Here is a 115,343-nt window from a genome sequence, read left to right on the forward strand (position 1 = left end):
GTATACCTTTAGTTTTTGAATCGCTTTTGCTATTTGATGGATTCTTGATTCATCATAATTATCACCCACCGTTTCACCTCTAACTCCATCAGAAGTACGTTTTAAATGATCAGTATATCCAGGGCGAAGCATACCCACGCTTACAGTATTTATAGAATGCAGAGCTATTTGATTTGCAAATTCATATTGATAAGACGGGTTATTAAACGGTGAGTCACCATGCAGAGCGACTACGAGTACTGGAGTTTTTGTGATTTCGTCACTTTTGTAAGTTTTTATTTTAGTACAAACACCCTGAACATTTACGTCATTCAAAGCACTATTACATTGAGCCTTAACCGTATTTACGAAAAAAAGACTAATTGATAAAAATAATAAAAATTTCAAAGATACTTCCTAATATCGATTGTGGTTATAACGCCCTATTAATAGGAAAATTTTACTGGGTTGATTTTTGCCTGCGGAGCTGGATAGCAAAAAGCAGCACAGTAAAACTTGTCCTTTTTAAACAAATTTTTATGTGCCGTTATTCGGTGGACTAACCACGCCAGTGTCAACATGTACTTTTACCGCATATTTTACGTAAAAACTAATTGATTTGGCTGGGTAGTTTTCCTTTACAACATAGTAATATCGTCCTTTTTGAGAAACAACCACTTTAGATTCTCCAAATTTTGAACGGTCAATATCGCTATTTTTACGTTTTATTTTTGAGCTTAACTCCAAATATGGTTCGGCTAACTTTGCAGCTTGCTCTGGTTGAATTTTAACATCATCAAATAATTTGAATCCCGTACTGGAGTTTCCCGCGTTTTTTATACCGCACGCAGTTACAAAAAAAATTGAAATTGTTAGAAGTACTATCCGTGTGTACATATCTGCCTAAGCACATAACATTTTAATCTACGATAAATGTCGTAAAACTACAGTGCGAATTATGTCGCATAACAACAGCTACTTACTCGCGCGATTTAATACTTATAACAATACCTTAAAAATATGTCATCTAAAAGAGGCGGTTTAAATGCGATAAATGTCGCATAATAGTGATATGTGAAAAACTCCGAGGCGTGGCTCGAATGTATATGGCTAGCACATGGGGTTTAGTACTTTGCGACGTGGGCTTGTTGTCTGGTTTTAAGGGTAAAATTCAAGAGGCTTTAGTGTCATTATTACAGGCGTATTGCTTAGCTTTCTTTCAAAGGGTGAGCCAGAGACAAGGGAGTTTTTTATTAAAGCATTTCACCTGTTTATTTCCAATAAACACATTCGCCGAGCAACCAAATTATACGAGTTAAACATGATATATTTTTTATATTGCCCTGCACTTAAAATATACCTGTGCATAATGAAGGTCTTGTTAGCCTACCCTACTCCATGTTTGAAAGGTGTTAGCGCCTCAGGTGCCTCGTCGTTTGTTCAACCCTCTGTACAACTCACTATTTCAACTTAACAAGTGTTTTATTCCGCTTAGGCTCCGTCAAAAATAACAGCTGAGAATAATCATGGTTTGCATTGATCAACATTTTCTGTGTTTTGTTGCCAATAGAGAATTCTCGAGTTTCGCCGGACAATAGTTTGTGCTCTAAGAGCGTATATTCATGTTCTTTTTCTACCGTCACAAACAATGTATTTTCTTTTGCTGCCACCCCAATTATGCCTTTATTTTGAGACTGCCAAACGGTCTCGACTTGGTTGTGGTCAGTTAATTTAAAAACATCTGACTCGTTTGAAAAGTACACGGTATCATTGTCATCAAGACTCATCGAGTAGCATGAAAGGCGCGCACCAGACGCTTGATAAGCAGTCAACTCGCCAGTATCTAATGCAAACTTTGCAACATGAAAACCGTTACCATTTTGAGCTCGATAAGAAACCAGTAACGCATCTTCATTCCTAAATGCCTCTCGAAGATAAAATGAGTGATAGGTGTGAGGAGTCTCGTTTACAATACCAGAGCTAACATCAATACGAAAAATCGCATTTTTACTGGCAGTGAACACCTCTTTACCATCTTTAGACCATGCAATTCCAAATAACTCATGATTGCTCGGGTTATCAAACAATAATCGAGCTTGATCATGCTCATACAAAAATAATTGTTTTAACCCAAAACGATGAGACTCGAACACAAATTTAGATGAATCTGGCGAAAATACAGGTAAGTAGTCGACAGAAGATGAATCAATGATGGGCACTAGCTCATTGGGATTATCACGCGTGCTGCTCAGTATATCCACATCTACATTCACCAGCTCCATGTATATTTCACTGCCATCAGCAGAATAAACAGCATCTCGAACTATTTTGTAGTTTTTAAACGCAATAGGTTTTATATCCCCAGCCAAATCTACAGATAGTAGTTTGTCGCGATTACTTAACAGAATGCTTTTGCCATCAGGGTGCCAACTTAAACCACTCAACCCATTCTCAATTGTTACTAAGGTTTGAATGTCATTGTTTGTCAGATCAAGCAAATCGATTCGGTACATATTCTGCCCCGCCTCAAACCCCAAAACTACATGTGTTTGACTAGGTGATAGCGCTTGCATCAGCAACCAATCTTGTCCTACAGACTGGTTTAGTACTTTCTTTTCTCCACTGATTAAATTAACTGTCGCAAGTTGAGTATCACTATTTCCTCTGCGCTTCTCAGTAAAGTAAACGACATGATCGTTGGCCCAATCCAGCTTGTGACTTGAGATCATAAAATCTGATGTCGTATAAATTGGTTTTTGTTCAGGGCTTACGGTTGAGTCTAAGTTGATAATAACCAAAGAGGAGGTTTCTTCATCTCGCTTAGCAAATACGAGACCTTTACTGTCTGGTCGCCAACCCAGACTGGTGTAGTCTGCGGGTGACTTGGTCAAACGCTTTTCAATACCAGTCTGTAGCTGCTTAACCCAAATATGTTTACCGCTTTCTTGCTCGCGCAAAAAGGCAATATGCTCTGCATTTGGTGCAACAACAAACGAAAACTCATTATGTTCACTTGTGCTAATAGGTAATAAAGTCAAAAACTCGGTCTTAGTGGTCGGTTGAGCCCCAAAAAACATCATCATTAACACGACAAGCAACAAGGCAATGACGCCACTACCGAGCATATACCTGTGTTTTTTAGATTCCAATTTAGGTAACTCTAAACTGTACCCTCGTTTAGAGTGTGTAATGATTAAAGATGGATTTTTCGCATCATCCCCAAATGCCTTTCTGAGAATTGCAATGCATCTTTGTACTGAGCTTGGGTTAAATATTGCCTGTGGCCAGACCGCATAAAATATGTCTTCTTGACTTACAACATTGCCTTGGTGTGTATGTAAATACACAAGTACATCCATCACTTTTGGCTCGATGGTTTGAACCGAGTCAAATTCCCTGATCTGGCAGCGCTTTACATCAACATGAAAGCTCCCTATCTCAAACTTCGACACATACAACTCCAAAATAAGCTTATTATTCATATATTAAGCTTTTCTTAAGACAAACTCTAGAGATATTACATTGCCACTGACTCTATGAACTTAGCAAGCTGTCGAGTAACTTTAACGATATTCACAATGAACTATGATACCAGCCCTTTTTACTTCGATTATTGTACTCAGCGCATTTTTGCTATTTCAAATTCAGCCAATATTATCTAAGGAACAACTGCCTCTATTCGGAGGAGGAGCTTCTGTGTGGTCCGCAAGTTTATTTTTCTATCAGTCTTTTTTACTGTGTGGTTACCTTTATGCGCACTACATGAGCCGAATAAAGGTAAAAGCACAAATATGGCTACATCTAATTTTAATGGCCACAGCCACTGCTGTGACATTTTCTCAAGTGGATAAAAGCACTTTGACGATGCTACCTCCGCCTTCGTCAGTTTTGATTAATTTACTGACACAAGTTGGACCTATTTTCGTTATATTGAGCGCAACATCTATTCTAATGCAGCATTGGTATAGTGCAATTTTCCACAAATCGGTGCCTTACCATTGGTACGGGTGGTCAAACTTGGGCTCCCTTGTCGCTCTACTCTCATTTCCGTTTATTTTTGAAGTCTATTTCAACCTGACCATGCAAAAACAAATATGGATAACCGCACTAGCCTTACTTGTTGTTTTGGTGTTCATGCTCTCAGTCCTTTTATCCAAGCATAAACCTCAAACGCCAATTCAAAAGACCTCTACCAAGTCTACTCATTTCCATAACAAACGGCTACTTTGCGTTGTATTGGCGGCGTGCAGTTCAATGAGCTTGATCTCCACAACACAAATGATCAACGTCAACATCCCACCAATGCCCCTTACATGGACTATTCCGTTGGTCATATATCTGCTTACTTTTATCGCCGCCTTTTGGCTACCAGCACCAAAACAGAGCTTATATACTTTAGCAGCACTCATATTCGCTGTCTTTGCTGGCGTATTGATGTATTTTCTTGGTGGACAATTTAGCGCAATTGAACAACTCAGTATGTACTGTTTGATACAACTTATTTGTTGCTTTGTTTGTCACCGAACACTCAAATCAATTGCGCCAACCAGCCAGTCAATGACCTCTTTTTACCTTTGTATTGCCGTTGGCAGCGTTATAGGCAGTCTCTTATGTTCAATTATTGCCCCTACAATCTTTAATCAATTACTTGAATACCCAATTACATTATTTTTGGTGTTTTTTATTCATTTGCCCAGCCTTAAAAAAGCAACGGCTACAAAATCACTTCAATTTATATACGCCCTAACTCTCACTGTAGCCATCGGTGGCTTTACACTAATAAACCAAGCATATACACAGTTAGACATCGCTAGCGAAAGAAACTTCTATGGCTTTATTTCGGTTAAGGACGTGCCCCTAAACACGGCGATAGAACGACGTTTGATTGACGGGACAACAATTCATGGCACAGAAGTACTCGAAGGACAGCTAAGCAATCAAAACAGCTACTATCACGCTCAAACCGGGGTCGCTAAAACACTTAATGCGCTGCAATCGAATGGGCCATTGAACATAGGTATAATTGGTTTAGGGGCTGGTACATTATCAAAATATGCAATGCAGCAAGACAAACTGACTTTTTACGAGCTTAACCCTGCGGTACATCATATGGCTCAGCGTTACTTTAGTTATTTACGAAGCAGCCGAGCAGATTTGGAAGTAAAAATAGGAGATGGACGCCAGCTTATCGCTGATGAAGTAGCTAAGCTCTTCCCTCCTCAAGATGCCATTATCATTGACGCCTTTTCCAGTGACATCATCCCAACTCATTTATTGACTGTAGAAGCAATGGCCATTTATTGGCAACGAATGAAAAGCAACGGTGTTTTGCTCATGCATATTTCCAATAACCATATCGATTTGATGCCAATTTTACTCAGTCATAGTCAGCAATTTGATAAAACGCTTTTGTTGTTTGAACACCTAAATGACAACCCAGCTCAGTTAAGCTCCAAATGGGCAGTATTAACTAGTAACGAGCGTATCATTGCCTTGCTATCAAACCCTGCCACTACCGTGGACACCGAGCGTCATAATATGATCACTTGGACAGATGAGAGGCACAGCTTATTGCCATTGATAATGTTGTAGGTTAGTGCAGTCTTTCTTGGGTAGCTTAACCTTAGTCGGAAAAATTTTGGGCTAAGGTTATTTCTTCCTAAACCCCAGCAGTTCCCTTTAAATTCCAATATGCTCAGGCAATAATAAATCAGCGTCAGCTTACATCTTTGATGTAGCTAATTTTGCCATTATAAAACTCGAAAAAAGAATGCCCTTTTATTGACAGCTCATCGCCTGCTTTAAGCCCATTTGGCAGATCTACTGCGAGCACTCCTAAGTAGTCGATGCTGATTTTCGCTTGAGTCTCATCAATATGAAGATCCGTTATTGTTTGATTACGCGAGCTAAATAGCTTGGCAGACTCCTTTGCAAGGTTTTCAAATTCCACCTTGCCTTCTGCCCTCACGTTTACTTCACCATTTGATTCATTCTCAAACACAATGCTGTCATCAAACAACGCAAGCATTTGTTCAACATTAAATGCATTATAACTATTGATATATTGGTCGATGAGTGCCGCTTTATCATTATCCAACATTAACATATCCCTATACTTTCACTTTGCAATTCGGTCAAATAATAAACTACCGACAAATGGATAAAAAGCAAAGTGTTATCGTTAAAAAGAAAGGTATTTTACCTCGATAAACAGCGGTTTTATTTATCGGTATGCAAAAGAGCGTCAGTTCAAAGCTTTGTCCAATTATCTGTAAAAATCACTGAGGCTGGGAGTGATAGCGGTAAATAAAAGCAGCCTGAAATTCTTTAAAGGCTGTAACCTAAGTATGAAGGAGCACACGTATGATGCTCCTTCTCTTCATTACTTTATTTGCTCATCTGAGCGAAAACAGAACCCGATTGGGTAAGCCACGATGCCCCCCTCAGGAGTTAGTACTTGAAGCGAGCTGGTACTGTGGCAGCAGCGTTGTGTCTTCCACCGCATACAATTCCTGTATCATCCAGCGCACATACATAGCCATAATCAAAGTCTATATCGATCGGGTTGACCAATTCTTGCATCTCATAAGGCCCAATCTGCGCAGGGCGAGTTGACCAACCGGACATACCTCGTTCATCGTAAGAGTTAACCCCTGGGTAGCCAAACCTTAATTCAGTGTGAGGTAAAAGCTCAGGAGCGTTAATATCTGCCGCTGGTGCTTGGCCCCAGCATTTCACTCCTTCATCCCCTTTCGCACACGCATAGCTTAAACCAACGACAAGGTGAGTTGGGTTCGTGAAAGTCGGTACATCAGATACCAAGGGCAAGCTTTTTGCTCCCCAGCAGTCAATACCGTCATCATGGCGAATACAGGCGGCTGAGCGACCAACTTCGATATCACTTGGGTTGCGAAGATCTGCGTATTTAGGCGGTGCTGTATTTACCGCGCCAGGATTCCATTTTCCTGAACTCCAACAGACAATCTCACCACTGTCTATCGCGCAATAATTTTCTGAAGTATGGGCTACAAATATTTTTTTCGGATCGGTGAATGTCACAGCTGTTGGCAGTGGCTTCCAGTAAGAGTCAACCCTAGTTCTTGAATGTCTGTTAGTCCAACATTTGACTTCTTGCCCAACAATCGCACAACCAGATTTATGATTTATTGCGATATCCTTGATATCAAATAATGGCTCTGGCGTTGGCATATATTGAGTACCGTCGGTTAATTTCCAACATAGCGTACCAGTCATATCTGTACCACATGCGATGCTGTGACTCACATCCACATCGATGATGCGGCTTTTCTTTTCAAATGTCACACTGTCACACTGTCACTCAGAATTTGGCTATTGTCCTGATTGTACACACTATAATGATAGCTATAACTACCACGAGGGAAGCTGGCAGGCACATTTAGAAGCATGTTGGCATCTGCATAACTCTCACCTGGTGCTAGATATAACTCCGTTGGAATAGCATCTACGTAGGTTTTTCCGTCAGGAAATACAACATGGCTATACACTTTAACTGATGCGTCAGCTGCACCGTTGTTTGTCACTGTTTTTTGAACCTCAAGTACACCCCCTTCCTTTCTTATTGAGGGGCTTTCTGACTGAGTTGTTAGTTGAATATTAAGTTGGGCATTGACTGAAAAAGCTGCGATTGCAAACCCTGAGAAGAGAATTGGGAACTTCATTGTTTACTCCAAATAAATAAAGAAATTGCTGGAAAGGTATACATGTCCTCTGTAGTACCTAAATTCCAGACTTTCATCACTTTATACAATATTTTATTCAAAGCAAAGGGTTAGAAAATAAAAAAGTGGCTAAAGGACGGTCTTCTTTCCTTTAGCCACTCGGTTTACTGATAGGGAGACGTTACTGAAAATACTCGTCCAATGCCGTTTTAAGATGTCTTTGCATTGCACCTCGATGGTACTTTCTTACACCATAACTTTGTTCAAGGTGAATAAATCGTTTTGAAGAAGCATCTGCGCTTTTGTGACAGCTATCAACTGAATCGTTGCTATGACGGCCTTGGACGTTCCATGTGCCACCTAAACTTTTGGTATCATTTCCATATACGCACGCTTTAATGACTCCTTCACTCTCTACACTACGGCGAATTGAATGCAAGATACTATGCTCTTGTGGGTTTGTAGAGTAACGAACTGTTTCGCTTAAATTCAGCATTAAATCATTGTCAGTACCGCACTGCGCTTGAAGCTTAGCGCGAGTCGTTTTTCCAAACCCATGGTATTGGATAAATATGGTGTTCGAATCAAAATCACTCATATATTCGTGTACAACTTGAAACAGAGACTCTGTCTGATGCGCTACATCACTGGCCGAGTAGTTTGTACCAGTACATTCGCTTACATCGTGGCTGCTATCTCGACGTGTGCCTGCCAGCATGAGCAACTTGGTTTGTGTATATAAAAACGCGTCTATGGCTTGTGTACCAGTAAATGAGTCTCTTTTTGGGTGTGGTGCTTGCAAAACAGCATTTGTGCCTTGTGTGTTAAGTACATATGTGCCACCACCGATAAACTTTTCACTGGGTAACTGGTACTTTTCTTGAAGTAAATAGTATGTTTTATCGGTATCGACATCGTTAAACTGGATAACTTGGTAATCTAACCCAGCTGCCAACTCACTAGCTAGCGGCCAGTTTTGCTGATGAAAAGCACTAAACAATAGCCCAAACCCCTCTTGAAATTCATGGCTTGGCTGAACCCACTTATTATCCGCTTTAGCACCATAATTGTACGACTTGAGATGCTTGTCTAATTCACCTGACATAATCACCATGGCTTTGCTTGGGAAGCTCAAAACAGTCAACAACAATAGAAGTAACGTGAAAAGTACATATATAGCCAGAGGCCTTGAGCCATTGGCAAAGCGGGATGTATGGGTTTCAAATAGTTGCATAAAACACTCCAGTGGTGTGTAACGAGCTGTATAAAGCAAACATCCCTGGACAACCAGTACCAAAGTACCAAAATTCAGCTAGTGACCATGTCAAAAGTTGCAATTATTATTACCAATATCTAAACAAAAGCTCTAGTAAAACAGTGAAAAATGAGCTTTTGGTATTACCTCAAAAAAGGAACAAACAATGAATAAAAGAGGGAAAAACTTAGCTCATTCAAGATCTTAAAGCACTGATACGACCACTAGTACTTTTTACTAAAATACGGTGAGACAAAAAACTTAAAAAAACAACACAAATATCATTAAATATCAACAACTTAAAATAAAAGCAAAGTGTTTACCTCCATTTTCGATAAATAGTTCCGGTTAGAAATAGTATTAGATTGAACCGATAAACCTAATACTCTAGAATGATAATTTACTTTCAAGAATCGCGATGTCGGGGTTACCTACTGTGATAATAATTGGTTATGCCACTATATGCGGTCAGTGGATTCGCATATATGAGTTTAAAGAGAGTAATAGCACTATTTTGCAAATGGCTATGGCGTCATAGCCACAGTGCTCTATTTTGTACCTAAGTTACTTTTCTATGGCAGTGGCCTTCCTCTAGAAATCACATATAGATTGTACCAGTCACTCCTTTCAAGGCGAATATCAAGAGCCTGAATTGCGTTCTTGATCCGCCTAATCTGAGTTGTGCCAATCACAGGCTGGATCTTTGCTGGGTGCCGTAATAGAAAAGCGAGCAAAATAGCTTCCGAACCAACCTGATATTTATTCGCTAGAGTTTTAACCAGCTCAGCTGTTGCCCTTACCTTTGGGTCGTTAGAATCAATACCTTGCTCAGAATACAGCCCTCTTGCCAAGCTCCCCCACGCTTGCAACTGGATCTGATGTCGTTGACAGTACTCCAAAGTCCCACTGACAAAGTCAACTTGACTATTGCGCTCACTACCAACAGATACCCCATCATCTAGCCAGTCTAATTTTTCCAAACTCATTTCAATCTGATTGCTGACAATGGGCATGCCTAACGCGCTTTGCAAAAATGAAATTTGGTGTAAGTTCATATTAGATACCGCGATATGATTGATTTTCCCTTGCTTTTTAAGGCGTAAAACCTGCTCAGCTAGCTCATCTAGAGCCATCAGAGGATCGGGCCGATGCAGCATCAATACATCTATATAGTCCAAGTTTAAGCGCGACAAAATACCATCGACAGACTCCCTCACCCAGTCACTTGAAAAGTCATACCTGCCAACTTGTGCGCCATCCTTTTTTCGAATGCCGCATTTAGACTGAATGATCATATTTTCTCTATATTGTGGGTTATCAGTAACCACTTTACCAAATACTTGTTCCGCTCTTCCGTCACGATAAATATCAGCATGGTCAAAAAAGTTAATGCCAGAGGCCAGTGCACATTCAATAACTTCATGCGCTTGTTTTACATCTCTATCCTCTATATGCGGCCCGCTACCGCCAAGGCCCATACATCCATATGCTATGGGGCTGGCTACAGGAAAGTGTTTGTTTAAGGGAATACCTGTACTCATACGTTGCTCTTAACTGGTAGAAAAGTTTATGTGCCTATATGATATTGTTCTTTAAATTGAATAAAAGAGCTAAAAAAAGAACTCTTTGTTCAAAATAATAAACAATTAATTTTAGGATAATAAAAGTGAATGAGCATAAGCGCATTGAATTGCTGCTGCTTTTTGTCAAGTTAGCAGAGGAGCTTAGTTATACCAAGGCAGCACACGCTCTTGGGATCTCTAAAGGACAATTATCTGAAAAAATAAAGCGATTTGAACAGGTATTAAACACGCCTCTGTTAGTAAGAACGACTCGAAATGTGAAACTGACTCAATATGGTGTGCAAGTATATGAGCAAGGCAAATTGATCCGAGCGCAGTTATTTGAACTCGAAAGAAGTATAAATAATGATGAAATATCTGGGGTCATTCGTATCACCGCTCCGCGCATGTTTGCGCAAGTTTACCTTAGCGAGATATGTTGTGAATTTAAAAAGCGCTACAATGACATAGAATTTGAAATCGACGCAAGTTACCGCACACACAATTTAAACGTCAAAGACTATGATGTTGCCTTTAGAGCCACTGTATCTCCTCCTCAAGATATGGTTGCCATCAAACTTTTTGACTATCAACATATTATCGCAGCCTCTCCTAACTATTTAAGCGAGACGGATACCCTATCTACACCATTAGATTTAGCTAACCACACCTGTATTGTGGTAAATCAACAAAAGCAGTGGCCTTTTAAAGAACAGTCTATTCCCGTTACAGGGTGGCTTTCAACAAATGATAATAACTTAGTAAAACAGTATGCATTGCAAAATGTAGGTCTCATCCGCATCGCTGACTACTTTGTGAAACAAGAGCTTAAGACCGGAAGGCTTATATCCGTGTTGGATGAATTTATCGAAAAACACAGTAACGGCATGTATTTGTTTTACCCACAAACATCACAACCTGCGCATAAACTTAGAACTTTTATCCAATTTGTTAGAGCATATTTCGAACAAACGAATTATGACAATAAAAATTAACAAACCATTTAACAAAGTTTTCACTTGGATATTTTTTTTCACGCGCTAACATAGCAAACAAAAACAAGGAAACAACGTGTTATCAGGCATTATTTCTAAAAGTAAGTCGTTAGGTCCCGGTATTTTAATGGCGACGGCGGCCGTAGGTGGCTCTCATCTAGTCGCAGCAACACAGGCTGGCGCATTATTTGGTTGGCAGCTGTTGTGGCTTATCATCGTCGTCAATGTACTTAAGTATCCATTTTTTCGTTTTGGTGTTGAATATACAATACACAACAAACAGAGCTTAGTCCGTGGTTACAAAGACAAGAACCCCTCACTTTTCTATCTGTTTTTTATCATAAATTTACTCGCTGCGGTGGTTAACACCGCAGGTGTATTACTGTTAACAGCAGCGCTCTTACAATATATTTTGCCCGGTGACTTGGCATTAACCACCTTGAGTTTTGGGCTTTTGTTTGTCTGTTTAGGCATACTCATTTTTGGCCATTACAAGCTACTAGACAGCGCTAGCAAAGTAATTATGGCATTTCTGTGTATAGCTACAACGGCTGCACTGGTAGTGGCTCTGGCAAATGGGCCTGCGCACCCGGCTCCGCAAATTGCACCTTCCCCCTATGAACTCGCATTACTGGGATTTATGGTGGCATTGATGGGCTGGATGCCTGCACCAATTGAAATATCAGCTATCAACTCTCTATGGTTAAAAAGTAAATTGAGAACGAGTAATCTCACTAAAAAACAAAGCCTATTTGATTTCAACCTCGGCTACGCTTTAACGCTAGGGCTCGCGTTGATGTTTTTCATACTCGGCGTAATGCTACAATATGGCCAAGAACAGAAAATTGAATTGGCAGGTGTTGCATTTTCAAAACAACTTATTGATATGTATGCACTGACTATTGGAGAGTGGTCTCGTTGGCTTATCGCTGTGGTGGCTTTTTTATGTATGTTTGGTACGACACTTGCCGTATTAGATGGCTACGCACGAACATTGGATGAAGCAATAAAAGTCATAAAACCACACGAGAAGAAATATAGCTTATCTTTGATCATTGGCTTGCAGTCAGCTCTTGGTATGGTGGTTGTTTTATTCTTCAAAGGCAACCTAAAAGATATGCTGATGTTTGCCATGACTATGGCATTTTTGACCACGCCATTTTTTGCTTGGCTCAATTTGTCTTTGATCAAAGGGGAGATTTATGACTCACAACCAAAAGCAGTTAAAGTACTAGCTACACTAGGTTTATTCTATTTGGTGTCATTTTCAATACTGTTTGTAGTTTGGCGTTGGGTATTGTAATTGGAAGGGAATGCCGCAAGCGGTAACACTCATGACTTTTAAGTCATGAGTGTTAAAAGATTAAGCGGCGAGCGCTTTTACTTGCTCCCAAATGCTGACAACATGCTCTTTGTCTTCATCTGTTAATTCGCCATTTCGATACGCTTTAACCAAGCTCTCTTCAATTTTGCTGTTTAATTCTTGAGGTTGAAGATCAAGCTCCTCAACTTGTGCGTACCCGACTGCTAAGTCAAAATGACCACGTAAATAACCACCAGCAAACAGCTCATCATCATCTGCACGGTCAACTAATTCATCAAAAAACTGCTGTGCAGCCTCTACATAGGTTTCAAATGACATTCCGTCTCCTCACTTATTCTTGATGCCCTACGGCATACATCACATGGTCATTGTACCCTGTGACGACTTTAATATATCCACTTAACTCATCATCAAGTGCTTGATCGCCCGTATCTGCAATGAGCGGACGGCCATTTAATGCTTGTAGCTTGCGCTTTGTCGCAACCACAATAATATTCTCTTTACCAATTTGCCTGATTAACTCAGGACTAAGCTGCTGATTACCGCGACCAAAAATATGGCCTTGGCCACCGATTAATGTGATCACGAGTTTGGTTTGGTGACCTTGAGTAAGCTCAAGCAATTGTGCTGCGGTCAAGTCCTGCCCCAGCAAATCATGATCCTGAACTAGGTCAACACCCAATAACGTGTTTTCTAGACCCAACTCCTCCATGACAGCTTCTACCGTAGAGCCAGACCCCATAATGTACCTTTGATCTTCATCCATCTCAGAGATCACATACGCAGCGATGTCGGCAAGGACCAGCTCATCGCTTTCTTTACCACCATTTTTAACACTTTGGACAAAACGAACTTCACTGGGAACTTGCATTTCACCGTAGCGCTTAGCCTTGACAGTGCCTTGCCTAAAAGCGGTTTCATCTATGTCCATCACATCGGCTTCAGCCAAAGTGACCAATTCACCCTTAATCAACATTTCGACAACGCGACCAGCCGCTTTAGGTGTAATGGCATAAACACCACTGTGAATTTTACATCCAGCTGGGACACCTAGCACAGGTGCTTTGTCTTCAACCACGGCACAAATATTTCTTGCCGTGCCATCACCACCTGCAAATAAGATAAGATCAACGCCCTGCTCAATGAGCTTTTGAGCCGCCACTTCTGTGTCTTGTGGTGTCGTTTCATCAGCAACATGATATACAACGTGCGTTTCAAAGCCTAACTCACCCGCGATGCGCTCGCCCATTTCCCCTGAAACAGTGAAAATAGCTATACTGTCTTTAAACGGTATCAATTGCTCCAAAGCTAGCTTTGTGCGGTTATTTGATTTTGGCTCTGCCCCTAATGCCAGTGCTTTTTGCGCCGTGTCTGCACCATCGCTGCCTTTTAAGGCAACAGAGCCTCCTAATCCTGCAACTGGATTTACAATTAATCCGAGTTTAAATGACATTTTCTAACTCCTGTGGACAATCCCAAGAAAACTGCGCCTGCTGCAAAGGCCAAGGCGTGTTATAAAACCTCGATAAGGCGCTTAGCAGTTGCTCGGTACGCGTATTAAAACCATGCTCTAGCAACTGTAATACCTGTTCATGCACTCGCTTTTGAAAGCTAAACCGACAAGTTTGCTCGCCGTTTAAGTTGTCTACCGATACGTTAAAATCAAAACCAGCCGCAACGCTAAGTGCCCACTCGATGGCTTGCGGTTTAACCTCAACCTTTTCAAATTCGGCTTGTTTGGCCTTGTCGCGGCCATCAGGGCAGTACCAATATCCGTAATCTTCTAGTAAACGTCTCGCTTCACCAGCAACAAGCCAATGGGCGATTTCATGCAATGCGCTAGCATAAAAGCCATGGGCAAAAACCACTTGATGATATGAGCACTGCTCGTCAGCGGGTAGATAAATTGGCTCATCGTCACCTTTGACCAAACGCGTATTGTGCGTGGCCGCAAATTGTGTGTCGAATATATTTTTGAGATCAGATATTTGGTGCATAAACGCAATTAGAGCGCGGTCATTCAATGGCGGGAGATTGTACGTACTTTTGGCATGAAAGTAAAAAGATGCGGCTGTAAAACCCTAATTTAAACACGTCTTTTGCTACCTTTAAACACCTTCCTTGGTGTTAAATTTACTTAGCTGGTTACATGGAAAATGAACGAGATACAGAAACAACGACCCTTTCATCTGCTGTATCAATATCTAAACTCGTATTTTCTGCCGCTATTTCAAGATTAAACTTGTTGACACTTGTTTGATAGGCTAATCGGTAATGATAGTACGACTTATCACTTTCCTTCCATAACCATTTTTCTCCATCTAGAGAATTAGACACATCAAAGCTCGCTCTTATCGCATGATTAGGAGCAACTTCAACTGTATGAGCTATCATAGCTATTGTATGGCCCGCGCCTGAGCCGAAGTAGTCCCAGCTGTACCAAAAGTTAAATTCAGTATTGCCCAAAGCATTGTCATAGCCAAATTTAGCATAAGCTTCTGGATAGTTTCCGTCATTTGACTCGCTCGCGCCATGATATGTGTAATAAGCAATACCAAAGTCAGCACTCCACAGTGTGTTGAGCTCTACAAACTTACCAACATAAAAGTCCCACTCAATATCTGTATCACCAAAGTCGACGTTAGAGGCCCAAGAGCCAGCATATACGCCGTTATCAAATGCCTTGTCCAAACTCCCTTGAATGGCCGGGTCGTTTTGCGTCTGACTTACACCATTGAAGGTATAATCGGACGCAGCTGTCACAGTTGTACTCCAGTCTGCCATCGCCAAGTTAGAACATAAAAGTAGTGGAAGTAGATGCGCTTTTTTTGAAATATTCATAATTAACTAACTGTTTTTATCTTATTAAAATCGATTTTGTTATCTTCAGGTGAGCTCTGAATCTTACGGACCATTTGCATCTTTTTGCTGAGAATAAACCCAAAACACGCAAAAAATATGGCAATAACTATCGCCCCAACCCATTGGATTTGTAGAAAATTCAACTGGAATAAAAGCGTCAATAGTGACAGCGAGATAATATTGAGCAATATATAGTTGCGCTTTCCTAACCGTTTAACTGTTAGGTTTAAGTTATCGGTGTACAGTCTGACAAGTGAGTCCAGGGAGTTGATAACAAACACCACACCCACAAACACCATGGCAAAGTTAATTAATCCATCGGTTGCGATTCCAGCCTCATGGTAGTGGTACAATACGGCAAACCATGCTGCAATCGGGATAGATGGAAACACAAGCATGGCCGCCAGTACTTGATAAGTTTTTAATCCGCCCACAAAGCGTGCTGTAAATTGACCTATCATGATGCTCCAAGCAAACCACCAAAATAAGTAGAATTCGTGATAATCATTGAGAGGTAAGACAAACTGATGCATATTTGCAAAATAGTCACTCATTAGCGCTAAATTACTGAAGTAATTACTAACTGTGCTATCTCCAAATACAAATGCATTTAACCAAAGTAAGACGATAAGTCCAATAAAAACCCACGCTGTCGAAACACTGAGCAACTTTACGTATTTAATGTCAGTGCTTGAATACACTGCCAACGAAATAGCAACAAAGACAATAAAATAGAATGAAGTTACTATGGACTCACCATCGCCCACACTTGGTAAGTACCAAGGCAAATTAGACAACAATAAATAGGCTGTAAATGCACACGTACCCACAATGACAACGTTGTTAACTAGCTTCACCAATGGAATTTCAAAAAACCGAACTTTAGGTTCAATTACGCAGAAATAAAAACAGGTAAGGAAATAAAACCCCCAGATCAAAAAGCCCCAGTAGCCAAATTCAATAGCCAATGGGTTGGTAAATCCATATTCTGGGCTTGTGTTTATGTCTGCGTAACCAGCAAACTCGGTGAGTGGGAACATGATCAAACCAACATCAAGCCCCGAGGTGAACAATATTGCAATAAAAGTAAATGTTTTTACGGGTGTGACACCAACAACTTGAACACTGCCCCATTTGTAGAGGATAAAAGCGATAGAAAGTAGGGTAAAAAGAACACCTGCACTAAGCCAAATGGTCATTGTCGCCCTCCCAAAATAAATAAAAATAACTCATTTTTTTTCCCGTATAAGGTTGTTATTGTTTCGTTTGCCTGAATGACACAACCTAACTTTTGCAATGTTAGTGATGCACTCACCTAAGCAAACAGATGCCCGGCCTTGGTGGCCAGGCATCAGGTGAGATTGAGCAAACTAGCGCTGTTGTTCTTGCCAATTGGGATGAGTATGCACACTGGCATTGGCAATTGCTAAAGGCTTGTTACCTAAGATTAAATCGGCTGCTTTCTCTGCAACCATGATTGTTGGTGCATTCAAGTTGCCATTTGGTATGGTTGGATAAATCGATGAGTCGACGACTCTTAGACCCTTTAAACCGTGTACACGAGTTTGTGAGTCGACAACTGCCATGTCATCATCACCCATCTTACATGAGCAAGATGGGTGGTATGCACTCTCTGCTGCTTGACGAACAAATTCATCGATCTCTTGATCACTTTGAACATGCTCTCCCGGCTGAATTTCTCCATCACGATATGCGTCAAAAGCGGGCTGTGAAATGATCTCACGAGTCAAACGTACACATGCGCGAAACCCTTCAATATCATCTTGATGCTGTAAATAGTTAAATTGGATCTTAGGAGAGACTTTTGGATCTTTTGACTGTATTAGCACGGAGCCTCGGCTTTTTGGTTTGTTATGTCCGACATGGACCTGAAAACCGTGGCCTTCAAATGCTGACCTACCATCATAACGGATCGCAGCTGGCAAAAAGTGATACTGAATATCGGGCCATTCAACACTCGCCTTAGAACGAATAAACGCACAAGACTCAAAGTGATTGGTTGCGCCCAAACCAGACTTGTTCAACAACCACTGTGCCCCGATTAAACCTTTTGAAAACAAGCTCAACTTACCATTGAGTGTAATGGGCTGCTTGCATTTGTATTGAAAGTAGAACTCTAAATGATCTTGTAAATTTAAGCCTACACCTGGCAAGTGATGTTTCACCTCCACCCCTGCACTTTCGAGCGTTTTGGTATCACCAATACCCGACAGTTGCAAAATATGCGGAGATCCTATTGGCCCGGCACTTAAGATAACCTCTTTGCTAGCCTGTACGGTCACATTTTGACTTTTATACGTATATCCAACACCAGTTACTTGTTTGTCTTCCAGCAGTACCTTATTCACCAATGCGCCTGTTACTACCGTAAGATTCTTACGACTTTTAACAGGGTCCAAATAAGCTCGACTAGTAGAACTGCGATAGCCGCCTTTTACAGTCATGTGCATTGGTCCAAAACCTTCTTGCTGCGCTCCATTGTAATCAGCGGTCACGGGGTAACCCGCTTGCTCACCCGCCTTTATAAAAGCGCCGTATAAAGGGTTGGCCATTTCATTTCCATTGTTTACGCCCAGCTCTCCATTGCCACCACGGTAATCATCTTCTCCTTTAAGCCAAGTCTCGGCCTTTTTGAAGTAAGGTAGGCAAGCTTGATAATTCCACCCCTTTGCCCCATGAGCTTCCCATTCATCAAAATCTTTGGCATGACCACGGACATAAACCATGCCATTGATGGAGGATGACCCGCCGAGTACTTTGCCTCTAGGGCAATGCATCTTTCGATTGTTTAAATATGGCTCAGCTTCAGTATGAAACTGCCACGCATACTTATCGGTATTCATCGGAATTGACAATGCCGTTGGCATTTGGATGAAAATACTTTTATCTGAACCACCAGTTTCTAATAGCAAAACTTTGTTTTTGGGGTTTTCAGATAAACGATTGGCCAACACACAGCCCGCAGAACCTGCACCAACAATAATATAATCAAACGTTGACATGAGGCCCCCTTAAAATGGGCTGTCGATTTTGCTCATACCTACATAAACAGACTTTGTCTGAGTATAGTTATTAAGCGTTTCAACTCCATTTTCTCTGCCTATTCCCGATTGCTGATAGCCTCCAACAGGCATTTCGGCAGGTGAATTACCGTAGCTATTGATCCAACAAATACCAGCTTTAAGCTGATGGATGACACGATGTGCGCGTTGGATATTAAGACTAAAAACACCAGCACCTAAACCTAGCTCGGTATCATTGGCTCTGGCAATAACTTCATCTTCATCCTCAAAAACAAGCACGCTCATAACTGGGCCAAAAATCTCTTCTTTGACAATAGTCATTTCATCTGAGCAATCAATAAACACGGTCGGAGCAACAAAATATCCGTTCGGTGCTGACTCAGGTTTAAGTGCATGACCACCGGTTAACAACGTCGCACCTTCTTGTTTTCCCTGTTCAATGTAATCAAGCACCAACTGTTGGTGCTTTTTCGAAATAAGCGCTCCAAGGTTTACATTAGGATCAAGGGGATCTCCTGCAACAATATTTTGCTCTGTACGTGTTTTAAGTTCAGTCAAAAACTCCTGATATATGTTTTTATGTACATAAACACGTGTACAGTTTGTGCAAATTTCACCTTGTGTGTAAAAATTGCCAAGCATTGCTGCACTAACCGCTTCAGATATATCGGCATCATCAAATACAATTAGAGGTGATTTACCACCAAGTTCCATTGTGACATCTTTCAAATTTGATGCTGCACTTTGCATTACTTTTTTCCCGGTCCCAACTTCACCGGTAAAGGATACCTTTTCTATATCAGGGTGTGTTGATAACCATTCACCTACTTTGGCTGCGCCCTGTACAACATTGAACACACCTGCAGGCATACCCGCTTCAATAAAAATTTCTGCTAGTTTAATCGCCCCTAAAGGGGTTTCTTCTGATGGTTTGAAAATCAGTGAGTTACCTGCAGCAAGAGCTGGACCAGACTTCCAGCAAGCAATTTGCAATGGGTAGTTCCAAGCTCCAATTCCTGCACATATACCCAACGGTTCTTGACGAGTATAAAAAAAATCTTCCCCTACAGGTTGCTGTGCGCCCATTTGCGTAGGGGCAAGACCTGCGAAGTATTCGATAACATCCGCACCGGTTTGAATATCTACACAGTCAGCTTCTTGAATGGGCTTACCGGTGTCCAACACCTCAACTTTCGCCAGCTCATCATTTCGTTCTCTCAGTAAATACACAGCTTTATTGAGTATCCTACTGCGTTCAACTGGCGTCATAGCCGACCACTTTGAAAAACCTTGCTGAGCACTGCCAATTGCTTGTTTTTGAATATATTCATCGGCAACTTCAACGTGATACATCACTTCATCAGTCGCAGGATTTACAACCGGAAATGTTTCTTTTGATTGGTTAGCGACAAAAGCGCCATGAATAAAATTTTGATAAACCACTGCGGTCATTTTAGACTCCACGAGACGAAATTAGAGATAAGATATATTGCTTTGCCAACTGTTCAGCTTCTGCGAACGCTGTTTCATTTGCTTTACTAAGCACTGCTCGAAGCCACAAGCCATCGATCATTGCTGCGCTCAGCTTCGCAGCTCTTCGTGCATCCTCTTTGTCGAGAAGGGCAAAGAAAGAATAAGATAAGTTACTGTAAAGTCTCTTAGAATTGATCCTTTGTAGTCGATGCAACTGTTCATCATGCATCGACTGCGCCCAAAAACTCAGCCAAGTTTTTGTCGCACTTGTTTGCTGCTGTACGACAGAAAAATTCGCCTCAACGATGAACATCAGTCGCGCTTTTGCATCGCAATTTGAATGTGCTTTAGATATCAAACTGGTTTTTAAGCTAGTAAGTAAATATCGAACAGTGGCCTCGATGAGGCCCTGCTTACCGCCAAAATAGTGACTAATTATCCCAGAAGATAACCCTGCTCGTTTACTAATACTGTTAATCGTAGTCGCGTGTAAGCCAAGCTCCGCAACTGACTCTAACGTCGCCTCAATTAGTTGTTGACGACGTATCGGTTCCATTCCAACTTTAGGCATAATATTTTTAATTGAACGTTCAATTAATATAAATTATATAGAGCTCTAACTATTATAACAATATGAAATTTCTCACACGGCAAGTTGATGGAATCTTCAAAAAGAACAAAAAATCAAAAAACACAACCATAAATATCTGTTTTTATTGTTTTTATTGTTTTTAATTTATATTGAATATTTTTAAATGTGATACTGATTGTTTCACATCTTTATTTTTTGTACCCAAAAACATCATGCCCTCAAACTATTAGATTTCAATATAAACTTTTAATTTTCTCTGTACAAAAGTCCAGATGCGCATAGCGAAATGACACTGCAACCTAGAGATAAAAAATGTCGAAAAGGGAAATGATGAGAAAAACAATGAATTGCGAATTCGCACGAGCTCACTTTGGCTCGTCACATAGTCACATAGTCACATAGTCACATAGTCACATAGTCACAGCTTTACCGAAAAATAAATATGTGACCATGCGACACAACATAGAATTACGCTGTTCTGTAGCTCAATCGGCTTCCGAATGCTTTTATGCGCTCTACCAGTAAATAGTTCACCGGTACTAAGATAAGGGTAATTAGCGTAGCGAATATGATGCCAAAGCCCAAAGACACCGCCATTGGAATTAAAAACTGAGCTTGAGTCTGCTGCTCAAACAACAGTGGCATTAAGCCAAAAAAGGTTGTGATGCTTGTAAGCATTACAGGCCTAAATCTCGCAGCCCCCGCCCTAAGCACAGCGTCCATTAGTTCAGCACCTTTCGCTCTTTGTTTGTTGATGTAGTCAACAAGTACCAAGGAGTCATTTACCACAACACCAATTAAGGCCAGCATACCCAGTAAACTCATAATGGTCAGCTCCATAGACATGATCCAGTGACCAATCACAGAACCAATCAAACCAAATGGGATCACACTCATTACAATTAACGGCTGAATATAGGACTTAAATGGGATAGCGAGCAGCGTATATATAATGAAAAAGACAAAAAGCAGCGCCCAACCCAGTGAACCAAATGACTCTCTTTGCTCTTTCGCCTCCCCTTCAAGGGAATGTGTTACGCCGGGGTATTGTGCAACTAGCTGATCTAAAAAGACCTTTAGCTCCTCCTGTAACACAGTCATATTGGTGTTTTCTTTTTCAATATCGGCGGTAATATTAACAGTTCTATACCTATCTATTCGATAAATACTCGAAGGACTTTGTCCTGGTGTTAACGTTGCCACATGATTTAATGGAACAGCTCCTTGATTTTCAATATTGATCAATAACGTATTAAGTGTTGCTAGATTACTGCGCTCAGACAGTGGCAGCCTCACCATCACGCGCACATCATCACGGCCTCGCTGGATCCGTTGCACTTGAGCGCCAAAAAATGCACTGCGGATCTGATTTGACACTTCCGTACGGGTCAAACCAAGAGCCTTCCCTTGCGCCGTGAGTTCAATTTGCAACTCTTCCTTGCCATCACTCAGGCTATCTGTAATATCAAACACAGTTGGGAAAGTCGCCAAATTCGCTTTAACTTGCTCAGCGGCTTCTTTCAACACTGCTAGAGAAGTACCTGTCAACTGCACATCAATTGGGTCGCTCGAGCGACCAATTTCAGCCCTAAACGTCAAACTTTCTGCGCCCGGGATCGTGCCAATCAATGCGCGCCACTCTCTCACCAATTGACGCGAGTCAACACGCAATGAACGAGTTTCAGGAGGTGTTATCTCAAACCGAACTCGACCTGAATTTGACGCACCACCTCGTCCACCTGTGGTTGCTAAAATATGCGTGATAACACTTTCTCCGGTATTAGGATCTACATATTTTTCTTTTAAAACCTGAGCTTTATCTGACATTAAATCGATATATTTGGCGGTTACCTCAAATGGTGTGCCTGTTGGTAATGTCAAGTTGGCTCGAACCGTCTCACTGGGAATACGAGGAAAGAAAATAAACTTAGTCCAACCACTCATAATCAGTGCTAAAATCACCAGAAACACACCGATAAATCCGCTTAAAGTGGCTGTTTTGTGTGATATTGCCACTTTTAATATTGGTTGATAATACTTGAGGATACCGCGCTCAAAACCATCAGCAAATCGTTGCTGAAAAGCACTAAAGCGACTGGGCTTCTGGGCATTTTTACGTGGTTTTAAGTTTTTTAAATGGGCTGGTAAGACAAATTTTGACTCGACCAAAGACATTAACAAAACGGGGATCACAACAGCTGGGATCTGCGCAAAAATAGCGCCCCTCGCACCATCAATGAAGGCCAGTGGTAAAAATGCAGCCACAGTGGTCAGAATGCCAAAAGTCACAGGTGTTGCGACCTCTTGTGTTCCCCTTATCGCCGCTTCTTCTCCCGACTCGGAGCTATTGAGATGTGTATAAATATTTTCTCCTGTGACAATTGCATCATCAACGACTATCCCAAGCACAAGAATAAAACCGAACAAACTCATAATATTGAGGCTTATGCCAAAAAATGGCATTGCTAAAAACGCCCCCATGAAAGACACAGGAATCCCGATAAAGACCCAAAACGCAATAGCTGGTCGCAGAAATAGTGTCAACAGCGCCAATACTAATATGCCACCTTGCAGCGCATTGGAAGTTAAGGTCGAGATACGGTTTTTAACTATGACAGAATCATCATCCCAATAGCTTAACTCATAACCTTTTGGCAAGGTCTCTTGGCGCTGTTCAATATACGCTTTAACTTTATCTGCAACCTCAATCGCACTTTGCTGTCCAATGCGATAAACCTCAATAAACGCAGCTTGCTTACCATTAAATCGCGTGCGAACTGGTGTTTCTTCAAAGCCATCAATAATATTTGCAATATCAGATAAGTATAAAACTGAACCGTCTGTATTCGTCTTGATTGGAATGTCCGCAAACTCATCTTTGCGATAAGCCTGCCCTTTAGAGCGAAGTAAAATATCGCCACCAGAAGATTTTAGGTTACCCGCTGAAATATCAGCGCTTGATTGACCAATTAAATTCGCCACCTGCTTTATCGTTAAATCGTATTGCCTCAGTTTATCTTGGCTAAGTTCAATGGCAATTTCATAATCACGCACACCGTCTAAATCAACTTGCGTCACCCCTTCGATACGCAACAAGTCATCTCGAACTTGCTCAGCAAACTCTCGTGTTTCCTTTTCCGAATAACTGCCTGCAACCGTGACGGTGATAACATCACGTTTGCGCTCTGCGAGCGATATTACTGGCTTTTCAGCATCTGCCGGAAAGGTGTTTATGGCGTCAACCCGGCTTTTTACATCCGCTAACATCTCTCTTGGATCATAGCCGTTGTCAACTTCAATATTTACACTGGCGCCGCCTTCTGAAGAGCGGCTAGAAATTTGTTTTATGCCCTCTAAGTCTTGTACAGCCTCTTCTATACGAATAGACACCCCCTGCTCTACATCTTCAGGGGTTGCGCCGCGCAATGACATGCTGATGCTAATTCTATCTGTTTCAAAAGATGGGAATACTTCCAGTGGGATCTTGGTCGACATAGCAAACAAACCACCAAACAATATTGATAGCATTAATAAGTTTGCAGCGACGGGGTTGCGTGTAAACCAGGCTATCATATCCCTGTCTCCCGAGCTTGGCGTTTCCGCTCTGCAAGTAATTGCTCAATGCTTACGCCACGCTCCGCTGCCATTTTTTTCAGTTTACGTTTTTGTTTTTCTGTGAGTTGCTGCCACTGTTCAGATTCAAAAGCTGGCCCTTGCTCACCTTGATTTTTACTCTTGCGCAGTGCAACAGGTGTACCCGAACTTATTTGCCCCAAAGACGTAGTCACCAAACGCATTCCCTCACTAATTCCTGAGCGTACAATCGCAAACTCATCGTTTTGCCACGCCAATGAAATATCCCTGCGCATAAGTAAATTCTGCTCGTCAAGTACATATACGTAGCTGCCCTGATAAATGGCGCTACTTGGTATGGTAATGGCATTTTCTAGGGTTTTACCTTCAATTTTTGCATTGACGTACTGGCCAATCTTTATCGCAAAGTCACCTTGTTGATTGACTGAAAATGGGTCGTCTATTTGCGCGACTACATACAACTGTTGTGATAGCTCACTAATTGCACCTTCAGTACGGACGATTTTCCCCTGCCACTGCTGTGCTTTGACCAAATCCGAATACAAAGTAACAGACAGGCTGTTTATGTGATTGTCACTGTCTCTGTAGTGTTCAGGCAAACGCATAAATGCCAAGTCTCGATTGTTAATGGGTAGTCTTATTTCAACATAATCTGTCGCATAAATTTCAGCTAGTTGGCTATTGCTCGAAACAACCTGCCCTAAATCAACCTTCTTGTTTAAAATGCGACCTGCGAATGGTGCTAGGATACGAGTACGCTCTAACGCTAACTCAGCCTTAGTCAACTTGGCTTGAGCGGACAATACATTTGCTTTTTGCGCTTCTAGCTGTGGCTTTCTAAGGACAAGCTCACCAGCCTGCCCACCATCACCTAAACGCTGCCAGTCGATTTGCGCTTGCTTCCCTCTTGCTTGCTCTTCTAATAAACTTTGCTTAGCGCCGAGTAACGCGGCTTTGGCAACCTGAACTTCAGCTTGATAATCTCTATCATCAATTTGTAATAACAGTTCCCCTTTTTCAAAAAAACCACCATCTCTGAAGCTATTGCTAATAAAGCTGATTTCACCTGAAACCTGTGCAACCAATACACTTTGTGTACGCGGCTTAACAACCCCGTAACTATCAAGTGCCATAGCAAACGGTTTTGCTTGTATCACTTCAAAATCCACCACCATTTGTGCTTGCGCTTTACTCTTGCCTCTTTTGGCTTGAGGCGGATTTGAAGTAATAAATACAACCAGTAGAATAGACATTGTCAGTATCGCTACAGGTAAGATTATTCGTTTAGCCAATGTCATTGTTTACGTCCTTAGGCTCTGTTTGCTGAAAATCACCACCCAATGCAAGGTGCAGTTCAACACGATTTTTAATTAACTCGTTTTTAATGGAAATGAGGCTGCTTTTTGCATCAAAGGCACGTTTTTGCGCATCTAATACCGTGGTGTAACTCACCAAACCTTTTTGATATTGCTCGAAAGAAAGTTGCTCTGCTAGCTGTGCGTTTTTTTCTGCAATTAAAGTTTCTTGATAGCGCTTTTTAAGCGCAACTTCCGCGCTGATACCATTTTCAACATCGCTAAACGCGTCTTGCAGATTGTTCAAGTATTGAAGCTCCAGCGACTTAAGCTGTGTTCTGGCAATTTCTTCCCTCGCAGCCAGTTTGCCCGCATTAAATAGCGGCGCAGAAATACTCGATAACAGTGACCAACCAGCCGCAGAAAAAGACAATACATCGTCAAGTTGCTCGCCACTGGGCCCATAACTTGCGCTCAATTTGAGGCTAGGGAAACGTTGCTTGTGGGCAAAAGCTAACGCAGCATCTTGTGCCAGCAGTTGATACCAACTAGCCAATAGCGAGGGCTTGCGGCTAACTAAGGTAGATGGTAATCCCGTTGAAAGCGTCGAGTCTAATAACGGCAGTGGCGCGTCAACGGTTAGTAATCCGCTCGGATACTCTCCGACCAAACGCTCCAACTTTCGAACCCGAGTTTCTACAACTGATTTCTGCTGCGCTAATTTAGCTTGCTCGTTGTTTAGCTCTGTGCGAGCAAGATACACATCAAGTGCGCTGTTGAGACCTTGCCTGTAACCAGACTCAATGATGTCCAAATTTTGCTCGACCACGGCCAAACGCTCATTTAACAATTGCTGTTGAGTTTGCCCTTCAATGACTGCAAACCAACTAATGACGACATCTGCGACTAGATTATGTGTTTGCTGTTGATAATTTGCCAAACTCGCCATCACAGTCAGATTTGCTTGACGCTCTTCTTCACTGAGTTTGCCCCAAAGATCGAGTTCATAGCCAACTTTAAGATCAAGTGCATGTTCAGTTGAAAAGGTATTAGATGACGACTTACGCCTGACGCTATCAAGTGATATATCGAGTGTTGGCCACAGCGCACTGCCACTGACAACCAACTGCTGCTTCGCAACTTCTATTTCTAGTGCCAGCTGCAACAAAGCTAAGTTACTGCTCAATGCAGTTGTTACCAATTGATGGACTTGTGGCTCGGTAATTTGCCCAAGCCAACTTGGTTTGACAGGGCCACTTGTGTGTTGGTACTGCCAAGACGCGGGTATTTTTAATTTTGAACGATACTCTTCGTCAATTTGATACGTCGATTGACAACCGAGCAGTAAGCTCGACAATGCTATCGCCAATGAGGTTTTTAGCCGCATTATTACTATTTCCTATAGGCTCGACTCTACTATTCTATTTTAGTGTACTGTGTGAAATTGCACGTCCTCAATGAACTTTACATAGACTTACATTACACCACCACAATGACCATAAACGCACAGCATTCATACGTTTTGAACCTCATATCGATCAGTTTTAATCGGTTTTGGATGACAATAATAGGTTGTTCCGGCGCTCATGCTGGGGCAGGAAGATTTTATTAATAAATAAAAACAATGAATGATAAAGTATTTTAAATATAGATTATAACTCCTTGGAATATAGATAATAGAAATAAATTTTTTCATTCGATCTGTTATTTCTTGATCAATCTGCTTGTTTATTACCGTGAACAAACAAACAGATTGGAAATATATAATGAATAATAAATTAAACATTGTTACCGCTGGTTTACTATTGGCACTTGGGCAAGCAAGCGCACAAACATTTGATAATAGTGTGCAAGAATATGACCCGACAAAACATGTTTGGGAATACACATATAAATTGGCTGATGGCGACCCACTTGTAGTACATCAATGGCACCTTCAAAACACAGGCCAATCAGCTGGTGCAATCACTCCTGGAGTAGCTGGAATTGATTTGAACTTAGACTTTACACACCGTCGTGGTATTTTGGGTCAAGGGATCAATATTGCTGTTATAGATGATGGCCTTGCTACCTACCATCCAGACCTTGCGCCAAACGTGGTACAAGGCAACACGCCTAATCCTAACCCTTACATCTATCAGTACGAATCAAGAGGTCGTCTAAGTATTGACGACCACGGTACAAAAGTTGCTGGGATCGCGGCGGCGGCTGCATACAACGGCCAAGGTGGCCGAGGCGTAGCACCAAATGCCACACTGACAGGTGTAAACTACATAGGTAAAGAAAGCAATATTAACAGCCGCACGCTTGCTATCCGCTCTGTTATGGATATGGATGGTGCTGTTCAACCTATGAATAAACTTACCGACGCTCGCGTTATCAACCAAAGTATCGGTTATTCATTTTCTGACGCTAGCATCTATGGTGATTACCGTGCATTCTTTGATGATATTGACGCTGTAACCAAAAGAGCAGTAACAGAGAGTCACGGTGGCCGTGGTGCAATGGCTGTTAAATCAGCAGGTAACAGTCACTATATTGGCGGTCGTTGGCTAGACAGAGACAATGGTCTTTTGACACTAATTTATCCTAATGGCTATGCACTTCCAGCATATGACGCGTCAATTGCAGACCCGACAAATGCCAATTTCTGGAACTTAACGGTTTCTGCACTTAATGCAAAAGGTAATTTAGCGGCTTATTCTACAGGTGGTTCAGCGGTGTTACTTACAGCACCGGCTGGTGAATGGGGACGTTATAGCCCTGCGACAGTGACCACAGCTCTACCTAAGTGGTGCACAGATGCAACGGAAACACAATGTGAAGAGCCAATGTACGCATTTAACATGAATGGTACTTCAGCTGCAGCACCTGCTCTATCTGGCGCGGTTGCACTTATCATGTCGGCAAACCACCAGCTATCTTGGCGTGACGTTAGACACCTGATGATCACTACTGCAACAAAAGTAGATGCTGATGCTAAACCTCGCATGATTGGCGATTATGAAGCTATCCCAAGCTGGCAAGTGAATGGTGCAGGTCACGCGTTCCATTATGACTATGGTTTTGGTTTGGTTAATGTAGATGCGGCAGTTGAAAAAGCACTACAAACAGGTCCTATCCTAGGCGACCTACAAATCAAGTCATATGACGTGCCAGTAAAAGCAGACGCGTTTATTTACGATGGCGATTTCACTGGTACTGAATCAGTTCACACACAAACGGATGACCTAACAGTTGAAGCCGTTCGCGTACACTTAAGCTTGGATCATGAGCGCCTTGGGGATTTATCTGTTGAGCTTATTTCACCTAGTAACACACGCAGTGTCATCTTAACCGCTGGTACAGACATCGAAGGCAATAAGTTCAATGACAATGTGATCCTTTCAAACCATTTCTATGGTGAGTCTGCAAAAGGTGATTGGAAACTACGTATCATCGACACAAATGCAAAAGACTCATGGTCTGAAAGAGTATATGACTTAGGCACTGGTAAATTTGTTGAAGGTTCAAAAGCAGTTATTCCACAGCGTGGCGATAAAGTACAACCTAACAACACTAAACCAGGTCAGTTAACTGGTTGGAGCATTACGTTCTACGGTCATTAATTAATGATTATAAGAGAGCTATACCTATAGCTCTCTTTTAATTTTAAATTGCGAACACTATTTAGATAAACGCTGGCAAAATTTATAGGTTACACATAATAAAAAAATGAATCTTCACATCGGGGTTAACTAATTTAACCTCTCTCCTAGTAGAAATAATATGCCAACCCTTAATCTGGTTTTCAACAGTCCAACAAAGTAATTACCACTGGATTAAATACATTTCATGAGTGAAGCTTTACTGCGTGTTCATTCTATTTCTTTATATCACAGTGCCAACTAAACCGCTTTAAATGGCCGTAAAAAGCCCACCTAAAATGCAACTCCCCCATAAACTGAAACAGTTCATAAGTAGAGTTTCTATCAATATAAAATTGGGGCAGTTACAGTTACGCAACCGTATTCGCCCGCACTGGGTTAAGTACACTATACCTACTTAACTCAAGTAAGTAAGCGTCTCTATCAACCAAAATACCTTTAAATCGACCCTGAAATAGATGATCAACTCAGCCATGTTTGCGGTTTATATTTTGTGTAAATACACCATTTAATTGCGCATCCCCTTGCTTAAATTGGCGTCGGGTGTTTCTAAAAGTAGATGATAGTGGTTTGTCATCAAACATTTCATCGTCAAAGAACTTGGAAAGGACTCGACAATACACTGCGTTCTTTTCCTAGTCCTGAAACAGAAGACACAGCTCTGAATCATGCACCTTGAGGGAGTTTGGGTATTGAACGTTCACATACATCAGATAAAACCGCCAAAAACAGCATATAGTCACCATCATCAAAAAAGATGTTCCGCCGCGTATTCCCCCTAGAAGTCACGTGGTAAAGCGCTCCTGCAAATTCGATTCTTAACGGTCTTGCCATCATATATAACCCCTCAATTGATTAGATTAAACATAGAGCACGAGAGGCAAAAGACAAGATCTGACCCCAATGTTCTGACCCCGATGTTTCTTTTACTGGGGCAAATCATAACGCCATGTATACTTCTTTTATGTTAGATTCGAATTATAGTATTTATAAGTATTCGTTCGCTTTACATCTTCTTCGCTTTTCGTCAAATTTATCTTCTCATCAAAATACGCAAGGACTTTATCTATTTCTTGTCCATGGTCCTCGAAATTCGCATTTCCACTCTCCCCGGCCTCATCAACCTCTGTTAAGGCATTACTCAGGCTTTTCTTCAGTAGATCGTACATCACATTAAAGCTTTCATACTCCAAGTACTCGCTTTTCATGGGGGCATCTTGTGTTGCACTTAACACTGCACTGATAAGTTCGCTCCGGCTAGGTATCCCCCCTCCAATAAAGATTTGTAAGATATTTCTAGGTACGAGTTCCGCATTGATTTTAGTGATGGTACCTCTAGCATTCCATCGATTATTGACTCTTAAAAGTAAATTTGACCATCCGTCTAGAAGTTCTTTCGTTTGATAGCTCGTCGTTGTACTTCCCTCTTTTGATAGCTGGTCATGCCAGGTGGCTAAATCTTTCCGTTCATTATCACTTGCTACACCAAAATCATAAGTTTTTAGCTTTCCATCTTTGCTCCTTCCTACGTTATGTTGTTTGACATCGTTATGGTGTATACCATTTTTTATTAACTCTTGTCTTAATTTCCACGTTTCTAACGCAATATCCACCTCGGTTGCAATTATTTCTATCAGGGGAGGGTGATTCTCTTTTGAATCTGGTTTTAATACAGTTTCAAGTTTTTCCATAACAATACCCCAGGAGCCTTCAGGTATTTCATCACTATCCTGTGGTTCCCCTATTTTATCTTTTACAATTTGTCCATATTCATATGGTTTTGCGACTAGTCCCGGCGCTTTATCATACGCCTTTTTCTGTTTTTCAAACTCTGTCTTTATATCTTCTCCGCTGCTTCTGACTTTCACTACTTTCTGTGGGTCATCAGTATTATATGCTCCACCTTGATTACCAGAACCTAGAAGACTAGTGAGTGTCGTCCCTCCAACGGTAACTTTACGTTGAGGTATAGAATCTGTGTATTTTTTGGTTGAGATAGTATAATTATCACGATTATCTCTTATGAATCCGGCCGTTGCGCCTTGTGCACAAGTAGAATTACAGCCTTTAGCATTACTATTATTTACAATCCGAAAAAGAGCCCTGCTCGGGTTATTTATTTTAGAAGTCGAGTTCGTAACGCCCTTTCTTTTATTTTCTTTTTTCTGTAATGAAAAGTGCATATCTCAAACCTTTTAAATATTTCTTCAGTCATTGTTATAGGCTTCCTTCATTGCCTATAACAACACCACTAGGCCACGTAGTGGCTCGGTGGCGTTTATCCTGATTATCTCTTCATTATTTAGTGTACTTTTAACAACCAATTTAGCCGTTAATAAGCCACTCCCTTTTTTATTTCTACAAATCATCAATTTCATCCAAAGGTGATGAAATATTATTCACCCCTCTGGTTGTCACAGTTTTTTAGCACTCGAATGAGCTTCCACAGCTTCGATGCTCCACTTTCTAATAAATGCTAAGTCGTTACTGCCGCTGATACTGAAGTATTGACGAACGCTGCTAACTTTTGTGAATATACAACTCATCAACCCGATATTGACGCACTAACCCTTGCCCTAATTCACTGGTTAACCCTAGTGTTATCACTGCATTGATATCGACATCAACGCCACTTTTTACCCACTTAAACCATCGATTTACATACTCTCCAATGCTAGTTTTACTAGCACCTTGCTCATAAAGCTGGGATAGTTTGCATTGATGATTAACCCAAGTTCGCCAGGCTATACCAACATCTTTTACTGCTTGTTGCCCTAAGAAATAGCCAAGAAAATCGCGATCAAAGGGTCAGATCTTGCCTTTTGCTACGATTCTACTCACTCTAGAATAATGCAGCCCAAAGTAGTCACCAATCTCTGTTGACGTATAACCCCCACTGGCGTAGGCGTTGATAATTGCTTGATTTCTCTGTTCAAAATTTATGTAGTCTTGTTTAAGTGTGAGGGGTTTGGCGCGCCTTTGACGCGCTGGTATTTCATTTAAATTGCCACTGTGACTCGTCATATCGGTTTGATAACGCGCTACAAACGCATCATCGCCCAAAAACATTTGATGTTTTAAATGAGGCCATATTTTTCGCCCAATATCTGCCAAAAAAATGCGATATAGGCTTTTACTGCTAGCGCGCGCTTTGTACTAAATAACACAATAAATTGTCAACTACCAACCAATCGGGAGCGGGATTACTACCCACTGTCGCATGCCAGCTACTCCAATCATAGTCTTGTGGATGCGCAACCATATTCGCTCGTACAGGGTTAAGCACAATATACCGGCTTAACTCAAGTAAGTAGGCGTCTTTATCAACCAAAATACCTTTAAATCGGCCCTGAAATAGATGACCAACTCGGCCATGTTTACGGTTTATATTTTGTGTAAATACACCATTTAATTGTCGCATCCCTTGCTTAAATTGGCGTCAGGTTTTTCTACGAGTAGATGATAGTGATTTGTCATCAAACAATGACTGTGTATCACCCTGTTATACCCCAATTATTCTCAAGATGCGAGGTTCAGCGAGAAGTGATTGGCTTTCAGGTAAGGCGTCGATTTGAAGATCTAGTGGGCCTAAATCGAAAATTGACAACAAAGTATGAAAGCCAATCAAACTCGCCCTTGGGAGCGCGTATTCGGTCCCACTTCATCGTCAAAGAACTTGGAAAGGACTCGACAATACACTGCGTTCTTTTCCTAGTACTGAAACAGAAGACATAGCTCTGAATCATGCACCTCGAGGGAGTTTGGGTATAGAACGTTCACATATATCAGATAAAACCGCCAAAAACAGCGTATAGTCGTCATCATCAAAAAAGATGTTCTGCCGCGCATTCCCCCTAGAAGTCACGTGGTAAAGCGCTCCTGCAAATTCAATTCTTAACGGTCTTGCCATTTTGTTCCCTGAATATATAACCCTTTAATTTGTAACTCCCCCACAAACAAAATTGCTATTGCGGATCTTGTGTTGTTATGCTCAATAAGACAAGGAGATAGAAATAATACTTCAACTTAAATCATTTTATATTTAATGATGGAACTAAATAATGCGACTAGGATATGGATGATGAGAAAAAAAAGTAATAAAAGACATTTTAGGAAGTACCAATGTAGGTGGTACTTCCTAATTTTCTATTTAACTATAGTATGCTTCGCCTGCTTCCGCTTTCGCTTTCAGCGGCTCTGACGGCGTGAATACATCGTTTTCAGTTGCATAAGTAGACAACTCTGAACACACTTTATTGATACCGCGTTTATCCATGTAGCTAAATGGACCGCCTAAGAATGGTGGGAAGCCAATACCAAAAATTGCACCAATATCGCCATCTCGAGCAGAGGCGATAATCCCTTCATCTAAACATCGAGATGCTTCATTTAGCATCTGCGCAACACAGCGGTTAGCAATTTCTTGCTTATTCAAACGTGGAGCCTGCGTGATCCCTAACAAAGCATAAACCGATTCGTCGACAGTCTTGCCTTTTTTCCCTTCATAAGTATAAAAACCGCGTCCAGTTTTCCTACCTAGGCGTTTATTGTCTATCATACGTTCAAATGCATTTGGCGCTTTAAAACGATCACCAAGCTCTTTTTCAAGAATTGGGGCGATTTTAGACCCAATGTCAATGCCAACTTCATCGAGTAGTGCAAGGGGCCCAACCGGAAAGCCAAACTCCACAAGTGCCTGATCGATTTTCTCAATTGGTTCACCAGCTAGCAGCAGGTTAGCAGCTTCGTTTACATACGGTGCCAAAATACGATTCACATAGAAACCTGCTTTATCTTTAACTACAATCGGTGTTTTACCTTGCTTTCGTGCAAAGTTAACCGTCTTTGTTATTGTTTCTTCTGAGGTACTCGCATGAGGAATAATCTCAACCAACGGCATTTTTTCTACTGGAGAGAAGTAATGTAATCCAATCACATTCTCAGGGCGCTCAGCCTTTTCTGCAATTTGTGCAATTGGCAGCGATGAAGTATTACTGGCGAATATCGTTGATTCTGAACACTCACGTTCAATATCTGCGACCATACCCTGCTTTAATGCTAAGTCTTCGAAAACAGCTTCGATAACAATATCAACATGCTCGAAACCACTATAATCTGTCGTGCCAGTTATGCTGTTCATGGTCGATTGCATTTGGGCTTTAGATAAAATACGGCGTTTTTGCTTTTTAGATAAAATCTTGTAGCTGTAGTTTAGGGCATTGCTGATCCCTTGGTGTGCTACATCTTTGATACGTACTCGTACGCCTGCTTTTGCAGCACTGACATGAGTGATCCCTGCCCCCATCAAACCACCACCTAAAACTGCAGCACGCGAAATACTTGCCTTGTCGTCACTTTGCCACTCTTTTTTCATCTCAGTGGTGGCAAAGAAAATTCCACGCAAAGAGCGTGACACATCTGTCATTACAAGATCTGCAAAGCCTTCCGCTTCAGTTTTGTATGCTTTTAATTCATCTAATTCGACAGACGCCCTTACTGCCTTAATGATTGCAAGTGGAGCCGGATAGTGGCCCCCAGTCTTTTTCTCGACATTATCTTGTGCTTTTTTGAAGATAATATTTCGGCCAAATGGATTGGATTCAAGCAATTGACTGAGTTTATCTAGCTTTGGCTTGCGAGCCTTTGGCTTACCTTTTCGAGCAAGTTTGACCGCGACATCCATCAAAATGCTGTGCGGAACACTTTCATTGACCAGGCCAGCTTTTGCAGCTTGTTTTGCGCGCACTTGTTTACCCGTTAGCATCCATTCCAGCGCTTTTTGAATACCCACCAACTTAGGCAGGCGTTGTGTGCCGCCACCACCGGGTAACAAACCAAGTTGCACTTCTGGTAAGCCCAACTTTGTTTTGTCATCATTTGTACACACGCGATAGTCACACGCTAATGCAAACTCCAACCCGCCGCCTAAAGCTGCTCCATGGATGGCCGCAACTGTTGGGAAAGGCAGTGCCTTCATTTTGAAAAACGCCTGCTGACACATTTCTGATAGGCGCAATGCATCTTCGCGCGTATGTGCATTGTCAAGCATCTTGATGTCTGCACCTGCAATGAAATTGTCAGATTTACCACTGACAAACACCATACCAGTTACGTCGTCTTTTTTCCCTTTTTCAAGAATTTCGAGCAACTCATCGGCGAAGGAATCACGTAACGTATTCATTTTTTCGCCCGGCACATCAATTGTTACTAATGCAACTTTATGGCTGTTTAATTCATAACTAAATACTGACATTTATGCACTCTCCAATACAAATGCTGCACCCAATCCACCAGCCGCACAAGCTGTTGTCAATGCGAGCCCACCACCTCGGCGTTTTAATTCATTTAAGCTTTGAGTGATAAGCCTCGCGCCTGTTGCCGCAAATGGGTGGCCATAGGCTAACGAGCCACCATTGACATTAAACTTGTCCATATCAATCTCACCTATTGCTTTATTGCGCCCAAGCTTCTCTTTTGCAAACTTGTCCGAAGCAAACATTTTGACGTTAGCCAACGCTTGGGCTGCAAACGCTTCATGCATCTCAATTAAGTCAAGGTCTTTTAATTCGATACCAGCTCTATCTAGGGCCAACGGCGTTGAATGAGCTGGACCCATTAGCATGTCTTCATGTACGCCAATTGCAGAAAATGCATAAGAGCGAACATAACCTAAAATTTCATAGCCGAGGGCTTTTGCCTTACTTTCACTCATCATCAATACAGCTGCAGCACCATCAGTGAGAGGCGTCGCATTAGCCGCGGTCACAGAGCCATGTTTTCTGTCAAACACAGGGCGAAGTTTTGCATACCCTTCAAGTGACGAGTTAGCACGAATGTTATTATCTTTGTCGATAAAACCTTTATATGGTTCTACGTGCGCAGTCATAACTTCTTGCGACAATAGCCCTTCATCCCAAGCTTTTGCAGCTAAAGAGTGAGAGCGGTGCGCCAATGCATCTTGCTCTTCACGGCTAATACCGTGTGTTTTTGCCATTTGCTCAGCTGTGTCACCCATTGACAAACCAGTTGAATATTCAGCAACTGCTGGGGGAACAGGTAATAAATCTTTTAAGCGCAATTGAGAGAAAATCTTCAAACGCTGGCCTAATGTTCTGGCTTTGTTTAAATCAACTAGGCTACCTGCTAGTTTTTTGCTTACACCGATCGGCAATACTGAAGAAGAGTCCGCGCCACCAGCAATACCGACAGCGGTATGACCTGCAATGATAGACTCAGCAACATTAGCAACCGCTTGAAAGCTTGTCGCACACGCTCGAGAAACCGAATATGCGTCAACGGATACAGGCATACCCGTGCCAAGCACGATTTCCCGTGCAATATTTGGCGCTTCAGGCATCTGTACAACTTGCCCAAAAACTAACTGGTCGATTTCTTTTTTATCTATGTTTAGGCGTTCCAGCATTTCATTGACCACAGTTTTACCTAGGTCTAGTGCAGGTACGTGGTGATAAGCCGTGGCTTGTTTTGCAAAAGGAGTACGTAGGCCACTCACAATAGCGATACGGTCTCCGTTTATTGTTTTTAGAATGTTTTGTTCAGACATGAATTTTGCTCTCCCGCTGACAGGTCTGACCTGTTATTTTAATCCGATTCTAAACAACCGAATCCATTCTGCCAATAGAAAAATGGAAATTGTCTGTAAAATCACAGCGCAAATTAAACTTAGCGTGAATTTTGAACAAATCAAAAAGCGTCTGAAAAATATATTAAAAATATGGAACTAAACCAAATAATACGGTCTAAGAAAAATGTGAAAATCCACCTCAAAAGCTTGAGTTTTCCGTTTCAATCCATATAAATAAGCAACAAATTTGTCATAACAAGGACAAACAAGCATGGCAGTTAATGAGTTTACTGAATTAAAAAAATACTTAGACACCCAAATTTTAGGTCAACCTGACTTAACCGAAGCACTTTTAATCGCAATTTTGGCAGACGGCCACCTATTAGTTGAAGGCCCTCCAGGACTGGCAAAAACCCGAGCAGTGAATGCTCTCGCCAAAGGTATAGAAGGCAGCTTTCAACGCGTTCAGTTTACACCTGACTTGTTACCGGCAGATATAACAGGCACCGATATTTACAGACAACAAACCAGTGAGTTTGTATTTGAGAAAGGCCCGCTTTTCCATAACCTTGTACTTGCAGACGAAATTAACCGCGCACCAGCTAAAGTTCAATCAGCTTTACTTGAAGCTATGGCAGAGCGTCAGGTCACCGTGGGGAAGACAACTTATCCACTTCCTGAACTCTTTATGGTTATGGCGACTCAAAACCCGTTAGAGCAAGAAGGTACCTATCCGTTACCAGAAGCACAACTAGACCGTTTTTTATTACACCTCAATATTGATTACCCACAAGCGCAAACAGAGTTAGAGATCTTACGTTTGACACGAGGTGAAGCGCTCAGCACAGAGGTTGTGAAGTTTAGTCCAATTAGTCAACAAACATTATTTGAGGCTAGAAAAAAAGTATTAGAGCTGCATTTGGCCGAGCCGCTTGAGCAATATTTGGTACAACTTATAATTGCAACCCGTGAAGCAGCCAAATTGGACGCACAACTTGGTGCTTGGATTGAACTAGGTGCAAGTCCAAGGGCGACAATTGCTTTAGATAAATGTGCCCGTGCCCACGCTTGGTTGCAACAACGTGATTTTGTCACGCCAGACGACATCCAGGCCGTTTTACATGATGTTCTGAGACACCGTATTATTCTGAGCTACGAAGCCCAAGCGGATGGTATTACCAAAGATCAAGTGATCAGCCGCATTCTCGAGCTAGTGCCCGTACCTTAAGGTTTAAACACCACCTATGAAAGCAAATATTGATATACAAAGCTGGTTTGCAAATTGCCATAGCAATGGTGTTGAACTTGGGCTCAAGGAGTTACTCTACTACAAGAGTAAATCTCGACTTCTCGACTTAAAACCTAAAGGTCATATTCGCAGTGCGCAAGCGGGACAATATCTCGCACCGCATAAGGGTCGAGGTATGGAATTTGCCGAGGTGCGTCAATACCAATATGGCGATGATATCCGCGCCATAGACTGGCGCGTCACGGCGCGAACAGGAGAAGCACATACCAAGCTCTATCAAGAAGAAAAAGAGCGCCCTGTTTTTATCTTTACAGACTTATCAAATAGCATGCTATTTGGCAGTCAGCTACTGCTCAAGTCCGTACAAGCAGCCCATTTGAGTGCCCTCGTCGCTTGGTCGGCGTCTCAACGAGGCGACAGGTTAGGCGGCGTTGTGTTCTCTGAACACAGCCACCATGAGCTCAAACCAACGGCCAGAGACAAAGGTGTACTCGCGTTTTGTCACCAATTGTGTGACGTTCATGAAACAAGCTTAGTTAACCGCGACAATAAAAACACCAGTCGTTTTAATGATAACCTGAAACGCCTTAAGCATTTGGCAAAGCCGGGTAGTTTAATTTACCTCATTTCTGATTTTTCCGAGTTAAATGATGAGAGCTTTTCATTGCTCGAAGGCTTGAGTCGCCATTGTGAGTTAATAGGCTGCCAAGTAAGTGACCCTTTTGAGCATACTCTTCCTGCATACAGTGAAGCAATCGAAGTCCAAGGCACCAATAGCGCATGGACCTTACCCTTAAGCGACAAACAATTCAGAGACAAATTTGCCAAACGTGCACAAGATGTCTTTAGTGCTCGGTTAAAACGTTTGCAACGCGCAGGCATGACGATGCTCAACTTCTCGGCCGATACGCCATTAGAATCTCAGCTTTCTAGGTAACTACAATGAATCCATCTCCATTAGATGCCTTACATGATGTCTTGCCACCTGAGCAGGTAAATTGGTGGCCCCTATCACTGCCAACATGGGCACTTATTATCACCTTAACGCTGATACTTTTGCTATGCAGCTTCTACTTATATCGCAGCTGGCAATACGGCGCAGCTAAGCGAGAAGCTATCAAGCTCAGTCAATTAGAAATAAAAGATGCACTGGCATTACACGGTTTACTAAAAAGGCTAACAAAACACTACTATGGTGCCACGGTGGCGGCTCAATCAACGTCCAATTGGTGCCAAACCTTGAACTTGTTGTCAAAAGCTCAGTTTAGTGAACAAGATATTGCTTCATTATATAAATCAGATAACAAAAACGATCAGGTTGAAAAACTAATGATGGCAATAAAGACGTTTAAAACCAAGGAGCGCTTAGATGTTTGAATTTGAGTGGCCACTGGCATTTTTACTGCTGCCACTACCTTGGCTCATAGCCAAATTAAAACCCATTCCGGCTAGAACCCAGCAGAAAATCCGTATGCCCAGTTATGCAAGTCTGGGCGGCATGGGCACGCAAGAACAATCGTTTTCCCGGAATAAAAACTGGCTTGAAATGCTCATCTGGCTGTTACTAGTTACTGCACTGAGCAATCCCACTTGGTTAGACGACCCTATTACGTTACCAAGCGAAGGCAGAGATATTATGCTCGCGGTCGACTTATCTCACTCAATGGCGGAAGAGGACATGGAGTATAACGGCCGTTACATAGACCGCTTATCGGTTGTAAAAGCTGTACTGGGTGACTTCATAGAGCAGCGCCAAGGCGACAGGCTTGGCCTTATCTTATTTGCTGATACCGCATTTTTACAAACCCCCTTAACCAAAGACATAAATACTGTTAGTCAAATGCTTCAAGAGTCACAAATTGGCTTGGTCGGTAGAGCAACCGCCATTGGTGATGCGCTAGGCCTTGCAGTAAAACGATTCAACCAAAAAGAAGAAAGCAATCGCATTTTAATCTTGCTCACTGATGGTCAAAATACCGCTGGAAACTTACAACCGGAAGAGGCACTCATCTTAGCGCGTGAAGAAGGTATTAAAGTGTACACCATTGGCGTTGGCTCAGACGGGCGCAGGAATATGGGGTTCTTTTCTTTGGGCAGCATGTCAGGAGCGAGTATAGATGAGCAAACACTCACCCATATTGCCGATGAAACTGGTGGTCGCTACTTTCGAGCTAAAGACGTGCAAGGTTTACAACAAATTTATTCTGAGCTAGACAACTTAGAGCCTATTTCTGCTGAAGACGAAACCTTTCGACCCAAGCTCGCACTATTCTATTTGCCTTTAATGGCTGCATTAGCAATATGGGCCATCGCCCTATTGATTCGTTTTGCAAAACAGTGGAGGCGAGGTAATTAATATGACCGAATTTCAATTTATTCGACCTGACCTGCTTTGGCTGCTGCTCCCGTGGTTGGTGATAAGCCTACTGCAGTGGTATAAAAGAGCAAGCAACAAGCAGTCTCAAATTATTGCCCCTCATCTGGCGAAAGTAGTACTTACCGAAGGAGAGCAGACTAAATCGAGCCATTCCTCATGGCTAACCAGTTTAATCCTGTTGCTGGGCATACTTGCTGCAGCGGGACCAAGTATTGAGAAACAAAGCGTCCCTGTATTTACCACAAAACAAGCTCGCGTTTTAGTGATGGATATGTCTTACTCCATGTACTCAACCGACATTGCGCCTAACAGGCTTACACAGGCCCGTTTTAAAACTCTGGATATGTTAAAGCAATTTAATGAGGGTGACACCGCGTTAGTCGCTTATGCGCAAGACGCTTTTATTGTGTCACCATTAACCAGTGATGTTAATACTTTAGAAAACCTAGTGCCGAGTATTAGTCCAGCCATTATGCCAGGCAAAGGCGCTAACGTTCTGGCAGGTATAGATCAGGCAAAGAATCTACTGGAGCAAGCAGGATACCCATCGGGTGAAATCGTTCTTATCACTGACGAAGTTGAATTGGAAGATGCCCAAGATATCCATAGCATGTTGAGTGGAACAGGATACACACTCCATGTTTACGGTGTTGGCACAGCCCAAGGCGCTCCGATCAGCGTACCAGAGGGTGGATTTTTGAAAGACAGATATGGGCAAATTGTAGTACCCAAACTATACGCAGATAGGCTTCGTTCGCTAGCACAACGTTTAGGTGGAAAATATGCAACTTATTCGCCAGACAGCTCGGACATTGAAACTTTTGCCTCCAACAATACTCAAGATATTGAAACACCCAAAGAGCCAAATGAAACGCTATGGCGTGTCGATGCCGGTAAATATCTTTTATTCGTCATCGTACCTTTGGCATTGATCGCATTCAGAAATAACGCTGTTGCTTTGAGTATATGTGCCTTAGCTTTTCTACCCAGTCAACCAACTTACGCGGCGGATTGGCAATCATGGTTTAAAAATACGGACCAAAAAGCCCTTTCAGCATACCAAGAAGAAGATTTCGAACAGGCAACTAACGCTCAAAACGCAGCTCTCAAAGGTGCTGCACTGTACAAACAAGGCCAGTATGAGCAAGCTGCACAGGCACTTCAACATGCCAATACCGCAATCGGCCAATATAACTTAGGGAATGCGCTAGCTCACTTAGGAAAGTTAGATGAAGCAGTTGAAGCTTATGAACAAGCGCTAAATTTGAACCCCAACTTGAATCAAGCGCAAGAAAATAAAGAACTGCTTGAGCAGATCAAAGAGCAACAATCGCAACAAAATCAAGATCAAAGCAACCAAGACCAGAACCAGCAGTCCTCCGAGCAACAGCAAGACAATCAGCAAGGTGAAGGACAGGAACAGCAGCAATCAAGCCAGCAAAATGGTCAAAATAGCGAATCTCAAGACGGCCAAGAAAATGAGTCTGAACAAGAGCAAAATGAACAATCAGATCAAACAAATAGCAGCGAACAGTCTGAGCAACAAAATCAAAATAGCCCAGAATTAGCTGACAAACAGTCAGGTAAAGAAGAAGAACAATCACAAGAGCAAGCTGAGCAAAAAGCAGCGCAACAACAAGCTCATCCTCAGCAAGCTGAGCCGCAAGAAGGTGAACAAACACAAAGTTTGACACCTTCACAAATGAGAGAGCTCACCCCTGAAGAAAAGGAAAAGGCGCAACAGCTGGACCAGCTTCTGCGCAGAGTACCGGATGATCCGGCTATTTTGTTAAAGAACAAAATGCTTTTAGAATCACGACAAAGACAACAACAGAGACAACCAGTAGGAGCTGAAAAATCATGGTAATGCGATTTGCAATCTGTTTTATTATTTTCGCTGTCGCACTGCCCGCTTTGGCCATTGACAGATTGACGGCCAGTGTTGACAAAAACCCTGTGTTGGTTGGTGAATACTTTACGTTGACAATTGAAGCCAATGGTAAAGTTTCAGGGCAAATGCCTGACACTTCAGCCATTGCACAAAGCTTTATTACGGGCCCTGTTAGTACCAGCTCTCGTACTCAGATCGTCAACGGTAGTATGAGTAGTGCAACAAGCTGGCAAATGCAGGTTATGTCTCGCAGTGCAGGTGAGTTCACTATTCCTGCATTTGAAATATCAGGTGCCAAGAGCCAACCAATCAACCTGCGCGTTGTAGCCAGAGAGGCGGATGACAGCCAGCAAAAAGACGTATTTGTCACCACTGAGCTCAACCCTCAATCGTTATATGTGCAACAAGCTGCACTCTATACAGTAAAACTATTCATTGGTAAGGATTTACTTGAAGCACAAATGACCCCACCATCAATGGAAGATGGCTCTATCACTGCAATGGGTCAACAAGAAGAAAACTACGAAGTGCTAGATGGTCGCCGTTATCGAGTTATCACCAGAGAGTATTTAATACAACCACAAAAAAGTGGTAGTTATACAATCGAAGGGCCCATTTTCAACGGCCAAGTACGGGAAGGATATCGCAGAATGGCCGTAAGTGCCGTCGGTGATTCAATAGATGTGGAAATAAAGCCCATTCCTGATAACTATCGCGGCGCATGGCTGCCAAGCGAATTAGTTAATCTTGCAGAAGAATGGCAACCCGAGGATAACCAAGTAGTTGTTGGTTCTCCGATTACTAGAACATTTACATTGACAGCCTTAGGTATAACCAAAGAACAATTGCCCGATATTGAAGTACCCAGTGTAGATGGTTTTAGAATTTATCCAGATGAAACAGACCGTAATCAAATGGCACGTGATGGGCGAGTCATTTCGCAAATGGTTGCATCTTATGCCCTACTCCCGCAAAAACCGGGGACATATACACTGCCAGAACTGAAACTCCCTTGGTTCAACACAGTAATAAATCGCGTGCAATATGCCACTTTACCAGCGAGAACCATTGAAGTTGTCGCTGATCCCAATCAACCACAACAGCCTGTCGCTCAATCACAACCCAATATGGTTTCCCAAACGCCTGTGCAACAATCCATCACTGAACCCCAAATAGTGTACAAGGAAGCAGAAAAATCTTGGTTAGACTGGGGACTAATGGGGTTAGGCTACCTTTTGTGGTTTGTAACCTTGGCCCTGTGGCTTTTGAAAAAGCCAGCCAAACCAGTAGATGTTCGCTCAAGCGGATCAGAGGCTGCCGCTAATACAGATGTGACAGTGAGACTAAAACAATTGGGTAAAGCGGCCAAACAAGGCGACAACAGTCAGTTTTATACTTTGCTACGCCAATATGTCGAACTTGCGTTTGACCAGACACTCAAATCATGGTTAGACCAGCAAAGCCCCGAAATTCGGGAACAAATTGCAAAATTGCAGGCTTGCCTTTATAGTGCAAATAAGCAACAAGTTGATCTCGTGACGCTATACAATCAAGTGTGTAAAATTAAAAAGCGTTCAAAATCAGATGCTAAGAATAGCTTAGAGAAGTTGTACTAAAAAATATGGCAAAAAATGAAATAATATTGCTAAAGGCAAGGTCTAGTTAGCATGACCCAAAAACAAAAACGTTACGAATCTTTGGTTCAGGTTTACCATACGGAGTTATACCGCTTTGCTTATTGGTTATGCCAAGATCCAACTATTGCAGAGGATTTGGTTCAGGAAACATTTTTACGTGCATGGCGCTCATTAGACGCACTGCAAGATGAAAAAGCGGCCAAATCCTGGTTATTAACAATTTTACGACGAGAAAATGCACGTCGTTTTGAGAGAAAACAATTTGACTACGCTGATGTCGAGAACGACACATTGGTCGACACCAAAAGCACAGCGTTAGATGATGAAATGGAACAAACTGTCGTACAACGGCAAATTAGTCGATTAGCTCCTGAATATAGAGAACCACTCTTACTTCAGGTTGTGATGGGATGCTCGGGAGACGAGATCGCAGACATTTTAGAGTTAAACAAAAATACAGTAATGACAAGATTGTATAGAGCGAGAAATCAGCTAAAAGAGGCACTAACTAACGTGAATGAATCAGCAAAGGGGGCATCAAACTGATGGATGATTTAGAATTTCGCCGTCGCCTGTTCGCCGATCCAAGCGATGAGCAACTTATAGACGAAGCGGAACAAGATCCAGCTAAAAAGCGTTTACTTGACGAGGCGCAAGATTTCGACGTCTTATTAAGTAATGCGTTAAATGTGCCTGTACCCGATGATTTGCAGGCAAAGCTGCTTAAAAACGTTGAATCTGAGTCTGAAACTCAGTCATCAGACAATGTTGTACAGCTTTCTTGGTATAAACGCTTTACTGTGCCAATTGCATCTGCTGCATCTGTCGCTTTAGCTGTAATGGTGTATTTCAGTACTGTTGTGCCAACACCTTTATACGCTGGTGAGCATGCCCTCGAACACGTTTATTATGAAGAAAGCGCTTTAAAGCTGAGTAAAGAAGTCACTTTGCAAGTGGTTAATGAAAAGCTTGCCATGCTCGGAGGTAAACTTGAATCACTACCTGGTAAAGTGACATATGCAACTTTTTGTAATTTTAAAGGCCAGCGTAGCTTGCATTTAATCTTTCAATCGGATCATGGTCCAATGACCGTCTTTATTGTTCCTAGTGAAAGCAATGATTACCGTCAAGGTGATACACAGTTTAACGATGATCGTTACAGTGGCTCAATCAATAAAGGAGCTAATGCAGACACCATTTTGGTCGCAAAACTGGGCGCTCCTGTCGATAAATATCAAGTGGAAGTCAACGACTCCTTACAATGGCTATAAAACAGGGCGTGTAAAGCGCCCTTTTTGTTCCCGAATCAATCCTATTTCAGTTCAATTTCTTGTCTAATTTCATTAGAATGACAAACAGTATTTAAACTTAGAGGAAAACCATGAAACAATTTTTTGTTTTATTGACTATCGTTTCGATGTTATTTGCAACGGCTTTTGACGCAGAGGCTCGTAAGAAGTTTGGCGGCAAGAAAAAAGGCAAAACACATCAGACATCCACTGTACAACAAAAAAAGCAAGTTGATACTAAATCTCTTGCTGCACAGCAAGGCACTAAAAAGAAATCGAGTAAAAAAGGCATTATGGCTGGTGTTTTAGGTGGCCTGCTAGCAGGTGGCCTGATCGCTGCGATGATGGGTGATGACTTTGAGGGCTTCCAATTCCTTGAAATGATCCTATTCGCTATCGCAGCATTTGTTCTTTTCAAAGTCATAATGGGCTTTATGCGCAAAAAGCAACAGCCACAAATGGCTGGAGCACCTAATTTTGGTCAGCAGCAACAGCAAAATCAAAGCTTCTCGCAACCTCAACAGTTTCAAGCAAACCAGACTGCTGGAGGATTTGGAGCACAACAAGAAGTACCTTTTAATCTGCCACGCGATTTCGACGTAAACGGCTTCTTACAAGGTGCTCGTTCGCACTACCAAACCATTCAAACGGCATGGAACAAGAAAGACTACGCAACAATGGCTGAATACTTGAGCCCAGAGCTTGTCGAAGAATTCCGTCAAGAGCGTGAGCAACAAGGTGATGTTGCAACGGAAGTTATGTTTGTTGATGCAGAGCTTGCACGTGCAGATGTAAATGCTGACAAGTGGGAAATCAGCGTGATGTTCCGAGGTAAGTACCGTGACTTAGGTGACATGCAAGAAGAGCCAATTCACGAAGTTTGGCACTTAGAGCGTAAGACGCAAGGCGATGCGCCTTGGCTTATCGTAGGCGTTGAAGACCTAATCGAAAGCTAATTATAAGCGTTAAAAATGGGCTCTAAAGGAGCCCATTTTTTTCATCAACCACTCTTTAACGTTCGCTATCTTCTAAACTCTACCTATATAAGAAATGTACCTTGAAACTTGCCTATTAAAACGTAACCGCTTCTGATACGACTGTTAATGGCCAAAGTTTTATCATCAATAGCTCTTCTCTTTTTTGAATTTAGCTACCTTCAACGCATGCATGTATCACGCTATTTAATATACAAATAATGCCAGTTTTCAGACTGTACCGCAGCATACTTGCTCAACATGAACTATTGCATTTCGGTCAGTATTGGCTATCTTTTTGGAATATGCTTTGAGGCATGCTTTATGTGTCTAACAAAGGAAGGTTCATATGGCGAATCAAGACGCGGAGCGTATCCATAGTGGTGCTATATCACTACTAAGTATAATGGTGGGCATATTCACTTTTTCGCTTGCCAAAGTCACTGAGTTTAATGGCTTAGAAGACGATCAACGCACCTATTTGTATGTGAATTACTTTCTTGGCTGCTTGGTGATTCTTTGTGGTTTGGCAAGTGGTTGGTCCAAGTTTTATTTACTGAATAAATTTAACCTGCTCGCTGCATTATATTTTTTCTTACTCGTATGTATCACAGCTTTTCCGCCGCTGGTATGGATCTTTAGATAACTACAGGGAAATGAATATGCCGTACAGACTAACTCAATCTCTCATAGACGATTTAGCGTCACTTTTTATTCATAGAAAAAGCAAAACGTTGAATGCACACTATATTAAGCAAAGCCAAACTCAGGGTTTGTATCAATTATGGTTTAGAGATCTTCAAAGTGAAATAATCCCTATCTTAGATAGAAACGGAGATCCCGCTACCTACCAATACACTGACGAAGAGATTATAGAGGCATTAAATGCACGCATAATGAATTTTGATTCTAAACTGAAACGCTTGTTTCGTACGACTCAATTACAGCGCATAATTGGTTTTAGCCACTCTGAAGCCTGTGAGCTATTTGCTCGTAACATTGTCGCTATTAACCCTGTTACCAGTTCGGAGGATTGAGAACATGCGTAGACGAACCTTTTTAATCTCGATCGGATCTTTAAGCTTAGCGGGGTGTGCTGAAACTATTTTGATTGGCACAGCCTCTTATTACTATCGTGAGCCCCTTGCACAATACTACTGCAACTTGCTGGGCTGCGAAGATGGCGAAGTCAGTGAAAGTGAACTAAGGGTCCATGTAATGGAAAAAACCAAACACGCCGCTGAGCTTGCGGTCCAAAAAGGCATGGAGGTCTCCGATGAAGATATTTTGGCACAATACGAGCAGGAGATGTTATTGGCAAGGAAAGCACTGCGAAATGTGGGTGTAAAACTGACTGATTAACTTCTGTGGGAATAACCTCTGGTACCTAATTGAATACTGACTTTGTATTGGCTCAACATTTAGAAACCAAAAAGAGTACATTTTATAATACCCTTGATTAACTTATTCCCCTTCCCTCATCAAGCTTTAGTTCTAGGTCGCATATTGCAGGTAAAGTGGCAAACCCCCACTCAGTTAACCTCTGATATGATTGTATGAATTCGAAAACTTGAGCGTTTGTCATACCAACTCCTTTGGCTGCAATCAGCTTTTTTTCTTGCTCTAGACGCCACTGAAAGACACGTTCAAATTTCTGACCATTCAAAAAAACCAATTTATCGAAGTGCTCGAATAATACCTGATAATCCGCCGCTAGAAAGTTGTTTACTTGTGCTCGATACTGGCCCGAAGGGTCGTTCTGCTGTTCAAATACATTGCAAGTACTTTGTACCAAATCTGTTGGTTGCATAGGTAGACCAAGGCACCACCCTTCAATGATAAGCACATCAAGCTTAGGAGGAACCCGTTTCCAAGCATCAACTGGATAGGGGTTATCTGTCGATTTATCAAACTGAGGTAATATAAAAGGCTCACGCTGTTTGAACTGTGTGACGACTGATATTGCAGCTTGTACATCATGAGTGCCAGGTGCACCACGAGTCGCGAAAGGCGCACTAAGGCGTTTTGCAAGGTTTTGACGTTCAGATTTGCTGTAGTAAAAGTCATCAATTGACACGGACTCGGCGAGATAACCATGTGCACGTAAGTATGCAACATAGTATGCAGCCAATGTCGACTTGCCACTCCCTTGGCAGCCACTTATGGCTATACATTGAGGCTCAACTTGGCCGTTCACTGCACTTTCAAGCCAATCGAGCGCTTTTTCAGCTTGCTTTATATACTGAATGGGGACTTTGTGTGTTTCACAAAACAGCCTTTGCCACGATGCTAAAGCAGACATTTACATCACTTCAAATTTGTATCCAACGCCATAGACAGAGTGAATAAACTCACTATCTGGGGCAATGTCTTGTAGTTTTTTGCGTATCTTTTTTATGTGGCTATCGATGGTCCTATCACTGACTACTCGATCATCGTCATAAATTGAGTCCATTAATCGAGCGCGATTGTAGACTCGCCCTGGGTGCTTAAACATAGTCTGCAGCAACATGAACTCAACATGCGTAAAATCGGTCCTTTGACCATTATAATTAACAAACAAAGTCTCTTCATCTAATAACAGACCAGTTTGTATCGGCGTTGTACTAGTGGTGCGTCTAAGAATAGCTTTAACGCGCGCAACGACTTCTTTTGGACTGTAAGGCTTACAAACGTAGTCATCAGCGCCTACCTCTAAACCGAGTAGTCTATCGATTTCTTCGACTTTTGCGGTCGTCATAACAATTGGTACATCTGAGTCTTTACGAACCTGAGTGCAGATCTCAATGCCGTCCATAGAAGGCAGCATTAAATCCAACAAAATAATGTCAGGTGTAAATGTTCGGATTTTTTTTAACGCTTCAGCACCATCCATCACAATATCGAACTCATATCCAGCTTGCTCAAGATATTTACCTAATACAACTGCTAGTTTTTCTTCATCTTCGACAATCAGTACTTTTTGTTTATTCATTTCAATGCCTTGGTGGTACTTATCAGCTGTTAGTTTTGAATATATCAGCAATATTTACAAGATCCGGGGTAGCCAAATAGTCATTTATTGCTCAAGAGGAAGCAAGACATCGACGCTAACACCACCCAACTCGCTTTCACTTGCTTTGATAGAGCCATTATGTGCTTGAACAATACTGGCACAAATAGCAAGCCCCAATCCAGATCCCCCTGAAGCCCTATCTCTAGCCTTATCCACTCGGTAGAGCCTATCAAATAGTTTTGGCAGCAATTCAGGATCTACACCTGGGCCACTGTCTTGCCATCGGATCGACAGATGGTTTTCTTCTTGAGAGATCACAACCTTAATTTTACCGGCTAACGCATCGCTAGAGTCAGTATAACGCAGCGTATTTTGCATAAAATTACCAAACAACTGAGAAAGCCGTGCTTCGTCACAATAAAGCACCGTCTCTGATTGTACATCGATCGCCCATTCAAAGTGCCTGCTCTTCAATGTGGCTAAGTGCGCATCAAAAGTATGGCCAATTATCTCTGAAATATCACACTCTGACATGTGGTAACTGAGCGATCCTCTATCTGACATAGAAAGCTGGTGTAAATCATCTACCAATTTTGTTAGCCGATTAATCTCATCATAGAGTGAATGGAGCTGTGCCTCATCCGACTCGATAATGCCATCAATCATCCCTTCAAGCTCAGCTTTAAATACCGCAATAGGTGTTCTCAATTCGTGGGAAATATCGGCGATCCATTGCTGTCTAGAGTGCTGATTTTCCGCCAATGTAATTGCCAATGTGTTTAAATCTCGGGCAAGCAGTCCAAGCTCATCTTTACTATATGATTTAAAAGGCGCTTCGTAATTACCTGACGCTATTTTTTTTGCCGCAGCTCTTAACGATAGAACTGGCGCGACTAAAAAGCGGCTAAATGGAATAGCTAATAGGCTACTAACTAGCATCGCTATAATCGCAATACCTAAAAACCAATGCTGCTGCCTGTTGGCAAAAACTGAATCTAATGAATTGCTTATTTCAAGGCCATTTTCAAGCCCAATATACCCGAGAAGCTTGCCTGAATTGTCTTCATTTTCATGCACTTCGAGCCAAAGTGTTTTATTCTTACTGTCCTTTTTTCCCTTCAATAACTCACCAGTAGCTGACTTAAATACCAGCCTAGCTTGTGCCCCTCGCATGTGCCTAGGAGGACGGTCTTCTCTTCCTTCACGTCTTTCTGGTTCAGCCGCCCTATGATGCCTAGGAGGCCCTCTTCGTGGGCGTTTCACCATATCGTCGATCTCTTCTTGTGATCGACCATGAAATTCTCCAACCAACCTTGTCCAATGAGGGTTTCTTCTTGTCATCCACCCTTCACCGTAGTTTTCAAAATTCTCTCTGATAGTTGGCAAAATTGCGGTTAATTTAGCGCGACTACTGTCTTGCAAGTATTCTCTAAAGCTCTTTTCAAAGGCTAGCTGATTTGCATAGTACACTGCCGATATAAGCACTGCATTAACTAACAGCAATATAGCTAGCAGCTTTCTTCTAAGGGTTAACCTCATCGACACTCCATAAAAATCAAAGACAAAAGCAGTAACTTGGCAACCAACCTCCCGATTATTGTTACGTGGTTCAATACAGGTAGCACAAGTCGCATATATATACGGTTGGTTTGTAGTCTACTGCAGAAATTATTAAATAAGATTGTGCAAAAACAGTGGAAGTTAGGTAAGCGAAGGCTATGAATTTCCCTTCGCCATGGATTTAAACGTCTTAGTTAAACTGAACGATTTCTAGACCAACGACGTAACTGTCTTCTGTGGCTTCATTACTGCTGCAACGAACAACTTTAGCACTGGCATTGAAAGGAGGAATTGTGGTGCTTTTACTGTTGATGAAAACTGCAACCATCTCTCCTATTTCCAACGGATGTTCAATTTCGATTGACAGCCCCGTAGCACTGAGGTCCTGGCAAGTTCCAAGTAATTTTTCACCTGACTGGTTAACAGTCAACTCTGCTTGCGCATTGACCATCATGCGCATAAAGCGACGCTTATCTTCATGGATCATAGTGAGCTCCTAGACCATATTTTTTATTTTTTCCAAAAGCGATTGCATAGCGAATGGCTTTACTACATATTCATCACAACCTGCTTCATATCCTGCTTGTTTTTCTTGTTCAGATTCTAGACCTGATACCATCATGACCGGAATATCTTTGGTTTCGGGTGTATTTTTCAACATGCGGCAAGTGTCATACCCGTCTAACCCGGGCATACAGACGTCCAATAAAATGACATCTGGAGGATCTGCTATCGCATTAGATAAACAACTGATCCCCGATTCCGCATAACTGAATTTAAACGCATCTGACAAAGCCATCGACAACATTTCGTAGTTAAAGTACTCATCATCAACAACTAACACATGCGGTGTTCTACTCCGTCTTTGCTGCGTGGACATAGTCAATGTCGCTTCCTTATCACAATCCAAAAATTTATATCCTCTTATTAAGGTAATTGGCTGAAAGCAAAATGCAAGTCAATTCCTATAAATCCAACTCATTTAACGCATTCATAACACGCTTAGCTGAAATTGGATAAGGTGTACCTAAGGTTTGAGCGAACAAAGACACTCTTAGTTCCTGTAACATCCAAAAAATATGTGTCAAACCATCTGGTATTGGCATTCCCTTGGCCACCTTCTTACACTTTTGAGCATACAACTCAGATACCTTATCTAACTCTAGTACGCATAAACGATCTCGGTTAGGGTCCACAGGTAATTTTTCTAATCGTTTTTCTATCGCTCTGAGATAACGCAATAAATCTGGCATTTTGTCTGCACCATGCCCACTGACAAATCCCTTAAATATGAGCGACTCCAATTGAGACTTAATATCACCATGAGCCGTGATCATGGTTAAATCTACCCGACCTTTCATTCGCTTATTGACACTATGCGCAATACTCAATACTTGCTCAACCTGTGAGGCTATTTCTACAACTTTGTCACCGAGTTCGCCGCGAATAAACTCTTTTGCAGTTTCAAACTCAGCCTCATCTCGGATGGCTTCAAACCGTCCTAATAAACTATCTACACCTGCTGCTGTGCAATCAGCAATAAGATCATGGATCTTCCCAAAAGGATTGAAATATAAGCCAAGCTTCGCCTTGTTAGGCAAGTGTTGCTGTAAATACTTCACTGGCGATGGAATGTTTAACAATACCAAGCGTCGTAGCCCGAGTTGATGTGCTTGCGCTGCCTTTTCAGGGTGGTCAAACAATGTGATCGCTGTGCTGTCTTTTTTATCTACCAAAGCAGGGAAAGCCTTTATCTCATATCCACCTTGTGTTTTGGTATACTCTTGAGGTAGCTCCCCAAATACCCATTCTGTAAGGTTTTCTTGCTCAATTCCCTTTTCTGCCACTTTAGAGAGGGTTTGTGATACTTTGCCTTGTAATTGCTCTTTCAATGCATCAAGATCAAATCCATGGGCAATCACTTTGCCATTGTCATCAACCACCTCAAATTGCATTTTTAAATGCGTTTCAAGTGAACCTGTATCCCAATCATCTTGTGTAACTTTAACACCTGTCATTCGTAATAGCCGCGTTGCGAGCGACTCTAACAGCGAACCTTGCAACGGCTCTATGGAGGCCAACACAGCATCTGCGTAATTTGGCGCAGGCACGAAGTTTCTTCTTAACGTTTTTGGTAAGCTTTTAATCAACGCGCAAATTAAGTCATGCCTCAATGCCGGAATATGCCAATCAAAACCTTCGTTTTGTACTTGATTCAATAAAGCTAAAGGAACATTAACAGTCACACCATCTACCGATTTACCGGGCTCAAAATGATAGCTCAAAGGCAGAATCAAATTGCCTTGCTGCCACACATCAGGGTAATCAAAAGCAGTTACTTTATCAGCACCATGCTGCATTAAAGACTCGCGGTTCATGTGCAAAACTCGTTTGTCACTTTGCTTTTTGAACCAATGATTAAATGCGGCTCGATTGTTCACGTCACTAGGAATACGTTCGTCATAAAACTCAAACATGGTTTGTTCATCAACCAAGATATCTCGACGTCTAGCTTTGTTTTCTAACGATTGGATCTCTTCAACAAGAGAGTGATTATATTCCAAAAACTGCGCTTTTTGACCAAGCTGTTGGCCGATTAAAGCCTCTTTAATGAAAAGCTCTCGGCTCATCACCGGGTCAATTTGGCTATAGACCGTGCGTTTTTTGGAAACAATGGTTAGGCCATATAAAGTTTGTTGTTCAAACGCGATAACCGCACCTTGTTTCTTTTCCCAGTGTGGTTCACTATAACTGCGCTTGACTAAGTGTTGAGCGAGTGGCGCAACCCATGTCAAATCAATCTTGGCATTGATCCGGGCATACAGTTTGCTGGTTTCGACGAGTTCTGCGGACATCAACCATTTAGGGCTCTTTTTAAATAAAGCAGAACCAGGGAAAATATGAAATAAGCTATTACGTGCCCCTTTGTAATGTTGTTTCTCATCTTTCATACCTATATGGCTGAGCATACCACTTAGCAAAGATTGATGAATGGCTTCGAAACTCGCTTCGTTTCCAGATCCTTTATAGTCCATTTCATCACAGACTGTTTTGAGCTGATAAACAATGTCTTGCCATTCTCGGATGCGCATATAGGCCAAAAAGTCTTTCTGACATTGTTTTCTAAACTGACTTCGAGAAAGGGCCTCCTGCTGCTCTTCAAGGTACTGCCAAAGATTCAAAAATGCCATAAAGTCTGAGTTTGGGTCTTCAAACCTGCCGTGTTTTTCATCGGCAGCACCGCGCTTTTCTTGTGGCCTCTCTCGAGGATCTTGGATAGACAAGGCCGCAGCTATAACAATCACTTCATTTAGCGCGCCTTGGTCGACTGACGCCATCACCATTTTTGCCAAGCGGGGATCAATTGGCAAGCGACTAAGTTTTCGACCCGCAGGTGTTAACTTAGCGTTTTCTCGGCGTGAAGCCGCTTTTACAGCACCAAGCTCTTCAAGTAATGCCATTCCGTCTTTGATATTTCGGCTATCGGGAGCTTGCACAAAAGGAAACTTTGCAATATCACCTAACCCCAGAGCCAACATCTGAAGGATAACGGATGCCAGATTCGTTCTCAGAATTTCAGGATCGGTAAACTCTGGCCGAGATACAAAATCCTCTTCAGAATACAGCCTAATACAAATACCCGCAGCGACACGTCCACAGCGTCCCATTCTCTGGTTAGCACTTGCTTGAGAAACCGCCTCAATAGGAAGCCGTTGTACTTTAGTACGGTAACTGTAGCGACTTATACGAGCAGTACCCGGGTCAATTACATATCGGATCCCTGGCACTGTTAACGACGTTTCTGCAACATTAGTTGCGAGTACAATTCGGCGGTGGCTATGGGGCGCAAATATACGATTTTGTTCAGCATTAGATAAACGAGCAAACAAAGGTAGAATCTCAACACCTTTTAAATTGCGTTTCGACAACGCATCGGCTGTATCTCGGATCTCTCGTTCGCCGTTCATAAATATTAATATATCACCCGACCCAGCTTCGCACAGCTCATCCACTGCATCAAAAATACCTTGGAGTTGATCGTTTTCAGCTTCACTCTCATCGCCTGAAATATCAACTACAGGTCGATAACGCACTTCAACGGGAAAAGTTCTTCCCGATACTTCAATGATAGGGGCATTGTTAAAGTGTTTAGAAAAACGTTCAGGATCTATGGTTGCTGAAGTAATTATTACTTTAAGATCAGGTCTTTTTGGCAGTAAATTTTTTAAATAACCGAGAATAAAATCAATATTTAAACTACGTTCGTGCGCTTCGTCGATGATAATGGTGTCATACTGGTTTAGGAATCTATCTTGCTGAATTTCAGCAAGCAAAATACCGTCAGTCATTAACTTAACGTAACTTTTATCCGATACCTGGTCGCTGAACCTTATTTTAAAGCCAACTTCCTCACCAAGCTCACAACCAACTTCTTCGGCAATGCGATTGGCAACGCTTCTAGCAGCAAGACGGCGCGGTTGAGTATGCCCAATATACCCGTCAATACCGCGTCCTAGCTCTAAACAAATTTTGGGAAGCTGAGTCGTTTTACCTGAGCCAGTTTCACCAGCGACGATCACCACTTGGTTCTCAGCTATCGCTTTCTTAATGTCTTCTTTTTTCTGGCTTACAGGTAAAGACTCTGGGTAAGTTACCTCTGGCAACCCTTCTTGGCGTTGAATTTTTAACTGCTGGCTACGTGCAATAGATTCGCCGATCTGAGCAACTACTCTTTGTTGCTTTTTTTCATCGGCTATTTTTTTAACACCTTGCAGACGTTTTTTAAATAGAAACTGATCCTTCTTCAAACAGAAAGGAATATCTGAATATAACGACTTTAAGTCCACTACACGACACCTTGAAAATTCCAAAATCGCCGCGTAGTCTACCAAAACCTATGGGATCTACCCAAATAAAAACAGACTTTTAGACAAATCTGTTCCCTGATTCATAGGTATCGTGTAAATGTTTATCGAATGCGAGTAAAACATGAGCACGAGTTATCACGCCCATTAACCTGCCATCTTCGTCACAAACTGGGTATAGCTTAGGCTTGTCATTCGACATTTTATCCGCAATTTGCAAGATGCTATCTTCGGGACTTACACACACCGGCGCGGTATTCATAACGTCTGATACAATGCTGTGCGACTCATTTTGATAGGTCGCTTCTAACATCTTTTTAATACAATCTTGCTCAGACAAAAAGCCTATTACTTTATGATGGTCATCTAAAACAGGGCCGCCAGACTGCCCACTTTGTAAAAGTTTCTCAACCGCCATTTCAACACGCATATCTGAACTAAACGTTACTGGTCTGTGATTGAGATAATCTGCTACTTTAACTGATTGCATTGTTTATTCCCCCAAATAAAATGCCAGCAATATTATAATAGTAGCTGGCACTGAAAAATTTGCCTAAGAATCAACAATTGCTAACACTATTTAAAAATTCCAACATAAGTTGGCGTATGGCTAGACTTGCTCGCTCTGTACATCCCTTTAGTGTTAAACGGCATGCTGATGTTGCCTTTTTTATCGACAATAATGACACCGCCAGTGCCACCTGCTTTATACATGGGCCCGAAAATAACTTCTTTGCCTGCTTTCTCTATTGATATATTTTGATATGAAACCCGCGCACAGATATCCGCCGCAACGTTGTATCGAATAAAATACTCACCATGACCTGTCGCGGAAACAGCACAAGAAGCGTTATCAGCAAAAGTACCCGCACCTATTATGGGTGAATCGCCAATGCGACCGTAGCGCTTTGCAGTCATGCCACCAGTTGAAGTTCCCGCAGCTAAGTTGCCGTTCTTATCCAGCGCAACAGCGCCCACAGTACCCATTTTAAAGGCTTGCGGCAATGCATTGTGCATAGCTTGATAACCCTTGGTGCCGCTTTCTTGCTGCTTGAGTTTTTCTTTGGCACGCAGCAACGATTCATACCGATGAGGCGTATTAAAATATTGTGAATTAACCAGCTCTAAGCCTTGCTGCTTGGCAAAAGTTTCAGCCCCCTTCCCACTGAGCATCACATGCACGGAATTATCCATGATCTCACGCGCCAAATTTATGGGGTTTTTAACATGCTTCACACCGGAAACTGCGCCGGCCTGACGGTTTTTGCCATCCATAATAGATGCATCAAGTTCGTGATGACCGTCATAAGTATAAACAGCGCCTTTACCAGCATTAAAAAAGGGAGAGTCTTCTAAAATATTGATTGCCCGGGTAATGGCATCCAAACTATCACCACCTTGATTAAGGGTCTGATATCCAGCCTCTACAGCTTCTTGTAATTTTGCCCGATAAGCTTGTTCTTGTTCTGGTGTAAAACGACTTCTCTCAATTGTGCCTGCCCCACCATGGATAGCGATAGCAACTGGGTTAGCTGATTGCGTTTGTGCTTTAGCATTTATAGAGGTCAGCAGTGTTAGGGCGGCTAGAACGGTTAACGTGCGCATTCTGTGTTCCTTATTGTTTTTCGTATTTACACATCACTTTATTTTGCAAGATAAACACTAGGTGAGAAGACTGCAACATTATGCGTTGGAATTGCACAATATATTGATTGGATAATTTATAGTGCGACAATCGAAAACAAAAAAAGCGCCTTAAGGCGCTTTTTTGGATTCAAAACATTTAAAATTAAGCTTCTTGAGCTTGAGCTTTTAAACGAGCTAGACGAGCAACTTGGTGAGTTGACGTTAGGAAAGCAAAAATTGGTGCTAGATAACCACGCTTACGCAGCTCTAGGAAATCTTCGTCGCTTAGTTCATTTAGCTTACGCTCATCTACAAGGTAAATACCGTTGATGTCTTTCTTTTCACCAGCAATTTCAACTGTCAAAGTTTGCTGAACCAAAAGCTCTTTATCAGCAAGGTATTGAGTGAATACTTCTGTAACACGTGCAAACTCAACGTAGTTTACTAGCGCTTCTTTACGACGCTCAAGGTACTCAGTTTCTTTGCCATCAGTGAATAGCGCATTGCCTTCTTCTTCGTTTACAAGCGGGCTTGCTTCATCAATAACGATACCAAACTGATCTTCTTCAGGGTGCTTTACTAGGCCAAATGGGTAACGTGCCGCTGCAAGAGGTGCAAAACCTGCTTGCCACTGACCATCTTTCACGTAAAGGTTTTCACCTGGCTCTAAGCCAAATAGCGCAACCGCTTGAAACTTACCAGATTCAGTATTCTTAACAAACGCCATTGGGAACTCAGTCGCTACACGCGCAAACTCATGCGCAACAACTGGGATTAGGTGCTGTGATTTTAAAAATTCAACGTTGATGCCATTTTTAACTTTTAGGTTGGCATGCTTCTCGTTGTGTAAAGGCTGCACTTGTTGCTCCGCCATAATACTACTCCATTCAAATTCGTATTTATTACTTTTAGTGGCCCTAAGGCTATAGGTTTTAGAAACAAAAGAAAAGAGTATTAAAGCTTTAATTTTGATTTATTAACAAAAAATTTTTGTTCAGCATTTCAGGTAGTGTAAAGCGGTGTCTAGACAAAAATGAGAGCGATTGAAAAACGTGCTAACTTTGATCGATTAACAGCCTATTATTGGGCGCTGTACAACTTTTAAAAAGGAGTTTAGGAAACTATGAGTTCTGACAAACATCGATAAAATTGACGACAACACCCAATCAAATAATGTGTCACTGGAGGCCACTTGGGCCTCAGACAATTTGCTTTATTGTTTGGCTAGTCCAAACTGGTGGATTTTTTCAAGCAAAGATTTATTGTCAATAGCCAACTCTCTTGCCTGCTTTTGTTGATATTTGATCGTACCAATTATGTCTGACATTCTTTTCAATTCAGCTGGTGAAATGAGATTTGAATCGACACTAGTTGGATAAGACATGCCATATAACACGTACAAATAGTTATCTATATCAAAAACGTCAAATTTGCCACCAAAATCATAATTTGTAGGCACTTTATATTTCCAAAGTTCCAATTTTTCCTGAAGTGAGTCCGGGATAGATTCCGGCGATCTATTATCAAGCCAAAACTGACTATCACACCTATCAGAAATACAATAATGAAGCTTAATAAAATCAATGACCTTGTTCCACATATTGGTCACCGTGTTGTTGAAGTGTTTTGCTACAGTATCAAAAGCCATAGTGCTAGTTGGTAAGGTATCTGCCAACATTTTCGCCGTCACGTCAAATACCAACAATCCAGTTGCCTCCAAAGGTTCTACAAAGCCTTGAGAAAGCCCCAGTGCTACACAGTTTTTGCTCCAAGCTTTACTTCTATACCCTACTTTCATATCAATACTGCGTACATTTAGACTGTCTAAATTAGTGCCTAAATAGTTTTCTAGTTCAGCGTATGCTTGCGTTTCGCTTGTATGATTCGATGAATACACATGACCAATACCTTTACGGCTGTATAAACCAATATCCCAAATCCAGCCGGCGGTCTGGGCTGTTGAACGCGTATAAGAAGGAATTTGCTCATTGTCTGCGTATGGAATTTGAACTGCGAGCGCTTTATCTGCAAACAACACATCGCCTTTTGCCACAAATGGCGTTTTCATGGCTGTACCAAGCAATAGAGATCTAAATCCTGTGCAGTCGATATACAAATCAGCTGTTTCAACACCGGCGTCCGTCACCAAATGTGAAATCGCGCCGTCATTGTCCAAGGCAACTTCACTTAGTTCATTGTAGTGATGAATAACCCCCAAGTTATTGATTGCATTATTTTTTAACAATTCTGAAAATGCACCTGCATCAAGATGATAAGCATAGCTTGCGGCACCATCAAATTGCGGTTGAGTGATTAATTTTGGTGCTAAATTATGATCGCAAAGTGTCGATTGAAACCCGACAAAGTCGGCAAAGTGGATACCAGAATTGTCATTGAGCCATGCCGTCACTAGGCCTAATTCAGAACTAAAAAAATCAAATGGGTGATAATATCGGTGAGTCTTACCAGCTTGCGGGGCCATCCAGTTCTCAAATGAGATCCCCTGCTTGAAAGCGACATTACACTCTTTGACAAATTCGCCTTCATCAATACCAAAATATTCGAGCGTCTGTCTCATCATTGGGACCGTGCCTTCTCCAACACCTATGGTAGGAATATTTGCCGACTCAATTAATTTAACAACGGTTTCAGAACCTAAAAAACGCTTCCCCAGATGATTGGCTGCTAACCAGCCTGCGGTGCCACCACCAACAATAACGATTTTTTTAATCATAATAAATACCAAAAAAGGAGCCGAAGCTCCTTATTTTCTTATAATTACTAGTTATTAGTAACGTACAGAAACGCCTAGGCTGTAACGAGTAGCTTGCTCATATTCGTATAGAGGGAAGCCATCACTGAAGCCATTGTTAGCTTCGATAAATGCATTGTTACCGTACTGCTCTGCAGACTCACCTGTTAAGTTAACAACATCAAATTTGATGTCAATGTTTTCATTGAAGTGATATACAGTGCTTAAATCAACTGAACCGAAGCCTTCGTGTAAACGGTTACCATAACCACCAGTTTCACGGATCATATAGCTGCTACGGTAGTTATATGAAAGACGCGCATAGAACAAGTCGTTTTCATAGTAACCAGTTAAGTTGTAAGCGTACTTAGAGCTGTCGCTTAACTCAAGGTTGCCATCAGTGAATACGCGAGTTACTTCACCGTTACCATTAGTAAACTCAGTAGTGTCAGCTTCGCCTTTGGTATAAGTGTAGTTAACCATCGAACCGAAACCATTACCGAAGTCTTGCTGGTACTGGAATTCGATACCTTGCACTTTACCACCTGGACCATTGAAGTTTTCTTCAATTGTCCAACCATTTGCTGCTTCTTCTGGAGATAGCGCAGGTAGGCCAAGTCTAGAAATATCGTCAGCAGTTGCGTCGCGACGGTTGATAACGATAAAGTTGTCTACGTCTTTGATGAAAGCAGTTAGCGCTAATAGTGAGCTTGAGTTAAAGTACCATTCAACACCTACTTCTGCTTGGTTCGCTGTAAATGGAACTAGACCAGGGTTACCAAGAGCAACTCTTTGGTCATCGGCTTGCTCGTTCGCTACGCCCGATAGTGAAGGGTTGAAGTACATGTCATTGTACTGTGGACGCGTCATTACTTTTGATGCAGCGATACGTAAAATCTTATCGTCCGCTAAGTCATAAGCAAAGTTCACACTTGGTAGTACTTCACTGTAGTCTGCCGCTTCAACTGTACGTTGATTTGCTAGACCTTCTTTATAGTAAATTGATGAAGCGTCAGTTTGCGCATAACGGATACCAAAGTTACCACGGTAGTTTTCGCCGCTGTACTTAGCCATTATGTAGATTGACGTATTTTCTTCTTCAATGTGGCTGTAAGCACCAAAGTCTTCAGTTCTACCTTGGATGCTCGACTTAGCCCAGCTCTTCATTGCATCGATGTCATAGCGACGGATCTTAAGGTCGTCAGCACCTACATCGAATGTGCCATGATTTGTACCGTCAAGTACGTATACTGGGTTGAAACAACCTGTCGTTACGTCTTCAGTACATAGGTTTTGGTTAAACTCAAAACGTCTGCTTGTCGCTTCGTGTTCAGCGTATCTGAAGCCAACTTTAACCGAGTTGATGAAGTCATGGTCAAGCATATATTCAAAATCTGCTTGGATGAATTGCTCTTCATCAGTCTTAGGCGTTGCATTGAAGTTGCTACCTGTACCCATTGCAAACGCACCGTTTGGAGTATCTGCAGTTACACCCGGCGTGTAAGTTGTCAAGTCAAATCCTGCTGGTAAGTTCCACTTGTGATGACCTGATGTAAAGTCATATGTACCAGCAGAGATATCAGCATTAGAATTTGGGTTCATTACCATTTCGAAATCAGTACCACCAGAAGAGGTCGTTTCACCGATAACAAATTCAAGCTTATAGTTGTCGCCTGCGTATTCTACTTTCAGATCTAGATAATCTGAGTTCATCGTCGCTTCACGTGGACGCATTTGAGCAAATGCAACGTTCATTGCACCTGCCACAGGAACACCCGGAGTCGCTTCTGAACCATTACCGTGGATATATGCTGTTGTCGCATCATCTGCACCACGAGTTAACCACATCGCATAGTTCGTATTGTTTGCGTCCATCTTCATGTCAAGATAGTTAACAACAAAGCTTAAAGAATCTGTTGGTGCGTACTCGATTGAAGTTGTGAAAGCGCTACGCTCACGCTCTTGCTCAAATCCAACTGGACCACTACCCCAAGCCCAAAACGCTTCGTTACCCTGACGCTGTAATTGACGAGTTTGCTGTACAGCTGAGAATAAGAAACCTAAGTTCTCATCATTGTTTTTCCAGCTATACATGCCTGAATATTGTGGATCAGTTTCGCCTGAATCATCAGAGTGAGAAAACTCAAGTGAACCGTATACTGTGTTTGCATCTAGTTCTAATGGAGTACGAGTCTTTACGATTACTGTACCACCTACACCACCTTCGATGATATCCGCTTGAGAAGACTTATAGACTTCTAGGCCACCAACTAGTTCTGATGGTAAAAGTGTGTAGTTGAATGAACGCTTTGCCGGCTCAAGTACGAACCAACCTGTAGAAGCTACGTTCTGACCATTTAAAGTTGTCTTTGTGAAGTCAGCACCTGCACCACGGATAGAAACCGCATCACCTTCACCAAACTGGCCTTGAATTGTAATACCAGGTACACGCTTCAGTGACTCTGCAATGTTTTTATCTGGAAACTTACCAATATCTTCCGCAGTGATTGCATCTACTACACCTTCAGCGAAGCGCTTAGTATTTAGAGATGCTTCTAAAGAACGACGGATACCACGTACTTCAATTACTTCTACGTCTTCTTTGGCTTGAGTACCGCTATCAGCAACTGCTACACCAGATACACCTGCGGTAAACGCAAGACCAATGTTTGCAGCTAGTAAACTTTTCTTAAAATTATTAGCTAACACAGGATTCCCCTTGAATCATTTTGTTGGTTTTTAAATCACTTCTGCCCAGTGATGATGACAACGCTGTCATCTAATAACAAACCATACACCCAAAATTACATAATCGCTACATGTTTTTTAAACAAAAACGTTAAAATTTTTCACTTAAATTTATAACACATTGTTTAATATAGGATTATATGTTCTTTGGTTATACTTTGTTACAAACGCGTACTAATATAACACATGATATGCATAAATCTGTAGTTTATGAGGTGATTGATACAAAATTTCTGTATCTAAATAAGTGACTGCATAATATTAATGCAATATTGGAAGAGTTGATCAATATAATAGCCTGGGCAGAAGCTGTTCAAGGTGATAACCATTCTCAATGACAACGCTGTCATTTTAAGGCATTTTACTCGGCGTGTCCAGTAAAAGCTAAAATACAGCTACCCTTGCGGGACTACAAACAAAAAATAACGGATCAGTTTGAAAATTAAGAAATTAATTTTTCATCTCGTCGAAAGACGTATCATTAAGTGCAATAAAGCCTGTCAAGATCTAGACGAAACACACGCTTTTTATTATAACGAATACTAATAAAGTATGTATTTTTTAAAGATAAACCTTATGCTATCTAGAGTATTTAGGTTTTCCAAAGGCATACCGATTGTACTCTCCACAAATATCAAACAAATTTTTTATAAAGACCTCCTATTTAGATTAATTGACTATTACGGCTGTCGTACTGTGGTATCTAGTACAACTTGACGTCAAAGCAGTGCTGATATCGTTAGTTTTTTCAATATAGAAATGTATGTGAATGAAGAAAGTAAGAAGGTTTAAAAGGAAATAAAGATGAAGGAATTAGGAAAAATGCACTCAAGGTGCAATTTTCCTAATTAAAAGACTTAAGGGCACCAGAAAACACTTAGCTTTAAATCAGGCAACCCCAAAACAGCTCTTAGTGGTATATCCAATTCTGATCCCTGCTGTTTAGCTTGTTCATACATCGCGCGCTTTTCTTCGCCGCTAATCAACAAAATCGCATGTTGTGTATTTGCAATACCAGCCAACGTCAAGCTCATACGTTCAGTGATACTGCCTGTCACTTCACTCTCATTAGCATTAATTGCACACACAAGTTGCTCTGTTTTCAATGCCGCGTCTAAGCCTTCAGCATGAGGAAACAATGAAGCTGTATGACCATCAGGCCCCATGCCTAATATAGTAACATCGAACGGCGTCTTTAATGTTTGATAGCGCGCTTCGACTTCTTCTTGACCAACAACAGCCGTACTTGCGCCATTTTTCATGGTTACAAATTGGGCACTTGATGCTTTATCTTGTAATAGCGTATTTTTGATAAAAGCTTCATTAGACTTTTCATGACTTGGTGAAACCCAACGTTCATCAACCATAGCTACCGTTACTTTGCTCCAATCAAGATCCAGACTTGATAGACGTTTGTATGCCGGTGCAGGTGATGACCCGCCAGATACTAACATACTTGCCTTTGAGTCACCTTCAAGTGCAGAATTCAAAGTACTTTCTAAAATGGATGCTAAATGCTCAGTCATCGCATCTTTTGAGTCAAAAAACTGCTCGTGTATGATCGCCATTAGTTATTTTCTCCAACGTTAAACCAAGCGTGGTCCTTTTCAGCTAATAATTCATCGGCTGACTCAGGTCCCCAAGAACCCGCACGATAAAGCGCTGGTGTCCCTTTTTCTTGCCATCTTGCAATAATTGGGTCAATCCACTTCCACGCCTGTCTTACTTCATCTCTGTGAATAAACAACGATGGGTTATTCGCCGCCGCATCCAACATCAAACGTTTGTATGCATCTGAATGAAATCCATTGCTGTATTTTTCGCTTAATTCAATGTTAAGAGTAACGGGCTCAAGCTGCATTTCTAAGTTATCTAACCTTTTCGACATCAGTGTCAACTGAATGCTTTCCTCAGGTTGTAGTCTTATGATTAATCGGTTTGGTAAGATTGGCCCAACTGTGTCGTCATATACATTGTGAGAAACTGGCTTATATTCGACAACAATTTCAGCACAACGTTGCTTCATTCGTTTGCCCGTTCTTAAGTAGAAAGGTACGCCAGACCAACGCCAGTTATCAATGTGGGCACGAATTGCGACAAATGTCTCTGTTGTGCTTGACCCTTCCCCTAATTCTTCCAAATAACCAGGAACTAGATTACCGTTTAACTCCCCAGGAACGTATTGACCTCGTACTACGTTTGAATCGACCAACTCATCTGTAAGTGGTCGTAACGCTTCCAAAACTTTCAATTTTTCATTGCGAATACGGTTAGCATTTAGCTTATGTGGTGACTCCATCGCAACGAGGCAAAGCAGCTGAAGTAGGTGGTTTTGCACCATATCTCTTAATGCACCAGCTTTATCGTAAAAGCCAGCTCGGCTCTCTAGACCAACAGTTTCCGAAATACTGATTTGAATATTATCAATGGTTTTTGCGTCCCATAGGTTTTCAAAAAGTACATTTGAAAATCTAAGGGCCATTAGGTTTTGAACCGTTTCTTTACCTAAGTAATGGTCAATTCGGAAGATCTGGTCTTCGTCAAAAAACTCAGCAATTTTTGCGTTTATTTCTTCTGCTGATTCACCACAATAACCGATTGGTTTCTCAACCACTACGCGTGAATTTTCACTGATCAACGATTTTTTAGAAAGAAGTTCGCAGCAGGTACCGTAAACGGCTGGAGGTAATGACAGGTAGAATACTCGAGATTTATCATTGTCATCTTGCTCTAGAATATTTCTTAATACATCCCAGTTGTCATCGGATTCTGTGACATTGACAACAACAGGCACGATGAACTTAGAAAAGGCATTCCAGTCAGTTTGGTTGTATTCTCCCTGACCTAAATGCTGTTGAAGTGCTTTCCCTGCGGTTTCTACATATTCGTTTCTTTTATTTTCTTCTCGAACAGTCGGTAGAATACGGCTACCTTCGGGCAAGTTGCCTTCTTGATATGCACGATACATAGCTGGCAACAATTTTCTCAACGCTAAGTCGCCGCCCCCACCAAAAATTACGATATCAAATGGATTAAGCATAATTATTTCTCACAAGGTTAGGCGCGCAGTCATTACTCTAAAGAGAACACGCGCTACAATCAAAACCGTTTGGTGTTTTCGGTAAACATGCCAAACACAACTTCACTTATAGGATTGAATTCGTTCTCAGACCACTATTTTGCTTGGTTTGAAGAAGAAAGTTACCAAGCACTCATTCAGTATATTTAAACGCTTTAGATGTCTTAATAAAAATGAGTCTTAGGGGCTCTGTAATTCCTCTCACAAAAATACAGGCCCTAAGTACTCCAGCGCTACCCGTTCAAAGGTATTCTTTACATTTGTTGCTATCAAGCAACGTTATTATTTGTTTCTATTTTGCTTGTAGTAAGCAATTAACCCAGACGTCGAACTATCGTGTTCGTGACTGATATTTTCGTTCGTTAATTCAGCTTCAATGTTACTTGCCAAGCCCTTGCCGAGCTCTACGCCCCATTGGTCAAACGAACAAACGCTTAAAATGATGCCTTGACAGAAAATCTTATGTTCATACATTGCAATCAAACGACCAACGGCTTTCGCATCTACTTTATCTAAAATGATTGACGTAGTAGGACGGTTGCCTTTATGAATTTTATGAGCGACGAGTTGCTCAATTTCACTCTCAGACTTACCTTTTCCTGTTAGTTCCGCTCGAACTTGACTTTCATCTACGCCAGCCATCATCGCCTCGGTCTGTGCGAAAAAGTTAGATAGCAAAACATCATGATGCTTTCCAAGTGCTACCTGAGGCTCTACTGAAGCAATAAAGTCTGCTGGTACAATGACATTGCCTTGGTGTAAGCATTGATAAAACGCATGCTGTCCATTAATTCCTGTCATTCCCCAAATAATCGGCACAGTTGTATAAGGTACAGTTTGCCCGTTAAATGTTACATGTTTGCCATTACTTTCCATTTCGCCTTGTTGAAGGTAAGCAGGCAACATATGTAGAGCCTGATCGTAAGGCAAAATCGCTTGTGAAGTATGACCTAAAAAGCTTGTATTCCAAACACTTAACAGCGCCATAATAAGAGGGATATTGTGCTCAAACTCAGCTGTTTTAAAGTGAGTATCTATCTCAAAAGCACCTTCTAAAACCTCAACAAAGGTTTCATAACCAAGGTACAATGCGATTGGCAGTCCAATAGCACTCCACAATGAGAATCGTCCACCTACCCAATCCCACATGGTAAATACATTTTCATCTGCAATACCAAATGCACGTGTTTTTTCTAAGTTGGTGCTCACCGCAACAAAGTGTTTTGCCACGGCGCTTTTGTCTTGGGCGCTTTCTAAAAACCAGTCAACTGCAGAGCGCGCATTATTCATGGTCTCTGATGTGGTGAACGTCTTGGAAGAAATCACAAATAGAGTCGTTTCTGGCTGAATTTTTTTCAATACCTGTGCCAGCTGCACACCATCCACATTCGATACGTAATGAACGTTTAGTTTACCGTCGCTATATGCACTTAAAGCTTCCGTTACCATTTGTGGGCCTAAGTTTGAACCGCCCACACCAATCGCAACAATATCTTTTACAGCTTGCCCTGTATAACCTGTCCATTCACCACTTCGAACTCTGTCAGTGAAAACTTTCATCTTTTCAAGTTCAGCTTGAACTTGCTCTGTGACATTTACGCCATCAACATAAATTGGAGACGCTTCTCTGTTTCTAAGTGCTACGTGCAATACAGCTCGGTCTTCTGTGAAATTAATTTTTTCCCCAGAAAACATCTTGTCACGCCAAGATGTAACATCGGTCTCTTTCGCCAGCTGTATTAATTGTTCGAACACCGAGTCATTGATGAGCTGTTTAGAGAAATCAAAAAGTACGCCTGGTATTTGGCGAGAAAATTTATCGAAGCGCCCGCTATCAGCCTCAAAAAGAGTCTTCAAATGCTGTTCTTTTAGTTGTTCTGATGCTGCTGATAATGCTTGCCAACTTGCTAACGTTGTACGGCAATTCATAATTTTTCCCCTAGCGATGATAGTGTGCCAAATACATAAAACACACACATAAACATATTCGAGCGTTAACCATAAGTTAAAATGACAACGCTGTCAAACTGCATGTTCCTCATTTTACTTTGCATATAATAACTGATTTTTTAATTTTTGACACCGGTATCATTAAATTTATTAAAGTTATTCAGTAACAGTTAAAATGCAGCAGGGTCTAAATTTGATCGTTTCATGAAAAGCTGAAATATACTATATTGCCTTATAACTACTAATTGGCGTTGTAATTTAGTATCAAAAGCCAGCAAAAAAGAGTGATTACAAATAAATGACTCAAAATTCGGCCACAATTTAAGCCTATTTCCTATAGAAGAAAAAAAATGAAAGTAACCATCAATGACGTCGCAAAACATGCGGGCGTGTCAATGAAAACTGTATCAAGGGTTATCAATAAAGAGCCCTCTGTAAGAAAAAAAACTTATGATCTGGTTATGCAAGCTGTTACAGAACTTAACTATCAGCCCAATACCGCAGCGCGCAACTTAGCAGGCACCTCTTCATTCGCAATTGGCCTAGTTTACGACAACCCAAATGCCTACTACGTTATTGATATGCAAAACGGTGTGCTCTCTCGATGTAAAGATGAAGGCTACGAACTTGTGATTCATCCTTGTTGCGCTCAAGACCCTGAGATGCACAAAGAGATTGCTACCATGATTCAACGCTCTAGGCTCGCTGGCTTAGTATTAACACCTCCTCTTTCTGAGCAACAAGATATTATCGATATGCTTGACGAATTGGGCATTGCATATGTGCGCTTACTGTCTGGACAAGATAAAACCCCAGAAAAACCAACTGAAGTACCAGCAAGTCCGAAAAGTAATAACTGCATTTATGTAGACGATTATGCAGCTGCATATGAAATCACAGTCCACTTAATTAATCTGGGACACAAAACCATTGCCTTTGCATGTGGGGATGCGGAACACAAATCAACAACTGAACGCTTAGCTGGTTATCAAAGCGCTCTTAAAGATCATAACCTTACAGTAGATGACAACCTTATATATGAAGGTAATTATTCTTTCGAATCTGGTGTTGAAGGTGCAAAAGCGCTATTGAAAAATAATAATGCATCCAATATAACCGCGATCTTGGGCGGGAACGATGAAATTGCGGCTGGTGCATTATTTGCCGCTCGATTAATGAATATTGCGATTCCTGAACAGCTATCCATTTCAGGGTTCGAGGACTCGCCTTTCTCGAGGCAAACTTGGCCTAAGTTAACAACGGCTCATCAAGCAAATAGTGTCATATCTGAACATGCTGCTAGGTTATTGTTTTCGAAAACACGAGGCAGTAGAAAGCAAGATAAAGATATCATTACGACCTTCACACCAAGTGTCGTGATCCGAGAAAGTACAGGGCCAGCCCCCAATTAATACAATATAACTAGTGGCGCTCAAAGTAGCGCCAACCCTGTCGTAACATTGGCTACGCGGGTAAACCCTAAAGAGCTTAACATCTCAGCCACCTGCAGCGAACGCCGGCCACTTCGACAAACAATGACATAGGATTTTTGAGGGTCGAGTGTACCATTAATATAGGCATTAACTACCCGCCCTGCCGGCACATTAACAATGCACTCTCTTTCATTTTGGCTGAGCTTTTTTGCGAGTTCAGTCGTGGACGCTTGATGTTCCCCGGTTTCTCTTATATCGAGCACCTGAGCGTCATATGTATCTATCCAGCTTGCTACCTCCTTACGCGTCATTAGCGCAACGAGTTCACCTTCATTCCGCTTAAGGCAACTTTGATTTCGTTTTATTTCTTGCTTGCTTAAATATATCTTTCCCTGAGAGATGAATACTTCACCCTCGGTAAACTTACGAGATCTAATCTGCTCATCTGGCAAGTCTGCTACGTATATTACCTTCTCATCCCCCTCGCAATTCCACTTGAAAATAACACTCTGCCTTTCGGCCTCGAATGTAGATGTTATCTGCCAGTCTTTACCCGACACTAAAGTCTCTTCTGATTTCGAGCTTTCAAGTTTCAAGATGCGTGCGCTTTTGCCAAAAACACGTTTTATGTTTCTTTCTATATTTTCATCTTGGCAGTTTTCATTTGTCAGCAGAAAAGCCAGCCGTTTCGTGTCTATAGCATCAAAACAATATTTCAGTTTCGCCAATAAAGGGTCTATTGGATTTAGTACAATCGCTTCCTTTTCTTTAGATATAAATAGCCAACACCCGGTAGATTGGTAATTTAGCCAGGTAAAGCCGCTCCACTGTGAGCAGTTTGAGTCATTACCGTCCACCCAAGTGCCTGTGCTCAATAAAGACTTCATTGAGCGGATTGCTCTACACGCTTTTACAATAAACTCAGTGCTGTCCGCAGGACCAAACGACATACGAATTGCATTTGAACACTGCCAATCGCTCAACCCCATGGCTTCCAAAACAAAACTGCTGGTGACTCCAGAGCTGCAAGCAGATCCCCCACTGACTCGAATACCTGCCGCGTCAAATAAATCTATCAGCTCTTTTCCGGTGAGATAATCAATTGAAAAGTTCAGCGTAGTTGGTACAGACAACTCAAAAGTGTGATGAAAACGAATATTAGTAAAAGTATCTTGTAGAGCCGATACAAGCATATCTCGATGCAACTGCAATTTATCGTGGGGCTGAAATACTTCATTTTGGCTATTTAACAGTGAAAATAGAGTATGTAAACCAGCAATTCCTGGCAAATTCTCTGTCCCTGAGCGCATCCCTGACTCCTGCCCACCGCCTGCGATAAAGGGGATATATGGTCGTCCGCTGCGAATATACAAAAACCCAATACCTTTTGGCGTGTATAATTTATGACCCGAGAAAGGAGCATAGTCGATTGAAATTGAATCCATGTGTAGCGGTACTTTTCCCAATGCCTGAACACAATCGACAAGCCAAGCCACTTCTGGATTATGCTCTCGAATTACCTTCTCCAGCGCCTGTAAATCTTGCGTAACCCCGGTCTCATTATTGACAGCCATGGTACATATCATCACAGCCTGTGGTATGTGCTGTGCAATAAATTGATAATCCAATATACCTTCATTATTTACCGGGATCTCCAACACATCTGCATTGAGACCAAGTATGGCATTCCAATGTTTTAACGTGTTTGGCACCGCTTTGTGCTCTGTCGCACCATATAAAAGGACCGGCTTCGATATACCTTTGTGGACCTCTTGCAGATATTGGTTCAGCACAGAAACAATGGCAGTTTGGATCCCTTCTGTAGCACCAGAAGTAAAAAGCAGCTCACCCTCTTTGCTGCCAATCAACCGCTTACCAAGTTGCCTCGTTTGTTCAAGCAAGTTTTTTGCTGTTAAGCCTGCAATGTGTGAGCTTGAGGGGTTACCAAAGTTTATTGTCATACTTTGTAGAACACTATCTGATATTGAAGTCAGAACAGGTGTCGTGGCATTGGCATCAAGATAAATCTGGACAAAAGGAGAAGTGTTCACGTGTACCGCTTATAACTATATGTACTATATTATTCCATTTTACACAAAAACTTCTGCTTCGTTAAGTTCAATAATGTATTCATATACAAAGTCGAAGTGTTACAAACTAAAAAGGAGCGCTGTGCGCTCCTTTATCAATTCTTCTAGAATCAGATTAACCGGCCTGCATGTGCCGTTGACTTGATGACCAAGCATTACCCAAAGCTTTGACTAAGGATGCCAAAGGAATTGCAAAAAACACTCCCCAAAACCCCCACAGCCCTCCAAAAAATAGGACTGCAACAATGATGTAAACAGGGTTAAGATCTACCGCTTCTGAAAATAATAGCGGCACCAATAAATTACCATCTAAAGCTTGAATAATGCCGTATACGATTAATATGGTCCAAAATTCAGGCGCTAAGCCAAATTGAAATAGCGCCACTGCTGCTACAGGAATGGTAACTAACGCAGCACCAATAAATGGAATAAGTACAGACAGTCCAACCAAAGTGCCAAGCAAAGCAGCGTAGCGGAGATCAAGTACCGCAAATGCGATAAAACTGGTTCCACCTACAATCACTATCTCTATCACTTTTCCGCGAATGTAGTTCATTATTTGATGATCCATTTCTTCCCAAACTTGGGTTATTAGCTTTCGGTCTTTGGGGATCAATTGTTTAATTCCAGACGTCAAAGTTCCTTTATCTTTGAGCATGAAAAACACTAACAAAGGCACCAAAATTAGATAGATGAGCCACGCAACTAGATCTTTAATCGAAGTCAGTGATACCGAGACGATTAACTCGCCCAGTGCAAGTACTTTGCTTTCAACACCAGCCACAATGTTTTGTACCTGTTGTACTGAAATTAAATTGGGATAGTCTTCTGGTAAGTGGAGCAAATAATCTCGGCCTTTTTCAACCATACTAGGCGCTTCCTGCACAAGATTACTCGCCTGCGACCACAAAACAGGCACAATCACCAACAGCAGTGCTAAAACGACACCAACAAAACCCAACATAACTAAATTTGTCGCCATTAAACGACTAGGCATAACACGCTGCAACCGAGTCACAGGCCAGTCGAGCAAATACGCAATGACCAAGGCCACCAGAACAGGGATGACAAAGGAGCCAAAAAAGTACAACATGGTCGCAGTGAAGACAAGCATCAACAATAAAGTGACCGAGTCTGGGTCCGAAAATTTTTCTTGATACCAAGATTTTATTAACTCAAACATCCGTGATGTGTACCTCAATAAAGTTAAAGTTGCCTTCTTCTGTTAAGACATAGTGATACGCTTGGCCAGCTAAATAACGCTTTATATCGGAAAGATCTTGAGTTCGATTGCATATAAATCTGATATTTCCAATATTCAGTTTCTTCAACTGCCATTTAAATTGGACAAACAATTGAGGACAATTGTAATGCCTTAAATCAATCGTTGTTAGTTCTATGTTTTGCACCTTCGTAGGCTACAAAAAGCCCCACCCGTTAATTTTAGGTTAAAAACCAACACTTATAAAACGCTATAAAAACATTTTAAATACATTGGAAACGCAATATATACTTTTAATTTTACTTCAATATCATGATACTGCTTTATAAGGTACCTCTATAGTAAATAGCAAGCGAATAATCCTGTATTTTACTCATATTCCAGCGTCTTTCTGTAGCTTGAACTAGGGCAATGGTTTATTCTTATAACAACAACAAGCTTTACGGGAAACAATATGCCAAAAGCACACAACAAGGCACGTTTGCCGGCGAACCCCACACTTAAAGAAATCAATTGGTACAAAAAGCAAATCAATTGGGGGGAGCTCCCGCCGTTTTATCATCTTGTCGCTTCTTCTGTCAGTGAGAGTGAAGGAATTTTTCAACACGGATTTGATAATGCTATCAAACGGTTATTAGACAAGCGTAATTGGAATTTACAGCTTTTGGACGGTTATGAGGACGACAACGGCATCGTTCATTGTAATAGTGCACCAAAAATCACTCTTCACCAAGCATTCACAGATCGCGGTTACGAACTTTGGGCTTTTCCAATTGCTCGCAATGTAAAAGTCGACACATATCTAAAAGACAACAAATATCTTGAGTTTAATGTGTGGGACCCCCATACCATGAAGACACTCATTAGATTTAGTCAAATGCATAAATTCATTCGATTTTATTTTGAGCGCGGTGACATCGCAGATAAAGCGCTGATCTTGCACGCACACAAGGTTGTGCATCAAACCATCTCTCTTTTGAAAAGAGAATTGAACGTTGTGAGCGTTGATGGTGTCTCAATAAAAGATTTTTACCTGTTATGCGAAAAAGACGCCCGAGCTTGTGAAGATGAAATAAACTTAGCTAAAATCATGCTCGGTGACGACTACAAGAAGGATTAGAATGCGATTTAAAAAAGCACTTGCAACGACTTTATGCGCACTCGCACTAAGTTACTCTACAGCCAATAATGCATCAGAGTTTAAGCTCCCAGACCTAGGTACGTCGGCTGTGCAAGTTTTACCAATTGAAAAAGAGCAAGCCATCGGTGAAGTAATGATGATGCAGATCCGCTCTAGTTCGCCCTTGGTTCAAGACCCTGTTCTTAATGAGTATCTGTCTGCACTAGGCAACAAACTCGTCGCCAGTGCTAACGACGTTAGATTTCCATTTAAGTTCTTTTGGCTCAACAACAAAGCCATTAACGCCTTCGCATTTTATGGCGGACATGTGGGAGTCCATACAGGCCTGATAGCGCAGTCTGACAATGAAAGTCAACTCGCATCAGTGCTGGGCCATGAAATAGCTCACGTTACCCAAAGGCATTTAGCAAGAAGAATCCAACAGGCCAAAGACAACAGTGCCTTAACTATCGCAGGCATGATCACGGGTATTCTGGCCACGGTTGTTGCACCAGACGCAGGCATGGCAATCCTTGCAGCCAATAGTACTCAAGCCGCCCTAAGCCAATTGACCCACAGCCGAAAAGCAGAACAAGAAGCAGATAGATTTGGTATGCAAACACTGCAAAAAGCAGGCTATGATCCATATGCTGCCAGTGAATTTTTAACGAAGCTTGCATCCCAAGTTAGATTTAAAAACAAGCCCCCCGCGTTTTTGCTCACTCACCCCTTACCTGACTCTCGTGTATCTGATGTCAGGCTGCGTGCCCAACAATACCCAAAGCGCTATGTGCCAAGCAGCGAAGATTTTCATTATGCACAAAACCGGGCAATGGCCCGCTACCACCTGAGCAAAGAAGATGCGCAGGCCTATTATGAAAACACATTGAGAACCAGTACTGAGCTCGATAAGAGTCATTATGAGTACGGATTGGCAATTTCATTGCTTGACCAAAAAAAATATGACCAAGCGGAAAAAATTATAAATAAACTACTAAAATTAAAGCCTAATAACTTATTTTTCATAGATGTTTATACAGATATCAAACTCGGTCAAAAAAAATATGAGCAAGCTCTGTCACTGTTAGAAAAAAAGCACCTGCTTCGCCCTAACAATCAAGTCATCACTTTAAATCTAGCTAACACAGCTATCAAAGCAAAAATGTACGAAAAGGCAGAGCAACTGCTTAAAGTGTTTTTGTTAGAAAAACCAAACCATGTGCTCGCCAAACAATTGCTCACTGAAACTTATGAACTCAGTGAAAATAAAGCGGCTTACCATGAATCACGCGCTAGTTTACTATCTCACTACGGTGCATTCATGAAAGCAGCCGATGAAGTACAAAAAGCACTTAACTTCATTGAAAAAGAAGACGAAATTAAAAAGTTGCGCTTAAAAGCTTTGCTAACCAAATATAGAGGCATGCAAAAAGAGCTCGCAAAATTGTAACCCAGCACGTTGCCTATCTACTCAACTTTGGGCAATATTTTGTCCATATATAAAGATAGGCACACCTTTTTCAATCAGTTACAATCAAACAAATATAAATATAAGTTACAGTTTCAAAAGGTCTATTATGTCAGTAACTATTTACCACAACCCCCGTTGTTCGAAGTCTCGTCAAACGCTTGCATTGCTCGAAGAAAATGCCATTCAGCCAGAGATCGTAGAGTATTTAAAAACTCCCATTGATGAGAGCACACTTGATACATTAATTTCAAAATTAGGGTTTGAATCTGCACATCAATTGGTGCGCAATAAAGAAGCCATCTATAAAGAATTGGGCTTAAGCAAGGACAGTGATGAACAAACGCTAAGAACTGCCATGATTGAAAACCCTAAATTGATTGAGCGTCCAATAGTTGTAAAAGGTGAAAAAGCAGCACTAGGTCGTCCACCTGAGTCAGTGTTAGACATTATTTAAATATGGCGACAATTCTCGTTTTATACCATTCTAGTCATGGCTCAGTCGAAGCCATGGCTAATGAAATAGCCGAAACACTTAATGCTCAAGGTGCAACGGTTCGTTTACGCACCTTTGTACAAAGGCAACCTCACGATATCGTAGTCACGAAACAAGATCTCATTGAATGTGATGGACTTGCATTTGGAACACCCACACGATTTGGTATGATGGCGGCTCAAGCAAAAACATTTTGGGAAACGACCAGCGATGTTTGGTTAAAAGGACAGCTTATAGATAAACCAGCATGTGTATTCTCGTCTTCAAGTAGCATGCATGGCGGTAACGAAGCGACATTATTGAATTTGTCACTGCCCTTGTTGCATCACGGAATGGTGTTAATGGGTGTCCCCTACGATGTGCCTGAATTATTGTCTACCGAAAGCGGAGGTACGCCATACGGTGCAACCCATGTAGCAGGATTAGACAACAGTGCCCAATTAACAGAAACTGAAGTTAGAATATGTCGAGCTGTAGCTACTCGTCTGTACACGGTTGCGAAAAAGTTATTATGAACCAGACTCCAAAACAACCTAAAACAAAACAATTTTACCAACTCGCTCTATTTGGCTATTTTGGTTTATTGTTGCTCATGCCTATTTGGCTATTTTTAGTTTCTCCAAGGGAGGGGCACAGCGTTGGATTTATATTTGTTGTGTATATTCTTCCACTGCTGTTACCTTTGAGAGGCATACTACAAGACAAACCCTATACATTTGCGTGGGCAAATTTTGTCGTTTTAATATATTTTATACATGGCTTTACTCTTTTATGGATTGCCACCGATGAGCTATTGTGGGTTATTTTGGAATTGACCTTCGCTTCAGCCATGTTTGTAGGATGTACTTATTATGCAAGACTAAGAGGCCAAGAACTCGGCTTGAAGATCCGCAAACTTAAAGACGATTTAGCCGACGAAAAAGCAGTACACGAACAAGAAAAAAAATAACGCACTTAATATTTGAGAAATATGAAAGCCACGTATTAGCGTGGCTTTTTCATGTAAGACGATAAATGGGTTAAGCTCGGCCACCAGTAATTTTATTTGCCCTACCTTCTTCTTTTGCTTTGTCTGCTCTTCGGCGTCTCGCTTCTTTTGGATCAGCAATTAACGGTCTGTATATCTCGATGCGGTCTCCCTCTCTAACCACCTGATGTAGCTTGACCGTTCTATTCCATATCCCCAAGCTGAGATTAGTTGGATCAATCTCGGGGCATTGGTCCAGTATCCCTGACTGCATCACAACATGCTCAGCTGAGGTGCCTTCGGCTACATCTACGGTTAGGCACGTGGCTTTATCAGGTAGCGCAAATACAACTTCAACCTTAATCATTTACCTAGCTCCATAAACCGACTTAGCGCGTTTAGTAAACGCAGCCACCATATTTTTAGCAACTTCATTAAAAACCTTACCAAAAGCAAGCTCTATCAGTTTGCTGGCAAATTCGAATTCTAACTTTAAATTGACCTTACAGGCATGTTCATCCAATTCAACAAACTCCCAGTAGCCTTGCAAAGATTTAAAAGGACCATCAACAAGCTGCATTTTCACTCGATTGCCTTCAAATTGATTTTTAGTTGTGAACCACTTAGTCAGACCAGCCTTTGATATTTCTAAACTCGCCGTCATTTCATCATGTGAACTACTTAGCACTTTCGCGCCTGAGCAGTTAGGTAAGAAATCAGGGTAAGCATTTACATCATTGACCAGATCAAACATCTCTTGTGTGCTGTACATCACCAATGCACTTTTTTCTACTTGTGGCATACGTTCTCCAAACTTTACTGGCCCAATTTTACCAAGCTTTTAAAGATTTATCTTGTTTGCAGCCCCACTGTGAGCGAAAATATGCCATAAAAATTAAATAACACTGTTTTCCCATTCGATTTGTAGGTAGACTAAGCCATTATGGCAAAGAAAAAATCAAATAAATCAACGAGCAATACCATAGCGCTGAACAAAAAAGCACGCCATGAGTATTTTTTACACGATAAGTTCGAAGCAGGTATGGAACTACAAGGCTGGGAAGTTAAAAGCATCCGCGCTGGTAAGGTTAATATCTCAGAAACTTATATTCATCTAAAAGACGGTGAGGCATTTTTGCTAGGCAGTCAGATACAGCCATTAAACAGCGCCTCGACCCACGTGATCTGTGATCCACTTCGCTATCGTAAACTGTTACTCAACAAACGAGAAATTGATAGACTGATTGGTGCAACCGAGCGAGACGGCTTCTCTTTAGTTGCAACAGCAATGTACTGGAAAAAGTGCTGGGTTAAACTCGAATTTCATTTAGCCAAAGGTAAAAAGATGCACGATAAGCGTGCTGATATTAAAGACAGAGATTGGTCGCGAGACAAAGAGCGATTAATGAAGCACAAAGTTTAAAATACGCACTAATTTACAGCCTAATTACCTTAGGCTGTATGTGAGTTTGGCTTTCACTGTTTTAGGATAAAATTGCCCCAGTTTTAGCATTTATTGTTAAAACGGCCTCTGTTTTTGGATCTTTAATTTTTGCCGTTTCTTTATTAACTAGTGCGCTGCGAGGCACCTGGATTTTACTACCCGTATCAGGATTTACTACGATTAGAAATCGAGAGGCTTTTTGCGCGATTTCCTTTGCACCTTGGTTTTTGACAAAGTGGATATCTAACGTCATTCCCGCTGTTACACCAGCAGTCGCCGACACTCTAAAATTATTAATTTCATACTGAGAGTTGCTAGCAAGTAAATCGTTATCAATGTCTTCAACGGTTTTTACTGATGCCTTGGTAAAGTCCTTTACCTTATTCATGACCGAAATATCTTTTAGGTTGTCTTTTGCATCCGTTGCTTTTTGTTTTATAGAAGCCGTTAACTCCTCACCTTTTTCCTTTATATTAACACCGACTTGGCTATTCCCTTCCTCATCCGTAAAGTTTTTTGTTGCTGTTTCTTTTAATTTATTGAACATATCTTATTCCCTTAAGTTTAATAATCGTCAAATCCGTCGTCTTCAATAATCATGGTATCTGCTTCACCGTCAAAGTCAGTGTCAGCAATAATGGCGTCAACATCTCCGTCACCATCAAGGTCCATTGCGACAGTATCTAAGATGCCATCTCCATCTGTATCAACACCGACGGTATCTACATATCCATCGCCATCGGAATCTATCGCCACGGCGTCAACAACACCATCACCATCTTCATCAATCATCACGGTGTCAACATAACCGTCTCCATCGGTATCTATCGCCACGGTGTCAACAATGCCATCACCATCTTGATCAATTCCTACGGTATCAATATAGCCGTCACCATCTATATCGGCGACAACTCCATCACTGATACCATCTCCATCAACATCTACTTCGTATATATCTTCCATAATTATCCCTTTCACGATAGTGTACATTTTATATGCACAAGTATTTTCTAGCACAGTCAAATTTATTATTCAACAGATCAAAAAATAGTAATAAATATATTTATATATAAGGGATTAGACCGATAGAAAGGTAGATTTTGGGGCATAAAACGCAAAAAAGCCCCGCAGGGCTTTTTTATATAAAAGCTACGAGTGAATTAGCTTTTGTATTTTTGAACGACTAGTGTGGCGTTAGTTCCACCAAAACCAAAGCTGTTTGACATAACTGTATTTAGTTCAACATCACGGCGCTCAGTTACAATGTCTAAGCCTTTAGCTTCTTCATCTAATTCATCAATATTGATAGAAGGTGTGATGAAGTTATTTTCAAGCATTAATACAGAGTAAATCGCTTCGTGTACGCCAGCTGCACCCAAAGCGTGACCCGTCATCGCTTTTGTTGCACTGATCGCTGGTGACTTCTCACCAAATAGCTCTTGGATCGCGCCTAGCTCTTTCACGTCACCAACAGGTGTTGAAGTACCGTGAGTATTTAGGTAATCAATCTCACCATCGACAGTAGCCATTGCTTGTTTCATACAGCGCACAGCGCCCTCACCTGATGGTGCAACCATGTCGTAACCATCTGAAGTCGCACCATAGCCTACGATTTCACCGTAAATGTGCGCGCCACGAGCCAATGCATGCTCAAGCTCTTCGATAACCATGATACCGCCGCCACCAGAGATAACGAAACCGTCTCGGTTTGCATCATAAGTACGAGATGCTTTTTCTGGCTCTTCGTTGTACTTAGTTGATAATGCACCCATGGCGTCAAATTCCATTGCCAGTGTCCAGTGAAGTTCTTCACCACCACCCGCAAAAATGACGTCTTGTTTGCCTAGTTGAATTTGCTCAACCGCGTGACCAACACAGTGTGCAGATGTAGCACATGCTGAGCTAATCGAGTAGTTAACGCCTTTTATTTTAAATGGTGTTGCTAGACATGCAGATGTTGTACTCGCCATAGTACGCGGTACCATGTAAGGACCTACACGCTTAACACCACGCTCACGTAAAATATCAGCAGCTTCTACCTGGTATTTAGAAGAACCACCACCAGAACCAACTACAAGGCCAGTACGTTCATTCGAAACTTGATCTTCTGATAAACCAGAGTCTTCAATAGCCTGAGCCATCGCGATATACGAGTATGCAGCTGCGTCACCCATAAAGCGGTGCGCTTTACGGTCAACTAGTGCCTTAACATCAATATCAATTTTACCTGACACATTGCTGCGTAAATTCATGTCAGCAAACTCTTGGTTAAAAGCAATACCACTTTTACCCGCTTTCAAAGATTCTAATACTTCTTGCTTGTTGTTACCGATGCTTGAAACAACACCGATCCCCGTAATTACGGCTCTTCTCATGGGTAATTCCCTTAGGACTTAAAAAATTTAGGTGTATTCTACGCGCAAAAGACTGATCAAGTGGTCAGCTTTCCAGCGTACACACGTACTCTGAACTGATATTTGCAAAAATGCAACGGACTAATGCAAATAAAACCAGTAAAATACTTGTCATCAATGAGCATTATACCAACGTATTTCTATGATAAGTAACGCACAAATTCATTTTAACGATTCTGGCACACCTGTCGCCGATAATTTTGATGACGTTTATTTCTCCAACGATGACGGCTTAGCAGAGTCAAATTATGTTTTCTTTGAACAAAATGGTCTACATGAACGATTTAAGAGCCACCCAAGAAAACACTTTGTTGTCGCTGAAACAGGCTTTGGCACAGGCTTGAACTTTCTAAATACTTGGGCTCGTTTTAAGCAAAGCGCGCACAACAATAGCGTTGAACGTCTTTATTTTATGTCGTTCGAAAAATTCCCTATCAAGTTGAGTGACCTCAAACAGGCACTAGAAGCCTGGCCTACACTGGCGCCACTCTCTAAACAATTGTGTGAGCAATACCCAATGGCATTGCAAGGATGCCATCGACTAGAATTTAATCAGGGCCGTGTAGTACTCGACTTGTGGTTTGGAGATGTGCAAAACTCATTGCCACAAATTGCATACCAGCGCAAAGGCATTGTCGATGCGTGGTACTTAGATGGGTTCGCACCAAGTAAAAACCCCGATATGTGGCAACAAACTCTATTTGATTCAATGGCTCACTTGAGCCAGGAGAATGCAACTTTTGCCACATTTACCGCTGCAGGCTTTGTCCGAAGGGGCTTACAAAGTGCAGGATTTGAGTGCAAAAAGGTGAAAGGCTATGGCCGTAAACGAGAAATGGTCGTCGGTACACTTATCGCCACTACGGAGCATGCAACTACGCCACAGTACTATCAACAAGACGCTGCTACACTTTCACAAGTTGCGGTCATAGGAGGCGGTATCGCGAGCAGTTGTCTTAAGTATCACCTTGCCAAACGAGGTATCAAAACACACTTATTTTGTGAAGATGATGCCCTTGCAAAGGGCGCTTCTCACAATCTACAAGGTGCAGTTTATCCAAACTTACAAAGCGAATATGGTATTCCATCCGAATTTTATGCTCATAGTTTTTTGTATGCGAGACGCTTTTATGAACAGCTGATCAAAGCAGGCCATGTATTTGACCATCAGTGGTGTGGCGTTTTACTCCAAAGCGTTAACGATAGTAAAAAAGCACAACATGAAAAGTTGGCTGCGAGCAAAGTTTTTCCAGAACAATTGATACGTTCAGTAGATAGCGTAGAGGCTCAGTCTATCTCTAGTATCGACACGCCATATGGCGGCCTATTTATTGAGCAAGGGGGCTGGGTAAGCCCTGTACAGCTTACAAAATCAGTTTTTGACGCAGCTGAATCTCTAACGCCAGGCGAAAACCATTTTGCTATTCACATAGAGCAACTAGAACGCAAGCCCGATGGTTGGTATCTAACGTCAAACAAACAAACATTTGGCCCGTATTCTGATGTTTTTGTTTGTGCAGGCGAGCACAGCGACAGATTCGAGCAAACCAAAGATATTGGTATTCACGGTGTGAGAGGTCAAGTCTCTCATATCCATGAAGGGGTCGCCTCTTCAAAACTTTCCACTTTGTTATGCCACAAAGGTTACTTCACCCCTAGTCAGGACGGATTGCATTGCATGGGGGCAACGTTTGAAAAACACAGTAAATCAAGAGCGGTCACCGAACAAGACAATGTCACTAACCGCCAACAACTAGCAGGGTTCTATGAAGGTACTGAGTTTGATAAAAGCCTTGGCAGTATTGACAGTGCCAAGGCCGCTGTAAGGTGTTGTTTTAACGATCACACTCCCATGATTGGGCAAGTGCAAGACAAATCGGACTTATTACAAGCTTATGACAACATCAAACGCGGTAAGTTTTATGACTTCACCCCTCAAGTGATGCCTCATAAAGGATTACATATTGCCACTGGCTTTGGCGCCAGAGGGTTATGTACAGCACCACTTGTGACCGAGCATTTGGTTGCAAGTTTATTTCAAGAACCACTGCCTTTTAGTGAGCGAGTACATGAGGCTTTGCATCCAGCTCGCCTCACGATAAGAGATATGATCCGAAATAAAATATAGCTTCATGTATTCCCCAAGCCCGCGCTATCAGGGCTTGGAGATTTGAATGATCACACGTCGGTTGGCCTCTCGGCCAATTGGGGTTGTATTAACTGCAACATGGCGCTTTTCACCAAAGCCTTCTGTCATGATTTTCTCGGCTGGCACGCCTTTGCTCGCCATGTACTCTTTAATTGCCATGGCACGCTTTTTCGAAAGGTTTAAGTTTACATTGGTTCCGCCGTAGCTGTCTGAATAGGCAGATATATAAATTGAGTCAATATCTGGATCATTATTCAAGTACTCTCCAATCATATCGAGGCGTTTGCGCGAAGAGCTGGTTAAATCACTTGAGTTTTTACGGTAATTCATCACCACAAAAGCAATGTCTTCGAAGCTATAAGGTAATAGGTTGTCTCTGCACTGCAAAAAGTCCCAATAAGATTTCTTGAAGTTGACCGAGGACAAAGCGACGGAAATTTGATCTTGCTTATTGTGCCAATCTTGATAATAAAAAGTAGGCTGATAACCTTTTTCCAACTCTGTCAGCATTTCCCAAGCAACGGGGTTCGATAGCTCACCATCAAACTTTTTAAGTAATGCCATTTTCCCCATTGAGCGAGCTGGTAGACCTGCCCGCCAGCTTGGCGGCACCGATTCAAGGCCTGCAAAATCGTAATCTTCCGGTCGGATCACCATATCAAGATTGAAAGTGAGATCTTTATTTTTACTGGCCGTTGCACTAAATACAGCTTCTCCATAGTAGGGAACCATGTGAGAGAGTGTGCAAGATAATCGAGTCGTCCTATCAACCATCCATTTAGAGTCATCGACAGTGGCACTATACTGCCGCATCGCACCATTTGCACTGGTAGCTAACACAAGCGTCATGACGACCGCTAACGTATTGAAATATAGCTTCACTTTTCTCACTCCAAGTCTATTAAGCCAAAAACAGACTCTATTTTTGTGCCTTCATTCTGATTCAACTTACAAATAAGCAATAAACATACCGAATCTTTGTGCCAATAAGTCGACTCCACTAAAAATATATTAAGGATCCGTCGATCCCAATTAGCATCTTATCTCATGATCAGTATAATAGGCGCCTCATTTTAGAAATCCAAGTTTATCATGGCAGAACAAGAGCAAACCCTATTCGCAAAACGCTTCAGAGGCTTTTTCCCAGTTGTAATAGATGTTGAGACCGCAGGGTTCAATAAAGAAACAGATGCCCTATTGGAAATAGCGGTCAGCTTGTTAAAAATGGACGATAACGGTGAGCTCAGCATTGATAACACAATTCACTTCCATGTTGCACCATTTGAAGGCGCCAATATTGAGAAATCTGCAATTGAGTTTAACGGAATAGATCCATTTTCAGAGCTACGTGGTGCAGTTGAAGAGTGCGAAGCAATCAAAGAAATTTGCAAAGCAGTTAGAAAGGCGCAAAAAGACGCTGGTTGTCAGCGCTCTGTCATCGTTGCACATAACGCGGCATTTGATCATGGCTTTTTAAACGCAGCTATCGAACGAAACAATATCAAGCGCACACCTTTTCATCCGTTTGTTAGCTTTGATACCACCTCATTGTCTGGCCTTGCACTAGGGCAAACTGTGCTGGCCAAAGCATGTCGCGCGGCAGGTATTGAATTTGACAACTCCCAAGCACACTCAGCACTTTACGATACAGAACGCACAGCCGAACTATTTTGTTACATCGTAAACAAATGGCAGGCACTTGGTGGGTGGCCGCTACCTCAAATAGACCAAGGTAGTGACCAAGAAGAACAAAGCTAGTTGAAGCTTGGAAATTACACAGCTAAAAAAAGCAGCCTAAGCTGCTTTTTTCAATTCTGGAACTCTTGCGTTATTTTTCCAGCGTCTAATTTAACTGAATGAGGTGGGTAGATCCTTGAAAAAGAACGACTATCCTTTGCGATTGTCAGTTCTATACCCGGATGCATCAGCTCATTTACTTTAACTCGGCTCAATTTAACCAATCGAAGTAACTTCTGTGCCACTAGTTTACAATTTCGAACGTTGCGTTTGTAATGCGCATCTAAACGCTGTTCTGTAACAGCAAGCTTTTTCAAATAGTTATCGCGCTTATCTGACGCAGGCGTTTTTTTCGCCTTTACTTGGGCTCGCTTAACTGCCAAAATTTTATCCGACAACAATTTATCAAGCTCTTTAAACTCTTTTTCTTTTTTCTTTAAATCATACCAGTCTTGAGCAAGGACTATTCTTGTTCTAGTGCCTGAGGGCGCGCCAACTTCACCAGCTTCAATACGCATCGCATTATAAACGTTGCCGCCTATAAGCTTGCCACGCGGCGTGTCTCCCTTACCAACTCGGATCAAACGCTTAGATTTCAAATCACAATGCAGCGCCTGACGCTCGATAAATAAATCTTGTTCAGATTCTATATGGCAATATTGCCCGTAACCCACAGAAATAGTCCGCTTGGCTTTAATAATGCAAGAAAAATCTTCTCCATCGAGGCGTTTTCTGCCAATCGCACCTAACATAACAGTCACCGCACTGTCACTTTCTAAGTGCGCTGACTCAACAAAACCAATGACAGTTATGTCACCTGAGGCTTTAATTTTCATGCCATCTTTAACATCACCGCTAACAACGACACTACCATCGAATTCAATATGGCCGGTTGTGACATCTACGTTGTCGTAGCATAAAACATCATCAACTCGCATCCCTCGAGGAACCGCTACAGGCACACCTTTAGCGTCAGCGATTAACAAATTAGGGTCTTCTGGGCTAATTTTTGTGCCTTCAGAAACCTGCAATGTGAAATCTTTGCCCGGTTTAGGCTCTAATACATCACCAAACACTGAAAAGCCTTTCTCTCCTGGAGTAGGAGGAACTCGCTTCATTAGCGGGCTGCCCGGTTTGACGGTGATAATGGCACCTAAGTCACGCATATCTACTTTGCCACCAGACTTTTCCTGTGGACTTAGAATGCGGTCTTGCGCTGTCATGCATAACCTTACAAATCTGGCATCTGTGCCGTCTTTTGCACGGACACCATGAGCTACGATCCCTGAATACACACTCCCTGGAGATTGCTCAAACTGCTGCCCCAAAAAGGTGTCTAGCGCCCTTTCATTGATCCCCTTAACCACGCCCGCATCGGTCAATGCATCTCTCGCTTCATCAATCGTTATTAACTTACCGCCTCTCGCGGTTGTTAAACGCGCTTCCGCAAGCATATTGTTTTCTTCAACACGAATAGAAATTGAAGCGTCAACTGCCCTAGCAACAATTAACAAATCCTTCTCTCTATCATCAGAGGGAGAAAATAATTGACCAATATTGGCATGAATGACATCAAAGTCGGCATAAGAAGACTGCTCCAGCATTTCAACTAGCTGTGCAGCACTAGCGGGAAACCCCGTGTGCGCAGGATGTTCCTTTAAAGAAACATACCCAGACTCCTCATCAAATTGAAACAAAGACATCACTTCCTTCCTAAATACTATTGCATATTTTACTTTTTTTTATGCAGCTCTCGCCATTTCAGCACATCGCTCTCACAATGTTAAGTTTAAATTGGCCACTTTCTAGGCAAATTATGAATGATTGTAAACGCTCTTGGCGCTTAAATTACACAAGTTGCTATTATTACTAAATTTATCGGAAAAATGCGTGATTTCTTTAGTAAAATTCGCAATATGAGACTTTATCATTAGCTTTAGTCAGGCTTGAATATCGACAATGTAGTGAAATATTTATTCCATTTATTGCGATATTTTATTGAAAACTACGTAAATTCCAATTCAATTCATTTATTCATTAGTTAAAATAACCGTGAAATTTTATGCATTTTTTACGCCAAAAAATAAAAACTTTCCTACTTCTCAGAGCACAGACCTCTTTATTGGGCGTACTACCGCTTACTTAGAAAACTCAGATGAGCACCAATTACTCATACTCAACTCTATTCCTCACAGGCGTTTTCAATAATTGGTGTAATATTTGCTGACTAAAATTCATTCAAAAAAGTAAAATTCATGGCTTACTTACGCGTCTATATTCCGTAATTGCCACTGACGCTAAACGACTATGCTTGACCTAGACAATTGCAGGGAGACAGGTATGAAAACACAAATATTGGAATTAGCTACTCATGGTCAAAGTTTTGGCTATGTAACCGTGAACGATGATTCATCGGGTGTTTTTTATGGCAATGGCCATATTAACAATGCGGCTAAATTTGAATTAACCCCCTGTGCCAGAGATGAACAGGCGTTTTATTACAAACTGGTTGGTTCTCATAGCAGTTACATGGACTTTTCGCTCGCGTCTAAGGTCGTCAAAATCACGCGCTCTAAAAGCCCGGAAGCGTCAAATATTTGTGCATGGAAAATGTTAAATGGCGCATTGTGCGCAATTATACCCGGGAGTAGTGTATTTAAAGCCCTCAGTCGCTCCACATTCAAACATGGATCAAATGTATTGTTTGCTACCTCTCCTTGTGATCAAGATTTTTGCAGGGTAAGAATTATCACTCATTGAAAACCTTGCTCGCAGTTAAAACAAGCACCTGTAGCTTCAAATATGGAATATAAATAGTCTCTATTGGAGTGAATTTAGCAACACAATAAAGTAACCTTTGGCGCTGAATTTAAATTGGCTGCCTGTCACTTATTGGGCTGTAACGACATATTGGAGAGGGAATAAAACAACGAGCGCAATCCAAATAATATCAATAGAAGAGGCAGTATGTTTAACTAGCCTCTCACGAATTAATAATGGCAGCTTATTCAAAATATTGGTTCTCACTTTTACGGCAATTTTGCTAGTAATTCAGGTACGTTTTTAAACAGCCGTTTAGCTTGAGTTAATTTAGACAAACCCCGCTCTTCCCACCTTCTAGTTCAATCGCTTTATCTGGGTTTTCAACTTGATAATACAACGACATTATTTGCCATTTCTGATCCGCTTTATAGAGTTGAATGCTATTTACGCCTGTAAAGTCAGGATGCTTCTGGCCTTTGTTAAAACGAGATTCAGCAACACTGTAAACATGAGAAAACCTATCATAGGTTTGAACCTTACGCACAATTTCACATTCGTAAAACCCCTTTTCAGACGCTTTATCAAGTAGCTTTATAAATTCTTGCCCTGACAGGCTCATCAGGCTAGGCATTCCCTTTTTTAAATGCACGCCAAATACTTTTGCCTCGGGATGAAAGAGCTGTTTCAGTATGTCTATATCCGGTTTTTTCTGTGGCTCATGTGACATGGCTTGAAATAGTGAATTCACCACGCTCTGGGGTGTATTGCTCGCAACACTGCCAAACGCTAAACAGACTAAAGAAATCATAAACATAAACCGCATGACGTACTCCTTTGTTATAGTTGTTTTTTAAACTTGATCTATTGCTAGACCTAGTTCATCTATATTTACCATTGATGATGCGAGCTTTTCAACATCCTAAAACATCGGCTGGTATCGGCTCCTTCCCTATATAGAAGTCGACAACAATACATCAGCGTTGATATTTACTCAAAAAGTGACGTGCAACTGCCTTGTGCTTTAATCTGTGTCAATGTTGCAGTTAGCCGCTCGTACACAGCCATATGTGCAAAGTTACCAGTGCTGATCCGCTTAACTCCCAACTCTGTCAGTTTGGCCACACTTGGTAACTCCGGCATCGCCATCACATTGATGGGCAGTGACGTTGAGCGAGTAACTTTGCTTATATCTTGTTCAGCAGTGATACACGGGAAAAACAATCCATTTGCACCAGCCATTTGGTAGCTGTGAGCTCTGATACAGGCCTCTTCTACTGCATTTTCAACACCTAGTAGAAATACATCACAGCGAACATTAATAAAAATATGCACATCGCGCGCTGCTAATTGTGCGCAAACTTGTGTTAATAAGTCTGCAAACTCATCTTTGTCACACAAGCTGCGCGTGTTCTGTACACGGCTATCTTCTATATTGATACCCACAACACCCAACTCCGCAAGCTGCTGAATATGATCGGTGATCACTCGTGGATCTTTACTAAATCCTGACTCGATATCTACGCTTAGCGGTAGAAGACTCGATGCAGTGATCCGCTTTACGACAAACAAAAGCTCTTCAAAAGGGATGTTCTCACCATCTTCATAGCCAAGCACAGCTGCCAATGCTGCACTCGATGTTCCCATTGCTTGATAACCAGCTTGCTCAGCACATTTTGCGCTGGGAGCATCCCAAACGTTTGCCAATAGAAGTGGCGTAACCTGTTGGTGCAGCGCATAAAATTCATTCATTATCGTTCCTTTTTATTATTTGGTTTAGTAATTACGGTTTGTTGCGATAAATGTATTCTTGCAACCAGGCAGTAAAAAGGCCAACGATGAAAATCGACTTTTAATATAAGCATTGCTTATAATACTAAGAAGATAATAAGAATAAATTGTGTGCTTGTGTTTAAAAACATTAATCTTCTAGTCACTTTCGAATGTGCAGCCAGACATAACAGCTATAGTCTAGCGGCAAAAGAGCTCTATATTTCTCAAGCTGCTGTCAGCCAACAAATGCGTCAGCTCGAATCTACTCTCGGTACTCGATTGTTTATCCGTAAAGGCAAGCAGATGCAGCTCAGCCAATCCGGCCAATCTCTTTTCGAATACGCGCAAAAGGGGTTAACTATATTGAATCAAGGAGTCAGCCAGCTACAAAATGAAGAGGTCGATGGTGAATTGACCATCACTTCAACTCAAGCTTTCATCGCCCTATGGTTGATGCCAAGGCTTCAATCCTTTACAGAGCAATATCCGAATATCCAAATCACTATCTCATCTTCGGCAAGCTTTGTTGACTTAAAGCAAAACCACCTAGATTTAGCTATCCGGTTTGGTCAGTCTGTGGAGCAAAATACCCCGAACAATTTAGTTTGTGACTACTTCGGTGAATCTGCGGTCTATCCCATTTGTTCAAACCAATTTGCGCAGCAGCTTAATTTGAACTCACCCGAAAACTTGCTATCACAACATATAGTGACTTTAGAAAACCCTGGGCCTTACGACTGGCCTACTTGGTTTAAGGCTGCGGGAGTGTCGGGCGTGGAGTGCCATACGCTGTGGACTAAGGTTAACTCGACGGATATGGCAATAAGTGCTGTCGCGAGCGGTCACGGTGTTACACTTGCAGTCCCTTACTTATGCCAACAACAACTCGACAATGGTACGCTGGTAATTCCCTATAAACTTGCACATCCAAACACCGTCAAACGATACTTTGTTTATGATTCAAATTCCCCAAGACTTGCACGGCTGAAGGTATTTACTGACTGGGTAAAAAATGAAATAACTAAAGGTTAAGCTGTTTAGGTTTGTGGCCAATGGCCCATTCCTATCGACAGAACCTGTAAATGTCGCTTGCCTTTAATGTTACACCCCATAAAATCCCCCGCTTTTTCCCGTTAAATCCCCAATAGCAATTAGTCCGCCTTATTTATCATAGCCAAACAAACATGCATTGCAGGCACAGCTCAATTTAATGTGTCCTAGACATGTTTTGAGCAGACACTGTTTTGAGATCTCAAATATCAGGAGAAAATATATGGCAGGACTCGTCTCTATGGCCCAGCAGTTTAGTGGTCTACCAATGAAATCTTTAATTGGGGGACCGCTTAAGGCCGCAACAGATGCAAATGGTATGATGGCACGTACCCAAACCCAATTTATGCTTAGTACATGTTTTGAAAACGGTGGCGGTGGCGGTGGCGGTGGCGGTGGCGGTGGTAACCCTCCTGCATCTGGCAGCAATAGTAAACTTACGCCGATAATGGTCGAATTTGCGCTTAGTCGCCCGGTGATCAAAGCAGATGGTACTGATGGAAAAGATGCCACTATCACCTTAAAACTGCCATTACTGACTCTTATTCCGCTCAACTCCTTAGCCGTGGATGACGTCAAAATTCACTTTGAGATGGAAGTCTCTAGCTCAACGTCCAAAGACAACGAAAAAAGCAGCGAGCAAGAAACAGCTGCAAAAGCCGATATTACCGCAAAATATAATGCAGGCTTGTTTTCTGTGGAAGTGCACGGCTCAGTGTCGCACAGCAGTAAATCAACCTCCAAGCAAAAAGAGCACTACGAAGCGTCAAACAAAGCAAAATATGAAGTCGACGTGCACGCCGGACAGCTCCCTTTGCCTACGGGGGTTACAACCATTATCAACGCGTTCACTAAAAACATTGACCCTATTATAGAAAAAGAACAATAGCGTCTGACTTTAAACACTCATCAGAGGAAGCACATTACTTCCTCTGCAAATACTAATAAGAAGAGACCACCATGATCGAATTTCAATCGCTGATGAAAGCCATTCACAAAGGGGTAAAGGATGCAGCTAAATCCGTTGAAGGTGAAACCATTGACTTTGTAAAGCGCTTTTTTGATGAACACCAAAATGAACAAGGATTGCCACCAAGTTACTCTCCTAAAACCTGCACGATGCAATTTCCGAGCAGAACCGAAAATGGTATTGATACGGTTGATGCAGAGGTTCCTCTGCTGGCATTAGTACCAATTTCATCCCCCAGAATAACTGAAGTTAAGTTTTCTACTCATCTGGAAATTAGCACAAACGAGCAAGATCAACTTTTAGTGGCATTTGCCAAAAATACGGCCAAGGCAGGCCTTCGAGACAAAATCATAGGCCAAAGCCGTGGAGAAAATACAGCTAATGCACACCTTGAAATCACACTCACAGGAAATGAGCCACCAGAGGGGTTAAAAAAACTCATTGAAGGTTATGAACGTGCTCTTCGAGCTCAAATCCCAGGCTAAAATAAAACATAGAAGGATTTAGCATGAACACCAACATTGCCTCCCAGTTTTCAGGGCTGCCAATGAAAGCGCTCATTGGTGCACCGTTAAAAGCAGCAACTGATGCCAACGCAATGATAGCCAATGCACAAACCCAGTTTATTTTAACAACGTGTTTTGAAAAAAGTAATGATAGTGGCAATCAGCTTGTGCCAAAGATGGTTAATTTTACATTGTCTCGTTCTGTAATAGAAAAAGATGGCAGCATTAGTACACAACCAATAAAAATGGACATTTCAATCCCATTAATGACGTTGATCCCGATTAATTCGCTGGCCATCGAAAAGCTAAAGGTCTCTTTTAACATGGAAGTTAAAAGCTCACGCGAAATTAAAAAAAAGGAAGATCGTGAGCAAAAAGACGTGCCATCAAAAAGCCGCAGAACAACCATGCAGGGGCGACGGCAAAGAAGCACTCATGGCAAAAAACAAAACAGTGAACCGAGCTCAAAACCACAACAAGCACATGACTTTGAGACCGAATTGCACGGCTCTCTAGCCAAGTCTGCGCAAGGAGAGCAACAATCCAGCGCAGCCCATGCTAGCTACGAAGTGACTTTGGAAGCTGGCCAACTGCCATTACCAAACGGTATCACCACCATATTAGAAATATTCTCAAAAAACATGATGCCATTACCAAGCAAACAGTAAGGAATTCAACAATGAGCATAAAATCAAAATTAGACTGCCCTGAATGCGGCGCGCCAATTTACTTTGAGTCAAACCTACTACTCACTGGCCAGTCATTTTCATGTTCTAACAGTCATTGTGATGTTTCCATCGCCTTAACTGCGACAGACAAAGAAGTGGTATCCGACGCATTCAGTAAATTTGAACAAATTCGAAATACCGCATCATCTCAAGCCGGGTAATATAACAACCACACAAAGCGCACATGCCAAACAACATTCACGTGTTTGGCATAGTGCTATCCATTATCGGTCAATACACATTGGCTATTTAAGCTGTTTATCAAAAAACGCCAACATGGCTTTAAGTGTAGCAACACGGTGGGGCTGATAACTCAAATGGTGATCGCCATCTTCAAGCTCTATGTAAGTCACATCTTGGTTGTGTTTCTTTAGTGCCCTTGCCATTTTTTGACTGTGCTTTACAGGTACAACTGAATCCTCGCTACCGTGGATCAAAAGTATCGGCTTGGACACCAAGTTAGCAAAATTAATCGGAGATACGTTTTCCAATTTATCGCGGTCTTGCCCTAATTGCTTACGGATCACTTCTTTGCTAGTAAAGTATCTAGCCTGTGAATATATAGATGCTAAATCTGTGACACCTGCAAAACTGGCCGCACACTTAAATGTATCTGGATGTTTAATTAGCGCCATGATTGCTGCGTAGCCACCGTAGCTACCTCCGGCAATACACATTTGACTCTTATCAGTATAACCCTCTTCAATCAACCACTTGGCTGCGTCGTCTAAATCGTCCTGCATGGCTTTCCCCCAACCTCCGATCGCAGCTTGCGCAAACTCGAAGCCATAACCATAGGAGCCTCTGAAGTTGGGTTGAAACACAATATAGCCGTGAGAAGCAAAAAATTCGGACCAATAGTCGTAGCTTTGATAATCACGTGCTGTTGGGCCACCATGTGGTAGTACTAATGCGGGATAGCTTTTCCCTGATTTGTATCCTTTCGGTACGGTTATATAAGCTTCTATTTTGATACCATCTCTTGCTACATACTCTACCCGCTGCTTACCCAAATAAGTATTCTCATTTATTTTTGGATATACCTTTGCTAAATAGTAAATCGAGTTGTTTTTTCTATTTCCTAATAAATAACTGCCAGGATCCTTGCTGGATTCACTATATACTATATAACTATTCCCTTGGTTATCCATGTCAGTGATGATATTGGTTGCATCCGGTAACACCTGCGAAATAGCGGCTTGTAGCGTTTGTAATTCTTTATCCCAATAGTGAATAACATTGTCTATGTTTGAATGAGAGTACCCTGCGACAGCCCCTGTTTTTGGAGAGTAAACTAAAGAACCGTCAGCATCATAGTTTGGATCGTGAAACACCAATTCACGAGAAAGCGTAGGGTCGGTTATATCGACCTTAAAAATAGACTCTTTATCTTTATGAATGGCTTTTATATAAATCGTATTTGGATCTATATCAAACCCAAGCACACCGACCTTGTCTTTTGAGAATACTTCATAATCGAATATTGTTTTCCATTTATTCGTTTTTGTATCTAATAAACGATAAAACACACGAGTATCATCCAGATGATACGAAATCCTTACATTGCCTTGTTGATCAGCTATCCAATCAACCACATGCGCTTTAAAGCTCATTACCCGTTTCAAACGCCGCTTCTTTACATTCAGTTTGTAAACACCTGGGCGGTTTCGCTGTTTAAGGTCAATAGAAACCAACACGTGATCTGGGTCATCAGGCAGCATACTGATCACATTGTCTTTAAATTGAGAATTATTCTGCCCTCTTTTCGGTCGAATAACTGCTTGCGTGCCCTTTTTCTTTTTCGTTAAGTCATAGCTTAGTAACTCGGTGCGCGTATATCTTATAAGCCCTTGCCTTTCGGTGTATGAGACACCCAATAATAAAATGTCCTCATTAACCCAGTCGAACCAATTAAGTTTGGCATTCAGGTTGTCGGTTTTCGTCACAGGATAAACTTTGCCGGTTGTCGCTTCTTGTATGACTAAAATTAGTTCTCCGCCACGATTTACTACATAGGCATATTTAGAGCCATTTGGAGAAAGGTTAAATTGACTTACGTTCGGTAAACTCGCATGAGCTTCAATAGGTAGGGTTGGCTGTATACTAGCTACCACACCGAAGTGAAGCGTTGTAATTATTGTAGCGATGAAGATCCAGAGCAGCTGACGCATTATATTCCTATTGTTTTTTTATACTCAAACAGGAATTATTAAACACATTAAATTAGCTTGCTACAACTTTTCTTAAAATGCACCAAACGCAACAATAAAAACACAAAAATAAAACATCTTTGTAACCAATCCAGCTTTCACTAATCCTAATATCGTTTGGATCCGCCTCCTCATCAAACTCTAACTAACAACCAAATAAACGCACCATTAAGAATAAATTAAACACAGAATTATTAATGGCAAGTTTAAAAAATATAGAAGTGCAGCCACCACCAAAATAACTTTGAATTAGTGACAGCCTTCCTTCCAAAAAATAGCAAACCTTTGTTTTTTATTGATTTTAACTAACCTCCCTACTCAATAACCATTTAGAAGTCGTACTTAATGATGAAATTCAGCCTCAAATATTGACTTTTAAAGCCACATCACAATAATTCGCCAATCCTGAACAATCATCAAAAGGTTTACGAACATCAATGTTTAGTATTGGAAAAGAGAGAAAAGCACTTCAACAAGCCCTTGCTACTGAGAAACAAAATCGACAAGCTCTAGAGCAAACACTTTTTTCTGTCGGCCGCTCTACTGCTATTATTGAGTTCACTCCTGACGGCAAGATCATTACAGCTAACGATAACTTTCTCAAAGTTATGGAATATGACTTAAGCGAGTTAATAGGTAAACACCACCGAATTTTCTGCGATAAGCAATATACAAACACTGCTGATTATAAAGCGCTATGGAATAGCTTAAACCGAGGTGAGTTTTTCTCCGGTACAATTGAGCGTTTCACGAAGTCGGGTAAACAACTGTGGCTTGAAGCCAGTTATAACCCTGTTTTTGATGCAAGTGGGCAACTGTTCAAAATCATTAAATTTGCATCGGATGTGACAAAACGTGAATATACCGCCGTATCACAACAAAACCTCATTGATGCCTTATACCGCTCAATGGCTGTTATTGAATTTGATATTTCAGGCAATGTCTTATCCGCGAATGATAACTTTTTGGCAGCGACAGGCTACCGCCTAGATGAAATTAAAGGACAACATCACCGCATGTTTTGTCCCGAGCATATTGTGCGGTCTTCTGAATATAGCGCCCTGTGGAGCCAGTTGATTAATGGACACTATTTTAGTGGTCAAGTTGAGCGTAAGAATAAACACGGACACGAATTGTGGTTAGAGGCCAGTTACAACCCAATCATAGATAAAAGCGGGAAAGTGATAAAAGTGACTAAATTTGCCTCCGATATAACGGACCGTATTGTAGGTACTCGCCAAGCACAAGAAAAAGTTGGTCAAGCCTCGAGCCTAGCTGATAAGGCCGCTCAACATGGCTCAAAATCTGTTTCAGGCGCGATTGACCTAATGCAATTACTTAGCGACGATATGGGCACTGCCCTCACCAAAATTGAGGCGCTGAATAAGCAGTCAGACCAAATCAATAACATTGTATCAACTATCAGTGCAATTGCAGAGCAAACGAATTTGCTGGCGCTAAATGCAGCGATAGAGGCTGCACGAGCTGGTGAGCAAGGCCGAGGGTTTGCGGTTGTCGCCGATGAAGTACGTCAACTGGCAGCGAGGACGAGCAGTTCAACGACAGAAATCGCCGATGTCGTAAAAGAAAACCTGACTCATTCAACCGAGGCATCCGCTTCGATGCGAAAAAGCGCCGGACAAGTGGCTTCAGGCGTCGAGTTAATTGAAGAGCTCAACACCACAATTAATGAAATTAATCAGCAAGTTGACAGTATTGTAAATACGGTCGCTAATTTAAATTAGACGTGCTCTTTGTGCGCTGTTAAGTGAAAAAGTATCATTGTCTAATCTAACAAGAATTTCAGTTCAATGATTTGGTCATATGCTTCGCTTTGAATCGCTTTTGCTTAATATGCGCATCTCGAGTTTTTAGTATAATCTATGCGAACAGCTTTGATGCTTGCTGCACTTACATCTACTAATTGTGGATATTAGCTTTCACTATTGATATCCCATTAAATAAGAAATATAGATTCAGCAACAAAGGCTATTAGCTAGCTTCATCCCCGCAGCTAAAAACACCTTCCCTTTTCTATCAAAGTCCTCGTTGAGCAATATACAAACATCTACTCCCTTGACTTACTATATTGCTAATTTCATTATTGTAAGAATATCCAGACATTCTGAAATCTTCTCAAGAAACACTTATTCAACTAATTTTAAAATAGTTAAAAATATTGAGCGTTTATTTATCGGAATAAAACTGAAAGTACTGGATATCCTACTGTCCTTACAGCTTAGCGCGGGCTATCGATGGGCGACTTTGACCATGCTCATAACCACTTGTACCACAATGATTTGCATCAACCGCCACACTCACTGTCCGCTGCGCAGTTTTTGCCGCTAGTAGCATCGAGTATATATAATCAACATTCGTATTATTTGGGTCAACGATGAAAAAGTTACCACTGGTTCTCCCACAATTTTTAGGGTTAGAGAAAGCGCTGCTTCCTCCCTCAGTTTCAAAAGAAACCAATAAATAACCCTCTTTATATCCCGCACTCAACTCAGCAACTTTAACATTTACCAGCCACTTATCAGCACTGTATGCGTTAGAAGCAGCAATGAAAGAGAGAGATAATAAAGCATAAATAAAAAATCGAACCATAAAAATTTTACTACCAGTTATATTAATTAAGATTTTTTATTTTAAAATATTTTCAGTTTACATGCAAAACCATCTTTAAAATGATGGCTTTGCATTTTATATCGGGCTAAAACCTCGCTTTCACTTTAATCTCAACCTCTTCCGGCACTAAAAATACGCCAGAAATTGCTTTCAGATTTGCCTGTTTACCTTCGGGTATAGAAAACTCAAACTTATGTGCCAACTGAGCAAATAAAGTGTGAATAATATACTTACCAAATAGTTCACCCAAACAACGACGCTGACCTAAACCAAACGGAAATGCCTTGCCCTGTTGCTTTTTACTCAATTCACCATTGTCATCTAAAAAACGCTCCGGGATAAATTCGTCTGGGTTTTCCCACAATGTTTCGTCACGCGTAATACTGTAATTATTAATCACAAGTGGTGTCCCTTCAGGAATAAAATAACCGTCTAGCAAAGTATCTTTACTGGTTGCATAATTCGCTGCTGGCATAGACGTAATAGAGCAGTGGCGCAGCACCTCAGCGATAAATGCCTGCGTATAAGGCAAGTCGCCCTTGTGCTTATTCAACGGAACCTCATCATCCCCAACAACTTCATCCAATTCCTTTTGCACGCGCGCTTGATACTCAGGGAAAGCTGCAAGATATAATAAAGCCCAGCGCATCGCGAATGCACCAACCCCACCACCAGCACCCGCTACTTGAGTTAAAGACCCTACGACTATTTCTTTTTCACCTATATTTAAGCCAGCTTTGGTCGCATCATCGACACTGTCATTTGCTGCGAATAAATAATCACATAAATCACGGTACTCCCCTGGCACATAGTCTTCTTTACGGCGATTTACATTGAATGAAACATATTGATCTAGACCATTTAGGTTAGAACTAAACTTCTCAATGGCATCTCCATATTGTTGATAATATTTTTCTTGTAAATCTGTTGGCATTAATTCATGACGCGTGCTGTTTATAAAGCCATTCGGTAGCCAGCTCAAGCTCTTTTCATCGAAGATACTCACTTCAAACTCACCAAATCGCTCATCAAACATGACTTTATGTAAAAAACTGGCGAGCTTTAATGACACCTCTCGATTGGGGTCAAATGATACATCTCCTTGGCCTTTCCACACCGCTGCAATGTCGTTGATTTCTGTGGTCATCCAAGTTTCGATTTGATCCCAACGGGTTGAAAAATACTCACGCATTGCATTTGCAAACACCTTTCGGTGGACCTGCCACTGCTCTCCGGCTTCTAACTCTAAAAAGTGCTTTTGTGGCGCGATTTGCAAAATGTCATAGTCCGCTCGAACATTAAATACATCGTTTTGAGCGACCAAAGCTTCGCGTACATATTGATAACCATTCAGTGCCACAATTGGGCCTTTGGCTGTTTCTACTGAGTAGATATCTCCATACTTTTTCGATAGAGATTCGATAATTAGGTGAAAATCTTCACCCCAAAAAAACTGCTGGCCGTCCTCACTGTCAAATGCAATGTGCGGAATTGTCGGAGTTAATTCGTCTAAATTTAATTTGCTTTGTGGTAAAGCTTCTGCTGTATCGGTGTTTTTCATTGGTCAAATCCCACTGACTAAGGTTGATAGTTCTGGTGTTGCAAATTGATTGTCGAATTGCTCTGACCGCATGTACCAAGCAAGTGGAAACTTCTCGGTAATACGAAAGATTTTTCTACCTTGTGAATACACTAAGTAAGTGCGGTACAACACAAGATCTTTGGGCTCTATGGCAAAATGTTGAGACAGCTCATTTGCATATTCAAAGCCCCAAGCGAGCAATGTTTTATATGTTTCTATTTGAAATTTTTCCCATGCTTTGCCAATGGGAATACGTGTTTCAGTTAATGCACGAGAAAAGTTCACATTCATATTACCGTGGTACACTAAGGAGTCTGCATACAAATAAGGCAACCCAGTTTGGTCACCATTAAGCGTGATCACTCGCCGCTGGCAATGCATCTCTTCTTCGTGTCGCGCTACTCCAACTTCTGCCTCTAGCAATTTGTCGACGACAATTTTTTCCCCGACAATGCTTTCTAGCAGCTGGGTTACAGTCCCATCAGTACCTAAAATAATTTTTTGTAGATAGCTGAGATTACTCAGGTTATATGCTTGTGTGTTTAAACTATCGTCTAAATTGCACAGGCTCTCATCTGACAATTGAATCATGTCCTTTCCTCGTACTATTTACTTGCTGATCTCGCGTAACCCGTCTAAACGCAAACGAGACAATAACTTCTGTGCAGCCAGTGCCACTTCAAAATGAAGAATCCGCGGCCACGAACTTATGTTTGGAAAGCTAAGCAAAAACTCTCTTGCCGTGTGAGTCATGTTATTTGGCCCATCAAGACGGTACTGGGCTGCAAATTGCGGGTTGTGTAACAACTTTACCCGTAGCAAAGGGTCTTTAAATAAGCTAGGAATTTGAGGCATACAACCAACCAGCTTCGCCACTGAATCCATGTAATGACAATAGTTCACAAGAGAAGCGACATGTGGTGTGATTTTGTACTCAGTTTGCCAATGTTTCGTATCGTGTTTAATCACATCATGCATTTCTGATAATGTTGGTAACTGCGCCTCGCCACTTGCGAGCTTGGACAAATAACGGCACTGCATCTCTGCTATCACGGGAATACCACCTTGTTGTGGCCTTACAAAGCCAATAAATGACAGTGAGTGTCCCATTTCAGGTATAAACATTTGTTTATAGAGATCACGCATGTTGGCGATACTGACATCCAAAAACGGGAAGCTCAGCTGGTAACCCGTGCAAAAGACAACCGCATCAACCTCTTCACGCGTCCCGTCTTTAAATACCACTGCGTTTTTCTCAAACCGTTCTATGCCACCGATGTTTGGCGTAACCTTACCATCGGCAATTGGGCGAAATAATCGTTCATTTTTAGTCACAGCTTGATGATGAGATGGACCGGACTTTTTCAACCACTCACCGCGAATACGCACATGATCATTGCGGCTAGTCACATATTTATTGAAAATGCCTTTGGTGATCCCGCCGTGATATCTGTGCGGTAATTTATTTACGATTCGCGATGTGAGCCATGATGTATCTATGGTGAAGTACGGATCTTCTTGGAAAGCCATATATCGAGGCGCCACTGCTGGGTACCGACGCAGCGATAAAATACACTTTCTCGCCACCTGCGAAATTTCTGAGGTGATGTCCGCCGAACTTTCGCCTAAGCCAACACATAATACTCGCTTGCCAGCATAGTTGTGTTTGTCGCGGTAATCATTCGAGTGCTCAATATTTCCTTGATACATATCCAAACCAGGTAAGTCTGGTAACTTAGGCTTTTGGAAATGACCTGAGCAAACTGCAACCATATCAAACTCTTTTGTTTGCTCGGTATCCGCACTTTTGTAGGTAACAAGCCACTTGTCACCTTGCTTTTGAACACAGCACACTTCATGGTCATAATGAATATGCTTAGCTATATCAAAACGTTCAATATATTCGCCCAAATAGTTGATATACTCTTTTTTTGACCAAAATTTCAACTTTTGATGGTTGGGCACATAGTCTGAGTAAGCCATAAAATAGTTTGAAATAGTCAGGTGTAGGTCGTCATAGATTTTTTTATCTGCGAACACTCCCCCAAAACTTTCTGCTTTTTCAAAACAAGTTACTTGATGGCCGCCATCTGTTAGCTGTTTGACGGCGGCAATACCAGATAAACCAGCACCTATCACTGCTATGGTCTTGTTCATAATTCTCTCCGTGTATAGCAAGGAACTGCACAGCACTGCCATAACGGCTCCACATAAAGCCATATGATATTTGTACAATTCCGAGGTTAATGTTTACTTTGTGTAAACTGGTTACGCACCACTTTGCACAGTCTTACTCCCGTGCCGTGGACGTGTTTCTGATAAGCTTCGACGCGATAATTTGCCGTTACGATTGCGCGGTAATGCATCCCAATACACAACATGTTCTGGCAGCATGTATTTTGGCAATCGTTTGGCACAATGCATTTTTAACGTCAGCAATGACGGGGGCTGGGACCCACATGCGATGTGCGCGATAAGGTTTTTCTTTTCATCCAGTTCTACCAAACACTCCTTTACTTCAGGATGTTGATACAGGGCTCGTTCAACTTCACCTAAGTGCACTCGGTAGCCTTTCACCTTAACCATATGGTCTTGACGACCGACATACATCAGCTCTCCAAGTTCATTGATATAACCAATATCACCCGTGTTATAAGCTGCTTGCTGGCGTAATTCTTTACCCCAATAGCCATCAAAAACAGTTGGACCAACGACGGTGATAAACCCTCGTTCACCTATGTCAACGCCTTTACCCTGTTGGTCACAAATAGCGATACGAGCGCCACTCGCGGCATAACCAATTGGTAATTCTTCAGGGACAATATCTGGCACTTTGAAGTAGCTGCATACATTGGTTTCAGTTGGGCCGTAGAAATTGAACAGATCACTTAGCGGAAAGTGTTCTCTCAATAAAGTGAGCGACTTAGTGTCAAATGCTTCACCCGCAAAAATAATGGTATGAAGCTGCTTGCATTTTTTACCAAATAGAGGGTCCGCATTCATCATCATGGTTAATGCGGTTGGCACTGAATACCAGATGGTAATTTCTCGCTCAGCGATAAAATTAACCAGCTTTTTCGGCACATAGCTGTCCAGCTCAGAAACAAGGTGCACACTTGCTCCCGTCGCCAGCGCCACGTAAATATCCAGTACAGATAAATCAAAATGCCATGGCGCATGATTTGAAAACCTGTCAGACGCAATGGGTTTGATCTTATCGATCACCCATTGAACAAATGCCAAAGCATTGGCGTGACTGATGCGAACACCTTTTGGTACTCCCGTTGAGCCAGAGGTGTACAACATGTATGCTAAATCGTGAGAGCGCACATCAGAGTCGCCTTTAAACCTCGAAGGCTGACAAGCTTCTATATCATGCCAAGTACAAACTGAGTTCAGGTCACTGGCTTGTGTTGCCGCTGCACTAAGCTCCCCTTCGCCATCAAGTACGACAAATAGGCAGTCATCGGCACGTTTGTCGCGATATTGCGCCAATTTTGCCTGCGTCGTAAACATTGCCTTCATTGTGCAGTCGGTACGAATAATATCGACACGGGCCATGGGGTTCATGGGATCAATGGGCACATAAACACCACCCATCTTGCTCACTGCCAACATCGCTGCCAAGGCGCGACAAGATTTATCTGCCCAGATACCAACCCTATCACCCGCTTTTACGCCTTTGCTTTGCAAGAGTACGGCTATTTGCGTCACCGCAAGAGACAAATCACCATAACTATATGACTCATAATTATCGGCAACCGCCAGTGCGTTATCACCTCCTTTACAGAGGCCCTTGTGTAAAACATCACTGAGTATTTTCATAGCAAGCCCAACCGATTACAGATAAGTTCTCGTTGAATGTCCGAGGTTCCAGAAAACAGCACTGACCCCAATGCGTCGCGAATACTCGAGTCCACGCCGCTTTCTTGCAGATAGCCTAGGGCACCATGCACGCGGATCGAGTCAATCCCGGACTGTACGAAAGCTTCACTGATCGCAAGCTTGCTTGACGCAACGGCTTTGGTGTTGTCAACATTTTGCGACTTTTGCCAAGCAGCAAAATAAAGCAGCAAACGGGCACTTTGTAGACGTACTTCCATATCGGCAATGCGATGAGATACTGCTTGAAATTTACTGATGGTTTTATCACCTTGCTTGCGCGTATTTGCATAGTCGATACAGCGCTCTAAATCGCGCTGCATCACACCAATAAATAACGCAAATAAGCAGCAACGCTCCCAATCCATTGACGCGGCAAAAATTCTCGCACCTTGTCCCTCATTGCCAAGTACATAATCTTTGTGCACTTTAACTTCATCGAAGAAAACTTGATTAAGTTGCGCTGAGTTTAAGCCCAGTTTTTTATAGCTATTACCAACTTCAATGCCAGGTAAATCCGCTGGCACCACAAAAGCAGTTTGGCCAAGATAACCAAATTTCGCATTCGTAGTGGCATACAGTACAAAGTAGTCAGCCACACCGCCGTTTGTCACATACGACTTCGCGCCTTGAATAATGTAATAATCACCCTCGCGCCATGCCTTAGTCGTTAACTTTGCAATGTCAGAACCTGCTTCTGCTTCAGAAATCGCATTGGCAGCAATCTTTTCTCCGCTTGCCAGTAAAGGCAGCAACTGTTGTTTCAATTGTTCACTGCCATGCTCATAAATCGGCATCGCACAGGCAAACGTGTGTGCTGCACCCGCAAATAAAATTCCTGTATCTGCGCAGCCTTGACCCAAGCCTTCTAAGACTTTGACCGTTGTCAAAATGTCAAAGCCGCTCCCAGATGGTGAATACTTGCTGTCAATTGGCAGTCCAAAGTAGCCAAATTCGCCAAGTGCACGCCACGCTTCCATTGGAAACTCCCCCTGCGGCAACTTGGAAAAATCTAAGTCTTTTGCAAAGCTCAGTGCGTGCTCAAACAACTCGAGCTGATCCTCATTCCACTCAAAGTTCATAATCAATCCTTCCCTTAGAAGGAAAAGCGCAGTGCTTTTCCTTACCCTACCATTTGCTTGCGATCGTACTCTTCAATGGCATTTCTGAAGATTGTTGGTGCTTTCCAGCCCTCACAATCAAAACAGCAGCCACCCAGCAGTCGAATTACTTCGTCTCGTAGATCAGGGTTTTGCATCTGATAGCCAAAGAAAATTGGGTAGATCCAGAAGTAGCGGATCAAATCTGCTGCAATTTGTTGCCCGCCGTTACTCCAATCTCGATATGCATAAAATGGAGTTTTCCATTCATTTCCATCGATGGCCTGCTTGATAGCATCCGCAGCACGGATCCCCTCTTTCATGGCAAAAGACACACCATAAGAGAAGATTGGGTCCAAGAACCGGTGCGCATCACCAATACACAACCAGCCGTCACCAACAAACGGTTCAATGCGATATGAGAAGTCAGCCATGGACTGAGAGTCACCGAGACGCTCAGCATTTTGGAAGCGACGTCGGATCTCTGGGCTAATATTTTCCATTCCCCATTCGATAGCATCATCTGGGTTTTTACACTCTTTGTAGTAGAGGTCTTTTGGGATCACTATTCCTAAGCTGTCAGTATCTGGTGATATAGGAATGATCCATGACCAGTGGTATTGTTTCGAATACAAGATAGTGGTGTTTGTCGAAAACGGCGGCAAATCACGTTCCACTCCCTTATAGTGTGCAAATGAAGCTATTTGTTGCGAGAAAAACTCAATCTCACGCTTTCCTGCAACGCCTTTTCTCGATAAGAAGGTATTTTGTCCACTGGCATCCACCAATACTTTTGAACGCACTTGGTGCTCCATATCATCAGCTTTATATATCGCGCCAACGACTTTGCCCTCATGCTTGATCACGTCCTTAACTAAACCTTGTTGATACTCAACACCATGCTCTAAAGCCTTGCGCTTTAGCATGTTATCAAAGTCACTGCGCCTAACTTGCCAAGTGGGCGCCAAGATTGGGATGAAGAACTCATTTTTAGACAATGAGCCAATAACGTTTACACCTGGTTTATCAGGAAAACCTGCCGCATCCATTTCTTCTGCCAGACCAAGGTCTCTGATGATCTGACCTGCGTTCCCAGTCAGCGACTCGCCGATATGGAAGCGCGGAAATTCATCTTTTTCAATGCACAAAACTGACAGACCTTTTTTACGACACTCGATGCCGCAAAGACTTCCTGCTGGACCACTGCCAATAATAACTACATCGTAACTCTTAAATGCGCTCATACCATGTCCACCTTAGTTAAGAAGTCTTCAACAACCCAGACAAACTCTTCTGGACGTTCAGATGCCGAAAAGTGACCACATCGAGACAGCCGAGTGACGGTGGCATTTTCAAGTTTTTCGGCGGCTTTTTCGCTCCATTCTGGTGGAATAATTTGGTCGTGATTTCCGGCAACAAACAAGGTCGGAACAGTCACATTGTCAAATGTCGTAGCCATCGACTTTTTAGCATATTCATCTAAAAAGGTGTGGTATGCAGGGCGAGACAACACATCATTTAATAAGTCTTCCAATGCTGGCGTCATTTTTGGCGGATGGTAATACGCTGCGGCCAAAAATTGCTCAGGATTAGCAGACATTTTTTTCAAATCGCCCCACCAGCTCTCTACATCTTCAACCAAGCCAAACCCGGTGCAGACTAACGCTTTAACTTTGTCAGGGTGGCGCCTAGCAATTTCCGTTGCAATCATGCTACCGGCCGAGTTCGCAACCAGTACCCAGTCTTTTTCTTCAAGTGTTTCAAGGTATTGCAGAGTATATTCTACGTGGTCGACATATGATGGAGAGTCGTTTTCACTTTCGCTTAGGCCAAACCCAGCTAAATCAAGTGCAACAGCATTATGACGCCCCTGAACTGAGCGCAGTGTAGAAGACCAAGACGTCGACGGGTTGCCTAGTGCGGGAAGCAAGATCCACAAAGGGCCGTCTCCTTTTACACGCAATGTATGCTGTTTAAAGCCACTGCCCGCTTGCACCAATTCACTTTTGATACCATAACTTTGCTGTAGTTTAACTAAGCGGTCTAGCTCAGAACTTGCTTCTTGTATCTGATTTTGCTCCTCTGTGCTTAATACTTTTATTAAGGCGCACAAGGTCTCAATATTTTCAAAGTGTACTGGCGTAATATCGTGCTCTGGGATCTTGGCACCATAACGCTGGTCAACATGAGCGAGCAGCCTGACCATGGATAAAGAGTTTAAAATTCCAAGTTCCAATAATGGGGTATGTTGATCTAGATCGGGTGCTGCCCCTTCTAGTAAGTCTTGATTTATAAATTCAATAAGTTCTTCAATCATCCTAGTTTCCTATCTAGTCTGGCAATATTGTTAACCCTCAAAAAACATTCAAAACCAAAATTTGGTTTTACGTATCATCAGGCAGGTTTTCTTTTGGCACTCAACTCAAGCAGCCTTGACTGTGTGCTTATGCTTAATTCGTTCGCCTATAAAAACTCTATCGCCATCTAGTTTTTTTCAACATAGCCCCTGTGGACTATCCCGTTGGTCCGAACGGACTATAGGCAGCTATGAGTAAAAAACTTACTTTGTTGGCACGATCACTAAGTTAGGAAACAAGGGTATATGAAACAGGGTAATAACCATTTGGTGACTCCAGTAGAAAGAGCTGCGACACCACATTTGGAACCAATCTATCAAGCCATTGAAAACAACCTTGGGTTTATCCCAAATGGCATTCTCACCATGGCTAAAAATCCAATGCTTGCACAAGCATTTGGACAACTATTCGGCTGTTTGAGTAGATTCGAGCACATTAGCAACGAGCTTAAGTGGGCAATCGCGACCATCAGTAGTAATGCTGCGGGATGCCAATATTGTCAGGGCCACTTTTCTCACATAGCCAGCCGTGTCAACGTCAATAGGGCTAAGGTCTTGGCGGCATTTGAATTTGAAACAAACGTCCTATTTGACGAAGCGGAACGAGCTGCACTGCGCTTTGCTTTTGCATGCAGTACTTCACCTGCACACCTTGAGAAATCACACTACGAAGCATTGGGTAAACATTACTCAGAAGAAGCTGTGATTGAAATTGCGGCTGTGATTGCTATTTGTGGCTTCCTTAATCGCTGGAACACCGCTATGGATAGCCAACTTGAAGCTGACCCAGCAGCCATTCTCGACGAAATAAATCAGATCACTAAATTTACCGTATAAGGACAACAATATGCCTGAGATTACATTCATAGATTTTGCAGGAAACGAAACCAAGGTAGATGTACCAAATGGCACATCATTGATGCAAGCTGCCATGGAAAATATGGTCGAGGGCATTGAAGCTGAATGTGGAGGTTCTGGCAGCTGTGCCACCTGTCATTGCTACTTGACGACTGATTGGCAAGGAAAAATTGCCGGACCTAACAGTAATGAAAGCGATATGTTGGAATTGGTTTCCGATCCAAAGGACCTAAGTAGGTTGAGCTGCCAAGTTACGGTGTCAGATGAACATCATGGCTTGCAAGTTCACTTACCACAATCGCAATACTAAAGGAGCTAAAGATGCAAAGGTGTGTCATTATCGGTGGGGGTCATGCGGGCGCCCAAGCGTGTACCAGCTTACGAAGAGAAGGATGGACGGGTCAGATCATATTGCTAACCGATGAAGACAGCCTGCCCTATCATCGCCCACCACTATCAAAAACCTACCTGCAAAACCAAGTCAGTGCCCAGCAGTTACTGATCCGGCCGCTAAATGCGTATAGAAAGGACGACATCGAAGTAAAATTAAATACGCGTGTCGAGCGTATTGAACCAGCTATACAAAGTATTGTTTTACAAAACGGTGAGCGCCTAAGTTATGACAAGTTGTTAATTTGCACCGGTAGCCGCGCAAGGAAAGCGGACTGCATGGGAGCAAATCTAAACAATATTTTTTATATAAAAACCCTTAAAGACATTGAAAAACTATCCGCTTCCATAGATTCGGAGAAAGGGCGACCGAATAAGCGGCGAGTTGTCATGGTCGGTGGCGGCTACATCGGATTAGAGACTGCTGCGGTGCTCAAAAAAATGGGCCATGATGTCTCTATTATCGAGCGGGAATCAAGATTATTAGCCAGAGTGACAGCCCAAAGTATTTCAACCTTTTATCACAATCTACATAAAGCCAATGGCATAAAAATATACACAGATACAAACGTCGTTGCTTTTCAGGGCAAGGACACTGTTAGTACCGTGTTATGCGAAGACAAAGTGATCCCTGCTGATATTGTGGTCGTGGGGATCGGTGCTCAAACCAACGTCGAACTGGCACAAAGTGCGGGATTATTAATTGAAAATGGCGGAATTGTCATTAATGAGCTGTGTCAAACCACAGATAACAATATTTATGCTGCGGGCGACTGCACCATAGGGATAGAACATCACAGTGGACTAGCCACTAGAATTGAGTCCGTGCCCAATGCACTAGAACAAGCAAAAACCGCTGCAGCGACAATTTGTGGCAAACATAAACCCGTCACGGCAGTGCCTTGGTTTTGGTCTGATCAATTCGATTGTAAAATTCAAATTGCCGGACTCAACCAAGGTTATGACGAAACTATTTTACGTCAGAGTAACGAGCAAGCACTGTCACTGTGGTACCTCAAACAAGGTAAAGTCATTGCCGCAGATTGCATTAATTGCGCTAAGGAGTTTATGGCCGCAAAGAAAATCATTGCACTGAAGTTAACCATACCCAAAGAAACATTGCTTAATACCGACATTGACCTATTTCAAGCGTTGGCTCAACTCACACAGCCAAGCTAACCTACTCACATAAAACGACGCACACCCCAAGCGTGAAAGCCAAAAGAGTCCTCAGAGGACTCTTTTTTTGCCTAAAGATCCATTTATTACTATTTAAAACCCCAGCTCAGAAGCACAACATATTGAAATACGCTCTGAGTTTTGCCCACTACAACGAACTAATAGATAAAACCCACCATATAAATCAATAAGGGCTCACTTCACAACGAGTATCTCAACGGCACTCTTGTGCCATCGTTGATGCGGGTTTTAATGTGAAGATTAATTGCGTGCATATCTTAGTGCGCAGTATATGCACGCGGAAGGTTTAGACGTGGACTGACTTATGGGATGTGTGTGGCTTTGCTACACCAAAATCTTCTAAGATACTGTAAAGACAAGGTAGTACCAAAAGCACCAAACATGTAGATGCCATAATGCCGAAAACAATACTGGTCGCCAGTGGTATCAATATCTGAGCCTGTAGACTACTTTCAAACAGTAATGGAGTCATCCCTGCGATAGTTGTGACAGATGTGAGTACCACGGCGCGAAATCTATCATGGCTTGCTTGAGCGGCGGCATCATGCACACTCAAACCTTGTTTCACCCGACTTTTCACAAATTGAACCAATAATATTGAGTCGTTTACGACAATGCCTGCAAGTGAAATAAACCCCATTAGCGACGGCATAGAGAAGTTGATCCCCATAATAAAATGTCCCCAAATAACCCCTATCATTGCAAGTGGAATTGAAACCATCACAATAAGAGGTTCAACATAGCTATGGAATTGCAGTGCGAGTAGCAAGAATATGCCAATCATGCCCAAAAGCATTGCTCGACGCATTGAATTTTGAGTTATCCCTGCGTTTTTGACCTCACCCTCAATGCTATAAATCAAACTTGGATAACGTGCTTGCAAGTCAGATAAAAACTCCTTCTTCAGACCTTGAACCACAGCTGACGCGGTATTGAGTTCACTATCAACATCTGCATAAACAGAAACACTACTAAGGCTATCAATGCGGTTTATCACCGCAAAGCCGCGCGTTTGTTCAATATCAACCAATGCAGAAAGGGGAATAGCCACCCGAGAGGCCGGATGAATAATGGGAAAATTATCAAAGTCGCTGTACTCATCCATACTGGTTTCACTCAACTTGACTGTTACTTCGTAGTCTTCAAGTCCAATGTGCGTCTCCAACAATTTGGTACCTTGAAATGCAGGCCTTAGTTGATTGGCAATCGTAGCTGAATTAATCCCTAATTCCAGCGTCCCGGGTTTTAAAGTTAAAGTATATTCAGGCTTACCTGGTCGTAAATTATCAGTAATATTTTGTACCCCTTCATATCCTTTTAGCCAAATCTTTAGATCATAGGCCGCATGAGCAAGTTCAGTGCTGTCCTCACCCATCAATCGAACGTCAATCGCACGGCCTTGCGGACCAAGTTTTGGCTCTTTGAAGGACAATGCCAGCGCTTCAGGCAAAGTTCCCAACTCCGCCCGCCACATATCAGAAAAAGCTTGGATGCTCGTATTTCTCTGCTCTGCGCTCAGTAAATCAACAGATATGTATGCCAAATTCGCCCCTTGATCCTGGTAGTCGGGATTTTCTCCGTAGGTGATGGTCATGGCCTGTACCAATTGAGCTTCTTCGTCCTCACTTAGCTTTTTATTGGTGCGTTGTAATGCAGCTTCAATCTTTTTCATTGATTGCCGTGTCACCTCATAGGGAGTTCCGTTTGGCATCAACAGCCGCCCTTGCAACACGTCGCCATCAATATCGGGAAACGCCGTGAATTTTAAGGTACCCGATACCAACATACTCAACGAGAACAAAAAGCCCGCGATCACGCTTCCAATCACCAAGTACCTGTACTTAATAAGGCGATTGTTTAAGCCGAGGATAGCGTCATTCCAGCGCCTAAATTTGCACTCAAACCGACTGCGGATCGTCGCCACTTTTTTCGATAGTGCCGTGTCTTTAGCTTTAGATTGCAATGCATGGGTTAAATGGTTTGGTAAAATTAAAAACGCCTCTATCAGCGATACCGTGATCACCGAGATAAGCACGATTGGTATCACCTTTAAAATTTGTCCTAAATTTCCCTCGATAAACACTAAACCAATAAAAATACACAAGGTTGTGACAAAAGAAGAAAGAACCCCAGGCAAAACCACCATAGTGCCTTGTAATACCGCTTCTTTTACGGCTAAACCCTGCTCTATTTTGGTACCTATGGACTCAGCGATCACAATGGCATCATCCATCAGAATACCGAGTGCCAGCAGTAAAGCCACCATTGAGAGCATGTTGATTGAGATACCAAAATGCAGCATTAAAAAAAAGCTTGCTAAGAATGATACAGGGAGGCCCATCACTACCCAAAATGCATATTTGAATGAGAAAAATAGCCACATCACACCAAACACAAGCAGCAACCCTTGCCACGCATTACTAATTAGTAGCGAAATCCTATCTTTAACTAAGCTGGTATTGTCGCTTGTTAATGTCAATAAAACGCTGTCAGGTAAGTTCACTCTGATGTCAGCCAATGCCACTTCTGTCGCCTGTAGTACTCTCAAACTATCGTCTACAGAATTCTTTTTAATCGTTAAAATGGCAGCTTGACGGCCATTGTAATAAATTCGATTTTCATCTCTTTCAAACATGTCTTGCACTTGGCCAAGATCAGCTATGGTCACATCATTGCCTTGTGTCCCTGACGCTACAACAATATCACTGAGCGCTTCGGTGTCTTTTCTTTCGTCCATTAACCGGATCTGAGTATCTGCATAAGCCGTATTGAGTGTCCCAAGAGGTAATTCAACATTTTGCCCAGTTATTCGCTTTCCAAGTTCCTCCATACTCAAACCGTGTTGGCGAAGCATTTCTTGTGACGCCGTAACTCTCAATTGGTGCTTTGAGAAATCATTAATTTCAACAATGGGTATATTTGGGTCCCGTAGTAAGTGTTGTTTGACTTTTTCCGCCAATGTCTTCAACTCTACACGAGACAGATCGTTGTGTTTTGACGCAAGCGCTATGCTCACCACCTCTTGTGTTCTACCGCGCTCTTGGATTGTCCACTGTTCAACTTGAGGTGGAAAATCATCAATGGTATCAATGGCATTCTTCACGTCGGTGGTAAACTGTTCAAAGTTTCCCTGCTCATACATTTTGACCGTCATTTGGCCAAGGTTTTGCTTAGCTACACAGTGCCGCTCTTCCATGAAGCTAATACCATCGAGTGCATTTTCCAAGCTCAGACAAATCTTCTGCTCTACATTTTCTGCAGTCGCACCGGGGTAAGGAACCAAAATATCGATTTGATAAGTCTCAATTTGCGGTAAAGTTTCGCGCTTAATCTGTGGCAAGCTGAATAGACCAATGGCCAAAAACAACATCATTAATATATTTGCCGCCGTAGGGTGAGCTATAAAAAAACGGATCATTGATGACGCTCCCTGTTGGCAACATCGGTGAGTTGTTCGGAAGCAGTTAAATTCAATCGAGTGCCTTCAATTGCGGGGAACAAATCCGTGGTGATGAGTTTCGCGCCGCTTAGTTCGGGGTTATCAATCAAAAAGCTGCCAGACTGCTTTATTGCCCCACGTAAAGACACCTTAGTTAATTTGTTTTCATCACTCGCTATAAGTGCATGACCATCTCTAATAAAATACCTTGGTACCACAACAAAATCTTGCTCACTTGCCGACAAGGTGACTTTTGCTCTCATCCCTGCAAGTAGTGGCGGTTTTTCACCTAACTCTATTTGTTTGTAACTGTCACTAATTGACACTACGACGCCCACCGTCTGGCTCTGAGGATCAATTTCATCACTGAGTCTTTCAATTGATGCCTCCCAATAGACACCAGGTTGCGCAAGTATTTCAACTTTTGCCTCTAGTCCCTGCTCTTTCAGGTAACTTGCCATACCTTGCTCTGAAATAGTTTGCATACTCGGAGCCCGATTGAAAAAGCCCGAGAACTGGTTAAACGACTGATAGGTATATTGAGCGTTGATCAGTACTTTTTTGATGTCACTGGCACGAAACAAGCTCGCCCCCTTGGAGACCAGCTGCGCCCTTTCAACGTTGACTTGGTGAATACGGCCAGTAAATGGTAAATGAATTTTGGTGCGCTCTATATCAATACGCGCTTTGTTAACATCTGCCAGAGCTTTTTTTACCTGAGCTTGCAGTGCTTTAACTTCCAATGGCAGTACATTCTTTTGGTTTAAATCACGCTGCAATCCTTGCTGTTGTGCCAGCATATTTTGTTGCGCTTTATCCAGTTCCGCTTGAGATACGCTTGAATTGTCAAATAAGCGTTTTAAACGCCTATATTCATCGCTCGCAATTCTTAATTTGTGCTCGCTCAGCTTGATATCGAGTTGATTGTTTTTTATAGCCGTTCGCTTAACAGCCAGTTCAACTTCCGCACTGGCTAAACCCGCTTCTGACTTGGCTAACTGCAATTGATAGTCACTGTCATCAACTTCTATCAACAAAGTGCCCGCTTTGAAGATTTCTCCTTTTTTTAAGGCCGGGTGCAAATAAGTTATCACCCCAGACACTTGAGCAAGGCTGTTTAGCTGAATATTTGGTGTTACCTTGCCATACCCCACAATTTCAGGTCTGATAGCCCGCATAGCAAGTACCTGATACTGGGCAAGTTGACCAATTTCTTCTATATCACTATGTTTGGTCGATGATGTTAACTTTACAACTAACAACATCAGAACTACCCCCGCTAGTGCGGCGATAGGTAGGTTTTTTTTTGCGCTAAGATTCCACCTCATTGGTGTTACTCTCCTTAAGTCCATATATGAAATGCCGGTATAAATCCTTTGCCCACGCTTCACCTTGGATCTCAGTATCATCTATTTGCCAAGCTTGCTGGCGCAAGGTTTTCAAAATATAGGGAGACACTAAAAGTGTAATGAGCTGAAAAGCGGCTAACTTCGCTTTTTTGGTATCTGAAATGCCTGTTTCTTGTTGAATAAGTGGTGGTAAAAATTTAGATACTCGAGCAGGAAATGCAGCCATAAAAGCTCGAGCTAACGGAGTCGTTTTATTTAGAACTTCTTCACTTAATAAATGCACAATACCAGGGTGAGACTGTAAAATTTCGCCAAAGCGGCGAATAAATAAATACACAGGCTTTTTATGCTCCCCCAAATCTTCAAACTGGGAAAACTGCTCATCTGCGATAGACTGTATTAATTCAACAAATAAGTTCTCTTTACCACCAAAATAATACTTAATCATTGCCGAGTTGATGCTGGCTTCAGAGGCTATATCTCGAATCGTAATTTGGCTGTAAGACTTAATATTTAGTAATTGCTTAGCAGAGAAGATTAGCTTAGCTTTTTGCTCAGCTTGCTTAATTTCGCATACAGGACGGCCCCGTGTGACTTTTTTTGTGGTCTTTGATTCCATTATGTATTCTTATTTTTTTAATCGCATGGTTAATTAAATAGAAAGTCGCTTCTACAGTCAAACAAATGTTTAAACTTTGTTCAGGACAAGACACTTCCAGACCACAATTCATAACTTGTAAAAGACACTTCTAAAACGATAAGCAGCAATAAGAAACTCACAAGTTGGCCAACTTTAACTTTCGAGCAGACATATGCTCCTAGCGGTGCACCGACGACCACAATAGGAATAGCGGCCAATAAATAGCTTTCTATTTGAGGTGTAATGGCACCTAAATACCAAGCATTCATGGCGCTGCCAATCAAAGATGTAAACGCCATTACAACGACAGACGTTGCGGTCGCTTTTTTAATATCCGCATTGTAGGCAATGACTAGTAGGGCAAATAACGCAATATCAGAGCCAGATCCAACTAACCCGCTGGCAATTCCGCCAACAAACGCCACCACCATGAATCGCAAAGTATTTGGTTCAATCCGCTGTGCGCTGTGCTGATGGTGCGCTTTTCGCCACCAACGCAATAACATGGTGACCGCGAAGCATAACAGTAAAAAGCTGAAAATTGACTTTACAAGTAATCGAGGTGCGATAGGTGCCACAAACATTAAGCTTAAAACAACACCAAAGGCTGACATTGGCAATGCCAGTAGAACTAAATTGGTATAGATCGGTATGCGACGACACAAAATTGTAATTGTCGCTGCTGTCATACCAAAACTTTGAATGGCCAAAGAAAATACTTTGGCAGTACTCGGCTCAATAGCCAATACCTTGGTCATGACAGGAAAAGCTACCGCTCCACCTCCAAGCGCAGTCCCTCCCGCAACAAAAGAACCCAGCGCCATAGTCAACGCAATTTCGAATTCTTGCAACACCTGTAGCATTGCGCTTGAAAACCCTTGCATCCAAATTAAGGTCGCATAAATCAGCAAAGTGAAGTAAAGCGGCCAGGTTGCCGGCTGTCTCAATTTTTCTATCATGGTATTTTTATGTCCCTGCAATCATGACTCGCAGTTTAACAAACGAAAAATAGCCCTGCGAATAGTCTGATTGGACCATTAGGGAAAGAGCCTAATTTGTCGTTTGTGGAAGTTTTAAACAGCATTGCGCTTGCACTGAGGATTAACTTATTTTGTACCTACTTACATTTGACATAGATCAACTTGACAAATTAAAAACTCACTCAACAATAGGCACCAAGACTATATTTACTTAAAAAACATAAAGTTAAAGAAAAAAACCGCTTTGCTATTTTGTTTAAAAATAAGCCATATAAAAAAATTAATAACCGTCACAAATACATAAAATGACACTTTTTTAAACTTTAACACTCATTTACCACACAATTCGTTCACTTTTCGTTGATATCAATTAGCCGTTCATGTTTAATTAATCACACGATTAATTAAATAGGTACCGTCACCAATCGTACTTACTGAACATCAGAAAAGTCGATACGCCTATCGAAATCGTATTTGTAAAGGAGAATGCATATGTTTTT

102 protein-coding genes (2 of these 102 only partly in view) are annotated in these 115,343 nt (G+C 41.9%); 36 read left to right on the forward strand and 66 right to left on the reverse strand.

Annotated elements, in window-relative coordinates; all coding sequences use genetic code 11:
• From QNM18_RS09490 to QNM18_RS09500, 3 genes are all read right to left on the reverse strand, one after another.
• A protein-coding gene (locus QNM18_RS09490; RefSeq protein WP_284137024.1) for an alpha/beta hydrolase family protein crosses the window boundary here: on the reverse strand, window positions 1-387 show its 5' portion. Its footprint begins 438 nt before the window's first position; 387 of the gene's 825 nt are visible here — the first part of the coding sequence; its start codon is at window positions 385-387; its stop codon lies beyond the left edge, outside the window.
• Between the two features lie 129 nt (window positions 388-516).
• Complete coding sequence (locus QNM18_RS09495) at window positions 517-876, reverse strand: hypothetical protein (RefSeq protein WP_284137025.1); 360 nt, start codon at window positions 874-876, stop codon at window positions 517-519.
• Between the two features lie 563 nt (window positions 877-1,439).
• A complete protein-coding gene (locus QNM18_RS09500) occupies window positions 1,440-3,461 on the reverse strand; it encodes a winged helix-turn-helix domain-containing protein (protein WP_284137026.1) in 2,022 nt (673 codons plus the stop codon).
• Window positions 3,462-3,675: 214 nt separating this feature from the next.
• Here QNM18_RS09500 and QNM18_RS09505 point away from each other — a divergent pair, with 214 nt between their 5' ends.
• Entirely contained in the window at window positions 3,676-5,571 is a 1,896-nt protein-coding gene (locus tag QNM18_RS09505) for a spermidine synthase (protein WP_284137027.1), read from the forward strand.
• A 124-nt stretch (window positions 5,572-5,695) separates the two neighbouring features.
• Here the strand turns inward: QNM18_RS09505 and QNM18_RS09510 are convergent, their stop codons facing one another.
• From QNM18_RS09510 to QNM18_RS09530, 5 genes are all read right to left on the reverse strand, one after another.
• A complete protein-coding gene (locus tag QNM18_RS09510) occupies window positions 5,696-6,079 on the reverse strand; it encodes a nuclear transport factor 2 family protein (RefSeq protein WP_211010270.1) in 384 nt (127 codons plus the stop codon).
• 350 nt (window positions 6,080-6,429) lie between these two features.
• Window positions 6,430-7,302, reverse strand: coding sequence for an RCC1 domain-containing protein (locus tag QNM18_RS09515; protein ID WP_284137028.1), 873 nt, complete (start codon window positions 7,300-7,302; stop codon window positions 6,430-6,432).
• Window positions 7,299-7,679 (reverse strand): hypothetical protein, encoded by a 381-nt coding sequence (locus QNM18_RS09520; RefSeq protein ID WP_284137029.1) that lies wholly within the window; start codon window positions 7,677-7,679, stop codon window positions 7,299-7,301. Before QNM18_RS09520 ends, QNM18_RS09515 begins: the two co-directional genes overlap by 4 nt.
• A gap of 181 nt (window positions 7,680-7,860) precedes the next feature.
• The gene (locus QNM18_RS09525) at window positions 7,861-8,913 is read right to left on the reverse strand and encodes a hypothetical protein (protein ID WP_284137030.1); all 1,053 of its coding nucleotides are present in this window, start codon (window positions 8,911-8,913) and stop codon (window positions 7,861-7,863) included.
• 593 nt (window positions 8,914-9,506) lie between these two features.
• On the reverse strand, window positions 9,507-10,475 hold the full coding sequence (locus tag QNM18_RS09530) for an aldo/keto reductase (protein WP_284137031.1): 969 nt from the start codon (window positions 10,473-10,475) through the stop codon (window positions 9,507-9,509).
• A gap of 125 nt (window positions 10,476-10,600) precedes the next feature.
• Here QNM18_RS09530 and QNM18_RS09535 point away from each other — a divergent pair, with 125 nt between their 5' ends.
• Together QNM18_RS09535 and QNM18_RS09540 are read left to right on the forward strand one after the other, a co-directional pair.
• Window positions 10,601-11,491: a LysR family transcriptional regulator gene (locus QNM18_RS09535; protein ID WP_284137032.1), complete on the forward strand. Its 891-nt coding sequence runs from the start codon at window positions 10,601-10,603 to the stop codon at window positions 11,489-11,491.
• A gap of 127 nt (window positions 11,492-11,618) precedes the next feature.
• Entirely contained in the window at window positions 11,619-12,794 is a 1,176-nt protein-coding gene (locus tag QNM18_RS09540; RefSeq protein ID WP_284137280.1) for an NRAMP family divalent metal transporter, read from the forward strand.
• Between the two features lie 60 nt (window positions 12,795-12,854).
• On the opposite strand, the gene QNM18_RS09545 is transcribed toward QNM18_RS09540, so the two are convergent.
• The 11 genes from QNM18_RS09545 to QNM18_RS09595 form a co-directional block, all read right to left on the reverse strand.
• Window positions 12,855-13,133: a YfcL family protein gene (locus tag QNM18_RS09545; protein ID WP_023401568.1), complete on the reverse strand. Its 279-nt coding sequence runs from the start codon at window positions 13,131-13,133 to the stop codon at window positions 12,855-12,857.
• A 13-nt stretch (window positions 13,134-13,146) separates the two neighbouring features.
• Complete coding sequence (locus QNM18_RS09550; protein WP_284137033.1) at window positions 13,147-14,268, reverse strand: ATP-NAD kinase family protein; 1,122 nt, start codon at window positions 14,266-14,268, stop codon at window positions 13,147-13,149.
• Entirely contained in the window at window positions 14,258-14,812 is a 555-nt protein-coding gene (locus QNM18_RS09555) for an elongation factor P hydroxylase (protein WP_284137034.1), read from the reverse strand. The genes QNM18_RS09550 and QNM18_RS09555 overlap by 11 nt, the downstream gene beginning before the upstream one ends.
• A 148-nt stretch (window positions 14,813-14,960) precedes the next feature.
• A complete protein-coding gene (locus QNM18_RS09560; RefSeq protein WP_284137035.1) occupies window positions 14,961-15,656 on the reverse strand; it encodes a TorF family putative porin in 696 nt (231 codons plus the stop codon).
• A 2-nt stretch (window positions 15,657-15,658) separates the two neighbouring features.
• Complete coding sequence (locus tag QNM18_RS09565) at window positions 15,659-16,876, reverse strand: BCCT family transporter (RefSeq protein ID WP_284137036.1); 1,218 nt, start codon at window positions 16,874-16,876, stop codon at window positions 15,659-15,661.
• 171 nt (window positions 16,877-17,047) lie between these two features.
• Window positions 17,048-18,700: a choline dehydrogenase gene (gene betA, locus QNM18_RS09570; protein WP_284137037.1), complete on the reverse strand. Its 1,653-nt coding sequence runs from the start codon at window positions 18,698-18,700 to the stop codon at window positions 17,048-17,050.
• A gap of 9 nt (window positions 18,701-18,709) precedes the next feature.
• The gene (gene betB / locus QNM18_RS09575) at window positions 18,710-20,173 is read right to left on the reverse strand and encodes a betaine-aldehyde dehydrogenase (protein WP_284137038.1); all 1,464 of its coding nucleotides are present in this window, start codon (window positions 20,171-20,173) and stop codon (window positions 18,710-18,712) included.
• Window position 20,174: 1 nt separating this feature from the next.
• Window positions 20,175-20,765, reverse strand: coding sequence for a transcriptional regulator BetI (gene betI / locus QNM18_RS09580; RefSeq protein WP_023401561.1), 591 nt, complete (start codon window positions 20,763-20,765; stop codon window positions 20,175-20,177).
• A 489-nt stretch (window positions 20,766-21,254) separates the two neighbouring features.
• Complete coding sequence (locus QNM18_RS09585) at window positions 21,255-24,359, reverse strand: efflux RND transporter permease subunit (RefSeq protein ID WP_284137039.1); 3,105 nt, start codon at window positions 24,357-24,359, stop codon at window positions 21,255-21,257.
• Window positions 24,356-25,678 (reverse strand): efflux RND transporter periplasmic adaptor subunit, encoded by a 1,323-nt coding sequence (locus tag QNM18_RS09590; RefSeq protein WP_284137040.1) that lies wholly within the window; start codon window positions 25,676-25,678, stop codon window positions 24,356-24,358. The genes QNM18_RS09585 and QNM18_RS09590 overlap by 4 nt, the downstream gene beginning before the upstream one ends.
• Window positions 25,665-27,062 carry a TolC family protein gene (locus tag QNM18_RS09595; RefSeq protein ID WP_284137041.1) on the reverse strand — a complete coding sequence of 466 codons (1,398 nt, stop codon included), beginning with the start codon at window positions 27,060-27,062 and terminating at the stop codon, window positions 25,665-25,667. The genes QNM18_RS09590 and QNM18_RS09595 overlap by 14 nt, the downstream gene beginning before the upstream one ends.
• A gap of 379 nt (window positions 27,063-27,441) precedes the next feature.
• Here QNM18_RS09595 and QNM18_RS09600 point away from each other — a divergent pair, with 379 nt between their 5' ends.
• The gene (locus QNM18_RS09600; RefSeq protein WP_211010280.1) at window positions 27,442-29,283 is read left to right on the forward strand and encodes a S8 family peptidase; all 1,842 of its coding nucleotides are present in this window, start codon (window positions 27,442-27,444) and stop codon (window positions 29,281-29,283) included.
• Window positions 29,284-29,789: 506 nt separating this feature from the next.
• On the opposite strand, the gene QNM18_RS09605 is transcribed toward QNM18_RS09600, so the two are convergent.
• From QNM18_RS09605 to fadI, 8 genes are all read right to left on the reverse strand, one after another.
• Window positions 29,790-29,945, reverse strand: coding sequence for a hypothetical protein (locus QNM18_RS09605; protein WP_284137042.1), 156 nt, complete (start codon window positions 29,943-29,945; stop codon window positions 29,790-29,792).
• Between the two features lie 43 nt (window positions 29,946-29,988).
• Entirely contained in the window at window positions 29,989-30,159 is a 171-nt protein-coding gene (locus tag QNM18_RS09610; protein ID WP_284137043.1) for a hypothetical protein, read from the reverse strand.
• 125 nt (window positions 30,160-30,284) lie between these two features.
• On the reverse strand, window positions 30,285-31,505 hold the full coding sequence (locus QNM18_RS09615) for a protein kinase family protein (RefSeq protein WP_284137044.1): 1,221 nt from the start codon (window positions 31,503-31,505) through the stop codon (window positions 30,285-30,287).
• A 625-nt stretch (window positions 31,506-32,130) separates the two neighbouring features.
• Window positions 32,131-32,391, reverse strand: coding sequence for a hypothetical protein (locus QNM18_RS09620; RefSeq protein WP_284137045.1), 261 nt, complete (start codon window positions 32,389-32,391; stop codon window positions 32,131-32,133).
• Window positions 32,392-32,461: 70 nt separating this feature from the next.
• The gene (locus tag QNM18_RS09625; RefSeq protein WP_284137046.1) at window positions 32,462-32,743 is read right to left on the reverse strand and encodes a hypothetical protein; all 282 of its coding nucleotides are present in this window, start codon (window positions 32,741-32,743) and stop codon (window positions 32,462-32,464) included.
• A 321-nt stretch (window positions 32,744-33,064) separates the two neighbouring features.
• Window positions 33,065-33,232 (reverse strand): hypothetical protein, encoded by a 168-nt coding sequence (locus tag QNM18_RS09630; RefSeq protein WP_211010281.1) that lies wholly within the window; start codon window positions 33,230-33,232, stop codon window positions 33,065-33,067.
• Window positions 33,233-33,472: 240 nt separating this feature from the next.
• On the reverse strand, window positions 33,473-35,575 hold the full coding sequence (fadJ, locus tag QNM18_RS09635) for a fatty acid oxidation complex subunit alpha FadJ (RefSeq protein WP_284137047.1): 2,103 nt from the start codon (window positions 35,573-35,575) through the stop codon (window positions 33,473-33,475).
• On the reverse strand, window positions 35,576-36,886 hold the full coding sequence (fadI, locus tag QNM18_RS09640; RefSeq protein WP_211010283.1) for an acetyl-CoA C-acyltransferase FadI: 1,311 nt from the start codon (window positions 36,884-36,886) through the stop codon (window positions 35,576-35,578). It abuts the gene before it with no gap.
• A 292-nt stretch (window positions 36,887-37,178) separates the two neighbouring features.
• On the opposite strand from fadI, the gene QNM18_RS09645 reads away from it, so the two are divergent.
• The 12 genes from QNM18_RS09645 (at window position 37,179) to QNM18_RS09700 (ending at window position 47,686) form a co-directional block, all read left to right on the forward strand.
• The gene (locus tag QNM18_RS09645) at window positions 37,179-38,135 is read left to right on the forward strand and encodes an AAA family ATPase (RefSeq protein ID WP_023401554.1); all 957 of its coding nucleotides are present in this window, start codon (window positions 37,179-37,181) and stop codon (window positions 38,133-38,135) included.
• A 16-nt stretch (window positions 38,136-38,151) separates the two neighbouring features.
• On the forward strand, window positions 38,152-39,093 hold the full coding sequence (locus tag QNM18_RS09650) for a DUF58 domain-containing protein (RefSeq protein WP_284137048.1): 942 nt from the start codon (window positions 38,152-38,154) through the stop codon (window positions 39,091-39,093).
• A 5-nt stretch (window positions 39,094-39,098) separates the two neighbouring features.
• Window positions 39,099-39,533 (forward strand): DUF4381 family protein, encoded by a 435-nt coding sequence (locus QNM18_RS09655; protein ID WP_284137049.1) that lies wholly within the window; start codon window positions 39,099-39,101, stop codon window positions 39,531-39,533.
• The gene (locus QNM18_RS09660; RefSeq protein WP_239425423.1) at window positions 39,526-40,512 is read left to right on the forward strand and encodes a vWA domain-containing protein; all 987 of its coding nucleotides are present in this window, start codon (window positions 39,526-39,528) and stop codon (window positions 40,510-40,512) included. The genes QNM18_RS09655 and QNM18_RS09660 overlap by 8 nt, the downstream gene beginning before the upstream one ends.
• 1 nt (window position 40,513) lies before the next feature.
• On the forward strand, window positions 40,514-42,400 hold the full coding sequence (locus QNM18_RS09665) for a VWA domain-containing protein (protein ID WP_284137050.1): 1,887 nt from the start codon (window positions 40,514-40,516) through the stop codon (window positions 42,398-42,400).
• Entirely contained in the window at window positions 42,394-44,040 is a 1,647-nt protein-coding gene (locus tag QNM18_RS09670) for a BatD family protein (protein ID WP_284137051.1), read from the forward strand. The genes QNM18_RS09665 and QNM18_RS09670 overlap by 7 nt, the downstream gene beginning before the upstream one ends.
• A 51-nt stretch (window positions 44,041-44,091) precedes the next feature.
• Window positions 44,092-44,607, forward strand: coding sequence for a sigma-70 family RNA polymerase sigma factor (locus QNM18_RS09675; protein ID WP_023401548.1), 516 nt, complete (start codon window positions 44,092-44,094; stop codon window positions 44,605-44,607).
• Complete coding sequence (locus QNM18_RS09680; RefSeq protein ID WP_284137052.1) at window positions 44,607-45,332, forward strand: DUF3379 family protein; 726 nt, start codon at window positions 44,607-44,609, stop codon at window positions 45,330-45,332. The genes QNM18_RS09675 and QNM18_RS09680 overlap by 1 nt, the downstream gene beginning before the upstream one ends.
• Window positions 45,333-45,442: 110 nt before the next feature.
• Window positions 45,443-46,306 carry a Tim44 domain-containing protein gene (locus QNM18_RS09685; RefSeq protein WP_211010290.1) on the forward strand — a complete coding sequence of 288 codons (864 nt, stop codon included), beginning with the start codon at window positions 45,443-45,445 and terminating at the stop codon, window positions 46,304-46,306.
• A gap of 367 nt (window positions 46,307-46,673) precedes the next feature.
• Window positions 46,674-46,970, forward strand: a complete 297-nt coding sequence (locus QNM18_RS09690; protein ID WP_284137053.1) for a hypothetical protein — start codon at window positions 46,674-46,676, stop codon at window positions 46,968-46,970.
• Between the two features lie 16 nt (window positions 46,971-46,986).
• The gene (locus QNM18_RS09695) at window positions 46,987-47,361 is read left to right on the forward strand and encodes a hypothetical protein (protein ID WP_211010292.1); all 375 of its coding nucleotides are present in this window, start codon (window positions 46,987-46,989) and stop codon (window positions 47,359-47,361) included.
• 4 nt (window positions 47,362-47,365) lie between these two features.
• Complete coding sequence (locus QNM18_RS09700) at window positions 47,366-47,686, forward strand: hypothetical protein (RefSeq protein ID WP_284137054.1); 321 nt, start codon at window positions 47,366-47,368, stop codon at window positions 47,684-47,686.
• Between the two features lie 97 nt (window positions 47,687-47,783).
• On the opposite strand, the gene QNM18_RS09705 is transcribed toward QNM18_RS09700, so the two are convergent.
• The 14 genes from QNM18_RS09705 to pgi form a co-directional block, all read right to left on the reverse strand.
• Window positions 47,784-48,626 carry a kinase gene (locus QNM18_RS09705; protein ID WP_284137055.1) on the reverse strand — a complete coding sequence of 281 codons (843 nt, stop codon included), beginning with the start codon at window positions 48,624-48,626 and terminating at the stop codon, window positions 47,784-47,786.
• The gene (locus QNM18_RS09710; RefSeq protein ID WP_284137056.1) at window positions 48,627-49,298 is read right to left on the reverse strand and encodes a response regulator; all 672 of its coding nucleotides are present in this window, start codon (window positions 49,296-49,298) and stop codon (window positions 48,627-48,629) included.
• Between the two features lie 84 nt (window positions 49,299-49,382).
• Complete coding sequence (locus QNM18_RS09715; protein ID WP_211010296.1) at window positions 49,383-50,858, reverse strand: ATP-binding protein; 1,476 nt, start codon at window positions 50,856-50,858, stop codon at window positions 49,383-49,385.
• A 211-nt stretch (window positions 50,859-51,069) separates the two neighbouring features.
• A complete protein-coding gene (locus QNM18_RS09720; protein ID WP_211010297.1) occupies window positions 51,070-51,366 on the reverse strand; it encodes a PilZ domain-containing protein in 297 nt (98 codons plus the stop codon).
• Between the two features lie 9 nt (window positions 51,367-51,375).
• Entirely contained in the window at window positions 51,376-51,759 is a 384-nt protein-coding gene (locus QNM18_RS09725; protein ID WP_036977231.1) for a response regulator, read from the reverse strand.
• Between the two features lie 85 nt (window positions 51,760-51,844).
• Window positions 51,845-55,726 carry an ATP-dependent RNA helicase HrpA gene (gene hrpA / locus QNM18_RS09730; RefSeq protein WP_284137057.1) on the reverse strand — a complete coding sequence of 1,294 codons (3,882 nt, stop codon included), beginning with the start codon at window positions 55,724-55,726 and terminating at the stop codon, window positions 51,845-51,847.
• A gap of 79 nt (window positions 55,727-55,805) precedes the next feature.
• Window positions 55,806-56,234, reverse strand: coding sequence for a CBS domain-containing protein (locus tag QNM18_RS09735; RefSeq protein ID WP_211010299.1), 429 nt, complete (start codon window positions 56,232-56,234; stop codon window positions 55,806-55,808).
• Window positions 56,235-56,320: 86 nt separating this feature from the next.
• Entirely contained in the window at window positions 56,321-57,349 is a 1,029-nt protein-coding gene (locus tag QNM18_RS09740; RefSeq protein ID WP_284137058.1) for an isoaspartyl peptidase/L-asparaginase family protein, read from the reverse strand.
• A gap of 184 nt (window positions 57,350-57,533) precedes the next feature.
• Window positions 57,534-58,244 carry a SapC family protein gene (locus QNM18_RS09745; RefSeq protein WP_211010301.1) on the reverse strand — a complete coding sequence of 237 codons (711 nt, stop codon included), beginning with the start codon at window positions 58,242-58,244 and terminating at the stop codon, window positions 57,534-57,536.
• Window positions 58,245-58,583: 339 nt separating this feature from the next.
• Window positions 58,584-60,104: a tryptophan halogenase family protein gene (locus tag QNM18_RS09750; protein ID WP_284137059.1), complete on the reverse strand. Its 1,521-nt coding sequence runs from the start codon at window positions 60,102-60,104 to the stop codon at window positions 58,584-58,586.
• Between the two features lie 54 nt (window positions 60,105-60,158).
• Complete coding sequence (locus QNM18_RS09755; protein ID WP_284137060.1) at window positions 60,159-62,831, reverse strand: TonB-dependent receptor; 2,673 nt, start codon at window positions 62,829-62,831, stop codon at window positions 60,159-60,161.
• An 896-nt stretch (window positions 62,832-63,727) separates the two neighbouring features.
• Window positions 63,728-64,438 carry a 6-phosphogluconolactonase gene (pgl, locus tag QNM18_RS09760; RefSeq protein WP_211010304.1) on the reverse strand — a complete coding sequence of 237 codons (711 nt, stop codon included), beginning with the start codon at window positions 64,436-64,438 and terminating at the stop codon, window positions 63,728-63,730.
• Window positions 64,438-65,910 (reverse strand): glucose-6-phosphate dehydrogenase, encoded by a 1,473-nt coding sequence (zwf, locus tag QNM18_RS09765; RefSeq protein ID WP_284137061.1) that lies wholly within the window; start codon window positions 65,908-65,910, stop codon window positions 64,438-64,440. The genes pgl and zwf overlap by 1 nt, the downstream gene beginning before the upstream one ends.
• Before the next feature lie 321 nt (window positions 65,911-66,231).
• Window positions 66,232-67,878, reverse strand: coding sequence for a glucose-6-phosphate isomerase (pgi, locus tag QNM18_RS09770; protein ID WP_211010306.1), 1,647 nt, complete (start codon window positions 67,876-67,878; stop codon window positions 66,232-66,234).
• Between the two features lie 371 nt (window positions 67,879-68,249).
• On the opposite strand from pgi, the gene QNM18_RS09775 reads away from it, so the two are divergent.
• Window positions 68,250-69,311 carry a LacI family DNA-binding transcriptional regulator gene (locus QNM18_RS09775; protein ID WP_284137062.1) on the forward strand — a complete coding sequence of 354 codons (1,062 nt, stop codon included), beginning with the start codon at window positions 68,250-68,252 and terminating at the stop codon, window positions 69,309-69,311.
• Between the two features lie 20 nt (window positions 69,312-69,331).
• On the opposite strand, the gene QNM18_RS09780 is transcribed toward QNM18_RS09775, so the two are convergent.
• The 3 genes from QNM18_RS09780 to QNM18_RS27325 form a co-directional block, all read right to left on the reverse strand.
• Window positions 69,332-71,383 carry an aminotransferase class V-fold PLP-dependent enzyme gene (locus QNM18_RS09780; protein ID WP_284137063.1) on the reverse strand — a complete coding sequence of 684 codons (2,052 nt, stop codon included), beginning with the start codon at window positions 71,381-71,383 and terminating at the stop codon, window positions 69,332-69,334.
• A 154-nt stretch (window positions 71,384-71,537) separates the two neighbouring features.
• Window positions 71,538-72,605 (reverse strand): AI-2E family transporter, encoded by a 1,068-nt coding sequence (locus tag QNM18_RS09785; RefSeq protein WP_211010309.1) that lies wholly within the window; start codon window positions 72,603-72,605, stop codon window positions 71,538-71,540.
• Entirely contained in the window at window positions 72,598-72,831 is a 234-nt protein-coding gene (locus tag QNM18_RS27325; RefSeq protein ID WP_417714802.1) for a sulfurtransferase TusA family protein, read from the reverse strand. The genes QNM18_RS09785 and QNM18_RS27325 overlap by 8 nt, the downstream gene beginning before the upstream one ends.
• A 267-nt stretch (window positions 72,832-73,098) precedes the next feature.
• Here QNM18_RS27325 and QNM18_RS09790 point away from each other — a divergent pair, with 267 nt between their 5' ends.
• The 5 genes from QNM18_RS09790 (at window position 73,099) to QNM18_RS09810 (ending at window position 76,677) form a co-directional block, all read left to right on the forward strand.
• Entirely contained in the window at window positions 73,099-73,764 is a 666-nt protein-coding gene (locus QNM18_RS09790; protein WP_023401527.1) for a hypothetical protein, read from the forward strand.
• Between the two features lies 1 nt (window position 73,765).
• Window positions 73,766-75,214 carry a beta-barrel assembly-enhancing protease gene (gene bepA / locus QNM18_RS09795; RefSeq protein WP_284137064.1) on the forward strand — a complete coding sequence of 483 codons (1,449 nt, stop codon included), beginning with the start codon at window positions 73,766-73,768 and terminating at the stop codon, window positions 75,212-75,214.
• Window positions 75,215-75,341: 127 nt separating this feature from the next.
• On the forward strand, window positions 75,342-75,689 hold the full coding sequence (arsC, locus tag QNM18_RS09800) for an arsenate reductase (glutaredoxin) (protein WP_211010311.1): 348 nt from the start codon (window positions 75,342-75,344) through the stop codon (window positions 75,687-75,689).
• Window positions 75,690-75,691: 2 nt separating this feature from the next.
• Complete coding sequence (gene wrbA / locus QNM18_RS09805; protein ID WP_284137065.1) at window positions 75,692-76,243, forward strand: NAD(P)H:quinone oxidoreductase; 552 nt, start codon at window positions 75,692-75,694, stop codon at window positions 76,241-76,243.
• Window positions 76,240-76,677, forward strand: a complete 438-nt coding sequence (locus QNM18_RS09810; protein WP_211010313.1) for a DUF2069 domain-containing protein — start codon at window positions 76,240-76,242, stop codon at window positions 76,675-76,677. The genes wrbA and QNM18_RS09810 overlap by 4 nt, the downstream gene beginning before the upstream one ends.
• Window positions 76,678-76,747: 70 nt before the next feature.
• Here the strand turns inward: QNM18_RS09810 and QNM18_RS09815 are convergent, their stop codons facing one another.
• Window positions 76,748-77,062: an RnfH family protein gene (locus tag QNM18_RS09815; protein ID WP_211010314.1), complete on the reverse strand. Its 315-nt coding sequence runs from the start codon at window positions 77,060-77,062 to the stop codon at window positions 76,748-76,750.
• A complete protein-coding gene (locus tag QNM18_RS09820; RefSeq protein WP_023401521.1) occupies window positions 77,063-77,497 on the reverse strand; it encodes a type II toxin-antitoxin system RatA family toxin in 435 nt (144 codons plus the stop codon).
• A gap of 141 nt (window positions 77,498-77,638) precedes the next feature.
• Here QNM18_RS09820 and smpB point away from each other — a divergent pair, with 141 nt between their 5' ends.
• Window positions 77,639-78,118 (forward strand): SsrA-binding protein SmpB, encoded by a 480-nt coding sequence (smpB, locus tag QNM18_RS09825; RefSeq protein ID WP_023401520.1) that lies wholly within the window; start codon window positions 77,639-77,641, stop codon window positions 78,116-78,118.
• Window positions 78,119-78,179: 61 nt separating this feature from the next.
• Here the strand turns inward: smpB and QNM18_RS09830 are convergent, their stop codons facing one another.
• The 3 genes from QNM18_RS09830 to fabB form a co-directional block, all read right to left on the reverse strand.
• Window positions 78,180-78,686: a hypothetical protein gene (locus QNM18_RS09830; protein ID WP_211010315.1), complete on the reverse strand. Its 507-nt coding sequence runs from the start codon at window positions 78,684-78,686 to the stop codon at window positions 78,180-78,182.
• A gap of 17 nt (window positions 78,687-78,703) precedes the next feature.
• On the reverse strand, window positions 78,704-79,102 hold the full coding sequence (locus QNM18_RS09835) for a hypothetical protein (protein WP_284137066.1): 399 nt from the start codon (window positions 79,100-79,102) through the stop codon (window positions 78,704-78,706).
• A gap of 197 nt (window positions 79,103-79,299) precedes the next feature.
• The gene (fabB, locus tag QNM18_RS09840) at window positions 79,300-80,514 is read right to left on the reverse strand and encodes a beta-ketoacyl-ACP synthase I (protein WP_023401517.1); all 1,215 of its coding nucleotides are present in this window, start codon (window positions 80,512-80,514) and stop codon (window positions 79,300-79,302) included.
• 181 nt (window positions 80,515-80,695) lie between these two features.
• On the opposite strand from fabB, the gene mnmC reads away from it, so the two are divergent.
• Complete coding sequence (gene mnmC / locus QNM18_RS09845) at window positions 80,696-82,681, forward strand: bifunctional tRNA (5-methylaminomethyl-2-thiouridine)(34)-methyltransferase MnmC2/FAD-dependent 5-carboxymethylaminomethyl-2-thiouridine(34) oxidoreductase MnmC1 (protein WP_284137067.1); 1,986 nt, start codon at window positions 80,696-80,698, stop codon at window positions 82,679-82,681.
• A gap of 27 nt (window positions 82,682-82,708) precedes the next feature.
• Here the strand turns inward: mnmC and QNM18_RS09850 are convergent, their stop codons facing one another.
• On the reverse strand, window positions 82,709-83,551 hold the full coding sequence (locus QNM18_RS09850; protein ID WP_211010380.1) for a flagellar protein MotY: 843 nt from the start codon (window positions 83,549-83,551) through the stop codon (window positions 82,709-82,711).
• Window positions 83,552-83,794: 243 nt separating this feature from the next.
• Between QNM18_RS09850 and rnt the strand changes: the two genes are divergently transcribed.
• On the forward strand, window positions 83,795-84,460 hold the full coding sequence (gene rnt / locus QNM18_RS09855; RefSeq protein ID WP_284137068.1) for a ribonuclease T: 666 nt from the start codon (window positions 83,795-83,797) through the stop codon (window positions 84,458-84,460).
• Between the two features lie 50 nt (window positions 84,461-84,510).
• Here the strand turns inward: rnt and QNM18_RS09860 are convergent, their stop codons facing one another.
• Window positions 84,511-86,142 (reverse strand): DUF342 domain-containing protein, encoded by a 1,632-nt coding sequence (locus QNM18_RS09860; protein ID WP_211010319.1) that lies wholly within the window; start codon window positions 86,140-86,142, stop codon window positions 84,511-84,513.
• 637 nt (window positions 86,143-86,779) lie between these two features.
• On the opposite strand from QNM18_RS09860, the gene QNM18_RS09865 reads away from it, so the two are divergent.
• Window positions 86,780-87,199 (forward strand): hypothetical protein, encoded by a 420-nt coding sequence (locus tag QNM18_RS09865; protein ID WP_284137069.1) that lies wholly within the window; start codon window positions 86,780-86,782, stop codon window positions 87,197-87,199.
• A gap of 325 nt (window positions 87,200-87,524) precedes the next feature.
• On the opposite strand, the gene QNM18_RS09870 is transcribed toward QNM18_RS09865, so the two are convergent.
• Entirely contained in the window at window positions 87,525-88,025 is a 501-nt protein-coding gene (locus QNM18_RS09870; protein ID WP_284137070.1) for a hypothetical protein, read from the reverse strand.
• Window positions 88,026-88,189: 164 nt separating this feature from the next.
• A complete protein-coding gene (locus QNM18_RS09875) occupies window positions 88,190-88,951 on the reverse strand; it encodes an isocitrate lyase/PEP mutase family protein (protein ID WP_284137071.1) in 762 nt (253 codons plus the stop codon).
• A 156-nt stretch (window positions 88,952-89,107) separates the two neighbouring features.
• On the opposite strand from QNM18_RS09875, the gene QNM18_RS09880 reads away from it, so the two are divergent.
• The 5 genes from QNM18_RS09880 (at window position 89,108) to QNM18_RS09900 (ending at window position 92,387) form a co-directional block, all read left to right on the forward strand.
• Window positions 89,108-90,004: a LysR substrate-binding domain-containing protein gene (locus tag QNM18_RS09880; protein ID WP_284137072.1), complete on the forward strand. Its 897-nt coding sequence runs from the start codon at window positions 89,108-89,110 to the stop codon at window positions 90,002-90,004.
• A 241-nt stretch (window positions 90,005-90,245) separates the two neighbouring features.
• Window positions 90,246-90,911 (forward strand): DUF2589 domain-containing protein, encoded by a 666-nt coding sequence (locus QNM18_RS09885; RefSeq protein WP_284137073.1) that lies wholly within the window; start codon window positions 90,246-90,248, stop codon window positions 90,909-90,911.
• Between the two features lie 71 nt (window positions 90,912-90,982).
• Window positions 90,983-91,477, forward strand: coding sequence for a DUF2589 domain-containing protein (locus QNM18_RS09890; protein ID WP_284137074.1), 495 nt, complete (start codon window positions 90,983-90,985; stop codon window positions 91,475-91,477).
• Window positions 91,478-91,500: 23 nt separating this feature from the next.
• Window positions 91,501-92,166, forward strand: a complete 666-nt coding sequence (locus QNM18_RS09895; protein ID WP_211010326.1) for a DUF2589 domain-containing protein — start codon at window positions 91,501-91,503, stop codon at window positions 92,164-92,166.
• An 11-nt stretch (window positions 92,167-92,177) separates the two neighbouring features.
• Window positions 92,178-92,387, forward strand: coding sequence for a hypothetical protein (locus QNM18_RS09900; protein WP_211010327.1), 210 nt, complete (start codon window positions 92,178-92,180; stop codon window positions 92,385-92,387).
• A gap of 84 nt (window positions 92,388-92,471) precedes the next feature.
• Here QNM18_RS09900 and QNM18_RS09905 read toward each other — a convergent pair whose 3' ends face one another.
• Window positions 92,472-94,397 (reverse strand): alpha/beta hydrolase family protein, encoded by a 1,926-nt coding sequence (locus QNM18_RS09905; RefSeq protein ID WP_284137075.1) that lies wholly within the window; start codon window positions 94,395-94,397, stop codon window positions 92,472-92,474.
• 476 nt (window positions 94,398-94,873) lie between these two features.
• Between QNM18_RS09905 and QNM18_RS09910 the strand changes: the two genes are divergently transcribed.
• On the forward strand, window positions 94,874-96,181 hold the full coding sequence (locus tag QNM18_RS09910) for a methyl-accepting chemotaxis protein (protein WP_284137076.1): 1,308 nt from the start codon (window positions 94,874-94,876) through the stop codon (window positions 96,179-96,181).
• Between the two features lie 487 nt (window positions 96,182-96,668).
• Here QNM18_RS09910 and QNM18_RS09915 read toward each other — a convergent pair whose 3' ends face one another.
• The 8 genes from QNM18_RS09915 to QNM18_RS09950 all read right to left on the reverse strand — a co-directional run bounded on the left by QNM18_RS09915 (window position 96,669) and on the right by QNM18_RS09950 (window position 105,948).
• Window positions 96,669-97,046 carry a hypothetical protein gene (locus tag QNM18_RS09915; protein ID WP_211010330.1) on the reverse strand — a complete coding sequence of 126 codons (378 nt, stop codon included), beginning with the start codon at window positions 97,044-97,046 and terminating at the stop codon, window positions 96,669-96,671.
• Between the two features lie 106 nt (window positions 97,047-97,152).
• Entirely contained in the window at window positions 97,153-98,628 is a 1,476-nt protein-coding gene (locus tag QNM18_RS09920; protein ID WP_284137077.1) for a cytochrome P450, read from the reverse strand.
• Window positions 98,629-98,631: 3 nt separating this feature from the next.
• Window positions 98,632-99,240, reverse strand: a complete 609-nt coding sequence (locus QNM18_RS09925) for a chorismate--pyruvate lyase family protein (protein ID WP_211010332.1) — start codon at window positions 99,238-99,240, stop codon at window positions 98,632-98,634.
• Between the two features lie 18 nt (window positions 99,241-99,258).
• Entirely contained in the window at window positions 99,259-100,806 is a 1,548-nt protein-coding gene (locus QNM18_RS09930; protein WP_211010333.1) for an NAD(P)-binding domain-containing protein, read from the reverse strand.
• 111 nt (window positions 100,807-100,917) lie between these two features.
• Window positions 100,918-102,474, reverse strand: a complete 1,557-nt coding sequence (locus QNM18_RS09935; protein ID WP_284137078.1) for an amino acid adenylation domain-containing protein — start codon at window positions 102,472-102,474, stop codon at window positions 100,918-100,920.
• Entirely contained in the window at window positions 102,471-103,613 is a 1,143-nt protein-coding gene (locus tag QNM18_RS09940) for an acyl-CoA dehydrogenase family protein (RefSeq protein WP_284137079.1), read from the reverse strand. Before QNM18_RS09940 ends, QNM18_RS09935 begins: the two co-directional genes overlap by 4 nt.
• Window positions 103,614-103,654: 41 nt before the next feature.
• On the reverse strand, window positions 103,655-104,875 hold the full coding sequence (locus QNM18_RS09945) for an NAD(P)/FAD-dependent oxidoreductase (protein WP_284137080.1): 1,221 nt from the start codon (window positions 104,873-104,875) through the stop codon (window positions 103,655-103,657).
• Window positions 104,872-105,948: an alpha/beta fold hydrolase gene (locus tag QNM18_RS09950; protein WP_211010337.1), complete on the reverse strand. Its 1,077-nt coding sequence runs from the start codon at window positions 105,946-105,948 to the stop codon at window positions 104,872-104,874. Before QNM18_RS09950 ends, QNM18_RS09945 begins: the two co-directional genes overlap by 4 nt.
• 285 nt (window positions 105,949-106,233) lie before the next feature.
• Here QNM18_RS09950 and bmp8 point away from each other — a divergent pair, with 285 nt between their 5' ends.
• Genes bmp8 through QNM18_RS09965 form a run of 3 tightly spaced genes read left to right on the forward strand, consistent with a single transcriptional unit; the run spans window position 106,234 to window position 108,414 of the window.
• Entirely contained in the window at window positions 106,234-106,824 is a 591-nt protein-coding gene (bmp8, locus tag QNM18_RS09955; protein WP_211010338.1) for a carboxymuconolactone decarboxylase family protein, read from the forward strand.
• A gap of 10 nt (window positions 106,825-106,834) precedes the next feature.
• Window positions 106,835-107,155 (forward strand): 2Fe-2S iron-sulfur cluster-binding protein, encoded by a 321-nt coding sequence (locus tag QNM18_RS09960; RefSeq protein WP_211010339.1) that lies wholly within the window; start codon window positions 106,835-106,837, stop codon window positions 107,153-107,155.
• A gap of 11 nt (window positions 107,156-107,166) precedes the next feature.
• Entirely contained in the window at window positions 107,167-108,414 is a 1,248-nt protein-coding gene (locus QNM18_RS09965; protein WP_211010340.1) for an NAD(P)/FAD-dependent oxidoreductase, read from the forward strand.
• Window positions 108,415-108,721: 307 nt separating this feature from the next.
• Here QNM18_RS09965 and QNM18_RS09970 read toward each other — a convergent pair whose 3' ends face one another.
• The 4 genes from QNM18_RS09970 to QNM18_RS09985 form a co-directional block, all read right to left on the reverse strand.
• Window positions 108,722-111,853 (reverse strand): efflux RND transporter permease subunit, encoded by a 3,132-nt coding sequence (locus QNM18_RS09970; protein ID WP_284137081.1) that lies wholly within the window; start codon window positions 111,851-111,853, stop codon window positions 108,722-108,724.
• A complete protein-coding gene (locus QNM18_RS09975; RefSeq protein ID WP_284137082.1) occupies window positions 111,850-113,202 on the reverse strand; it encodes an efflux RND transporter periplasmic adaptor subunit in 1,353 nt (450 codons plus the stop codon). The genes QNM18_RS09970 and QNM18_RS09975 overlap by 4 nt, the downstream gene beginning before the upstream one ends.
• On the reverse strand, window positions 113,186-113,842 hold the full coding sequence (locus QNM18_RS09980; protein ID WP_284137083.1) for a TetR/AcrR family transcriptional regulator: 657 nt from the start codon (window positions 113,840-113,842) through the stop codon (window positions 113,186-113,188). The genes QNM18_RS09975 and QNM18_RS09980 overlap by 17 nt, the downstream gene beginning before the upstream one ends.
• 80 nt (window positions 113,843-113,922) lie before the next feature.
• Entirely contained in the window at window positions 113,923-114,822 is a 900-nt protein-coding gene (locus tag QNM18_RS09985; protein WP_211010344.1) for a sulfite exporter TauE/SafE family protein, read from the reverse strand.
• Between the two features lie 513 nt (window positions 114,823-115,335).
• Between QNM18_RS09985 and QNM18_RS09990 the strand changes: the two genes are divergently transcribed.
• On the forward strand, window positions 115,336-115,343 hold the 5' end (the start) of the coding sequence (locus QNM18_RS09990) for a helix-turn-helix domain-containing protein (RefSeq protein ID WP_211010345.1). 661 nt of this gene lie beyond the right edge of the window; only the first 8 of its 669 coding nucleotides appear in the window; it begins with the start codon at window positions 115,336-115,338; its stop codon lies off the right edge, out of view.

The organism is Pseudoalteromonas obscura (assembly GCF_030135505.1).
In the GTDB taxonomy this organism is placed as follows: Bacteria; Pseudomonadota; Gammaproteobacteria; order Enterobacterales; family Alteromonadaceae; genus Pseudoalteromonas; species Pseudoalteromonas obscura.

What these genes read in the sequence shown, in the direction of transcription:
- QNM18_RS09495 (WP_284137025.1), bottom strand. Translation starts at nt 876, where the DNA reads ATGTACACACGGATAGTACTTCTAACAATTTCAATTTTTTTTGTAACT.
- QNM18_RS09500 (WP_284137026.1), bottom strand. Translation starts at nt 3,461, where the DNA reads ATGAATAATAAGCTTATTTTGGAGTTGTATGTGTCGAAGTTTGAGATA.
- QNM18_RS09510 (WP_211010270.1), bottom strand. Translation starts at nt 6,079, where the DNA reads ATGTTGGATAATGATAAAGCGGCACTCATCGACCAATATATCAATAGT.
- QNM18_RS09520 (WP_284137029.1), bottom strand. Translation starts at nt 7,679, where the DNA reads ATGAAGTTCCCAATTCTCTTCTCAGGGTTTGCAATCGCAGCTTTTTCA.
- QNM18_RS09525 (WP_284137030.1), bottom strand. Translation starts at nt 8,913, where the DNA reads ATGCAACTATTTGAAACCCATACATCCCGCTTTGCCAATGGCTCAAGG.
- QNM18_RS09530 (WP_284137031.1), bottom strand. Translation starts at nt 10,475, where the DNA reads ATGAGTACAGGTATTCCCTTAAACAAACACTTTCCTGTAGCCAGCCCC.
- QNM18_RS09540 (WP_284137280.1), top strand. Translation starts at nt 11,619, where the DNA reads ATGGCGACGGCGGCCGTAGGTGGCTCTCATCTAGTCGCAGCAACACAG.
- QNM18_RS09545 (WP_023401568.1), bottom strand. Translation starts at nt 13,133, where the DNA reads ATGTCATTTGAAACCTATGTAGAGGCTGCACAGCAGTTTTTTGATGAA.
- QNM18_RS09550 (WP_284137033.1), bottom strand. Translation starts at nt 14,268, where the DNA reads ATGTCATTTAAACTCGGATTAATTGTAAATCCAGTTGCAGGATTAGGA.
- QNM18_RS09555 (WP_284137034.1), bottom strand. Translation starts at nt 14,812, where the DNA reads ATGCACCAAATATCTGATCTCAAAAATATATTCGACACACAATTTGCG.
- QNM18_RS09560 (WP_284137035.1), bottom strand. Translation starts at nt 15,656, where the DNA reads ATGAATATTTCAAAAAAAGCGCATCTACTTCCACTACTTTTATGTTCT.
- QNM18_RS09565 (WP_284137036.1), bottom strand. Translation starts at nt 16,876, where the DNA reads ATGACCATTTGGCTTAGTGCAGGTGTTCTTTTTACCCTACTTTCTATC.
- betA (WP_284137037.1), bottom strand. Translation starts at nt 18,700, where the DNA reads ATGTCAACGTTTGATTATATTATTGTTGGTGCAGGTTCTGCGGGCTGT.
- betB (WP_284137038.1), bottom strand. Translation starts at nt 20,173, where the DNA reads ATGACCGCAGTGGTTTATCAAAATTTTATTCATGGCGCTTTTGTCGCT.
- betI (WP_023401561.1), bottom strand. Translation starts at nt 20,765, where the DNA reads ATGCCTAAAGTTGGAATGGAACCGATACGTCGTCAACAACTAATTGAG.
- QNM18_RS09585 (WP_284137039.1), bottom strand. Translation starts at nt 24,359, where the DNA reads ATGATAGCCTGGTTTACACGCAACCCCGTCGCTGCAAACTTATTAATG.
- QNM18_RS09590 (WP_284137040.1), bottom strand. Translation starts at nt 25,678, where the DNA reads ATGACATTGGCTAAACGAATAATCTTACCTGTAGCGATACTGACAATG.
- QNM18_RS09595 (WP_284137041.1), bottom strand. Translation starts at nt 27,062, where the DNA reads ATGCGGCTAAAAACCTCATTGGCGATAGCATTGTCGAGCTTACTGCTC.
- QNM18_RS09600 (WP_211010280.1), top strand. Translation starts at nt 27,442, where the DNA reads ATGAATAATAAATTAAACATTGTTACCGCTGGTTTACTATTGGCACTT.
- QNM18_RS09610 (WP_284137043.1), bottom strand. Translation starts at nt 30,159, where the DNA reads ATGATGGCAAGACCGTTAAGAATCGAATTTGCAGGAGCGCTTTACCAC.
- QNM18_RS09615 (WP_284137044.1), bottom strand. Translation starts at nt 31,505, where the DNA reads ATGCACTTTTCATTACAGAAAAAAGAAAATAAAAGAAAGGGCGTTACG.
- QNM18_RS09620 (WP_284137045.1), bottom strand. Translation starts at nt 32,391, where the DNA reads ATGTTTTTGGGCGATGATGCGTTTGTAGCGCGTTATCAAACCGATATG.
- QNM18_RS09625 (WP_284137046.1), bottom strand. Translation starts at nt 32,743, where the DNA reads ATGCGACAATTAAATGGTGTATTTACACAAAATATAAACCGTAAACAT.
- QNM18_RS09630 (WP_211010281.1), bottom strand. Translation starts at nt 33,232, where the DNA reads ATGGCAAGACCGTTAAGAATTGAATTTGCAGGAGCGCTTTACCACGTG.
- fadJ (WP_284137047.1), bottom strand. Translation starts at nt 35,575, where the DNA reads ATGTCAGTATTTAGTTATGAATTAAACAGCCATAAAGTTGCATTAGTA.
- fadI (WP_211010283.1), bottom strand. Translation starts at nt 36,886, where the DNA reads ATGTCTGAACAAAACATTCTAAAAACAATAAACGGAGACCGTATCGCT.
- QNM18_RS09645 (WP_023401554.1), top strand. Translation starts at nt 37,179, where the DNA reads ATGGCAGTTAATGAGTTTACTGAATTAAAAAAATACTTAGACACCCAA.
- QNM18_RS09650 (WP_284137048.1), top strand. Translation starts at nt 38,152, where the DNA reads ATGAAAGCAAATATTGATATACAAAGCTGGTTTGCAAATTGCCATAGC.
- QNM18_RS09655 (WP_284137049.1), top strand. Translation starts at nt 39,099, where the DNA reads ATGAATCCATCTCCATTAGATGCCTTACATGATGTCTTGCCACCTGAG.
- QNM18_RS09660 (WP_239425423.1), top strand. Translation starts at nt 39,526, where the DNA reads ATGTTTGAATTTGAGTGGCCACTGGCATTTTTACTGCTGCCACTACCT.
- QNM18_RS09665 (WP_284137050.1), top strand. Translation starts at nt 40,514, where the DNA reads ATGACCGAATTTCAATTTATTCGACCTGACCTGCTTTGGCTGCTGCTC.
- QNM18_RS09670 (WP_284137051.1), top strand. Translation starts at nt 42,394, where the DNA reads ATGGTAATGCGATTTGCAATCTGTTTTATTATTTTCGCTGTCGCACTG.
- QNM18_RS09675 (WP_023401548.1), top strand. Translation starts at nt 44,092, where the DNA reads ATGACCCAAAAACAAAAACGTTACGAATCTTTGGTTCAGGTTTACCAT.
- QNM18_RS09680 (WP_284137052.1), top strand. Translation starts at nt 44,607, where the DNA reads ATGGATGATTTAGAATTTCGCCGTCGCCTGTTCGCCGATCCAAGCGAT.
- QNM18_RS09685 (WP_211010290.1), top strand. Translation starts at nt 45,443, where the DNA reads ATGAAACAATTTTTTGTTTTATTGACTATCGTTTCGATGTTATTTGCA.
- QNM18_RS09690 (WP_284137053.1), top strand. Translation starts at nt 46,674, where the DNA reads ATGGCGAATCAAGACGCGGAGCGTATCCATAGTGGTGCTATATCACTA.
- QNM18_RS09695 (WP_211010292.1), top strand. Translation starts at nt 46,987, where the DNA reads ATGCCGTACAGACTAACTCAATCTCTCATAGACGATTTAGCGTCACTT.
- QNM18_RS09700 (WP_284137054.1), top strand. Translation starts at nt 47,366, where the DNA reads ATGCGTAGACGAACCTTTTTAATCTCGATCGGATCTTTAAGCTTAGCG.
- QNM18_RS09705 (WP_284137055.1), bottom strand. Translation starts at nt 48,626, where the DNA reads ATGTCTGCTTTAGCATCGTGGCAAAGGCTGTTTTGTGAAACACACAAA.
- QNM18_RS09710 (WP_284137056.1), bottom strand. Translation starts at nt 49,298, where the DNA reads ATGAATAAACAAAAAGTACTGATTGTCGAAGATGAAGAAAAACTAGCA.
- QNM18_RS09715 (WP_211010296.1), bottom strand. Translation starts at nt 50,858, where the DNA reads ATGAGGTTAACCCTTAGAAGAAAGCTGCTAGCTATATTGCTGTTAGTT.
- QNM18_RS09720 (WP_211010297.1), bottom strand. Translation starts at nt 51,366, where the DNA reads ATGATCCATGAAGATAAGCGTCGCTTTATGCGCATGATGGTCAATGCG.
- QNM18_RS09725 (WP_036977231.1), bottom strand. Translation starts at nt 51,759, where the DNA reads ATGTCCACGCAGCAAAGACGGAGTAGAACACCGCATGTGTTAGTTGTT.
- QNM18_RS09735 (WP_211010299.1), bottom strand. Translation starts at nt 56,234, where the DNA reads ATGCAATCAGTTAAAGTAGCAGATTATCTCAATCACAGACCAGTAACG.
- QNM18_RS09740 (WP_284137058.1), bottom strand. Translation starts at nt 57,349, where the DNA reads ATGCGCACGTTAACCGTTCTAGCCGCCCTAACACTGCTGACCTCTATA.
- QNM18_RS09745 (WP_211010301.1), bottom strand. Translation starts at nt 58,244, where the DNA reads ATGGCGGAGCAACAAGTGCAGCCTTTACACAACGAGAAGCATGCCAAC.
- QNM18_RS09750 (WP_284137059.1), bottom strand. Translation starts at nt 60,104, where the DNA reads ATGATTAAAAAAATCGTTATTGTTGGTGGTGGCACCGCAGGCTGGTTA.
- pgl (WP_211010304.1), bottom strand. Translation starts at nt 64,438, where the DNA reads ATGGCGATCATACACGAGCAGTTTTTTGACTCAAAAGATGCGATGACT.
- zwf (WP_284137061.1), bottom strand. Translation starts at nt 65,910, where the DNA reads ATGCTTAATCCATTTGATATCGTAATTTTTGGTGGGGGCGGCGACTTA.
- pgi (WP_211010306.1), bottom strand. Translation starts at nt 67,878, where the DNA reads ATGAATTGCCGTACAACGTTAGCAAGTTGGCAAGCATTATCAGCAGCA.
- QNM18_RS09775 (WP_284137062.1), top strand. Translation starts at nt 68,250, where the DNA reads ATGAAAGTAACCATCAATGACGTCGCAAAACATGCGGGCGTGTCAATG.
- QNM18_RS09785 (WP_211010309.1), bottom strand. Translation starts at nt 72,605, where the DNA reads ATGTTTGAGTTAATAAAATCTTGGTATCAAGAAAAATTTTCGGACCCA.
- QNM18_RS09790 (WP_023401527.1), top strand. Translation starts at nt 73,099, where the DNA reads ATGCCAAAAGCACACAACAAGGCACGTTTGCCGGCGAACCCCACACTT.
- bepA (WP_284137064.1), top strand. Translation starts at nt 73,766, where the DNA reads ATGCGATTTAAAAAAGCACTTGCAACGACTTTATGCGCACTCGCACTA.
- arsC (WP_211010311.1), top strand. Translation starts at nt 75,342, where the DNA reads ATGTCAGTAACTATTTACCACAACCCCCGTTGTTCGAAGTCTCGTCAA.
- wrbA (WP_284137065.1), top strand. Translation starts at nt 75,692, where the DNA reads ATGGCGACAATTCTCGTTTTATACCATTCTAGTCATGGCTCAGTCGAA.
- QNM18_RS09810 (WP_211010313.1), top strand. Translation starts at nt 76,240, where the DNA reads ATGAACCAGACTCCAAAACAACCTAAAACAAAACAATTTTACCAACTC.
- QNM18_RS09815 (WP_211010314.1), bottom strand. Translation starts at nt 77,062, where the DNA reads ATGATTAAGGTTGAAGTTGTATTTGCGCTACCTGATAAAGCCACGTGC.
- QNM18_RS09820 (WP_023401521.1), bottom strand. Translation starts at nt 77,497, where the DNA reads ATGCCACAAGTAGAAAAAAGTGCATTGGTGATGTACAGCACACAAGAG.
- smpB (WP_023401520.1), top strand. Translation starts at nt 77,639, where the DNA reads ATGGCAAAGAAAAAATCAAATAAATCAACGAGCAATACCATAGCGCTG.
- QNM18_RS09830 (WP_211010315.1), bottom strand. Translation starts at nt 78,686, where the DNA reads ATGTTCAATAAATTAAAAGAAACAGCAACAAAAAACTTTACGGATGAG.
- QNM18_RS09835 (WP_284137066.1), bottom strand. Translation starts at nt 79,102, where the DNA reads ATGGAAGATATATACGAAGTAGATGTTGATGGAGATGGTATCAGTGAT.
- fabB (WP_023401517.1), bottom strand. Translation starts at nt 80,514, where the DNA reads ATGAGAAGAGCCGTAATTACGGGGATCGGTGTTGTTTCAAGCATCGGT.
- mnmC (WP_284137067.1), top strand. Translation starts at nt 80,696, where the DNA reads ATGATAAGTAACGCACAAATTCATTTTAACGATTCTGGCACACCTGTC.
- QNM18_RS09850 (WP_211010380.1), bottom strand. Translation starts at nt 83,551, where the DNA reads ATGACGCTTGTGTTAGCTACCAGTGCAAATGGTGCGATGCGGCAGTAT.
- rnt (WP_284137068.1), top strand. Translation starts at nt 83,795, where the DNA reads ATGGCAGAACAAGAGCAAACCCTATTCGCAAAACGCTTCAGAGGCTTT.
- QNM18_RS09860 (WP_211010319.1), bottom strand. Translation starts at nt 86,142, where the DNA reads ATGTCTTTGTTTCAATTTGATGAGGAGTCTGGGTATGTTTCTTTAAAG.
- QNM18_RS09865 (WP_284137069.1), top strand. Translation starts at nt 86,780, where the DNA reads ATGAAAACACAAATATTGGAATTAGCTACTCATGGTCAAAGTTTTGGC.
- QNM18_RS09870 (WP_284137070.1), bottom strand. Translation starts at nt 88,025, where the DNA reads ATGCGGTTTATGTTTATGATTTCTTTAGTCTGTTTAGCGTTTGGCAGT.
- QNM18_RS09875 (WP_284137071.1), bottom strand. Translation starts at nt 88,951, where the DNA reads ATGAATGAATTTTATGCGCTGCACCAACAGGTTACGCCACTTCTATTG.
- QNM18_RS09885 (WP_284137073.1), top strand. Translation starts at nt 90,246, where the DNA reads ATGGCAGGACTCGTCTCTATGGCCCAGCAGTTTAGTGGTCTACCAATG.
- QNM18_RS09890 (WP_284137074.1), top strand. Translation starts at nt 90,983, where the DNA reads ATGATCGAATTTCAATCGCTGATGAAAGCCATTCACAAAGGGGTAAAG.
- QNM18_RS09895 (WP_211010326.1), top strand. Translation starts at nt 91,501, where the DNA reads ATGAACACCAACATTGCCTCCCAGTTTTCAGGGCTGCCAATGAAAGCG.
- QNM18_RS09900 (WP_211010327.1), top strand. Translation starts at nt 92,178, where the DNA reads ATGAGCATAAAATCAAAATTAGACTGCCCTGAATGCGGCGCGCCAATT.
- QNM18_RS09905 (WP_284137075.1), bottom strand. Translation starts at nt 94,397, where the DNA reads ATGCGTCAGCTGCTCTGGATCTTCATCGCTACAATAATTACAACGCTT.
- QNM18_RS09910 (WP_284137076.1), top strand. Translation starts at nt 94,874, where the DNA reads ATGTTTAGTATTGGAAAAGAGAGAAAAGCACTTCAACAAGCCCTTGCT.
- QNM18_RS09915 (WP_211010330.1), bottom strand. Translation starts at nt 97,046, where the DNA reads ATGGTTCGATTTTTTATTTATGCTTTATTATCTCTCTCTTTCATTGCT.
- QNM18_RS09920 (WP_284137077.1), bottom strand. Translation starts at nt 98,628, where the DNA reads ATGAAAAACACCGATACAGCAGAAGCTTTACCACAAAGCAAATTAAAT.
- QNM18_RS09925 (WP_211010332.1), bottom strand. Translation starts at nt 99,240, where the DNA reads ATGATTCAATTGTCAGATGAGAGCCTGTGCAATTTAGACGATAGTTTA.
- QNM18_RS09930 (WP_211010333.1), bottom strand. Translation starts at nt 100,806, where the DNA reads ATGAACAAGACCATAGCAGTGATAGGTGCTGGTTTATCTGGTATTGCC.
- QNM18_RS09935 (WP_284137078.1), bottom strand. Translation starts at nt 102,474, where the DNA reads ATGAAAATACTCAGTGATGTTTTACACAAGGGCCTCTGTAAAGGAGGT.
- QNM18_RS09940 (WP_284137079.1), bottom strand. Translation starts at nt 103,613, where the DNA reads ATGAACTTTGAGTGGAATGAGGATCAGCTCGAGTTGTTTGAGCACGCA.
- QNM18_RS09945 (WP_284137080.1), bottom strand. Translation starts at nt 104,875, where the DNA reads ATGAGCGCATTTAAGAGTTACGATGTAGTTATTATTGGCAGTGGTCCA.
- QNM18_RS09950 (WP_211010337.1), bottom strand. Translation starts at nt 105,948, where the DNA reads ATGATTGAAGAACTTATTGAATTTATAAATCAAGACTTACTAGAAGGG.
- bmp8 (WP_211010338.1), top strand. Translation starts at nt 106,234, where the DNA reads ATGAAACAGGGTAATAACCATTTGGTGACTCCAGTAGAAAGAGCTGCG.
- QNM18_RS09960 (WP_211010339.1), top strand. Translation starts at nt 106,835, where the DNA reads ATGCCTGAGATTACATTCATAGATTTTGCAGGAAACGAAACCAAGGTA.
- QNM18_RS09965 (WP_211010340.1), top strand. Translation starts at nt 107,167, where the DNA reads ATGCAAAGGTGTGTCATTATCGGTGGGGGTCATGCGGGCGCCCAAGCG.
- QNM18_RS09970 (WP_284137081.1), bottom strand. Translation starts at nt 111,853, where the DNA reads ATGATCCGTTTTTTTATAGCTCACCCTACGGCGGCAAATATATTAATG.
- QNM18_RS09975 (WP_284137082.1), bottom strand. Translation starts at nt 113,202, where the DNA reads ATGAGGTGGAATCTTAGCGCAAAAAAAAACCTACCTATCGCCGCACTA.
- QNM18_RS09980 (WP_284137083.1), bottom strand. Translation starts at nt 113,842, where the DNA reads ATGGAATCAAAGACCACAAAAAAAGTCACACGGGGCCGTCCTGTATGC.
- QNM18_RS09985 (WP_211010344.1), bottom strand. Translation starts at nt 114,822, where the DNA reads ATGATAGAAAAATTGAGACAGCCGGCAACCTGGCCGCTTTACTTCACT.